This is a genomic window from Kitasatospora sp. CM 4170, from assembly GCF_032110285.1.
GTDB classification, from domain to species: domain Bacteria; phylum Actinomycetota; class Actinomycetes; order Streptomycetales; family Streptomycetaceae; genus Kitasatospora; species Kitasatospora aburaviensis.
This window is the reverse complement of sequence record NZ_CP134877.1, coordinates 7,142,585-7,257,927: the sequence shown is the minus strand read 5'-3', so window position 1 is coordinate 7,257,927 and position 115,343 is coordinate 7,142,585. Positions and strand designations below refer to the sequence as shown.

Annotated in this window: 88 protein-coding genes and 1 riboswitch (2 of these 89 running past the window's edge); of the genes, 33 read left to right on the top strand and 55 right to left on the bottom strand. The window is 74.7% G+C overall.

The features are described from left to right. The 3 genes in view from RMN57_RS30595 to RMN57_RS30585 are tightly spaced (each overlapping or abutting the next) and all read right to left on the bottom strand, a layout consistent with a single transcriptional unit that may run on beyond the window. Nucleotides 1–156, bottom strand: partial view of a precorrin-2 C(20)-methyltransferase gene (locus RMN57_RS30595; protein WP_313766529.1) — the 5' end (the start) only. Its footprint begins 1,362 nt before the window's first position; 156 of the gene's 1,518 nt are visible here — the first part of the coding sequence; its start codon is at nucleotides 154–156; the stop codon falls past the left edge of the window. Continuing rightward, a complete protein-coding gene (locus RMN57_RS30590; RefSeq protein ID WP_313766528.1) occupies nucleotides 153–779 on the bottom strand; it encodes a precorrin-8X methylmutase in 627 nt (208 codons plus the stop codon). Before RMN57_RS30590 ends, RMN57_RS30595 begins: the two co-directional genes overlap by 4 nt. After that, on the bottom strand, nucleotides 776–2,002 hold the full coding sequence (locus RMN57_RS30585) for a hypothetical protein (protein ID WP_380233489.1): 1,227 nt from the start codon (nucleotides 2,000–2,002) through the stop codon (nucleotides 776–778). Before RMN57_RS30585 ends, RMN57_RS30590 begins: the two co-directional genes overlap by 4 nt. Before the next feature lie 132 nt (nucleotides 2,003–2,134). Then, a riboswitch (cobalamin riboswitch) is annotated at nucleotides 2,135–2,220 on the top strand. A gap of 113 nt (nucleotides 2,221–2,333) precedes the next feature. Here RMN57_RS30585 and cobN point away from each other — a divergent pair. Continuing rightward, a complete protein-coding gene (cobN, locus tag RMN57_RS30580; RefSeq protein WP_313766526.1) occupies nucleotides 2,334–5,948 on the top strand; it encodes a cobaltochelatase subunit CobN in 3,615 nt (1,204 codons plus the stop codon). Between the two features lie 122 nt (nucleotides 5,949–6,070). Beyond that, nucleotides 6,071–7,756, top strand: a complete 1,686-nt coding sequence (gene lnt, locus RMN57_RS30575) for an apolipoprotein N-acyltransferase (protein ID WP_313766525.1) — start codon at nucleotides 6,071–6,073, stop codon at nucleotides 7,754–7,756. Here the strand turns inward: lnt and RMN57_RS30570 are convergent. From RMN57_RS30570 to RMN57_RS30550, 5 genes are all read right to left on the bottom strand, one after another. Next, a complete protein-coding gene (locus RMN57_RS30570; protein ID WP_313766524.1) occupies nucleotides 7,732–8,496 on the bottom strand; it encodes a VOC family protein in 765 nt (254 codons plus the stop codon). The two genes, lnt and RMN57_RS30570, sit on opposite strands and share 25 nt — an antisense overlap. A 15-nt stretch (nucleotides 8,497–8,511) precedes the next feature. After that, nucleotides 8,512–9,420: an NADP-dependent oxidoreductase gene (locus tag RMN57_RS30565; RefSeq protein WP_313766523.1), complete on the bottom strand. Its 909-nt coding sequence runs from the start codon at nucleotides 9,418–9,420 to the stop codon at nucleotides 8,512–8,514. A 197-nt stretch (nucleotides 9,421–9,617) separates the two neighbouring features. Further along, nucleotides 9,618–10,121 (bottom strand): DinB family protein, encoded by a 504-nt coding sequence (locus RMN57_RS30560; RefSeq protein WP_313766522.1) that lies wholly within the window; start codon nucleotides 10,119–10,121, stop codon nucleotides 9,618–9,620. Between the two features lie 66 nt (nucleotides 10,122–10,187). Continuing rightward, nucleotides 10,188–11,057: an AraC family transcriptional regulator gene (locus RMN57_RS30555; RefSeq protein ID WP_313768020.1), complete on the bottom strand. Its 870-nt coding sequence runs from the start codon at nucleotides 11,055–11,057 to the stop codon at nucleotides 10,188–10,190. 202 nt (nucleotides 11,058–11,259) lie between these two features. Beyond that, entirely contained in the window at nucleotides 11,260–12,534 is a 1,275-nt protein-coding gene (locus RMN57_RS30550; protein WP_313766521.1) for a hypothetical protein, read from the bottom strand. Nucleotides 12,535–12,754: 220 nt separating this feature from the next. Between RMN57_RS30550 and RMN57_RS30545 the strand changes: the two genes are divergently transcribed. Next, nucleotides 12,755–13,579: a hypothetical protein gene (locus RMN57_RS30545; RefSeq protein WP_313766520.1), complete on the top strand. Its 825-nt coding sequence runs from the start codon at nucleotides 12,755–12,757 to the stop codon at nucleotides 13,577–13,579. 234 nt (nucleotides 13,580–13,813) lie between these two features. Further along, nucleotides 13,814–14,458, top strand: coding sequence for a GTP cyclohydrolase II (ribA, locus tag RMN57_RS30540; RefSeq protein ID WP_313766519.1), 645 nt, complete (start codon nucleotides 13,814–13,816; stop codon nucleotides 14,456–14,458). Nucleotides 14,459–14,591: 133 nt separating this feature from the next. On the opposite strand, the gene RMN57_RS30535 is transcribed toward ribA, so the two are convergent. The 13 genes from RMN57_RS30535 to RMN57_RS30475 form a co-directional block, all read right to left on the bottom strand. Next, nucleotides 14,592–16,010, bottom strand: coding sequence for a glycoside hydrolase family 16 protein (locus RMN57_RS30535; protein ID WP_313766518.1), 1,419 nt, complete (start codon nucleotides 16,008–16,010; stop codon nucleotides 14,592–14,594). Between the two features lie 322 nt (nucleotides 16,011–16,332). Next, the gene (locus RMN57_RS30530) at nucleotides 16,333–17,556 is read right to left on the bottom strand and encodes an NAD(P)-binding domain-containing protein (protein ID WP_313766517.1); all 1,224 of its coding nucleotides are present in this window, start codon (nucleotides 17,554–17,556) and stop codon (nucleotides 16,333–16,335) included. Continuing rightward, nucleotides 17,553–18,824: an ATP-grasp domain-containing protein gene (locus tag RMN57_RS30525; protein WP_313766516.1), complete on the bottom strand. Its 1,272-nt coding sequence runs from the start codon at nucleotides 18,822–18,824 to the stop codon at nucleotides 17,553–17,555. The genes RMN57_RS30530 and RMN57_RS30525 overlap by 4 nt, the downstream gene beginning before the upstream one ends. A 44-nt stretch (nucleotides 18,825–18,868) precedes the next feature. Next, a complete protein-coding gene (locus RMN57_RS30520; protein WP_313766515.1) occupies nucleotides 18,869–20,239 on the bottom strand; it encodes a glycoside hydrolase family 16 protein in 1,371 nt (456 codons plus the stop codon). After that, nucleotides 20,236–22,320, bottom strand: a complete 2,085-nt coding sequence (locus RMN57_RS30515; protein ID WP_313766514.1) for a glycosyltransferase — start codon at nucleotides 22,318–22,320, stop codon at nucleotides 20,236–20,238. The genes RMN57_RS30520 and RMN57_RS30515 overlap by 4 nt, the downstream gene beginning before the upstream one ends. A 5-nt stretch (nucleotides 22,321–22,325) precedes the next feature. Then, nucleotides 22,326–23,150, bottom strand: a complete 825-nt coding sequence (locus RMN57_RS30510; protein ID WP_313766513.1) for a polysaccharide deacetylase family protein — start codon at nucleotides 23,148–23,150, stop codon at nucleotides 22,326–22,328. Next, complete coding sequence (locus RMN57_RS30505; protein ID WP_313766512.1) at nucleotides 23,147–24,289, bottom strand: glycosyltransferase; 1,143 nt, start codon at nucleotides 24,287–24,289, stop codon at nucleotides 23,147–23,149. Before RMN57_RS30505 ends, RMN57_RS30510 begins: the two co-directional genes overlap by 4 nt. Continuing rightward, nucleotides 24,279–25,718 (bottom strand): lipopolysaccharide biosynthesis protein, encoded by a 1,440-nt coding sequence (locus RMN57_RS30500; protein ID WP_313766511.1) that lies wholly within the window; start codon nucleotides 25,716–25,718, stop codon nucleotides 24,279–24,281. Before RMN57_RS30500 ends, RMN57_RS30505 begins: the two co-directional genes overlap by 11 nt. Next, nucleotides 25,718–26,956, bottom strand: a complete 1,239-nt coding sequence (locus RMN57_RS30495) for a glycosyltransferase (RefSeq protein ID WP_313766510.1) — start codon at nucleotides 26,954–26,956, stop codon at nucleotides 25,718–25,720. The genes RMN57_RS30500 and RMN57_RS30495 overlap by 1 nt, the downstream gene beginning before the upstream one ends. Further along, nucleotides 26,953–28,287 (bottom strand): glycosyltransferase family 2 protein, encoded by a 1,335-nt coding sequence (locus tag RMN57_RS30490; RefSeq protein ID WP_313766509.1) that lies wholly within the window; start codon nucleotides 28,285–28,287, stop codon nucleotides 26,953–26,955. Before RMN57_RS30490 ends, RMN57_RS30495 begins: the two co-directional genes overlap by 4 nt. Continuing rightward, nucleotides 28,287–29,117, bottom strand: coding sequence for a glycosyltransferase family 2 protein (locus RMN57_RS30485; RefSeq protein ID WP_313766508.1), 831 nt, complete (start codon nucleotides 29,115–29,117; stop codon nucleotides 28,287–28,289). Before RMN57_RS30485 ends, RMN57_RS30490 begins: the two co-directional genes overlap by 1 nt. Before the next feature lie 425 nt (nucleotides 29,118–29,542). Beyond that, nucleotides 29,543–31,657, bottom strand: a complete 2,115-nt coding sequence (locus tag RMN57_RS30480) for an EAL domain-containing protein (protein ID WP_313766507.1) — start codon at nucleotides 31,655–31,657, stop codon at nucleotides 29,543–29,545. Between the two features lie 100 nt (nucleotides 31,658–31,757). Beyond that, nucleotides 31,758–32,564, bottom strand: a complete 807-nt coding sequence (locus tag RMN57_RS30475; RefSeq protein ID WP_313766506.1) for an SAM-dependent methyltransferase — start codon at nucleotides 32,562–32,564, stop codon at nucleotides 31,758–31,760. Nucleotides 32,565–32,799: 235 nt separating this feature from the next. On the opposite strand from RMN57_RS30475, the gene RMN57_RS30470 reads away from it, so the two are divergent. Next, complete coding sequence (locus tag RMN57_RS30470; protein ID WP_313766505.1) at nucleotides 32,800–34,581, top strand: glycoside hydrolase family 15 protein; 1,782 nt, start codon at nucleotides 32,800–32,802, stop codon at nucleotides 34,579–34,581. 67 nt (nucleotides 34,582–34,648) lie between these two features. Then, on the top strand, nucleotides 34,649–35,119 hold the full coding sequence (locus tag RMN57_RS30465; RefSeq protein WP_313766504.1) for an SRPBCC family protein: 471 nt from the start codon (nucleotides 34,649–34,651) through the stop codon (nucleotides 35,117–35,119). 59 nt (nucleotides 35,120–35,178) lie between these two features. On the opposite strand, the gene RMN57_RS30460 is transcribed toward RMN57_RS30465, so the two are convergent. Beyond that, entirely contained in the window at nucleotides 35,179–35,745 is a 567-nt protein-coding gene (locus tag RMN57_RS30460; RefSeq protein ID WP_313766503.1) for an antibiotic biosynthesis monooxygenase, read from the bottom strand. 397 nt (nucleotides 35,746–36,142) lie between these two features. Between RMN57_RS30460 and RMN57_RS30455 the strand changes: the two genes are divergently transcribed. The 7 genes from RMN57_RS30455 to RMN57_RS30425 all read left to right on the top strand — a co-directional run bounded on the left by RMN57_RS30455 (nucleotide 36,143) and on the right by RMN57_RS30425 (nucleotide 45,196). Continuing rightward, nucleotides 36,143–37,375, top strand: a complete 1,233-nt coding sequence (locus RMN57_RS30455) for an aminotransferase class I/II-fold pyridoxal phosphate-dependent enzyme (protein ID WP_313766502.1) — start codon at nucleotides 36,143–36,145, stop codon at nucleotides 37,373–37,375. 137 nt (nucleotides 37,376–37,512) lie between these two features. Beyond that, nucleotides 37,513–38,874: an ergothioneine biosynthesis glutamate--cysteine ligase EgtA gene (gene egtA / locus RMN57_RS30450; protein ID WP_313766501.1), complete on the top strand. Its 1,362-nt coding sequence runs from the start codon at nucleotides 37,513–37,515 to the stop codon at nucleotides 38,872–38,874. Then, nucleotides 38,871–40,274, top strand: a complete 1,404-nt coding sequence (gene egtB / locus RMN57_RS30445; protein WP_313766500.1) for an ergothioneine biosynthesis protein EgtB — start codon at nucleotides 38,871–38,873, stop codon at nucleotides 40,272–40,274. Before egtA ends, egtB begins: the two co-directional genes overlap by 4 nt. After that, a complete protein-coding gene (gene egtC, locus RMN57_RS30440; protein WP_313766499.1) occupies nucleotides 40,274–41,011 on the top strand; it encodes an ergothioneine biosynthesis protein EgtC in 738 nt (245 codons plus the stop codon). The genes egtB and egtC overlap by 1 nt, the downstream gene beginning before the upstream one ends. A 101-nt stretch (nucleotides 41,012–41,112) precedes the next feature. Next, nucleotides 41,113–42,084, top strand: coding sequence for an L-histidine N(alpha)-methyltransferase (egtD, locus tag RMN57_RS30435; protein WP_313766498.1), 972 nt, complete (start codon nucleotides 41,113–41,115; stop codon nucleotides 42,082–42,084). A gap of 118 nt (nucleotides 42,085–42,202) precedes the next feature. Beyond that, the gene (locus tag RMN57_RS30430; protein WP_313766497.1) at nucleotides 42,203–43,633 is read left to right on the top strand and encodes a sugar porter family MFS transporter; all 1,431 of its coding nucleotides are present in this window, start codon (nucleotides 42,203–42,205) and stop codon (nucleotides 43,631–43,633) included. Between the two features lie 189 nt (nucleotides 43,634–43,822). Further along, complete coding sequence (locus RMN57_RS30425) at nucleotides 43,823–45,196, top strand: nitric oxide synthase oxygenase (RefSeq protein WP_313766496.1); 1,374 nt, start codon at nucleotides 43,823–43,825, stop codon at nucleotides 45,194–45,196. 61 nt (nucleotides 45,197–45,257) lie between these two features. Here RMN57_RS30425 and RMN57_RS30420 read toward each other — a convergent pair whose 3' ends face one another. Further along, nucleotides 45,258–45,920: a TetR/AcrR family transcriptional regulator C-terminal domain-containing protein gene (locus tag RMN57_RS30420; RefSeq protein WP_313766495.1), complete on the bottom strand. Its 663-nt coding sequence runs from the start codon at nucleotides 45,918–45,920 to the stop codon at nucleotides 45,258–45,260. Nucleotides 45,921–46,086: 166 nt separating this feature from the next. Here RMN57_RS30420 and RMN57_RS30415 point away from each other — a divergent pair, with 166 nt between their 5' ends. From RMN57_RS30415 to RMN57_RS30400, 4 genes are all read left to right on the top strand, one after another. Further along, nucleotides 46,087–47,250 (top strand): acyl-CoA dehydrogenase family protein, encoded by a 1,164-nt coding sequence (locus tag RMN57_RS30415; RefSeq protein WP_313766494.1) that lies wholly within the window; start codon nucleotides 46,087–46,089, stop codon nucleotides 47,248–47,250. 94 nt (nucleotides 47,251–47,344) lie between these two features. Next, nucleotides 47,345–48,535: a thiolase family protein gene (locus tag RMN57_RS30410; protein WP_313766493.1), complete on the top strand. Its 1,191-nt coding sequence runs from the start codon at nucleotides 47,345–47,347 to the stop codon at nucleotides 48,533–48,535. Between the two features lie 35 nt (nucleotides 48,536–48,570). Further along, complete coding sequence (fabG, locus tag RMN57_RS30405; protein ID WP_313766492.1) at nucleotides 48,571–49,329, top strand: 3-oxoacyl-ACP reductase FabG; 759 nt, start codon at nucleotides 48,571–48,573, stop codon at nucleotides 49,327–49,329. Nucleotides 49,330–49,550: 221 nt separating this feature from the next. Beyond that, a complete protein-coding gene (locus RMN57_RS30400) occupies nucleotides 49,551–50,912 on the top strand; it encodes a S53 family peptidase (RefSeq protein ID WP_313766491.1) in 1,362 nt (453 codons plus the stop codon). A 156-nt stretch (nucleotides 50,913–51,068) separates the two neighbouring features. On the opposite strand, the gene RMN57_RS30395 is transcribed toward RMN57_RS30400, so the two are convergent. The 15 genes from RMN57_RS30395 to RMN57_RS30325 all read right to left on the bottom strand — a co-directional run bounded on the left by RMN57_RS30395 (nucleotide 51,069) and on the right by RMN57_RS30325 (nucleotide 68,910). Continuing rightward, entirely contained in the window at nucleotides 51,069–53,213 is a 2,145-nt protein-coding gene (locus RMN57_RS30395) for a hypothetical protein (protein WP_313766490.1), read from the bottom strand. A gap of 335 nt (nucleotides 53,214–53,548) precedes the next feature. Next, nucleotides 53,549–54,058, bottom strand: coding sequence for a hypothetical protein (locus RMN57_RS30390; protein WP_313766489.1), 510 nt, complete (start codon nucleotides 54,056–54,058; stop codon nucleotides 53,549–53,551). Between the two features lie 457 nt (nucleotides 54,059–54,515). Then, nucleotides 54,516–58,556: a BTAD domain-containing putative transcriptional regulator gene (locus RMN57_RS30385; protein WP_313766488.1), complete on the bottom strand. Its 4,041-nt coding sequence runs from the start codon at nucleotides 58,554–58,556 to the stop codon at nucleotides 54,516–54,518. Then, nucleotides 58,556–58,987, bottom strand: coding sequence for a hypothetical protein (locus RMN57_RS30380; RefSeq protein ID WP_313766487.1), 432 nt, complete (start codon nucleotides 58,985–58,987; stop codon nucleotides 58,556–58,558). Before RMN57_RS30380 ends, RMN57_RS30385 begins: the two co-directional genes overlap by 1 nt. A gap of 236 nt (nucleotides 58,988–59,223) precedes the next feature. Further along, the gene (locus tag RMN57_RS30375) at nucleotides 59,224–59,712 is read right to left on the bottom strand and encodes a TadE/TadG family type IV pilus assembly protein (RefSeq protein ID WP_313766486.1); all 489 of its coding nucleotides are present in this window, start codon (nucleotides 59,710–59,712) and stop codon (nucleotides 59,224–59,226) included. Then, nucleotides 59,709–60,080, bottom strand: coding sequence for a TadE/TadG family type IV pilus assembly protein (locus RMN57_RS30370; protein ID WP_313766485.1), 372 nt, complete (start codon nucleotides 60,078–60,080; stop codon nucleotides 59,709–59,711). Before RMN57_RS30370 ends, RMN57_RS30375 begins: the two co-directional genes overlap by 4 nt. Before the next feature lie 35 nt (nucleotides 60,081–60,115). Further along, complete coding sequence (locus tag RMN57_RS30365; RefSeq protein ID WP_313766484.1) at nucleotides 60,116–60,394, bottom strand: hypothetical protein; 279 nt, start codon at nucleotides 60,392–60,394, stop codon at nucleotides 60,116–60,118. A gap of 55 nt (nucleotides 60,395–60,449) precedes the next feature. Continuing rightward, nucleotides 60,450–61,328: a hypothetical protein gene (locus tag RMN57_RS30360; RefSeq protein WP_313766483.1), complete on the bottom strand. Its 879-nt coding sequence runs from the start codon at nucleotides 61,326–61,328 to the stop codon at nucleotides 60,450–60,452. After that, a complete protein-coding gene (locus RMN57_RS30355) occupies nucleotides 61,325–62,314 on the bottom strand; it encodes a type II secretion system F family protein (protein ID WP_313766482.1) in 990 nt (329 codons plus the stop codon). The genes RMN57_RS30360 and RMN57_RS30355 overlap by 4 nt, the downstream gene beginning before the upstream one ends. Continuing rightward, nucleotides 62,311–63,957 (bottom strand): CpaF/VirB11 family protein, encoded by a 1,647-nt coding sequence (locus RMN57_RS30350; RefSeq protein WP_313766481.1) that lies wholly within the window; start codon nucleotides 63,955–63,957, stop codon nucleotides 62,311–62,313. The genes RMN57_RS30355 and RMN57_RS30350 overlap by 4 nt, the downstream gene beginning before the upstream one ends. Continuing rightward, nucleotides 63,947–65,416, bottom strand: a complete 1,470-nt coding sequence (locus tag RMN57_RS30345; RefSeq protein ID WP_313766480.1) for a hypothetical protein — start codon at nucleotides 65,414–65,416, stop codon at nucleotides 63,947–63,949. The genes RMN57_RS30350 and RMN57_RS30345 overlap by 11 nt, the downstream gene beginning before the upstream one ends. A 1-nt stretch (nucleotide 65,417) precedes the next feature. After that, the gene (locus RMN57_RS30340) at nucleotides 65,418–66,242 is read right to left on the bottom strand and encodes an SAF domain-containing protein (protein ID WP_313766479.1); all 825 of its coding nucleotides are present in this window, start codon (nucleotides 66,240–66,242) and stop codon (nucleotides 65,418–65,420) included. 99 nt (nucleotides 66,243–66,341) lie between these two features. Beyond that, nucleotides 66,342–67,163, bottom strand: coding sequence for a hypothetical protein (locus RMN57_RS30335; protein ID WP_313766478.1), 822 nt, complete (start codon nucleotides 67,161–67,163; stop codon nucleotides 66,342–66,344). Between the two features lie 122 nt (nucleotides 67,164–67,285). Continuing rightward, complete coding sequence (locus RMN57_RS30330; RefSeq protein WP_313766477.1) at nucleotides 67,286–67,888, bottom strand: hypothetical protein; 603 nt, start codon at nucleotides 67,886–67,888, stop codon at nucleotides 67,286–67,288. 158 nt (nucleotides 67,889–68,046) lie between these two features. After that, nucleotides 68,047–68,910: a hypothetical protein gene (locus RMN57_RS30325; protein ID WP_313766476.1), complete on the bottom strand. Its 864-nt coding sequence runs from the start codon at nucleotides 68,908–68,910 to the stop codon at nucleotides 68,047–68,049. Between the two features lie 274 nt (nucleotides 68,911–69,184). Here RMN57_RS30325 and RMN57_RS30320 point away from each other — a divergent pair, with 274 nt between their 5' ends. The 3 genes from RMN57_RS30320 (at nucleotide 69,185) to RMN57_RS30310 (ending at nucleotide 71,718) form a co-directional block, all read left to right on the top strand. After that, entirely contained in the window at nucleotides 69,185–69,616 is a 432-nt protein-coding gene (locus RMN57_RS30320) for a pyridoxamine 5'-phosphate oxidase family protein (protein ID WP_313766475.1), read from the top strand. A gap of 125 nt (nucleotides 69,617–69,741) precedes the next feature. After that, nucleotides 69,742–70,194, top strand: coding sequence for a MaoC family dehydratase (locus tag RMN57_RS30315; protein ID WP_313766474.1), 453 nt, complete (start codon nucleotides 69,742–69,744; stop codon nucleotides 70,192–70,194). A 330-nt stretch (nucleotides 70,195–70,524) separates the two neighbouring features. Further along, nucleotides 70,525–71,718 carry an MBL fold metallo-hydrolase gene (locus RMN57_RS30310; protein WP_313768019.1) on the top strand — a complete coding sequence of 398 codons (1,194 nt, stop codon included), beginning with the start codon at nucleotides 70,525–70,527 and terminating at the stop codon, nucleotides 71,716–71,718. Between the two features lie 156 nt (nucleotides 71,719–71,874). Here RMN57_RS30310 and RMN57_RS30305 read toward each other — a convergent pair whose 3' ends face one another. Together RMN57_RS30305 and RMN57_RS30300 are read right to left on the bottom strand one after the other, a co-directional pair. Then, the gene (locus RMN57_RS30305; RefSeq protein ID WP_313766473.1) at nucleotides 71,875–74,571 is read right to left on the bottom strand and encodes a DUF6493 family protein; all 2,697 of its coding nucleotides are present in this window, start codon (nucleotides 74,569–74,571) and stop codon (nucleotides 71,875–71,877) included. Then, entirely contained in the window at nucleotides 74,568–76,070 is a 1,503-nt protein-coding gene (locus RMN57_RS30300; protein WP_313766472.1) for an SWIM zinc finger family protein, read from the bottom strand. Before RMN57_RS30300 ends, RMN57_RS30305 begins: the two co-directional genes overlap by 4 nt. Nucleotides 76,071–76,206: 136 nt before the next feature. On the opposite strand from RMN57_RS30300, the gene RMN57_RS30295 reads away from it, so the two are divergent. Then, nucleotides 76,207–77,118, top strand: coding sequence for an acyl-CoA thioesterase II (locus RMN57_RS30295; protein WP_313766471.1), 912 nt, complete (start codon nucleotides 76,207–76,209; stop codon nucleotides 77,116–77,118). A gap of 290 nt (nucleotides 77,119–77,408) precedes the next feature. After that, nucleotides 77,409–78,107, top strand: coding sequence for a TetR/AcrR family transcriptional regulator (locus tag RMN57_RS30290; RefSeq protein WP_313766470.1), 699 nt, complete (start codon nucleotides 77,409–77,411; stop codon nucleotides 78,105–78,107). A 61-nt stretch (nucleotides 78,108–78,168) separates the two neighbouring features. Here RMN57_RS30290 and RMN57_RS30285 read toward each other — a convergent pair whose 3' ends face one another. Further along, entirely contained in the window at nucleotides 78,169–79,350 is a 1,182-nt protein-coding gene (locus RMN57_RS30285; protein WP_313766469.1) for a sulfite oxidase, read from the bottom strand. Between the two features lie 155 nt (nucleotides 79,351–79,505). Between RMN57_RS30285 and RMN57_RS30280 the strand changes: the two genes are divergently transcribed. From RMN57_RS30280 to RMN57_RS30270, 3 genes are read left to right on the top strand one after another with little or no spacing between them, the layout of a single operon-like run. Then, nucleotides 79,506–79,685, top strand: coding sequence for a hypothetical protein (locus RMN57_RS30280; protein WP_313766468.1), 180 nt, complete (start codon nucleotides 79,506–79,508; stop codon nucleotides 79,683–79,685). A gap of 40 nt (nucleotides 79,686–79,725) precedes the next feature. Then, on the top strand, nucleotides 79,726–80,007 hold the full coding sequence (locus RMN57_RS30275; protein ID WP_313766467.1) for a hypothetical protein: 282 nt from the start codon (nucleotides 79,726–79,728) through the stop codon (nucleotides 80,005–80,007). Then, the gene (locus tag RMN57_RS30270; protein ID WP_313766466.1) at nucleotides 80,004–80,402 is read left to right on the top strand and encodes a hypothetical protein; all 399 of its coding nucleotides are present in this window, start codon (nucleotides 80,004–80,006) and stop codon (nucleotides 80,400–80,402) included. Before RMN57_RS30275 ends, RMN57_RS30270 begins: the two co-directional genes overlap by 4 nt. Here RMN57_RS30270 and RMN57_RS30265 read toward each other — a convergent pair. Beyond that, complete coding sequence (locus tag RMN57_RS30265; RefSeq protein ID WP_313766465.1) at nucleotides 80,399–82,246, bottom strand: DUF2398 family protein; 1,848 nt, start codon at nucleotides 82,244–82,246, stop codon at nucleotides 80,399–80,401. The two genes, RMN57_RS30270 and RMN57_RS30265, sit on opposite strands and share 4 nt — an antisense overlap. A 311-nt stretch (nucleotides 82,247–82,557) precedes the next feature. On the opposite strand from RMN57_RS30265, the gene RMN57_RS30260 reads away from it, so the two are divergent. After that, nucleotides 82,558–83,307 carry a lysoplasmalogenase gene (locus tag RMN57_RS30260; RefSeq protein WP_313766464.1) on the top strand — a complete coding sequence of 250 codons (750 nt, stop codon included), beginning with the start codon at nucleotides 82,558–82,560 and terminating at the stop codon, nucleotides 83,305–83,307. A gap of 110 nt (nucleotides 83,308–83,417) precedes the next feature. On the opposite strand, the gene RMN57_RS30255 is transcribed toward RMN57_RS30260, so the two are convergent. From RMN57_RS30255 to RMN57_RS30225, 7 genes are all read right to left on the bottom strand, one after another. Then, on the bottom strand, nucleotides 83,418–84,017 hold the full coding sequence (locus RMN57_RS30255; protein ID WP_313766463.1) for a hypothetical protein: 600 nt from the start codon (nucleotides 84,015–84,017) through the stop codon (nucleotides 83,418–83,420). A gap of 162 nt (nucleotides 84,018–84,179) precedes the next feature. Next, on the bottom strand, nucleotides 84,180–84,983 hold the full coding sequence (locus RMN57_RS30250) for an exodeoxyribonuclease III (RefSeq protein ID WP_313766462.1): 804 nt from the start codon (nucleotides 84,981–84,983) through the stop codon (nucleotides 84,180–84,182). Between the two features lie 98 nt (nucleotides 84,984–85,081). Further along, nucleotides 85,082–86,872, bottom strand: a complete 1,791-nt coding sequence (ggt, locus tag RMN57_RS30245; RefSeq protein ID WP_313766461.1) for a gamma-glutamyltransferase — start codon at nucleotides 86,870–86,872, stop codon at nucleotides 85,082–85,084. 183 nt (nucleotides 86,873–87,055) lie between these two features. Further along, nucleotides 87,056–88,117 carry an ROK family glucokinase gene (locus tag RMN57_RS30240; RefSeq protein ID WP_313768018.1) on the bottom strand — a complete coding sequence of 354 codons (1,062 nt, stop codon included), beginning with the start codon at nucleotides 88,115–88,117 and terminating at the stop codon, nucleotides 87,056–87,058. 41 nt (nucleotides 88,118–88,158) lie between these two features. Continuing rightward, nucleotides 88,159–88,974, bottom strand: coding sequence for an ATP-binding cassette domain-containing protein (locus tag RMN57_RS30235; protein WP_313766460.1), 816 nt, complete (start codon nucleotides 88,972–88,974; stop codon nucleotides 88,159–88,161). Then, nucleotides 88,971–89,999 (bottom strand): ABC transporter permease, encoded by a 1,029-nt coding sequence (locus RMN57_RS30230; RefSeq protein WP_313766459.1) that lies wholly within the window; start codon nucleotides 89,997–89,999, stop codon nucleotides 88,971–88,973. Before RMN57_RS30230 ends, RMN57_RS30235 begins: the two co-directional genes overlap by 4 nt. Then, nucleotides 89,996–91,021, bottom strand: a complete 1,026-nt coding sequence (locus RMN57_RS30225) for a substrate-binding domain-containing protein (RefSeq protein WP_380233486.1) — start codon at nucleotides 91,019–91,021, stop codon at nucleotides 89,996–89,998. The genes RMN57_RS30230 and RMN57_RS30225 overlap by 4 nt, the downstream gene beginning before the upstream one ends. Before the next feature lie 305 nt (nucleotides 91,022–91,326). Here RMN57_RS30225 and RMN57_RS30220 point away from each other — a divergent pair, with 305 nt between their 5' ends. Then, nucleotides 91,327–92,478 carry an alpha/beta hydrolase-fold protein gene (locus RMN57_RS30220; RefSeq protein ID WP_313766457.1) on the top strand — a complete coding sequence of 384 codons (1,152 nt, stop codon included), beginning with the start codon at nucleotides 91,327–91,329 and terminating at the stop codon, nucleotides 92,476–92,478. A gap of 69 nt (nucleotides 92,479–92,547) precedes the next feature. Here the strand turns inward: RMN57_RS30220 and RMN57_RS30215 are convergent, their stop codons facing one another. After that, nucleotides 92,548–93,447, bottom strand: coding sequence for a hypothetical protein (locus tag RMN57_RS30215; protein ID WP_313766456.1), 900 nt, complete (start codon nucleotides 93,445–93,447; stop codon nucleotides 92,548–92,550). Nucleotides 93,448–93,479: 32 nt separating this feature from the next. Beyond that, nucleotides 93,480–100,526: a ricin-type beta-trefoil lectin domain protein gene (locus RMN57_RS30210; protein WP_313766455.1), complete on the bottom strand. Its 7,047-nt coding sequence runs from the start codon at nucleotides 100,524–100,526 to the stop codon at nucleotides 93,480–93,482. Between the two features lie 342 nt (nucleotides 100,527–100,868). On the opposite strand from RMN57_RS30210, the gene RMN57_RS30205 reads away from it, so the two are divergent. Continuing rightward, the gene (locus RMN57_RS30205; RefSeq protein WP_313766454.1) at nucleotides 100,869–105,269 is read left to right on the top strand and encodes a ricin-type beta-trefoil lectin domain protein; all 4,401 of its coding nucleotides are present in this window, start codon (nucleotides 100,869–100,871) and stop codon (nucleotides 105,267–105,269) included. A gap of 79 nt (nucleotides 105,270–105,348) precedes the next feature. Here the strand turns inward: RMN57_RS30205 and RMN57_RS30200 are convergent, their stop codons facing one another. After that, nucleotides 105,349–106,941 carry a helix-turn-helix domain-containing protein gene (locus RMN57_RS30200; protein WP_313766453.1) on the bottom strand — a complete coding sequence of 531 codons (1,593 nt, stop codon included), beginning with the start codon at nucleotides 106,939–106,941 and terminating at the stop codon, nucleotides 105,349–105,351. Between the two features lie 418 nt (nucleotides 106,942–107,359). Here RMN57_RS30200 and RMN57_RS30195 point away from each other — a divergent pair, with 418 nt between their 5' ends. The 5 genes from RMN57_RS30195 to RMN57_RS30175 all read left to right on the top strand — a co-directional run bounded on the left by RMN57_RS30195 (nucleotide 107,360) and on the right by RMN57_RS30175 (nucleotide 114,159). After that, nucleotides 107,360–108,247, top strand: a complete 888-nt coding sequence (locus RMN57_RS30195; RefSeq protein WP_313766452.1) for an FAD binding domain-containing protein — start codon at nucleotides 107,360–107,362, stop codon at nucleotides 108,245–108,247. Beyond that, a complete protein-coding gene (locus RMN57_RS30190) occupies nucleotides 108,244–108,732 on the top strand; it encodes a 2Fe-2S iron-sulfur cluster-binding protein (RefSeq protein WP_313766451.1) in 489 nt (162 codons plus the stop codon). The genes RMN57_RS30195 and RMN57_RS30190 overlap by 4 nt, the downstream gene beginning before the upstream one ends. Continuing rightward, nucleotides 108,729–111,101 carry a xanthine dehydrogenase subunit D gene (pucD, locus tag RMN57_RS30185; protein WP_313766450.1) on the top strand — a complete coding sequence of 791 codons (2,373 nt, stop codon included), beginning with the start codon at nucleotides 108,729–108,731 and terminating at the stop codon, nucleotides 111,099–111,101. The genes RMN57_RS30190 and pucD overlap by 4 nt, the downstream gene beginning before the upstream one ends. Nucleotides 111,102–111,398: 297 nt before the next feature. Then, nucleotides 111,399–112,880, top strand: coding sequence for an NCS2 family permease (locus tag RMN57_RS30180; protein ID WP_313766449.1), 1,482 nt, complete (start codon nucleotides 111,399–111,401; stop codon nucleotides 112,878–112,880). An 82-nt stretch (nucleotides 112,881–112,962) separates the two neighbouring features. Then, complete coding sequence (locus RMN57_RS30175) at nucleotides 112,963–114,159, top strand: XdhC/CoxI family protein (protein ID WP_313766448.1); 1,197 nt, start codon at nucleotides 112,963–112,965, stop codon at nucleotides 114,157–114,159. 10 nt (nucleotides 114,160–114,169) lie between these two features. Here the strand turns inward: RMN57_RS30175 and RMN57_RS30170 are convergent, their stop codons facing one another. The 3 genes from RMN57_RS30170 to RMN57_RS30160 all read right to left on the bottom strand — a co-directional run. Further along, nucleotides 114,170–114,463 carry a hypothetical protein gene (locus RMN57_RS30170; protein ID WP_313766447.1) on the bottom strand — a complete coding sequence of 98 codons (294 nt, stop codon included), beginning with the start codon at nucleotides 114,461–114,463 and terminating at the stop codon, nucleotides 114,170–114,172. Between the two features lie 169 nt (nucleotides 114,464–114,632). Then, entirely contained in the window at nucleotides 114,633–115,253 is a 621-nt protein-coding gene (locus tag RMN57_RS30165; protein WP_313766446.1) for a LysE family translocator, read from the bottom strand. An 85-nt stretch (nucleotides 115,254–115,338) separates the two neighbouring features. Continuing rightward, on the bottom strand, nucleotides 115,339–115,343 hold the final stretch of the coding sequence (locus RMN57_RS30160) for a cold shock domain-containing protein (RefSeq protein ID WP_313766445.1). The gene runs 199 nt beyond the window's last position; 5 of the gene's 204 nt are visible here — the last part of the coding sequence; its start codon lies beyond the right edge, outside the window; the stop codon is at nucleotides 115,339–115,341.

Genomic DNA, 115,343 nt, shown 5'->3' with positions numbered 1-115,343 from the left:
GGACCGGGCGATCGAGCGGCCGTGCCGGGCACTGTGGTACGCCACCACGTCGGCCTTGCCGATCAGTTCGGCGGCGCGGACGGTGACCAGCGACGGGTCGCCCGGGCCGAGCCCGACCCCGTACAGCCGGCCCGTGGTTGCCTGATCGTCCGTCACTCTTCCTCGCTCGCAATCGCGTTGATGGCGGCGGCGGCGATCGCGCTGCCGCCGCGCCGGCCGCGCACCACCAGGTGCTCCAGGCCGGACGGGTGCACGGCCAGGGCCTCCTTGGACTCGGCCGCGCCGATGAAGCCGACCGGGACGCCGATCACCGCGGCCGGGCGCGGCGCGCCCGCCTCGATCAGCTCCAGCAGCCGGAACAGTGAGGTCGGCGCGTTGCCGACGGCGACCACCGCGCCCTCCAGCCGGGGCAGCCACAGCTCCATGGCGGCGGCGCTGCGGGTGTTGCCCATCTTGCGGGCCAGCTCGGGCACCGACGGGTCGGTGAGGGTGCAGACCACCTCGTTGTCGGCGGGCAGCCGCTTGCGGGTGACGCCGCTGGCGACCATGTTCACGTCGCAGAGGATCGGGGCGCCGGCGTGCAGCGCCGCGCGGGCCGAGGCGACCACGCCCGGCGAGTACACCAGGTCCTCGACCAGGTCGGTCATGCCGCAGGCGTGGATCATCCGCACCGCGACCTGGGCGACGTCCGCGGGCAGGGCGGCCAGCTCGGCCTCGGCCCGGATGGTGGCAAAGGACTGGCGGTAGATGGACGCGCCGTCCTTCTCGTACTCGATCACTTCGTGGTCCTCCGGGCCTCGGCGACCGCCTCGGCCATCTCCTCGTTCGTCACGTCCACGGCGGTGCCGCGCCCCTGCGGCGCGCCCGCCACCGTCACCCGGTATCCCTGCCCGGTCGCGAGTGCGTCGACCCACTGCCCGGCCGGGTGGCCGCAGCGCCGCTCGCACCCCGACCAGTGCACCGGCAGGCCGGCGGCCGGGGCCGCCGCCAGCGCCCGGGCCGCGTCGGCCCGGACGTCGGCCAGGGACTTCGCGCAGCCCGGCAGGCCGGTGCAGGCGCTCGCGCCGTCCCAGGCCGTGCCGGTCGCGGTCCGGAAGCCGGCCGCACCGAGGCCGGCCAGCCGCTCGGCGGGCGCGCCGGGCAGCACCACCGCGCGCCACGGGGTGAGCCGCAGCTCGCCCTCGGCCGCGTCGACCAGCGCCCGCCACGCGGCGGCGTCGCAGCGGCCGAAGCGCAGGCCGACCGCCAGGCCGCCCGGCAGTGCACCGAGCGCCGGCGGCGCGGCGGCGAAGGCCGGCAGCTCCGCCGTGCCCGGTGCCAGCAGATCGGGGACCTCCCGCAGGTGCCAGGCCGTACGGCCGGCGCCGCGCAGCGCGTCCAGGAACTCCCGGGCGGCCGCCAGCGCCGCGTCCACCGCCCGGTCGGCCGGCACCGGGCGCGCGGAAGGCGCGTTCCCGAGGCGCAGCAGGGCGGTGCCGGCCGGGCCTGCGATCAACGTCACATCGGCGTTCAGCGCGGCCACGTCCCCGCGCCCGTCGTCCAGGACGAACAGGAACTTGCCGGACAGTCCGGTCGCCCACGGGCTCGCACAGAGCTTCGCGTCCAGCTCGCGCGCCCAGGCCCGCACGTCGGCGTGGCCGGTGCCGGGGCCGGGGGAGGCGACGATGTTGCGCACCCGCTCGTGGGTGTCGGAGGGCAGCAGTCCCACGGCGCGCAGCCGGGCGCCGAGTTCGGCACCGCAGCCGGCGGCGAGGCCGCGCAGCTGGACGTTGCCGCGCGAGGTGACCTCCAGCCCGCCGTCGCCGAGCGCCGTCGCGGCCTCGGCCAGCGCGAGCGCCTGACGTTCCGTCAGCAGGCCGCCGGGCAGGCGGACCCGCGCCAGGGCGCCGTCGTCGGCGGTGTGCAGACGAAGGGCCCCCGGACAGGCGTCCGCACGCCCCCGGTCGGGCGCGCCGGCGCCCGGCGTGGTGGCGTCGGGAGTCGGTGGCATGGCCGCGAGCATACAGATGATCCGATCGGTTGCCCCCGTACTCCCGGTCACACTCCCGGTCGCACTCCCCCAGCTCAGCCGTACCCCGTACGATGCTGCCGGGCGCCCCGAGCGGGCCGCCCGCACGCCAGCGACGGCGCAGGGGAGGAAACCGGTGCAAGCCCGGTGCGGTCCCGCCACTGTGACCGCGGTTCACCGGACTTCCGGGCGGCCGCGGGAGCCAGGAACTCCTGCCGTCCTCCACCGGCCCGGGGCGCGGACCCCGAGGAAGGCTTGAAGCCATGCGCCGCCGCATGCCCGCACTCGCGGTCCTGTCCACCGACAAGGCCGGGAGGGCCTTCGCATGATTCTGCTGCTGTCGACGTCCGACACCGACCTGCTCAGCGCCCGCGCCTCGGAGGGCCCGGTCCGCTTCCGCCTCGGCAACCCCGCCCGGCTCACCGCCGAGGAGCTGCCCGAGCTGCTGGAGGGCACCGACCTCGTGGTCGTCCGCCTGCTCGGCGGCCGCCGGGCCTGGCAGGAGGGGCTGGACGCGCTGCTGGCCGGCCCCCGCCCGGTGGTGGTGCTCACCGGCGAGCAGGCGCCCGACGCCCAGCTGATGGAGCTGTCCACCGTCCCCGCCGGCATCGCCGCCGAGGCGCACGCCTACCTCGCCCACGGCGGCGCGGCCAACCTGGCCGAGCTGGGTGCCTTCCTCTCCGACACGGTGCTGCTCACCGGCCACGGCTTCGCCCCGCCCGCCTCCGCGCCGGCCTGGGGGCCGCTGGAGCGCGAGGCCCGCACGACCGAGGGCCCGACCGTCGCGGTGCTCTACTACCGCGCCCACCACATGAGCGGGAACACCGCCTTCGTCGAGACCCTCTGCCGCGCCGTCGAGGAGCAGGGCGCGCAGGCCCGCGCCTACTACTGCGCCTCGCTGCGCGGCGCCGAGCCCGAGCTGCTGGCCGCGCTCGGCGAGGCCGACGCGATCGTCACCACCGTGCTCGCGGCCGGCGGCACCCGCCCGGCCGACGCCCAGGCCGGCGGCGACGAGGAGGCCTGGGACGCGGGCGCGCTCGCCGCGCTCGACCGCCCGATCCTGCAGGCGCTCTGCCTGACCTGGTCGCGGGCCCAGTGGGAGGCCAGCGACGACGGCCTCTCCCCGTTGGACACCGCCACCCAGATCGCCGTGCCCGAGTTCGACGGCCGCCTGATCAGCGTCCCGTTCTCCTTCAAGGAGCTGGACGAGGACGGCCTGACCGTCTACGCCGCCGACCCCGAGCGCGCCGCCCGGGTAGCCGGCACCGCCGTCAAGCACGCCCGGCTGCGCCACGTCCCGGCCGCCGAGCGCCGGCTCGCCCTCGTCCTCTCGGCGTACCCGACCAAGCACGCCCGGGTCGGCAACGCCGTCGGCCTGGACACCCCGGCCAGCGCCGTGCGGCTGCTGGAGCGGCTGCGCGCGGAGGGCATGGACCTCGGCGACGGCCTCCCCGGTCTGGACGGCGCCACCGAGGACGGCCACGAGGGCGACGCCCTCATCCACGCGCTGATCGCGGCCGGCGGCTACGACCAGGACTGGCTCACCGAGGAGCAGCTGGCCCGCAACCCGGTCCGCATCCCCGCCGCGGACTACCGCCGCTGGTACGCCACGCTGCCGCAGGCGCTGCGCGAGCGGGTCGAGGAGCACTGGGGCCCCGCCCCCGGCGAGCTCTACGTGGACCGCTCGCAGAACCCGGACGGCGACGTCGTGCTGGCCGCGATCCGCTCCGGGAACCTGCTCGTGCTGATCCAGCCGCCGCGCGGCTTCGGCGAGAACCCGGTCGCGATCTACCACGACCCCGACCTCCCGCCGTCCCACCACTACCTGGCCGCCTACCGCTGGATCGAGGCCGCGCGCGAGGACGGCGGCTTCGGCGCCCACGCCGTCATCCACCTCGGCAAGCACGGGAACCTGGAGTGGCTGCCCGGCAAGACCGCCGCGCTCTCCGCCGAGTGCGGCCCGGACGCCGTCCTCGGCGACCTCCCGCTGGTCTACCCGTTCCTGGTCAACGACCCGGGCGAGGGCACCCAGGCCAAGCGCCGCGCCCACGCCACCCTCGTCGACCACCTCGTGCCGCCGATGGCCCGCGCCGACTCCTACGGCGACATCGCCCGCCTGGAGCAGCTGCTCGACGAGCACTCCAACATCGCCGCGATGGACCCGGCCAAACTGCCCGCCATCCGCGCCCAGATCTGGACGCTGATCCAGGCCGCCAAGCTCGACCACGACCTCGGCCTGGACGAGCGCCCGGAGGACGACGGCTTCGACGACTTCCTGCTGCACGTCGACGGCTGGCTCTGCGAGATCAAGGACGCCCAGATCCGCGACGGCCTGCACGTCCTCGGCCAGGCGCCGGCCGGCACCGACCGGGTCAACATCGTGCTCGCCATCCTCCGCGCCCGGCAGATCTGGGGCGGCGTCAGCGCCCTGCCCGGCCTCCGCGAGGCGCTCGGCCTGGACGAGGCGGCGCTCAACCTGGGCGCCACCGACGCGGCCGAGGCGCAGGCCCGCGCCCTGGTCGAGGCGATGGAGGCCGAGGACTGGGCGCCCGCGGCGGTCGAGAAGGTCGCCGCCGGGCTGCCGGCCGCCGTCGCCGAGGTGCTGACCTTCGCCGCCACCCAGGTCGTCCCCCGCCTGGCCGCCACCACCGACGAGCTGGACGCCGTGCTGCACGCGCTGCAGGGCGGCTTCGTCCCGGCCGGCCCGTCCGGCTCGCCGCTGCGCGGCCTGGTCAACGTGCTGCCGACCGGCCGCAACTTCTACTCCGTCGACCCCAAGGCGGTGCCCAGCAAGCTCGCCTGGGAGACCGGCCAGGCCCTGGCCGCCTCGCTCGTCGAGCGCTACACGGCCGACAACGACGGCGCCTACCCGCCCTCGGTCGGCCTCTCGCTCTGGGGCACCAGCGCGATGCGCACCGCCGGCGACGACATCGCCGAGGCCTTCGCCCTGCTCGGCGTCCGCCCGGTCTGGGACGACGCCTCGCGCCGGGTCACCGGTCTGGAGGCGATCACGCTGGAGGAGCTGGGCCGCCCGCGCATCGACGTCACGCTGCGCATCTCCGGCTTCTTCCGCGACGCCTTCCCGCACGTGGTCGCCCTGCTGGACGACGCGGTGCGCCTGGCCGCCGCCCAGGAGGAGCCCGCGGCGGACAACTTCGTCCGGGCCCACGTCCAGGCCGACCTCGCCGTGCACGGCGACGAGCGCAAGGCGACGGTCCGCGTCTTCGGCTCCCGCCCGGGCACCTACGGCGCCGGTCTGCTCCAGCTGATCGACAGCCGGGACTGGCGCACCGACGCCGACCTGGCCGAGGTCTACACGGTCTGGGGCGGCTACGCGTACGGCCGCGGCCTGGACGGGCGGCCGGCCCGCGAGGAGATGGAGACCGCGTACAAGCGGATCACCGTCGCGGCCAAGAACACCGACACCCGCGAGCACGACATCGCCGACTCGGACGACTACTTCCAGTACCACGGCGGCATGGTGGCCACCGTGCGCGCCCTCACCGGCAAGGCGCCGACCGCCTACATCGGCGACTCGACCCGCCCGGAGACGGTCCGCACCCGCACCCTGACCGAGGAGGCGGCCCGCGTCTTCCGCGCCCGGGTGGTCAACCCGCGCTGGATCGAGGCGATGCGCCGGCACGGTTACAAGGGCGCCTTCGAGATGGCGGCCACCGTGGACTACCTGTTCGGCTACGACGCCACCACCGGCGTGGTCGCCGACTGGATGTACGAGAAGCTGACCCAGGAGTACGTGCTCGACCCGACCAACCGGGAGTTCCTGGCCGAGGCCAACCCGTGGGCGCTGCACGGGATCAGCGAGCGGCTGCTGGAGGCGGCGAGCCGCGGGCTGTGGGAGCAGCCGGACCCGGAGCTGATCGAGCAGCTGCAGGCCGCGTTCCTGGAGACCGAGGGCGACCTGGAGGGCGACGAGGGCTGAGCCCGGCGTGCGCCGGGCGGGGCGGGGTCCCGCCCCGCGCATCCGGCCGTCCGCATTCCCGTCGTCCGTTCGGGTGACGGGAATGCTGGTGGCGCTCCCCCGGCGGGCGGACAATACGGGGCATGTCCCGCCGCCTCGCGCTCGCCCGGCCCGCCCACGGTGCGGCGCCCACCGCACCGGACCGCGACTCCCGGGCCCACCGCTACCGGGCCCGGGTGGCCGCGCTGGCCGCCGGGGCGCTGCCCGTGCTCGCCTTCCCGGCCCCCGGGCAGGCCTGGCTGGCCTGGGTCGCGCTGGTCCCCGGGCTGCTGCTGATGCAGCGCGCGCCCGGGGCGCGGGAGGCGGCGGTGCGCGGCTGGTGGTTCGGCGCCGGCTTCATCCTGACCGGGATGTACTGGCTGCTCCCGTCCGTCGGACCGGCCCTGCCGCTGCTCGCCGTGGTCTTCGGCGTCCTGCAGGCCGGGTTCGGCTACGCCGCCCACCGGCTGCTGCACCCGCCGCTGACCGCGCGCCGCGCGCTGCTCGCCCTGGCCGTCCTCCCGGCGGTCTGGCTGACCACCGAGTACGCGCGCTCCTGGCACGCCCTCGGCGGGCCGTGGGCGCTCCTCGGCGCCACCCAGTGGCAGCACCCGACCTTCCTCGCGCTGGCCTCGGCCGGCGGGATCTGGCTGGTCAGCGCCGCGGTGGTGGCCGTCAACACCGGCGTGCTGATCGCGCTCACCGCCGCCCGGTGGCAGCCGCGCGCCCTCGCCGCCCTGGCCACCGTGCTGGTGCTGGCGGCCGGCCCGGCGCTGTTCGCGCTCCGCGCGGCGCCCGCCCGCGCCGGTGAGGCCACCGTGGCGCTGGTGCAACCCGGCATCGTCGAGGATCCGCAGGCCCGGTTCGAGGCGAGCGCCGCGGCCACCGCCGCGCTGGGCGGCCGACCGGTCGACCTGGTCGTCTGGGGCGAGTCCAGCACCACCGCCGACCTGGACCACGACCCGGCCGCCCTGGACCGGCTGCGCCGGCTGTCCGCACTGACCGGCGCCGAGGTGCTGGCCGGCGAGGACGCGCGCAAGGCGGACGGGCGGATCTCCAAGGACGCGGTGCTGGTCTCACCGGACGGGATCGTCGACCGCTACCGCAAGATCCGGCTGGTGCCGTTCGGCGAGTACATCCCGCTGCGCCCGGCGCTCGGCTGGATCGCCGGTGTGAGCCGGGCGGCCGGGGAGAACCGGGCGCCCGGCACGGCGTTCCACCTGCTGCCGTCGACCGACCGCACGGGTGCGCCGCTGCCGGTCGGGGCGCTGGTCTGCTTCGAGTCGGCCTTCCCCGACATGGCCCGGGCGGCCGCGAACGACGGCGCCCGGGTGCTGGTCTACCAGTCCTCGACCTCGACCTTCCAGCGCACCTGGGCCCCCGAGCAGCACGTCTCGCTGGCCGCGATCCGCGCCGCCGAGACCGGCCGCCCGGCCGTCCAGGCCTCGCTCACCGGGGTCTCGGCCGCCTTCGACGCGCAGGGGCGCGAGCTGGCCCGGCTCGGCACCGGGAGCACCGGCACGCTCACGGTCCGGCTGCCGCTGACCGCCGCCACCACGGCGACCTGGTACGACCGGGTCGGCGACGTGGTGCCGGCGGCGGCGCTGCTGGTCACCGCCGTGGCGGCGGTGGCCGGCGGGGCGGCCCGGCGCCGCCGCCGGGCGGCGGGGGCGGAGCCGGGGACGGAGGCGGGGGCGGAGCCGGGGACGGAGGCGGGGCCGGGGGCGGGGACGGAGGCGGGGCCGGGGGCGGGGCCGGGGGCGGGTCAGCCCTCGGGCCCGGCCGCGTAGATGCCGAAGGCCGCGCCCATCGGGTCGCGCAGGACGGCGATCCGCCGCTCGTTCGCCATCGAGACCGGCGGCATCAGCACGTCGCCGCCGAGGTTCCCGGCCCGGAAGGTCGCCACGTCGGCGTCCGCGACCGCGAAGTACGGCAGCCAGTGCGGCGGCACCTGCGGCGGGAAGCGGTCGTCCATGGTGAGCATGCCGCCGAAGTCCTCACCGGACAGGCCCCACTGGGTGTACTGCTCGGACGGGTTCACCGACCAGCCGAAGACCGCCGGGTAGAAGGCGCGCGCGCCGTCCGGGTCGCGGGTGAGCAGCTCCACCCAGCCGAGCGCGCCGGGCTCGTTGAGCACCTCGGCGCCCAGCAGCGCGCGCGGCTGCCAGAGTGCGAACACCGCGCCGGACGGGTCGGCGGCGATGACGAACCGGCCGAAGTCCAGGGCCTCCATCGGCGCGACGATGAGGCTGCCGCCCGCCTCGGTGATCCTGGCCGCGGTGGCGTCCGCGTCGTCGACGGCGAAGGAGACCGTCCAGGCCGTCGGCTGCCCCTCCCCGTAGAGCGGGGTGATGGCGGCGGCGACCGCGCCGTCCAGCTTCATGAAGGTGTAGCCGCCGGCCTCGGGCCGTTCGTCGGCCTCCGCCTGCCAACCGAAGATCTCGCCGTAGAACCGCTGGGCGGCGATCGGGTCGGCACTGCCGTGCTCGACCCAGCACGGCCCGCCGACGGTCACTCTGTTCTGCTTCATGGCGTCGCTCTGCTCTCAGCCGATTTCGAGGATCAGTTTTCCGCGCGCGTGCCCCGACTCGACCAGCGCCATCGCCTCGGCGGCGTGGGCGAGCGGGTAGCGGCCGGTGATGTGCGGGTCCAGCTCGCCCGCCGCCACCAGGTCGGCCAGCGCGGCGAGGGTGGCCGGGGTGGTGGAGCGGGTGATGTAGCGGCCGCCGAGCTCTGTGGCGGTGTCCGGGTCCGCGGTGGAGACCAGCTTCGACCGGTCGGCGAGCGTCGCGGCGGCGGCCCGCAGGGCCTCCCCGCCGACCAGGTCGAGGATGCCGTCCACGCCGTCCGGCGCGGCCGCCCGGATCCGCTCGGCCACGCCGTCGCCGTAGCGCACCTGGACGGCGCCCAGTGACTCCACGTGACCGCGGTTGGCGTCGCTCGCCGTACCGAGGACCCGGATGCCCCGGCTGCGGGCGATCTGGGCGGCCGCGCTGCCGACGCCGCCCGCGATGCCGAGGATCAGCAGCGTCTCGCCGGAGCCGACCCCCACGTCCCGGACTCCGTCGTCGGCCGTGGCCGCCGCCACCGGGAGCGTGGCCGCCTCGGCGAACCCGATCCCGCGGGGTTTGACCGCGCTCATGTCGGCGCGCAGCAGCGTCTGCGCCGCGAAGGCGCCGGTCGCGGCCACGCCGAACACCTCGTCGCCCGGGGTGAAGCCGGTGACGCCCGGCCCGATCCGTTCGACCACGCCCGCGGCCTCCTGTCCGAAGACGGCCGGGAGCTCGCGGTTGCGGCCCAGCAGCCCGCGGCGGATCTTCCAGTCCACCGGGTTCACCCCGGCCGCCCGCACCGCGATCCCCAGTCGGCCCGGGCCCGGCTCCAGCACCGGCCGGTCCAGGAACTCCTGAGTCTCCGGCCCGCCGTAGTCGACGAACCCGAACGCCTTGGCCATCCTCGATCCACTCCTCGCTCGGCCGCACTCCCCCGGCCCAGCATGCGGCCGGGCCGCGGCCCCGGCCTGCCGGTGATGCGCTGAACGGGCGGAGGGGCGCAGGGCCGCAGGGGCGCAGGGCCGCAGGGGCGGACGGGCTCAGGGGCGGACGGCGGTGCGGGCGGGGGCGGCGGAGGGCTTCGGCCGCCCCTCGGCCGTCACCTCCGGTCGTGGTCCCCCGTCCGGCCGTCGATCAGCTCGCGCAGGATGTCCATGTGGCCGGCGTGGCGGGCGGTCTCGGTCGCCATGTGGATGAGCACCCAGCGCAGCGACACCTCGTCGCCGAACCAGGCCCGGCCGAGGTCGTCGAGCTCCTGCTCCTCGATGACCTGGTCGGCCGCCGCCCGGGCCCGGGCGTAGAAGGTGAGGACGTCGGCCGTGGACTCGTCCGGGCGGATCCGCAGGTCCGACTCCTCGTCCTCGTCGAGGTCGAACGGCAGCGGCCCGGTCTCCCGGCCGAAGGTCCGGCAGAACCAGCCGAGTTCGGCCCCGCCGAGGTGTTTCACCAGCCCCAGCAGGGTCGTCCCGGACGGCGCCGACGGCCGCCGCAACTGCTCGTCGTCAAGCCCTTCGAGCTTCCACAGCACCGCGTCCCGGTGCCGGTCGAGAGCCACGAGCAGACTCTCCTTCTCCGCCCCTCGGAAGGGCACGCGCTTCATCATGCGCGGACCCTAACAAACGGCCGATCAATCTGTCGCTCAGTCAGATTCCTTTGCCGGATGAACAGTTCACCGGATTGCCCGGTCCACCGGGATCCAGAGCTCGGCCTCCGCCTCGTCCTCGGAGAGGAAGCCGGTCCGCAGGATCTCCGGACCGAGCTTGGTCTCGTACGGGTTGGACGGGAACCACAGGGTGTAGACGTCCCGCCACATCTCCTGCAGCGCCTTCGGGAACGCCCCCCGGTTGACGAAGACCGCCCAGGTGCCGGCCGGCACCTCGCGCACGTCCAGCCCGTCCGGCACGACGGTGTCCGCACCCGCCACCACCGCGTGGTAGTAGTCGAGTTCGACGCCCTCCTCGCGGTCGTCGGAGAAGAACTCGGTGACCGAGACGACGCCCGCCGGGTCCTGGTCGGAGAGCTCGGCGATCCGCGCGATGCCCTCCTGGCCGATCTCCCGGATGAACGCGGCGATCGCCGGGTTCACCCCCTCGTGGACCAGGGGCACCCGCGCCCTCCGGCCGATCACCTTGAACGCCGGCTTCTCCACGATCCGGTACTCCATGCTGCTACTCCCTTCGATGACGAGTCGGAAGGAGATCCGGGGCTGGGAGCGCAGTACCAGGCCGCCGCGCCGGGCCTCGCCGGGCCCGACGCCGTGCATCGCCCGGAACGCCCGGGCGAACGCCTCGCCCGAGGTGTAGCCGTAGCGGATCGCCACATCGAGCAGCGTCCGCTCGCCGGCGAGCACCTCGGCCCCGGCGACGGTGAGCCGCCGGCGTCGCACGTACTCCGACAGCGGCATCCCGGCCAGCGCCGAGAACAGCCGCCGGAAGTGGTACTCCGACGTCACCGCGATCCGCGCCAGCTCGGCAGTGTCGAGCGGCTCGTCCAGGTGCTCCTCGATGTGGGCGATCGCCCGGTTGAGCTGCTCCAGCATCCCGACCCCGTCCTTCCTCTTACCGATCACCACCGTAGGAAGGACCCACCCTGCCGCACCCGACATCCTGTGCCCACTCCGGTCGGGTCGGGCGGACACGGCGGGCGCGGCGGGGTGCGGGGGGGTAGCGGACACGGCGGACACGGCGGGTGCGGCGGGTGCGGGGTGCGGCAGTGCGGTTCGAGGGGGTACGGCGGGCGGGTCAGGAACCGTCGGCCCGCACCGCGTAGACGTACCTGGTCCCGGCGTACTCGCTGAGGTTCCAGATCACCGACTCGCCGTAGGCCCAGTCGGTGGTGGCCGCGCTGTGGAAGCTCAGGTCCTCGCTGCCCACCGCCAGCCTGGCGACGGTGGACGGCGTGTCCGATCCCGACGTCACGGCGCGCAGGCTGCCGTTGGCGGAGCCGTTGCTGGTCGAGAGGTAGTGCTTCGACCGCTGCGAGACGACGCCCTGGATCTTGCCCTGCTTGACCGTGACCGCCTCCGAGGCGGTGGTCGAACCGAGCCGGCGGTCGGTGTGGTCGAGGTTCCAGCGCACCACCTTGGGTGTGCCGATCTTCGTCCCGTTGCCGTTCCAGCCGGTGCCCGAGTAGTCCACCACCGGGTTGGCGGGGTCCACCGCGTACTCGCTGACGGTCAGGCTGTCCGGCGTGCCGGCGCGGTCGAGCCCGAGGCAGGAGAACCGCAGCAGCGTGCCGGTGTTGTCGTACGCGGCGCTCTGCGGCAGCACGTAGCGGTAGTCGTGGGCGTAGTACTTGCCGTCGGCGTCCAGCCCGCAGACGTCGGACTTGCCGGTCGACACCTCGAAGAGCGTGTTGAGGTCGAACACCCGCAGCCCCTTGGTGGTGTCCACCATGTAGAGCAGGTTGCCGTACCAGAGGATGCCGCCCGCGTGCCGCTGCACCGGGGCGTAGGAGTACGCACCGGCGGCGGTCTTCACCGGCTCGACCAGCAGGACGTGCCGGTACTTCGGCGCGAGCCGGTCGGTGTGGTCGACGAAGGAGACCCGGACGCCCTTGTTGATCGTGAAGTCGGGGGTGCCGTCGCCGTTCGGGTCGGTGTCGAAGTACCAGGACACCAGGACCACCCGCTTGCCGCCCCACACGCCGGAGCCCAGCGCGTCCGCGCTGGTGGTGACGCCCTGCGGCACCCACTCCGCGACGCCCTGGTCACCCGGGTTCCAGGCGAAGCCGTCCTGGAAGGCCCCGACCCCGCCCGGCGCGCCCGACAGGTGCCGGGCGTCCCGGTTCGCGCTCGCCAGCACGTCGGCCACGGTCGCCCCGGGCAGCGCCCGGGCCAGACCGGCGGCGAGGTCGGCGTACGCACCGTGGCCGTTGCCCACCCGCTCGGCCAGCGTGAACTGGCCGGGCGTCAGCGTCCCGGCCTCGGCCACCGCCGGGGCGAGGGCCGCGCCCGCGATCGCCGCGAGGGGCGCGGCGGCCATTCCCTTGATGATCGTCCTGCGTGGCATGGTCATGTGGTCAGAACGTAGGCGCAGCGCGCGGCATCTGACAAGCCGTAACTCCGGGAGGAGCTGCGGCGGCCGCGGCGTCGGCCGGTCCGCGCGGGGCACCGCGGACCCGCCGATGCGGCTGCGCGGAAAGTCATTTGACGGTGCGGCGGTCCAGGCCCCATTGTTCCGTGCCGAAGCGTCCGCCTGCTGTGGGCGGACCGCCATCGGGGGGACTCCGATCAGCATGCCCAGACCGGGTGACGAAGCCGCGGCCGAGACCGCAGCACCCGTCGAGACCGCAGCATCCGCAGGGACCGCCGAGGCGGCCGACGCCGCCGGAGCCGTCGCGGAGCGGGCCGCCGAGCCCACCGCGGAGAGCGCTGCCGAGAGCGCCACGGCCCGACTGCGGGCCCACTGGGCCGCACCGCCGACACCGGTGCCGCCGTGGTACCGGCGGGTGTCGCCACGGGTCTGGAAGGTGGCCGGTGGTGCGGTCGCCGTGACGACCGCGATCGTGGTGCTCGCCGCCGTCCTCGGACCGGACGACCCGGTCCAGTACCGGCTGGACGTCCAGCAGCAGATCGGCGACCTCACCCGCGACGCCGACACCTCGGGTGCGTACGCCGCCCAGAACACGGAGATGTTCCCGGACACGCTCGGCTACATCCGCTTCCGCGAGCACTTCGTGGCCGGCTACCGCCTGCCGGGCTCCACGGACGCCGACTTCGTGGTGGTCGGCGCCACCGGTGCGTTCGCCAGCCCGGTGCGGGAATTGGACGACCTGCTCGGCGGTGTGGACCCGGCGCTCCACCCCGACGCGGCCGCCGGCCACCAGGTGGCGGGCGCCGCGTACACCGTCTTCCCGCCCGGCCCGCTCGGCGGCGCCCTCAAGTGCACGGCGCAGCCGAACGGGACCCGCGACGTGACCGCCGTCTGCGCCTGGGCCGACTCCACCACCGTCGGCAGCGTCACCGACCTCAACCAGGGCCCGCAGAACCTCGACCTCGCCGCCCTCGCCGAGCGCACGCGCACCATCCGGGCCGCCATGACCCGCCGCGTCGGCGGCTAGCGAGCCCCCGGCCCCGCCCGCACCGACCGCCCACACCGACCGCCCGTTCCGCGCACCGTACGCGCGGGACGGGCGGTTCGCCGTACGGCCTGCGGGAAGATCCGCCGCCTGCGCGGTGTTGCCAGCCTCCGCCGCACCTCACGGCGCCACCGCGGCGCCGACCACTGTTGTTCAAATTGGAACTACCTAGTACGGTCGACACCCGACCACCACACCGGTAACGGAGGCCCGCCCATGCCGCACCCTGCCCCACCGCTGCCCGGGACCGCCACCGTGCGCGCCCGGGTCCGCATCCCGCTGACCTTCCCCGACGGCTACCGCGCCGAGGCCGAGGTCTTCACGTTCCACGGCCTGGCCGACGGCGCCGAGCACCTCGCGCTCGCCCTCGGCACGGTCCCGGACGGCGGGACGCCGCTGGTGCGGCTGCACTCCGAGTGCCTGACCGGCGACGTGTTCGGCTCGGACCGGTGCGACTGCGGCCCCCAGCTGCGCGAGTCGGTGGAGCGGATCGCCGAGGCCGGCGGCTACCTGCTGTACCTGCGCCAGGAGGGCCGGGGCATCGGCCTCTACAACAAGCTGGACGCCTACGCCCTCCAGGACTCCGGCCTGGACACCTACGACGCCAACACCGCGCTCGGCCTGCCCGAGGACGGGCGCGACTACACGGCCGCCGCCCAGATGCTCACCGCGCTCGACACCGGCACCGTCGACCTGCTGAGCAACAACCCGGACAAGGCCGCACAGCTGGCCGACCTCGGCATCACCGTCGAGCGCCGGGTCCCGACCGGCGTCCACCTGTCCGCCAGCAACGTGCGCTACCTGCGCGCCAAGGCCGAGCGGACCGGCCACTCGATCGAGCTCTCCCGCCTGGTGGGCTGAGCCGGCGCAGCCCGTGGGCCCGGCCGACGGCCCGTGGGCCCGTCGGCCGGGAAGCACGACGGCGGTCCGGCGCCGCGGAGGGACTCCGCGGCGCCGGACCGCCGTTGGGACCGGTCGGGACCGGTCAGGACCGTCAGTGCTGCCAGGCGCGCACGTAGTCGACCTGCATGTCCGCCGGGGTCGCGGTCGGGCCCGAGGCGTAGACCGCGTTGTTGAGGATCAGGTACATCGGCGACGAGGTGATGCCGCTGGTGATCTGGCCGACCTTCACACCGTCGTAGTAGTAGGTCACCGAGCCCGGCTGCCAGTCCGCACCGAAGGTGTGCCAGCCGCTGTAGTTGCCCGGGGCGCAGCCGCCGGGGCCGCCGGACGGCGAGTGGAAGTGGTAGCAGGCGTCACCGCTCAGCCCCTCCATCACGTCCAGCTCGCCGTCGGCCGGCCAGCTCTGGCCGTCGGCCCAGAAGGCCGGCCAGTTGGCGACCTGCGAACCGGACGCCGGCAGGTAGATCCGGGCCTCGAAGGCGCCGTAGGTGAACTGGGCCTTGCCGTTGGTGTTGACCAGGCCCGAGGTGTACGCGTAGTTCTTGCCGTTCACCGTGGCCGGCTTCTGCTCGGCCTTGAGGTGCAGGCTGCCGCCGCTCTCGCTGATCTGGGACGGGGCGTAGGCGGCGGACTCGGCGCCGTTCACCGGAGGCGTCGTGCAGGTGGCGCAGCCGAACCAGTTGGGGTTCCACTTCGAGCTGTCGAGCGAGGAGCCGTTGAACTCGTCGGCGAAGACCGACCGCCAGGTGCCGGGGATGCCGAGCGGGGCGGCACCGGATCCGGACGGCTGGGTGGGCGTGGCGGTGGCGGTCGGCGACGAGGTGGCCGACGGCGAGGTGCTCGGGGTCGGCGAGGCGGTGGCCGACGGCGAGGTGCTCGGGGTCGGCGAGGCGGTGGCCGACGGCGAGGTGCTCGGGGTCGGCGACGAGGTGGCCGACGGCGAGGCGGTCGCCGTGGGCGACGTGCTGGGAGTCGGCTTGGCCGTGGCCGACGGCGAGGCGGTGGCCGAGGGCGAGGCGGTGGCCGACGGCGTCGCGGTGGGGCTCGGCGTCGGGGTCGGGGTCGTCGCGCCGGCGGTGAAGGTGCCGATCGGCGCCAGGTTGTGCCAGGTGTTGTTGATCTCGTACGCCACGAAGTACGTGTACTTGCCGGCCGGGAAGGTCCGGCTCTCCGGCGTGAACGTCCGCTGCGTCGAGGACAGGGTCGTCGGGACGGCGCCGCGGAAGTCGTAGTGCGTGCCGTCGGCCGCACGGACCGCGATGGTCAGGGCCTGTACCGCGGTCCGCTTGGTGGCGTGCAGCTTGGCGGTGGCGGTGACCGTCGCGCCGCCGCCGGGAGCCGACGGCGTGACCGACAGCGAGTCGACCACCACCGGGTCGGCCGGCGCGGTCGGCAGGGCCCAGGCGGCGGCCGCCCCGGTTCCGGTGGCGGCGACCGCGAGGGCGAGGACGGCGAGCCGTCGACGACCGCTGAACGAGCTGCGGGCACGGTGCTTCGAGTGCTTGGGCATGAGGGGGAGAACCTTTCGTTCCCCCCCGGCTGTGGAGCCAGCAGCCTGAACGAGGGAACGGTCCCCACGCAAGCCCGATGCCGCGGCCGGAACCGCGGCATCGATCGTGTACGGGTTCAAAACACCAGGTGGGGCGGGCCTTCGGGACGCCGGGGCGGACCGGCTGTGAAATGGGGCACAGGCGCCTCCGCACCCCGGGCACGCCGGGCAGGACCGGGCCGGTCGACCTCACCTCTCCCTGGGGGTCAAATCAGGACATACACCTCCTCATCGACTCGCTCGCCGTGTCGCTCCGCCTTGTGCGTCGTGGCGGCCGGTCCGCTCAGGACGCCGCGATCGACCGGCCGATCCGCCGGGCCGCGAAGCCGGTGCCGCAGACGAAGCGCATCAGCGGCCCGAAGGTGTCGGCGGCGGACAGCCCGGTGAAGTAGATCCCGGGGAGGGAGGACTCGAAGCCGGCCGAGAGCCGCGGCGCGCCGCCGTTCCGCTTGGCCACCGCCCCGCGCAGGTCGGGCGCCAGGAAGCCGAGCCGGCCGACGTCGACGTGGTAGCCGGTGGCCGCCAGCACGTGGTCCGCCTCCACCACCGTGGTGTCCCCGGGCGGGGCGGCCGCCCGCAGCGTCAGCCGGGCCCCGCCGTCGGCCTGCGCCGTCGAGGCCACCTCGTGCCCGGTCAGCACCGGGAAGCGGCCCTCCAGCCGCCGGCGCAGCCACCAGCCGCCGGACGGCCCGAGGATCGTCCGGACCAGCCGGGCCCGGGTCTCGTCCGGCAGGTGGCGGAAGGCTCCGGGGGCCCGGGCGAACGCCGCGAACGACCAGCCGGGGCCCAGCGGCGAGGCCGGCTTCGCCAGCCGCACCGGCCAGGGGCGGTCACCGGGGCGTTCCGAGTCCGGCGGGTCGCCGAAGAGGAGGCGGTCGGTCCGTGCCACCAGGACGGGATCCGCGCCCGCCTCGTACAGCAGGGTGGCGCTCTCCAGCGCGGACTGCCCGGCGCCGATCACCGCCACCCGCCGCCCCGCGAACTTCGCCAGGTCCGCGTGGTCCGAGGTGTGCGACGCCAGCCCCGCCTCGACCAGCGGCTGCAGCCGGGCCGGCATCCGCGCGTACGGGGGGAACCCGCTGGCCAGCACCACGACCCGGGCGGCGAACGCCTCGCCGGTGTCCAGCGCCAGCCGGTAGCCGCCGCCCGGTACGCGCTCGATCCGGAGCACGGCGGCGCGCTCCACCTCGGGCACGCAGGCCCGCTGGAACCACTCGCCGTAGCGGACGAACTCGTCGAGGGGCACCACGTAGCGGTCGCCCGCCCACGGCAGACCCGTCGCGGCCCGGAAGTCGTGCAGCCCGTACCGGTCGGCCGGGTCCGAGATCGACGAGGCCCGTGGCGTGGACTTCAGGAACATCCCGGCGGGCATCCGCGCCCGCCAACTCTCCATCGGCACACCGAGGACGCGCAGTGGCACGCCCCGGCCCTTCAGGTGGGCCGCGACGGACAGTCCGTACGGTCCGGCGCCGACGACCGCGACGGGCACTTCGGTGATCGAGCTCATTTCGAACCTCCCAGGGCAAGGCCCTTGGCCATCCGCTGTCCGGCGTAGCCGGCCACGCGGCGTGTCCCCTGACCGCCGAAGCGGAGTGCCATGACGGCGGCCGGTGCCGGATCGTCACGGCACAGCCAGGCACGCTCCGTGGACCGCCGCGGCTTCAGGTCCGGCAGCGGACGCCGGTCCTGCCAGTACGTGACGGCGGCGGAGAGCACGTCCAGCTGTCCCACCCCGAAGAAGCGGTGAAGCTGCGGACCACGCGGTACCGGGCGTCCGGTGAGGGACAGATGCAGGGCGCGGACCACGTCCACGCCGTCCGCCGTCTCGAACAGCCGGAACTGGGCACCGGTACGGGGATTGAAGTCGAGCAGCTTGTACCTGCCGTCACGCAGGTCCAGCCGCCAGTCGAGGTCGGCGATGCCGCTGTACCCCAGTGCCCGGCAGAGCCGGACGGCGAGTTCGGCCAGCTCGGGGTTGGGTACCGACACCGCTCGGGTGGTGAATCCGCCCGAGGGCGGGTAGGAGCGCAGCTTCTGCCCGGTGAAGACGGCGAGCGGCTCGCCGCCGGGGCCGCAGCACAGGTGGGTGATCCAGTCCTCGGAGCGTTCCGGGGCCAGGTACTCCTGGGCCAGCACCGAGAGCCGGCCGTTCGGCGGGCAGGCGGCCAGCAGTTCCCGCTCGTCGCGCACGATCGTGGAGTGCGAGACCGCCGGGCGGCTGAGCCGGGTGAACGGCTCCAGGTTCTTCAGGACCATCGGGTAGCCGCAGGTCCGGGCGGCCGCCAGCAGCTCGTCGTGGTCGCCCGGGGCGAGGGTGACGGGCGCCGGGACACCGTGTTCCTCGCAGATCGCGTGCATGGCGCCCTTGTTGGCCAGTCGCCGGGGCAGGCCGGCGGGCACCGGCGGCAGCACGAAGGACGGGGACAGCTCCTCGGCGTGCTCGGCGAGCAGGACGGCGGCCTCGTCGTCGGTGGGCAGGGCGATGCAGCGGCGGCCGATCGTCCGGCCGACCTCCTGGACGACGGCGAGCAGCCGGTCGGTGCGCTCGCGCCCGGTGGTGGGCCGGACGAAGGCGCGCGTCAGGTAGCGGGAGAGCGCCGTCGGTGTGAGCCGGTCCTCGACCATCGCGTACACCGGTACCCCGGCACGGCCCAGCGAGCGGACGGCGCCGACGGGGCCGTGCGCCAGCGGGTACTTCCCCACCTTGACGAGCAGGACCGCGGTCTCCCGGTCCAGGTTCAGCCCGGCCGGATCGGTGTGGTCGGTCCGGTTCATGTCGTGCCTCCTCTTGTCGTGCGCCTCGGTGCCGCCGATTGCGGTCAGTGCTGCCACACGGCGACCCAGTCGACCTTCACCTGCGTCTTGTCGACGCCGGGCGGGGGCGACTGCTGGTAGCCCACGGCGAGGTTGAGAATCAGTTCCATCGGGGTGGTCGGGATCGAGGTCGGGTCGGTGACCTGGAAGACCTGCACGCCGTCGACGTACCAGGTGACGGCGTCCGGCTCCCAGTCGAGTCCGAGGACGTGGTAGCCGACGGCGAAGTCCGCCGGGCCGTGGGCGTAGTGGGCGTCGATGTCGGTGCCGTCGGGGGCCTCGGCGTGCAGGTTGAGGTCGACGTACTGGTTGCTGTTGATAAACTCGGCGATGTCCAGCTCCGGCAGCCCGCCCCTGGTGTTGGCGGAGAGCAGCCAGAACGCCGGGAACATGCCGAGCGGTTGGTCGGTGGTGCGGATCGCGGCGGCGAAGTACCCGTAGGTGAAGGTGTGCCGCGGGGTGCCGTCCCAGGTGTCGCGGCCGGTGGAGACCATGCCGGACGTCCAGGGGTAGGTCTTCCCGTCGCTGCCGGTCGTGGCCTGGCGTTGGGCGGTGAGGGTGAGCGTGCCGTCCCCCACCGAGACCTGGCCGGGGAGGTACCACTGGTCCTCGTGGTTGCCGGCGTTGGTGCAGCCGCGGACGTTCCAGTCGTAGCAGGTGGTCCACTTGGAGCCGTCGAGGCCGGTGCCGTTGAAGTCGTCCCGGAAGGCCTCGTGCCACGGGCCCACCCCGGGCGGCTGGTCCGCCCCGACCGGCGGGGGCACATCCGCGTCGCCCGCGGCCGCCGTGGTGGTCGGTGGGTGGAGCGCCGCCGCGCCGACGCCGGCGCCGTTCACCGTGCCGCAGGCCGCGGCCAGGAGCAGCACGCCGACCACCGACACCAGCCGCCACCGGACCTTGGGCCGCACGGACGGCCGCACGGACGCCCGGCGGACGCGGCGGGCACGGCGGGGCCGGCGGGCGGGCTCACCGGACGCGGGGTCGGGTGAGGACACGGGCGCAGGCGCGGGTGCGGGCGCGGCGGGGAACCGCCGCGGGAGCACCGTCAGCAGGGTGGTGAGCACGGCGAGCGCCAGCACGGCCCGGCCGACCGTGAAGTTGTGGGTGAAGAACAGCGCCTCCGCGGTCAGCATCGTGAGCGCCAGGCTCACCGTCACGGTCAGCGCGGCGGCGCTCACCCGGCCGGGCCCCCGGTCGCGCCAGGACGGGCCCGGCCGGGCCCAGGCCACGGCCGCCGCGCCCGGACCGGCGAGCAGGAAGATGCCGGCGGCGACGGCCCGCAGCGGGTTCCCGGCCGGGAGCAGTTGGGCGGCGAGGGCGATCCAGCCGCAGAGCGCGGGCAGCGCGCGGGGCAGGGTCCAGGGCCGGACGGTCACGGCGTCCTCCCTCCGGTCGGGGCGGAGCCGGTGCTCCCGCCGCCGGACGGGACGTACTGGTAGACGACGGCGTCGTCGTTGGAGAACACCAGCCGGAGGTCGGGGGCGGTCGCCGCGGCGGCCGCGAAGCCCTCGGTGGTGGTGACCGGCAGCAGCCCGGTGAGCTCGCACTCGGCGATCTGGGCCCGGGTCAGGATCAGGTAGGTCGGGCCGCCGGCGACGTTCGGGCGCTCCAGCATCGTCCGCAGGACGTCGCCGGGGTTGGCCACCAGGCGCTTCAGGTCGTCGTGGGAGGCGTCGCTGAGCACCAGCCGGTCGTGGTCGTCGTAGTGCAGCTCGCCGCCGGGCTCGTTGGAGGTCAGCGAGACGATCCGCGAGCCGGCCGGGGTGGCGGCGACGTAGCGGAGTGCGGCGGCCTCCTGCGGGGTGAAGTAGTTCATGCTCTCCTTGCCGAAGTAGCCGAAGAGCAGGCCGCCGAGCAGGCCGAGCAGGACGACGGCGGTGAGGCCGGTCCGCAGCGGGCCGCCGGGCGGGCCGGGCGGCGGAGCGGACGGGCGGCCGGACGCGGCCCCGGAGTCGGCGCCGGAGTCGGCGCCGGACGGTGAGCCGGAGTCGGCACCGGACGCGGAGCCGGACGGCGGGTCGGCGGGCCGGGGGTCGGCGGGCTTGGCGTCCCGCGTCCCCCAGAGCAGGGTCGCGGCGAGGAAGGCGGCGGCCGGGAGGGCGAACAGGTAGGCCCGGAAGAGCATCTCCCCGTCGTAGGCGTTGGCGAGCAGCACCAGGAGCGGCGCCGTCAGCAGCGGCACCAGGCCGACCCGGCGCACCCAGCGGCGGCGGACCAGCGCGGCCAGGGCGAGCAGGACGACGACGGCGGTCAGGCACCGGTCGGCCCAGGAGGTCATGATCTGGCCGGGGGCGGCCTGGCCCAGCTGGGCGAGGCCGGACGCCGCGTTGTGGTCGGGCGAGCCCAGGGCGGAGACCAGGCCGGCCAGGTTCTGCGACACGAACGGCCGGGCCACGGTGGCGTCCCAGAGCACGGTCAGGCCGACCAGCGCGGCCAGCACCGGCAGCACGGTGCGGCGGTTGCGGCGGCCCAGGGCCAGCAGGGCCAGGCTCACCGCCAGCATGATCGGGGTCAGCTGGTGCGACGAGACGATCGCCGCGAGCAGCACCAGGATCAGCACGAACGGCGCCACCCGCCAGCCGCCGCGCGGCGGCACCTCGTCGGCCGTCGACAGGGCCCGGGCGCCGGGCGGCCCCGCCCGCCGCCCGGCGGGCCCGCGCCCGGGCGCCGCGAGCGTGCGCGCCACCGCCAGCTGACGCATGATCAGCGCGACCACGGTGAGCGACACCAGGTAGGCGAAGGCCTGCGGGGAGAAGTAGTCCTGGCCGACCCAGGCGGTCGAGTAGTAGAGCCAGACCCCGCCCCAGACCAGCCGGCGGTCCCTGGTGATGCTCCGGTAGAGCATCAGCAGCGGGCCGAGCAGCAGCAGGTTGGTGATCAGCGGGTACCACGAGGCGTAGCCCAGGACGGAGTCCAGGCCGGTGACGCGCAGGACCAGTGCGTGCAGCTCGAAGAAGCCGGGCCACTGGTTGTAGACGTCGAGCTTGCCGGCGCCCGGCACCGTCCCTCCGTGGCGCAGCATGGCGTCGACGATCGCGACGTGCTTCCAGGCCCAGGCGTACCGCAGGGTCGGGTAGAGCAGGCTGGGCGTCGCGTGGACCACCAGGATCAGGGCGAGGACGTAGGCGGCGGGCCACCGGTGGCGGATCCGCGGGGCGCGCAGCGCGGTGACGAACCCGAGGGTGAGCAGCACCAGGGCGGCGAAGTAGGCCGGTGGGAGCGCCTGGAGCAGGCCGAGGTCGCCCATCCGGGAGAGCTGCGTCCGGGAGAGGGCCAGCAGCCAGAGCGCCAGCGCGGCCGGCAGGGCGCCCCGGACCACCCAGCCGGAGAGGCCGGGGGCGGCGAGGGCCGTGCGCAGACCGCCGCTCCGGTGGGCGGAGGTGCGCTGGGCGAGTGGGCGGTGAGCCGGTGTCCGCGGGTCGGGTCGGACGTCTTCACGTTCCAGGGAGTCGGTCACTGTGATCACTCCTGACCGCGGCCCCTCGGGGGTCCGCCCACCGGGCGGCCGAGGGCCGCGCGCAGGCGGCGGTACGTCCGCCACGCCCGGGTGGCGGCACTCTCGTGGAAGGGCGCGGTCGGGGCGCCCCGCCGCTTCGTCCAGTCGTCGAACACCTGCGGCGGTGTGTCGGCGCGGACCATCAGGCGCGCGATCCGCAGCGGGTCGTCGGCCGGGGAGCTGAAGGCGTTCCGGACGGCGGAGGCCGAGGTGTACCCGGCCTGGGCGACCTTGCGGCGGACCTCGGCGCCCGAGTACCCGTGCGGGTAGGCGAAGGAGACGACCTCGTGGCCGAGGACGTCCTCCAGGACCGTCTTGCAGCCGGCGATCTCGTCGGTCAGCCGCTTGCCGTAGACGGTGTCCATCGGGACGTGGGTCCGGGAGTGGGCGCCGATCTCGACGCCCAGGGCGTCCAGCGTGCCGAGCTGGCGCCAGTTCAGCATCGGCGCCGGCGGCAGCAGGCTGCCGGTGCCGCGTCCGCCGGGCGGGTGCAGGGCCCCGGTGGTGACGTACAGGGTGGCGGGCAGCCCCTCGTCGGAGAGGACCGGGGCGACCGTCCAGTAGAAGTCGGCGTAGCCGTCGTCGAAGGTCAGGACGGCGGAGCCGGGCGGCAGCTGCGGTCCGCCGCGCAGGGCGGCGACCAGCCGGCGCAGCGGCACGAGTTGCAGGCCGTTGTCCGCGATGCGGGCCAGCTGCTCGCGGAAGACGGCGGGCGTGACGGTGTACGGCGCGAGCCAGGACGGCGGGTCGTCCGAGACCGAGTGGTAGAGGAAAACGGGTATCTCGGTCATGGCGCGCCCCAGGTGGGTGCGCCCGCGGCCGGCCGGCCGGCGGCGGTGGGGCGGACCGTGGTCGACTCGCCGCGGGTGGGCTCGCCGTCGGCGGTCCCGCCCCCGGTGGCCGGACGGACCGCGCCGGTCCGGCGGGTCGCGGTCCGTCCGGTGCGGCCGCCGGCGGAACCGGTGAGGTAGCCGGCGGCGGTCAGGGCGACGCCGGCGCAGAGCGCCGCCGCCGTGGCGGGGCGCCACCGGCGCAGGCTGCGCAGCACGGCGGCGGGCACGGTGTGCCGCAGGTAGGCGCGCTCGCTCGCGAGGCCGGCGGCGGCGCCGTCGTACCGCACCACCGCGGCCTTGGAACGGCCTTCGGCGAAGCAGCGCGCGGCGAAGTAGGAGAAGGTGGTGCGGGCCGGCGGGACCCGGTGGCGGACGGCGGCGGCCGGCTCGTAGCGGAGCACGGCGCCGGGGTGCCGGGCGGCCAGCCGGATGCAGAGTTCGGTCTCCTCGCAGCCGAGCGGGCGCCGCCCGACCCGGCCGAGGTCGGTCCGGAAGCCGCCGGCGGCCAGGGCCTCGGCGCGGCGGAAGGACATGTTGGCGCCGATGAAGTTGCGCACCGCCGCGGCCCGGCGCGGCAGCCCGCGGTAGGAGCAGCCGACCACCCAGTCGAATTCGGGCGGGAACCATACGGGGCGGGCGCTCTGCCACCACGGCCGGACCAGGCCGCCGACGCCGAGCACCTCCGGTGCCGCCCGGTAGCCGGCCAGCAGGTGCCCGGTCCAGTCGGGGTCGGCGGCGGCGTCGTCGTCGAGGAAGGCGATCAGCTCGCCGCGGGCCGCCTCCAGGGCGGTGTTGCGGGCGCCGGAGAGGCCGCGCCGCTGCGCGTTGGCGAGGATCCGCAGGCCGGTGGACAGGTGTTCCCGGGCGAGGCGGAGGAGTTCGGGGCAGTGGTCGACGACCAGCAACACCTCGTCGGGGGGACGGTGTTGGGCGTGGACCGAGGCGACGGCGGCGCACAGGTCGTCCCAGCGCTCGACGGTGTAGGCGCAGATCACCACGGTCAGACTCGGCTCGTGGCCGTCGGCGGGCCGGTGGGTCCGGTCGCCGCCCCGGTCGGACGACCGGCCGACCGGCTCGGCGGAGCGGTCAGTGGTCATCGCCCTCGCCTCCTTCGGTGGCCACCGGCTCCGCGGCCCGCGGCTCGGCGGCCGGCGGCTCCATGCCCCGCAGCCAGCGCCGCAGGACGACGAGCAGGAACGCCGCCAGCGTGTACTCGGAGATCACCCAGGCGAGGCCCACGCCGACCAGTCCGTACCGCGGCAGCAGCAGGGCCACCAGGGTGATGATCATGACGGCGGAGGCCATCCGCACCCCGACCATCCAGGCCAGCGCGCGACGGACCCGGGACACCTGGATGACCACGTTGGTCACCGCGATCGGCAGCGCGCACAGGGCGAGCAGCCGCAGCACCGTGGTGCCGTTCTCGGCGTACGCGGGGCCGAACACGCTGAGGATCCAGGGCGCGCCGGCCACGATGACGAGCACGGCGCCCGACAGCAGCAGTCCGGTGTGGCGCAGCATGCGCCGGGCGTACTCGGCGAGCCGGCGCGGGTCGCGGGCACCCTCGACGACCAGTGAGTGGCCCATGCTGAACGTCGCGACGAAGAGGGTCGAGGCGATGACGAAGGCCAGCGAGTAGTAGGCGCTGCCCTCCGGGCCGAGCTGGGCCAGCACGATCAGGGGGACGGCGCTGTAGCTCGCGAAGCTGAAGAGGTTTCCCAGGTAGTCGGCGCCGGCCCAGCGCAGGACCCGCTGGGGCGGCTCGGCGCTGCCGTCGTCGGCCGCCTCGTGGACCGGCACGGCCCGGCGGAACAGCACCACGTTGGCCAGCGCGATCGAGACGACCATGGCGACCGCCCAGGCGACCAGGATGCCGGTGCCGACGGCCAGGGCCGCACAGCCCGCGAGGAGCAGCGACTTGGCGACCGCGAAGACGGCGTTCTCGCCCAGCACCCAGCCCGTGCGGCGGGTGCCGGTGAGCGCGCCGTCCTGGAGTACGAAGATCGCGTAGCCGGCGGTGGCCGCGACGAACGAGACCGCGAGCACCGGTGAGTGCAGGTAGCGCAGGTTGGGTGCGACCACCGGGAGCAGCAGCAGGAAGCCGATCGCGACCAGGGCGCTGCAGCCGGCGCTGACCGCGTAGCACCACAGCACCAGGCGCCTGGTGTGCCGGCCGGCGGCGGGGACGAACCGCACCAGGGCGTCCCCCAGGTTGAGGCTGCCGAGCGTGGCCAGGAACATCGCGGCCGACAGCGCCGCGTAGCTGCGCCCGACCGACTCGACGGAGTAGTAGCGGGTGGCCAGGATCCAGAAGAACGCGCCGAGCCCGGCCGCGACGATCGAACTCGCGGCCAGCACGTGGCCGTTGTGCATCAGGGCGTCCGCGCGCAGGCGCTCGGTCGCCGCCCTGAGCCGGGCCCGCAGCAGCACCGGGTAGGAGCACTCGCAGGGGAGCTCCACCGGGCACGAGCAGGGCCGGGCGGACGCGGTCCTCCGCCGGGAGCGGGCGTGGTCGAGGATGGACATCACGGCCTCGCCGAGTTGTCGGCCCGGCGTTGTATCCGGACGCTGCGCAGGTAGCAGACCGGCCCGTAGGCCAGCCCGAGGAGCTCCAGCCGCCCGAGGTGGGCCATCAGCGGGTCGCGGCGCCCCCCGGCCGGGCTGCCCCGGCGCAGGGTCTGCCGGACTCCGCGCGGCACCCGGGCGAGCAGGGCGGCCAGCAGGAGCGGCTGCCGGCGGGTGGCGGCGGCGAGGTAGGCGCCGAAGCCGACGCCGAAGCCGAAGACCTGGGTGGTCAGCGACTCCATGGAGCGGCGGTGGGGGTGCCAGACCAGGGCGTCCGGCCGGTACACGACGGTGTGGCCGGAGGTCAGCACCTGGAGGAAGGAGAGCAGGTCCTCCCCGCCGCGGGCCGGGGTTCCGGTACTGGTGGCGGGGTCGAAGCCGCCGAGGGAGCGGAGCAGGCCGGTCCGGAAGGCCATGTTGGCCCCGGTGCCGAGCCGCCCGGTGGCGAACGGGAAGAGCGGGTCGTCGGACGGTTCGCGCAGCGACCAGCTGCGCACGGTGAAGCCCTTGGCGTAGCCGCAGTAGCGCTCCAGCGCGATCTGCGCCCGGGTGTCCAGCTCGGCGGGCAGCACCAGGCCGGTGACGCAGCCCACCCGCGGGTCCGAGCGGAAGCCGTCGACCAGGGCGGCCACCCACCCGGCGTCGATCAGGAGGTCGTCGTCGGCGAAGGCGCAGATCTCGCCGCGGGCCACGGCGAGGCCGCGGTTGCGGGCCCGGGCCAGGCCGGGCACCGGCTCGTGCACGTAGCGGACGCGGCCCGGGTAGCGGAGCCGGACGAGCAGTTCGGTGGCCCGGTCCGAGGGGGCGTTGTCGACGACGATCACCTCGGTGTGCCGGTAGGAGCCGGCCAGGAGGGCGTCCAGGGAGCGCGGCAGCAGGTCGGCGCGGTCGTGCGTGCAGACGACGACGCTCACCAGCGGGGTGCCGGTCCGCGGGGCCGGCGGGACCCCGGGCCCCGCGGGCGGGTCCAGCTCGCGGGCCGCCGCGGTCAGGGCCCGGAGCAGTCCGTCCGGGTCGCCGGGCGCGGCCTCGGCGGTCACCAGGCCGAGCGGGTGCCCCTGCCGGCGGATCAGCGCCAGGACGCGGCCGTTCGGGCAGAACACCTCGCCCCGTCCGGGGCGGTGCAGCTCGTGCGGGCGTTCGAGGTCCAGCTCGGCGACCGCGACGGGCGCGGGCGGCAGGGCGATCGGGGCATTCATGACGACTGACCTCCCGCGCGGCCCGCCGCCCCGGGGCGGCGCTGTTGCCAGACGGTGAACAGGTAGCAGAACGGGCCGTACAGCAGCCCCCGGCGCTCCAGCCTGCGGAGGCTGCGCAGGGTGTCGGTGTCGACCCGCCCGACGTGCGGGGTCACCCGGTGGCTGACGTGCCAGCGCCACACCCCGTAGGGCAGCCGGCGGACCAGCTCGGCGAGCAGGCTCGGCCGGTGCGCGATCGCCGCCGCCAGGTAGGCGCCGAACCCGACCCCGAAGCCGTTGATCTGGGTGGCGAGCGCCTCCATGGTCCGCCGGTGCCGGTGCCAGATGATCGCGTCGGGCTGGTAGGCGACGGTGTGCCCGGCGGTCAGCACCTGCTGGAAGGAGAGCAGGTCCTCCCCGCCGCGCGAGGGGGTACCGGTGCCGGTCGCCGGGTCGAAGCCGCCGAGGGAGCGGATCACGTCGGTCCGGAAGGCCATGTTGGCGCCCATCCCGAAGCGGCCGGTGGAGAACTGGACCAGCGGGTCGGCCAGCGGTTCGCGCAGCGACCAGCTCCGGGCGGCGAAGCCCCGGCCGGGACCGCAGTACTCCTCCACGACGAACTGCGCCTCGGTGTCGAGCTCGGCCGGCAGCACCAGTCCGGTCACGCAGCCGATCCGGTCGTCCGACCGGAACGCCTCCGCCAGGGCCGCCACCCAGCGGGAGTCGGCGATGGCGTCGTCGTCCGTGAAGGCGCAGACGTCCCCGCGGGCGGCCGCGAGGCCCCGGTTGCGGGCCCGGGACAGGCCCGGCAGGGGCTCCCGGACGTACCGGACCCGGTCGCCGTAGCGCGAGCGGACCAGCCGTTCGGTGGCGTCGGTCCGGGGGGCGTTGTCCACCAGGATCACCTCGATGGCGGGCGATCCGATGCCCACCAGCGAGTCCAGGCAACGGGGCAGCATCTCGGCCCGGTCCCGGGTGCAGACGATCACGCTGACGGTCAGCGGGCCCGCAGGCACCCGGGCGCGTCCGACCCGACGAGGACGCGCCGCGGGTGTCGCGGTGGACAGGGCGGGAACGGGGAGTTCCCGGTGAGCGGCGTCGACCAGCGCCCGGCGCAGCGTGGCGGAGTCGCCTGCTGTACCGGTGGCCGTGACCAACCCGAGCGGGTGTCCGTGCAGCCGCACCAACGCCAACACGCGGCCGGCCGGGTCGTCGGCACCGAGACCGCCGGGCGAGCGCAGCCCGCTCGGCTCGTCCAGGTCCAGGTCGACGACGCGGACGGGGGTGTAGAGCGAGTCACGGGCGGCAGGGCGCGGGCAGGCAGCTGCGGTGCGCCGGTCGGAGCCATTCATCATCGCTCCTCCGCGGAAGGGGCCGCCGAGGCCCGGGCGCCGGGACGCTCGGAGATCAGGGTCCTCAGCACCCGGCGGCCGTCGGAGACGGCGTGGAGGTGGGAGCGGCCGCTGCGGCGGGGGAGTTCCAGGCTCGGCACCTCGGCGATCCGCAGTCCGGAGCGCAGCGCGTGCGCGATCATCTCGGCCTCGATCTCGAAGCCGGTCGACCGCAGGTCGAGCGCGTCCAGGAAGGAGCGGCGGAAGGCGCAGTAGCCGTAGCACAGGTCGGTGAGGTGTGCGTCGTACAGGCGGTTGACCACGGCGAGCAGGACGCGGTTGCCGAGCGAGCGGATCCGGGTGAAGTCCAGCGAGCCGCCGCCCGCGATGCACCGGGAGCCCTTGACGAAGTCGTAGCCGTGGTCGAGGAAGTGGAGGAAGTGCGGGATCTCGCCCGGCCACATGGAGCCGTCGGCGTCCAGCATGACGATGTACTCGCCGGAGGCGGCGGCGAAGCCGGTGCGCAGGGCGTTGCCCTTGCCGGGGCCGCTCTGGGCGACGCTGCGGACGGTCGGCAGGCAGTGCCGGGCCATCGGGATGGTGGCGTCGCTGGACGAGCCGTCGACCAGGATGACCTCGTCGACGCAGCGCGGGATCTGCTCGAACACCCAGGGGATGTTCCGGGCCTCGTTCTGCGCGGGGACGACCAGCGTCACGCTGTGCTTGCTGGGGACGCCGTCCCCGGCCCGGCGCATCGGCCGCCGGGCGACGGCCCGGTCCTCGGCGCGGCGGTTGGGCCGGCCGTCCTGCTCCGGGTGCGGAACGACGTGGTTGGGCACGGTGGTACTCATCGAGGACGGCCTCTCGGGGGGAGGCGGCGGGCGGCGCCGGGCACGGCGCGGCCCCTGCGGAACGGGGCGGGCCCGGACGCACGACGGATGCGCGGGGCGGGCGGGGCCCCGGAGGGAAGTCCCCGGGGGGACTGCCGAAAAGCTGGAGAGCGACTCTTGCGGCCGAATGGGGTGCGCGCCGCCCGCTCTCGCTCGGGCGCCGGAGCGCCCGGTCTGTCGAACTGGCCAATGTGCCTCCCGCACCGGGGTGCGGGGTGTGCCAGGGCCTCATCGTGCCCAGGTGACCTGTGTCACGTCAAGGGGTTTGCGGGGATTGGTTTCTTATGCCCGATTCGGAATGGATCGGGCGGTTCCGGTCGGGGCGCCGACGGAACGCGGGCCGGCCCCGGCCGCGGCACGGGGCCCGACCCGGGGCGGCGACCCGCTCAGCTCCCGACCGGCCGGCCCTCCGGCTCCTCGGCGATCCGCCGGGCGATCTCCCCCGGCCGCACCGGCCGCCCGAAGTGCCAGCCCTGCGCCCAGTCGCAGCCGATGCCGCGCAGCCGCTCGGCGTCCTTGCGGGTCTCCACGCCCTCGGCCGTGACGGTCAGTCCGAGCGCGTGCGCCATCGACACCAGACCGCTGACGATCCGCCAGCCGGTGGCCTCGTCCTTGGCCGGGTCGTGCAGGTCGCCGACGAACGAGCCGGCGATCTTCAGCCCGGAGACCGGGAGGTCGCGCAGGTAGGCGAGGTTGGACCAGCCGGTGCCGAAGTCGTCCACCGCGAGCGAGACGCCGAGGTCGACCAGGCCGTGCAGGGTGCGCAGCGCCTCGTCCTCGGGCCCGACCACGGTCGACTCGGTGATCTCCAGCTGGAGCAGCGCCGGGTCCAGGCCGGTGGCGTCGAGGATCCGGTCGAGGTCGGTGACGAGCGCGGCGCTGCGGGCCTGGCGGACCGCCAGGTTGACGTTGAGCTGCGGTGCGTCGCCGCCGAACCGCTTCGCCCAGTCGGCCGCCTGACCGCACGCCTGCTCCAGCACCCAGCGGCCGAGCGGCATGATCAGGCCGGTCTCCTCCGCGGTCGTGACGAACTCGTCGGGGCCGAGCACGCCGAGCTGCGGGTGGCGCCAGCGCACCAGCGCCTCCACCGCGGCGAGCCGGCCGTCGGCCAGCGCGTAGAGCGGCTGGTAGTCGATGAAGAACTCGCCGCGGTCGAGCGCGGCGGGCATCCGGACCGAGACCGCGTAGCGGCTGACCGCGCGGGCGTTCTCCTTGGGGTCGAAGAGCGTCCACCGGCCGCGGCCGGCCTCCTTGGCCCGGTACAGCGTCAGGTCGGCGGCGCGGACGGCGGCGCCGGGGGTGGTGGTGGAGACGCGCCGCTCCAGTACGCCCACGCTCGCGCCGACGGCCAGCTTGTGATCACCGATCAGCACCGGTCCGGCCAGCGCCTTCAGCACCGTCTTGGCGGCGGCCACCGCCTCCTGCTCGCCCCGGCAGTTCTCCAGCAGCACCACGAACTCGTCGCCGCCGAGCCGGGCGACCAGGTGGCCGAGCGGGGTGAGGGCGGCCTTGAGCCGGGCGGCGACGGCGGAGAGCAGTTGGTCCCCGGTGTCGTGCCCGAGGCTGTCGTTGACCACCTTGAAGCCGTCGAGGTCCACGTAGCAGAGCCCGAACCGGGCACCCGGGTCCGGCTCCTCGAAGAGCTTCTCCAGCCGCTCGAAGAAGGCGGCCCGGTTGGGCAGGCCGGTCAGCGGGTCGTGGGTGGCCTGGTGGCGCAGCCGCTCCTGGAGGCGGTAGCGGTCGGTGATGTCCTCCAGCATCGCGACCTGGTACTGCGGGCGGCCGTCGTCGTCGCGGATCAGCGAGACCGTCAGGTGGGTCCAGACCACCTCGCCGTCCTGCCGGTAGTACGGCTTGTCGAACTGGAAGTAGTCCCGCTTGCCGCTGATCAGCTCCTCGTACGCCTCCCAGACGCCGGGCGTGTCCTCGGGGTGGACGAGGTCACCGACGCGGCGGCCCTGCATGTCCTCCGGAGCGGCCCCGAACAACTCCTGCAGCGCCTTGTTGACGGCCAGGATGTTGCCCTCGGTGTCGCCGATGCCGATGCCGATCGCGGCGCTCTCGAACAGCGCGCGGAAGCGGGCCTCGGAGGCGCGCAGCGCCCGCTCGGCCTCCTTGCGGGCGACGTCGGCGGCGGTGCGGATCGCCTCCTGCTCACGCAGCGTGCGCTCGCGCAGGGCGGCGGCCCAGCCGGCCGCGAAGGCGCCGCACAGCGCCGGGCCGCGGCCGTCGGAGGCCGGCTGCTCCTGGAGCAGCTCGACGGCCCGGGCCAGCACGACCGGGTCGGTGAAGTGGGCGTCGACCAGCTCGGCGCCGGCCTGCGCGGCCAGGTGCGGCTCGAACGGCTGGTCCTGCTGGGCACGGTGGAGCAGTGCGGCGGTCCGGGAGACCAGCCGGCCGAGCAGGCCGGGGTGGACGGCCGTGCCGTGGTCACCGGAGAGCAGCCGCGCCCAGTCCTCGTGGAACCGTTCGCTGCTGCTCGGCACCGGCGCCTCGCTCACGCTCCCTCCCCGCCGTGCGGAACGGCGGCCGCGCCCCCGGCGCGCCGCCGGGCGGTCCCGCCCCGGCCACCGGCCGGGGGGACCGCCGTCGCGGTCACGCTCACGCGCGGAACCCCACGCCCGCCACCCCGGTCATCCGCTCGGGGTGCTGGCCGACCGCCTCGGGCTGGTCCGGACGCCACTGCGGCAGGTAGACGACCCCGGGCTCGACCAGCTCGAAGCCGGCGAACATCGCGGTGATCTGCTCGACGGTGCGCATGGTCAGCGGGGTGGGCGTCATCCGGTACAGCTTCTGGTGGTCCTCGGCCTGGTCGGGACGGCCCTCCAGGGAGGCGTGCGACAGCACCAGCGCGCTGCCGGGCGGCAGGGCGTCGCGCAGCACCCCGACCAGCTTCCACGGGTCGTCGGCGTCGCCGACGAAGTGCAGGACGGCGACCAGCAGCACGGCCACCGGCTCGCCGGGCGCCAGCAGTGCACGCACCTCGGGGCGCTCCAGCAGGTCGTCGACGTCCCGCAGGTCGGCCTGGACGACGGCGCTCTGCGGGTCGTCCTGCAGCAGCAGCCGGCTGTGCGCGGCGGCGACCGGGTCGCGGTCGACGTAGACCACCTCGGACTCGGGGTGGATCGCCCGGGCGATCTCGTGCACCGCGCCGAAGGTGGGGATGCCGGAACCGATGTCGAGGAAGCGCGTGATGCCCTGCTCCGCGACGAACTGCACCGCGCGGCGCAGGAAGGCGCGGTTGGACCTCATGATCTGGGGCAGCTCCGGCCACAGGGCGATCGCCTTACGGGCCATCTCCCGGTCCACCTCGAAGTTGTGCGAACCACCGAGGTAGTAGTCGTAGACCCGCGCGGCGTTCGGTTTGTCCAGGTCCGTGCCCTCCGGTACCCAGTTCGGTCGCCGCATCCTAGGGACTCCTTCGTTCCGGTTCCGGGAAGCCAGCTGTCTGACGGGACTGCTGCGACTGATGAGACTACAAGCACAAAAGATCCTCCCCTGCACGCTGAACGCGTGCAAGCGGAGTTCCGCCCTCCTACCGGCGGGTTCTCGTGGGGAGCCGCCGGAGCAGCCCCGTTCCGCGGCGCGGCGCGCCGCGGCGTTCGGACTGCCGTTCCGGCGCCCGCGGCCGAGAATGGAGCCGATGGCCGGACGCATCGAGGACTACGCCCTGATCGGCGACCTGCAGACCGCCGCCCTGGTGGGCCGGGACGGCTCGGTCGACTGGCTCTGCCTGCCCCGGTTCGACTCCCCCAGTTGCTTCTCCGGACTGCTCGGCGGCGGTGAACACGGTGCCTGGCGGCTCGCCCCGGTCGGCGCCGCGCAGTGTTCCACCCGCCGCTACCGGGGCGACAGCCTGGTGCTGGAGAGTGAGTGGCGCACCCCCGAGGGCGCCGTCCGGGTCACCGACTTCATGCCCCAGCGCCGCCTGGGCGGCCGGCGCACCCCCCAGCTGATCCGGATCGTCGAGGGGATCGAGGGCAACGTGCCGGTCCGCGGCGAGCTGCGCCTGCGGTTCAACTACGGCCGGATCGAACCGTGGGTCCGCCGCACCGGCCACCACCGGGTCGCCGTCGCGGGGCCGGACTCGGCCTGGCTGCGGGTCCCGCCCGGGGTGCACACCTACGGCCTGGACGGCGTCACCGTCTCCGACTTCACCGCCACCCCCGGCAGCCGCACCGCCTTCGTGCTGACCTGGCAGCCCTCCCACCTGCCCACCAGCCCGCGCACCGACACCGAGGACGCGCTGGCGGCCACCCTCCGCGACTGGCAGCACTGGGCCGGCGGCTGCCGCTACGACGGAGAGTGGCGGGACGCCGTCCTGCGCTCGCTGATCACCCTCAAGGCCCTCGCCTACGAGCCCACCGGCGGGATCGTCGCCGCCGCGACCGCCTCGCTGCCCGAGCGGATCGGCGGGATGCGCAACTGGGACTACCGGTTCTGCTGGCTGCGGGACTCCTCGATGACGCTCTCCGCGCTGCTGCGCGGCGGCTTCCGCGAGGAGGCCGCCGCCTGGCGCCGCTGGCTGCTGCGCGCCATCGCCGGCGAACCCCGCGACCTGCAGGCCGTCTACGGCGTGGCCGGCGAGCGCGTCCTCGGCGAGACCGTGGCCGACTGGCTGCCCGGCTACGAGGGCTCCCGGCCGGTCCGGTTCGGCAACGCCGCCGTCGACCAGCTCCAACTCGACGTCTACGGCGAGGTGGTGGACACCCTGCACCTCGCCCTGCTGGCCGGCCTGCCGATGGAACGGCACGTCTGGACGCTGCTGCGCGCGCTGATGGACTACCTGGAGCAGCACTGGCGCGAGCCGGACGAGGGCCTCTGGGAGGTCCGTGGCGGGCGGCAGCACTTCGTCCACTCCAAGGTGATGTCCTGGGTGGCCGCCGACCGCGCCGTCCGGCTGGCCGAGGCCACCGGACTGCCCGCACCGGTCGACCGCTGGCGGGCCATGCGCGACGCCGTCCACGCGGACGTCTGCGCGAACGGCTACGACCGGCGGCGCGGAGTGTTCGTCCAGCACTACGGCGGCCAGGGGCTGGACGCGGCAACGCTGTTCGTGGTCAAGACCGGCTTCCTGCCGCCGGACGACCCGCGCGTGGTCCGCACCGTGGACGCGATCCGGGAGGGCCTGGACCACGGCGGCCTGACCCACCGCTACCAGGCCCGGCAGCGCACCGACGGCCTGCCCGGCGGCGAAGGGGCCTTCCTGGCCTGCTCGTTCTGGCTCGCCGACGCGCTCGCCGCCACCGGCCGACGGACGGAGGCCCGCGAGCTGTTCGCCCGGGTGGTCGGGCTCGGCAACGACCTCGGCCTGCTCTCCGAGCAGTGGGATCCGCGCGCCCGGCGCCAACTCGGCAACACCCCGCAGGCGTTCACCCACGTCGCGCTGGTCAACACGGCCTTCACTCTGAACGAGTCGGCATAGGGCCTGTCTTGTGGATCGGGCCGGGGCGGTGGCGGCCGCGCCCGCGGACCCGCCCTATAGTGCGGGCGTGGACCCCAACCACTACCGGTTCCGCGGCGCCTGGCGGCTGAGCGCGCCGGCCGCCGCGGTGTACGCGACGCTGGAGGACGTGCGGAACTACCCGCGCTGGTGGCCGGAGATCCGCGCCGTCCGGGAGGACGACCCGGACTCCGGCGCGGTGGTGGTGCGCGGGTACCTGCCGTACCGGCTGGTGATCGGTCTGCGGACGGTCCGGCGCGATCCGGCGGCCGGTGTGCTGGAGGCCGCCATGACCGGCGACCTCACGGGCTGGTCCCGGTGGACGGTCGCCCCGGACGACGGCGGCAGCCTGCTCCGGTTCGAGGAGGACACCCGCCCCGGCAAGCCCCTGCTGCGCCGGCTCGCCCTCCCGCTGCACCCGGTGCTCCGGGCCAACCACGCCGTCATGATGCACCGCGGCCTGCGCGGACTGGCGGCCCACCTCGGCTCCGCCCCGCCACGGCGGGCGGCGCGGGCGTGACGGCCGCCCCCGGTCCACCGTTCCCGGGTCCGCCGCTCCCGGGGGTGCGGCCGCGGCTCTCACCCGGTGAACAGCCAGCGGCGCAGCAGTCGCGTCACCACCGGCAGCGCCGCGTAGGTCATCAGTGCGCTGATCAGCGGCGCGGTCACCAGCGGCCGGACGGCCACCGGCAGGCCCGCGAGGTGCGGGTTGAGCAGCAGGCTCGCGGTGACGGTGAGCGGGGCTATCGCCACCGTCGAGGCGACCGCCATCTTCCAGCGCACCGGCGGCCGCCCCTTGGCGGCGGCCGGGGTGGTGGCGAACCAGCCCTCCATGCCGAGGATCTCGTGCCGGTGCACCTCGTGGTGGTGTCCGTCCGCCTCGGCGAAGCAGGCCGCCCGCGCCGGGGAGTCCTGCCAGGAGCGGAACGCGGCGGTGTCCCGGAAGTGCAGCAGCAGGTGCCAGGGGTCGTCCGGGCCGGCCGGGCGCAGCAGGCCGGTCCCGAGGTTGCCCTCGTGCGCGGCGGCCGCGGCGAGGATGCCCTTCGCCCAGACCTCGAACGCCGCCTCGTACCCGGGCTCCACCCGCCGGGCCACGAACAGCGTGATCTCGTCGCCCTGGTGCCCGTGCTGTCCGTCCGCTGCCATCGTGCGCCCCTCCTCCTGCCGGTGGCCGTGCGGCCCGACGGTGCCCGCCCGGCGTGCGGATGCCGGTCCGGCGTACGGGTGCCGGTCCGGCGTGCCAGGCCCGCAGCGTAGGCGCAACGTGCCGGCCGCTGCCGCACCGGGGTGCCGCTGCCGGCCGGGACGTGACGATCGTCCAGCCGGCCCCGTTCCCGGGCCGGGCCGGTTCGGGTGATCCTCCGAGGCGGCCGGCCGTCACCTGCCGCTACGGCACGGCGGCCCGCTACTGCGGAGGGCCGTTCCCGTCGCCCGGCGGGGGTATCCGGACCGCGGAGCGGGAAGACGGGAGGAGCGACGGCACGGCCCGCCCGGCGGCTCCGGCCGCCGCCGTCGCTCCCCACCCGCTCCCCCTGGAGGCCGTATGACCAGCCAGCCGGACGAGTTCGGCTTCGACCGGCCCTTCGACCGCACCGGGACCGGGAGCAGCAAGTGGGCGCGGGCCGGGAGCGGTTCCCCCGACCCCGCCGGCGTGATCGCGATGGGGCTGGCCGACATGGACCTGCCCGGGCCGCCGGCCGTCGCCCGGGCGCTGGAACGGCGGGCACGGCACCGGGCGTACGGGTACACGGTGTGTGATCCCGCCGACCGGGAGCTGGTGGCCGACTGGTACCGCGCGCGGCACGGGGTGGCGGTGGACCCGGCCTGGGTGTTGCTGCTGCCGTTCGGGCCGCGGACGGCCGTGCGGCTGCTGCTGGAGGCCCTGCGCCCGACCGGGCCGGTGCTGTTCCCGACCCCCGAGTGGGGCGGCTTCGCGCAGCTCTGCCGGGCCGCCGGTCTGCCGTACCGGGAGGTCCCGCTGGAGCAGGACGCCACGGGCCACCGGCTGCCGGTCGCCGCCCTCGTCGAGCACCTGGCCGCCCTGCCGTCCTCCGCAGCGCCCTCCGCAGCCGCCGAACCGCACCGACCCGGCTCCGGCACCCGCGGCACCGTCCTGCTGAGCAGCCCGCACAACCCCTCCGGCCGGGTCTGGACCGCGGCCGAGATCCGCGCGGTGGCGGAGGCCGCGGCGCGGGCCGGTGCCGTGCTCGTCTCGGACGAGGTGCACGGCGACCTCACCCACCCGGGGCACCGCCACCCGGTGGCCGTCGAGGTGGCGGGGCCGTACCGGGAACGGACGGTCACGCTCAACTCGGTCGGCAAGACCTTCAACGCCTCGGGCATCCCCAGCAGCTTCGCCCTGGTGCCGGACGCCGCGCTGCGCGAACGCCTCACCGAGGTGATGGCGGGCTACGGGCTCTGGGAGGGCGGGCTGGTGGAGCAGGAGGTGCAGCGGGCCGCGCTGCGCCACGGCGGCCCGTGGCTGGACGCGCTGCTGGCGCACCTGGCGGCCGCCCGGGACCGGCTGACCGGAGTGCTCGGCGCCGCCGTCCGCTCCGCGCCGCAGGCCTCGTACCTGCTCTGGGTGGACGCCGCCGCGCTGGGCCTGCCACCGGTGGGGGCCCGGGCGGCGCTGCTGGAGCGGTGCGGCCTGGAGGCCTCGGACGGGGCCGACTTCGGGCCCGGCGGCGCGGGCTCGCTGCGGCTCGACTACGCCCTGCCGGAACCGGTCCTGGAGGTGGTCGCGGAGCGGCTGAAACGGCTCCGCGCGGCCTGATTCACCCGGTTGCCACCCCCTCCGAGCTGCGAGGACGCGGTCTTCACGAGATGTTCGCGGGGCGGCCCCGCATGGTCCGTAGCAGACTGGGCAGGGTAGACCGGGCCGCAATCGTGATCCCGAGGATGGTGAGTCCGGTGATACCCGTTCGTCCGACCAGCCCGACCAGCCCGCCGGAACGGCAGAGCGCCGGACCGCCCCCGACCGGGGTGTCCCCGCTCACCGAATCGGCGGCGCGCAGCCACATGGCCGGCGTCTGCTTCAAGATCGGCCCTCCCCGGCTGGTCGGCGTCGAGGTCGAGTGGTTCGTCCACGACGACCGATGTCCCACCGACCCCGTCCTACCGGAGCGGCTGCACGCCGCACTGGACGCACTCCCCCTCGGTGGCCCCGACGGCACGTCGCTCCCCTCCGGAGCCCGCCTCACCCTCGAACCCGGCGGACAGGTCGAGCTCAGCTCCCCGCCCGCCGACGGCCTCGTCGCCTGCGTCGCCGACACCCGGCGCGACCTCGCCGCCCTGCGGGCCGCCTTCGCGGCGCAGGGCCTGCGGCTCACCGGCACCGGGACCGATCCCCTCGCCCGCCCGCGGAACATGGTGCTGGACCACCCGCGCTATCTGGCGATGGAACGTTTCTTCAACTCCGCCGGGCCCTGGGGCCGGATCATGATGACCGGCACCGCCTCCGTCCAGGTCTGCCTGGACGCCGGCGACGCGAGCGGACCGCACTCGGTCGACCGCCGCTGGCGCCTGGCCCACCGGCTCGGGCCGGTGCTGGTCGCCGCCTTCGCCAACTCCCCGCTGCTGGACGGGAAGCCGACCGGACACCGGTCCACCCGGCAGACCGTCTGGTCCCGGATGGACCCCACCCGCACCCTCGCCCCCGAGCCGGACCACGGCGACCCGTGCGAGGCCTGGACCCGGTACGTCCTGGACGCCGAGGTGCTCTGCATCCGCCGCCCCGACGGGCTGCCGTGGACGGCGCCGGCCGGGCTGACCTTCGCCGCCTGGCTGCGCGGCGCCGGCGAGCGCCCGCCCACCCTGGCCGACCTGGACTACCACCGCACCACGCTCTTCCCCCCGGTCCGTCCGCGCGGCCACCTGGAGCTGCGGATGATCGACGCCCAGCCGGGCGACGGCTGGATCGTCCCCGCCGCCCTGGTCGGCGCGCTGCTGGACGACCCGGTCGCCGCCGACGCCGCACTCGCCGCCCTGGAGCCGCTGGAGTGCGCCGACGGCCCGCGCCCGCCGCGCAGCGACGCCTGGCGCCGCGCCGCCACCCTGGCCGTGGCCGACCCCGAGCTGCGCCGCGCCGCCCTCGCCTGCTTCGCCGCCGCCGACGCCGCGCTGGGCCGCCTGCCCGGCGCCGAGCGGCTGCGCACCACCGTCGCGGCCTTCGCCGAGCGCTACCCCGCGCGCGGCCGCTGCCCGGCCGACGACCAGCTGGACGCCCTGCGCTCCGGCACCCGACGCACTCCCCCGGAGGAGGCCGCACCATGATCGACGACGCCCGCCCGGCCGGCGCCCCCGGCGCCGGCACCCCCGCCGCCGCTCGGCCCGCCGCCGGCCCCTTCGAGCCCGGACCGGACACCCCGATCGAGGCCCTGCGCGAGGCGATCGCCGCCGAGCTGCAGGCCGCCCGCGTGCGGACCGCCGCGCTGACCGACTGCGTCGAGGACGTCGACCTCACCGCCCAGCACTCCCCGCTGATGTCGCCGCTGGTCTGGGACCTCGCGCACATCGGCAACCAGGAGGAGCTCTGGCTGCTGCGCAACGTCGGCGGCCGGGACCCGATGCACCCGGAGATCGACCCGCTCTACGACGCCTTCCAGCACCCGCGCGCCGAGCGGCCCACCCTGCCGCTGCTGCCGCCCGGCGAGGCCCGCGCGTACGCGCACGAGGTCCGCGGCCGGGTGCTCGACCTGCTGGACGCCAGCCCGCTGGAGGGCGTGCCGCTGCTGGACTCGGGGTTCGCCTTCGGCATGATCGCCCAGCACGAACAACAGCACGACGAGACCATGCTGATCACCCACCAGCTCCGCAGGGGCGAGCCGGTGCTGTCCGCTCCCCCGCCGCCGCCCGCCCCGGCGGACGCCGCCGCACTGCCCGCCGACGTGCTGATCCCCGCCGGACCGTTCACCATGGGCACCGACACCGAGCCCTGGGCGCTGGACAACGAGCGCCCCGCACACCGGGTCGAGCTGCCCGCGTACCGGCTGGACACCACGCCCGTCACCAACGGCGCCTACCTGCGGTTCATCGCCGACGGCGGCTACGACGACCCGCGCTGGTGGGCCCCCGCCGGCTGGGAGCACCGGCAGCAGGCCGGACTGACCGCCCCGCTGTTCTGGCGCCGCGACGGCGGCCAGTGGCTGCGCCGCCGGTTCGGCGTCCTGGAGCCCGTCCCGCTCGACGAACCGGTGCTGCACGTGGGCTGGTACGAGGCCGACGCGTACGCGCGGTGGGCCGGGCGGCGGCTGCCGACCGAGGCGGAGTGGGAGAAGGCCGCCCGGCACGACCCGGCCACCGGCCGCTCCCGCCGCTACCCCTGGGGCGACGCGGCGCCCGCCCCCGCCCACGCCAACCTGGGCCAGCGGCACCTGCGCCCGGCCCCGGCAGGCAGCTACCCGGAAGGTGAATCCCCCTACGGAGTCCGGCAGTTGATCGGCGACGTGTGGGAGTGGACGGCCAGCGACTTCCGGTCCTACCCGGGCTTCTCGGCCTGGCCGTACAAGGAGTACTCGGAGGTCTTCTTCGGGCCGGAGTACAAGGTGCTGCGCGGCGGCTGCTTCGCCGTCGCCCCGGTCGCCTGCCGCGGCACGTTCCGCAACTGGGACTACCCGATCCGGCGTCAGATCTTCGCCGGGTTCCGCACCGCCGCCGACGTGGAGGCCGGCTGATGTGCCGCCACCTGGCCTACCTGGGCACGCCGGTGGCGCCCCGGGAGCTGCTGGTGGAGCCGCCGTTCGGGCTCCACCGGCAGTCCTGGGCGCCCCGCATCCAGCAGTACGGCACGGTCAACGCGGACGGCTTCGGCCTCGGCTGGTACGCGGACGGGGACGAGATCCCGGCCCGGTACCGGCGGGCCGGTCCGATCTGGGCGGACGCCGCCTTCGCCGACCTCGCCCGGGTGATCCGCACCCGGGCGCTGGTGGCGGCCGTCCGCTCCGCCACCGAGGGCTGCGCGGCGGGCGAGGAGGCCGCCGCGCCCTTCGCCGCCGGGCGGTGGCTGTTCAGCCACAACGGCGCGGTGGCCGGCTGGCCGGGCAAGCTGGACGCCCTGGCCGCCCTGCTGCCGCCGGCCGAGCTGCTGGAGCTGGTGGCGCGCACCGACTCGGCGCTGCTCTGGGCCCTGGTGCTGCACCGGCTGCGGGCCGGCGACGGCCTGGGCGACGCGCTGGCCGGCACCGTGGCGGACGTGGCCGCGCACACCACCGGCCGGCTCAACCTGCTGCTCACCGACGGCCGCGCGATCGCCGCGACCGCCTGGGGCGACACCCTGCACCACCGGAGCCTGCCCGGGCTCGGCGTGGTGGTCGCCTCCGAGCCCTTCGACGACCACCCGGACTGGACGGCCGTCCCGGACGGCTCGCTGCTGCTGGCCGGCCCGGAGGGCGTCACGGTCCAACCGCTCTGACCCGGGGAAGACGCCCGGAACCGAGCCCGCGCCGCCGACCGCCCGGTACCGGCCGCCCTCACCCCTCTCCTTCACCTTTTGAACAGAGGATCCATCGCCCCATGAGCACCTTCGACGTCACCCGCCTGCTGCCCGCCGACCACTTCAGCACCGCCCTGCGGCACGACGTGCAGCTCGGTCTGACCTCCGAACCCAAGTGGCTGCCGCCGAAGTGGTTCTACGACGCCCGCGGCAGCGAGCTGTTCGAGGAGATCACCCGGCTCCCGGAGTACTACCCGACCCGCGCCGAGCGGGCCATCCTGACCGCGCGGGCCGGCGAGATCGCCGCCGTCACCGGGGCCCGCACCCTGGTGGAGCTGGGCTCCGGCTCCTCGGAGAAGACCCGGCTGCTGCTGGACGCGCTGCGCGAGCACGGCACCCTGGACACCTACGTCCCGGTCGACGTCAGCGAGAGCGCGCTGACCGCCGCCGGGGAGGCGCTCGCCGACGAGTACCCCGGGCTGACGGTGCACGGCGTGCTGGCCGACTTCACCGCCCGGCTCGGCCTGCCCCCGGGCGGCGGCCCGCGGCTGGTCGCCTTCCTCGGCGGCACCCTCGGCAACCTGCTCCCGGCCGAGCGCGCGGCCTTCCTGCGCGGCCTGCGCGCCGCCCTGGACCCGGGCGACTTCCTGCTGCTCGGCACCGACCTGGTCAAGGACCCGCGGGTGCTGGTCGCCGCCTACGACGACGCCGCCGGGGTCACCGCCGAGTTCAACAAGAACGTGCTCGACGTGCTCAACCGGGAGCTCGGCGCCGACTTCGACCCGGCCGCGTTCGAGCACGTGGCGCTCTGGGACCAGGAGCAGGAGTGGATCGAGATGCGGCTGCGCTCGCTGCGCTCCCAGACCGTGAAGATCCCGGCGCTGGACCTGCCGGTCCACTTCGACCGGGGCGAGGAGCTGCGCACCGAGGTCTCGGCCAAGTTCCGCCGGGAGCGGGTCGCCGAGGAGCTGGCCGCGGCCGGCATGCGGCTCGGCCACTGGTGGACGGACGACGAGGGCCAGTTCGGGCTCTCCCTGGCCGAGCCGATTTGATTTTTCACCTTACTAATGGGCAAAGGGACTTGAAGGGCATCCCGCGTACAACACTTGAACATTGACGGGTTACGATCGCGACGACCGAGCTCAGCGTCGAGTACCAGGAGTCAAGATCGTGAGCGTCACCCAGCAGCCCGCGGAGCCGGCGGCGGCGGAGGCCGGGCCCTCCGGCCGCCTCGGCTTCGTCGTCTTCATCACCGCCGCCGCGGCCCTCGGCGGCTTCCTGTTCGGCTACGACAGCTCCGTGATCAACGGCGCCGTCTCCGGCATCCAGGACAGGTTCGGCGTCGGCGACGGCGTGACCGGGCTGATCGTCTCCTCGGCGCTGCTGGGTTCGGCCGTCGGCGCCGCGCTGGCCGGCCGGTTCGCCGACCGCTACGGCCGGATCAAGGTGATGAAGGCGGGCGCGCTGCTGTTCGCGGTCAGCGCCGTCGGCTCGATGCTGCCGTTCTCCGCCTGGGACCTCGCCTTCTGGCGGGTCCTCGGCGGTGCGGCGATCGGCATCGCCTCGGTGATCGCCCCGACCTACATCGCCGAGGTGGCGCCGACCCGCTACCGCGGCCGGCTGGCCTCCTTCCAGCAGGCGGCGATCGTCCTCGGCATCGCCATCTCCCAGCTGGTCAACTGGGTGCTCGCGGACGCCGCCGGCGGCGACACCCGCGGCCGGCTGCTCGGCCTGGAGGCCTGGCAGTGGATGCTGGGCATCTGCGTCGTACCGGCCGCGGTCTACTTCGTGCTCTCCTCGACGATCCCCGAGTCACCGCGCTACCTGATCTCGGCCGGCCGACTGGACGAGGCCCGCACCGTGCTCGCCGAGGTCGAGGGCAAGGACGCCGACACCGACGCCCGGATCGCGGAGATCCAGGGCCTGATCGCCTCCGACCACCGCCCGCGCTTCCGCGACCTGCTCGGCGGCCGGTTCGGCCTGCTGCCCGTCGTCTGGGTCGGCATCGGCCTGTCGGTCTTCCAGCAGCTGGTCGGCATCAACGTGATCTTCTACTACTCGTCGATCCTCTGGCAGTCGGTCGGCATCGACCAGAGCAACTCGCTGCTGATCAGCTTCATCGGCTCGGTCATCAACATCCTCGGCACCGTGGTCGCGATCCTGCTGGTGGACCGGATCGGCCGCAAGCCGCTCGCCCTGATCGGCTCGGCCGGTATGGCCGTCGCGCTGGCCGCCTGCGGCTGGGCGTTCTCCTCGGCCACCGGCAGCGGTGACAACGTCACGCTGCCCGACCTCCAGGGAACGGTGGCGCTGGTCGCGGCCAACGCCTTCGTGCTGTTCTTCGCGATGTCGTGGGGCGTGGTGGTCTGGGTGATGCTCGGCGAGATGTTCCCCAACCGCATCCGCGCCGCCGCGCTCTCCGTCGCCGCCTCGGCGCAGTGGATCGCCAACTGGGCGATCACCGTCTCGTTCCCCTCGCTCTCGCGCTGGAACCTCTCGGCGACCTACCTGGCGTACGCGGGCTTCGCCGCACTGTCGATCCTCTTCGTGGCGCGGTACATGAAGGAGACCAAGGGCGTCCGCCTGGAGGACATGGGCTGAGCCGCCGGCCGACGCCCCACGACGCCGACCCGGTCCGACCCGGCCACCCCGACCAGAGGCCGTCGCCGGTCCGACAGTCGGACCACCGGCCCCCGCACCCTAGCGCCCCCGGCGCCGGTGCGGGGGCCGAATCGTTCACTCCCTGCGGCGGGCCGCGCACCTCCGGTACTCATGACCGGCAGGAGGGATGTGTCCTTGATCTTCAACCGGCTTCGCACCCGCGGCACCCACAGCAGCCGCCGGCCCGCTTCGGCGCCCGCCGCAGCCCCGGCGTCGGCACCCGCCGTCGGCTGCCCGTACGCCCACGCGCACCCCGCCACCGACGCCACCGGGCCGGCCCGGGCGGGCGCTCCCCGGCCCGACGCCCGGCCCGGGCCGACGGCCGGGCCGACACCCGGTCCGCGACCCGGTCCGCTGCCCGCGGTCCGGCAGCCGACCGGCCACGGCACCGGGCGGCTCACCCCCCACCCGGCCGAGCCGTTCACCGACCCCGGGGAGGCCGCCGCCTTCGTCCGCCAGTTCCACCACGAGCAGCCCGCCGCCGGCGACCCGGCCGAGCGGCTGCGCGCGGTGCTCGACGAGATCGACCGCACCGGCACCTACGAGCACACGCCGGCCGAGCTGGCCTACGGCGCCAAGCTGGCCTGGCGCAACGCCGCCCGCTGCATCGGCCGGCTGTACTGGCGCAGCCTGGTGGTGCGCGACCTGCGGCACCTGGGCTCGGCCGACGACATCGCCGCCGAGTGCTTCGAGCACCTGCGCACCGCGACCAATGGCGGGCGGATCCGCCCGGTGGTCTCGGTGTTCGCCCCCGACCGGCCCGGCCGCCCGGCCGCCCGGATCCTCAACCAGCAACTGGTGCGCTACGCCGGCCACCCGGCCGCGGACGGCGGCTGGACCGGCGATCCGGCCGGCGCGCGGCTCGCCGCCCGGGCGCGCGACCTCGGGTGGAAGTGCGGCGAGGAGCGGTTCGAGGTGCTGCCGCTGCTGGTCCAGGAGCGGCCCGGCGAGCGCCCGGAGTGGTACGGGCTGCCGGAGGACACCACCCTGGAGGTCGAGCTCACCCACCCCGACCACGACTGGTTCGCCGAGCTGGGGCTGCGCTGGTACGCGGTGCCCGCGATCAGCGACATGACGCTGGAGATCGGCGGCGTCCGCTACCCCACCGCGCCGTTCAACGGCTGGTACATGGGCACCGAGATCGGCGCGCGCAACCTCGCCGACGCCGACCGGTACGACATGCTGGCGACCGTGGCCGGGCGGCTCGGCCTGGACACCTCCAGCGATCGCACGCTCTGGCGGGACCGGGCGCTGGTGGAGCTCAACGTGGCGGTGCTGCACTCGTTCCAGGAGGCCGGGGTGACCATCGCCGACCACCACACCGAGTCGGTGCGGTTCCTCAAGCACGTCGCCCAGGAGCAGCGGCTCGGCCGGCCCACCCCGGCCGACTGGAGCTGGATCGTGCCGCCGGTCTCGGGCGGACTCACACCCGTCTACCACCGGTACTACGACCCGGTGGACCCCGCACTGCGGCCCGCGTTCACGGCCCGCGAGCCCTGGTGACCGCGGCCGCCCGGGCCGCAGTAGCCCTCGCCGGCCCGACGTCGGCCCGGTCGTCCTCGCCCTACCGGTCTCCCCCGGCCCGCCGGGCGCCCTCGGCGGTGCGCTCGAACCGCAGCGCCAGCCCGTCGAGGAGCGCCTCCAGCCCGGTCTCGAAGGCGCCCTCGTCGATCGCCCCCCGGTGCTCGGCGAGCCGGTGGGCCTCGCCGAGGTGGGGGTAGTCGGCCGCGTCGTACAGCCCGGCGTCCTCCGGGAAGCCCGCCGCGAACGAGGCCAGCGCCGAGCCGGTGACGAAGTACCGCATCAGCGCACCGATCCGGGTGGCCTGCCCCCGCGGCCAGCCGGACTCGACCAGGCAACCGAAGACCGCGTCGGCCAGCCGCAGCGCGTTCGGCCGGCGTCCGGGGCCCTGGGCCAGCACCGGGACGACGTTCGGGTGGGCGGCGAGCGCCGCGCGGTAGGAGCGGGCCCAGGCCCGCAGCGCCTCCGGCCAGGGGGCCCCCGGGGTGAACATCGAGAGGTCGACCTCGCCCATCACGCTGTCCACCACCGCGTCCAGCAGCTCGTCCTTGGTCCCGAAGTGGTTGTAGAGGGACGGCCCGCTGACGGACAGCTCGGTGGCCAGGCGCCGGGTGGAGAGTGCGTCCAGCCCCTCGGCGTCGACGAGCCGGAGCGCGGCCGTGATGATGCGTTCACGGCTGAGCAGCGGGGTGCGCGGGCGGGCCATCGGCGCGGTTCCTCCGGTCGGGTGGGGTCGGGGCGGCTTCCCGCGTGTCTGCCCGCGGGTCGCCTGGGGGTGGGGATCGATTCTGGCAGGCGGCCCTTCCCAGCGGAGCCCCGTCGGGGCTACAGTCCCCCCATAAAACTTGCAGCGCTAGTTTAACGGGGTCTCGATGAACCTGGAGCTGTCCGAGGAACAGACCGCCGTCCGCGACCTGGCGGCCTCCTTCACCGACCGCGAGATCGCCCCGCACGCCGCCGCCTGGGACCGCGCCGAGTCCGTCGACCGCGCGATCATCGGCAGACTCGGCAAGCTGGGCTTCCTCGGCCTCACCCTGCCCGAGGAGTACGGCGGCAGCGGCGGGGACCACCTCGCCTACTGCCTGGTCCTGGAGGAGCTGGGACGCGGCGACTCCGCCGTCCGCGGCATCGTCTCGGTCTCGCTCGGGCTGGTCGGCAAGTCGATCAACGGCTACGGGACCGAGGAGCAGAAGCGCGAGTGGCTGCCCCGGCTCACCTCCGGCGAGGCGCTCGGCTGCTTCGCGCTCACCGAGCCCGGCACCGGCTCGGACGCCGCCAACCTCACCACCCGGGCGGTCCGCGACGGCGGGGACTGGCTGATCAGCGGCAGCAAGATGTTCATCACCAACGGCACCTGGGCCGACGTCGCCCTGGTGTTCGCCCGCACCGGGGGCAGCGACCCCGAGCAGCAGGGCCACCGCGGGGTGACCGCCTTCCTCGTCCCCACCGGCCTGCCCGGCTTCACCCGCACCGAGATCCACGGCAAGCTCGGCCTGCGCGGCCAGGCCACCGCCGAACTCGCCTTCGACGACGTCCGGGTGCCCGACTCCGCCCGGCTCGGTGAGGTCGGCAAGGGCTTCACGGTCGCCATGGCCGCGCTCGCCAAGGGACGGATGTCGGTCGCCGCCGGCTGCGTCGGCATCGCCCGGGCCTGCCTGGACGCGGCCGTCCGGTACGCGGGCGAGCGCGAGCAGTTCGGCAAGCCGATCGCCTCGCACCAGCTGGTGCAGGAGCTGCTCGCCGACATCGCGGTGGACGTCGAGGCCTCCCGGCTGCTCACCTGGAAGGTCGCCGACCACATCGACCGCGGACTGCCGTTCGCCACCGAGTCCTCCGTGGCCAAGCTCTACGCGAGCGAGGCCGCCGTCCGGGCCGCCAACAACGCGCTCCAGGTGTTCGGCGGCTACGGCTTCATCGACGAGTACCCCGTCGGCAAGTACCTGCGCGACGCGCGGGTGATGACGCTCTACGAGGGCACCAGTCAGATCCACAAACTGCTCGTCGGGCGCTCGCTCACCGGTGTCAACGCCTTCTAGCCGGTCCCCCCGCTCCCGACCACCGAGCAACACCGAGCCCCACCGATCTTCCCCTGTTCCGCCGTTCCGCTGTTCTGATAAGGAGCCCGACGACGTGCGTCCCGTCTACTTCGCCGCAGCCCGCCGCACACCCATCGGCCGGCTGCGCGGAGCGCTCGCCACGGTCCGCCCGGACGACCTCTCGGCCACCGTGCTGCGCGCCCTGCTCGCCGACGTTCCCGCCCTCGACCCGGCCCGGATCGACGACGTCTACTGGGGCGCCGCCAACCAGGCCGGCGAGGACAACCGCAACGCCGCCCGGATGGCGGTGCTGCTGGCCGGCCTGCCCGACACCGTCCCCGGCGCCACGGTCAACCGGCTCTGCGCCTCCGGCCTGGAGGCCGTCACCCTGGCCGCCCGGGCGATCGGCTCGGGCGAGGCCGACGTGGTGCTGGCCGGCGGCTGCGAGTCGATGACCCGCGCGCCGTTCGTCCTCCCCCGCCCCGACGAGGCGCTGCCGCACCGGATCGAGACCTTCGACACCCGGCTCGGCTGGCGCCTCACCAACCCCCGGATGGCCGACCTGCACGGGGTGCTCTCCATGGGCGAGACCGCCGAGGAGGTCGCCTCCCGGTACGGGATCACCCGCGAGCGGCAGGACGCCTTCGCCCTCCGCAGCCACCAGCGGGCCGCCGAGGCCCGAAAGAACGGCCACTTCGACACCGAGCTGGTGCCGGTCGAGCGGCCGGACGGCGTGACGGTCGCCCAGGACGAGAGCATCCGCGAGGACACCAGCCTGGAGAAGCTCGCGAAGCTCAAGCCCGCCTTCCGCCCCGGCGGCACGGTGACCGCCGGCAACGCCTCGCCGATGAACGACGGCGCGGCCGGCCTGGTCCTGGTCAGCGAGGAGGCGCTGGGCGACCTCGGCCTCCAGCCGCTCGGCCGGTACGTCGCCGGGGCCTCGGCCGGCGTGCACCCGGACGTGATGGGCATCGGCCCGGTGCCGGCCACCCGGAAGGCCCTCACCCGGGTCGGCTGGTCGCTCGACGACCTCGGGGAGGCCGAGCTCAACGAGGCCTTCGCCGCCCAGGTGCTGGCCTCCGTGGACCAGCTGGGCATCGATCCGGAGCTGGTCAACCCGACCGGCGGCGCGATCGCCCTCGGCCACCCGCTGGGCGGCTCCGGCGCCCGCATCCTCACCACCCTGCTGCACCGGATGCGCCGCAGCGGCGCCCGGCGCGGGCTGGCCACCATGTGCGTGGGCGTCGGTCAGGGCACCGCCGTCCTCGTCGAGAACGTCAACTGAGCAGCACTGAGCATCGTCCGGAGGGAGAGTCCGTCGTGACTCGTTTCGCAGGCAAGGTCGCCGTCGTCACCGGTGCGGCCCAGGGCATCGGCGCGGCCACCGCGCGGCTGCTGGCGGAGGAGGGCGCGGCCGTGGCCGTCGTCGACCTCACCGCCGAGCGCGCCGCCGGGACGGTCGAGGAGATCACCGCCAAGGGCGGCACCGCGCGCGCGTACGGCTGCGACGTGGCCGACTACGACGCGGTGGAGGCCGTCTTCGCCGAGGTCGTGAACGACCTCGGCGCGGTGCACATCCTGGTGAACAACGCCGGGATCACCCGGGACAACCTGTTCTTCAAGATGGCCAAGTCCGACTGGGACACGGTGCTGACGGTCAATCTGACCAGCGCCTACAACTGCAGCCACGTCGCCCAGAAGTACATGGTGGCGCAGAAGTACGGCAAGATCGTCTCGCTCAGCTCGCGCTCCGCGCTCGGCAACCGGGGCCAGGCCAACTACGCCGCCGCCAAGGCCGGCATCCAGGGCCTCACCGCCACGCTGGCGATCGAGCTGGGCCCGTTCAACATCAACGTCAACGCCGTCGCCCCCGGCTACATCGCCACCGCGATGACGGCCGCCACCGCCGAGCGGGTCGGCGCCACGGCCGAGGACCACCAGGCGGAGGTCGCCGCCCGGACCCCGCTGCGGCGGGTCGGCCGCCCGGAGGAGATCGCCTCGGTGGTCGTCTTCCTGGCGAGCGAGGACGCCTCGTACGTCAGCGGCCAGACGCTGTACGTCAACGGTGGGGCGCGCTGAGCCGGACCGGCGGGGCGTAGCGGCCCTTCGGCTGACGATTCGTCATACTGTCGGCCCAGGTGGATACTTACCTTCACCTGGGCCGGCCTTTACCTTTTCCGGTGGCCAGGCGTGACCATGCCGCAGGTACCAAATGACTATGGCATGATCATGCGGCTCTCGATGGGATGGCCGGAGCCACCCGACCGGACCAGGTCGGGCCCCGTATCCCAAGGAGTCCCATGGGCAGCCCCGCCACCCTCCGCCGCTCCCTGGCCCTGCTCGCCGCGGGGGCCACCGCCCTGACCGCCGGCACCGTCGCGGTACCGGCCGCGTCCACCGCGGCGTCCGTGTCCCTCTCCGGCGTCCACGTCCGCCCCGCCTCGGCCGGGCACCACAGCGCCGTCGGGCGGACGGCACCCCTCTCCACCTCGGAGTGCGTCAGCCAGATCGGCATCCACTGCTACTCCCCGCTCCAGTACCGGACCGCCTACAACCTCGACCCGCTGTACCGGGAGGGCATCACCGGCAAGGGCCGGACCATCGTCATCGTCGACTCCTTCGGCTCGCCGACCATCCAGCACGACCTGGAGGTCTTCGACAAGCAGTGGGGCCTCCCCGACACCAAGGTCGAGGTGGTCAAGTGGGGCGACGTCCCGGAGTTCGACCCGAAGAACCCCGACCACACCGGCTGGGCCGGCGAGACCACCCTCGACGTCGAGTACGCCCACGCCATCGCGCCCGACGCGCACATCATCGTGGTGGCGACCGGTGTCGCCGAGACCGAGGGGACGACCGGCCTGCCCGAGATGATGGACGCCGAGAAGGCCCTGATCAAGGCCGGCCGGGCCGACGTCATCTCGCAGAGCTTCGGCGCCACCGAGAACACCTTCCCCGGCTTCGACAAGGGCGACTTCAAGTCCCTGACCGACCTGCGCTACGCGTTCAAGGAGGCCGCCGCCCACGACGTCACCGTGCTCGCCGCCTCCGGGGACAACGGCGCCACCGACGCACAGGAGAACGGCGAGGACCTCTACCCGCACCGGGTCAACTCCTGGCCCTCCGCCGACCCGCTGGTCACCTCCATCGGCGGCACCCAGCTCACCCTGGACGACGCCGGCAAGCACACCGCACCCGACAAGGTCTGGCACGACAAGTACGGCGCGGGCGGCGGCGGGGTCTCCGGCGTCTTCGAGCGCCCGTGGTACCAGGCCGGCGTCGCCGGCGTCACCGGCAACCACCGCGGCACGCCCGACATCAGCATGAGCGCGGCCGTGGACGGCGGGGCCTGGACGTACGAGTCCTACGACCCGACCTCGGTCGGCTGGCACCTCACCGGCGGAACCAGCGAGGCGACCCCGGTCTTCTCCGGCGTCGTCGCCCTCGCCGACCAGCTCGCCGGCCACCGGCTCGGCCAGATCAACTGGCGCCTGTACGGCCTCAGCCTGCTGCCGCCGAAGTGGAGCGGCCTGGTCGACGTGACGGAGGGCGACAACTCCTGGGACAAGGTGACGGGCTACCAGGCCGCCAAGGGCTACGACCTGGCGAGCGGCCTCGGCACCATCGACGGCGCGAAGTTCGTCCACGCGCTCGCCGGTCGCTGACCGGCCCCGGGCGGGCGGGACGCCCTCGGGGAACGCCCGTCCGGGAACGCTCGCGCGCGGGAAGTCGGCCTGGCCGACTTTCCGCGCGCAGCTCTGTCCGGCGGCGCCGTCCGGGCCCGGGTCACTCTGCCCCTGCCCCGCGGGTGAGGACGGGCCCTAAGCGCCCTGGGCCGCGAGGTTGGCCAGGTGGCGTTCGGCGGCGCGCAGCTTCCGGTTGTCGGTGCCGGGGAGGTGGGCCCGGAGCTCGATGATCTCGGGTGCGATGCGGATCGCCTCCGCGCGGTCCGGGATCGCCCGCCAGCAGGCCTCCGCGTTGGTGGCCGCGCGCTGGGTCTCCGGGTGCTCCGGCCCCTGCGAGCGCAGCAGCGTCAGCGCCACCTCGCGGTAGATGTCGGCCGCCTCCGCCGTCCGCCCGGCCAGCCGGCACACGTGGGCCCGGACCTGGCGCACCTGGAGCACGGGCTCGGAGACGGTGCCGTGCTCGGCGATGGCCTCCAGTTCGAGGGCGAACGCGAGGTCGGTCGCGGCGGCGTGGTCCCCGGCGTCGGCACTGCGGACGATCCGGCCGATCACCTCGGGGTAGTCGGCCCGGGGCCGCCGGGACGCGTCGGCCCCGGCCGGGGGTGCCTCGGCGGGGGCGACATCGGCAGGAGCGGCGCCGACGGGCGCCGGGGCCGCTGCGTTCTCACCGGCAGAGCCCTCCTCGGCGGGGACCGCCTCCGTGGCGGCCTCCGCTGCGGGAGTCTCCGAAACGGGCGCCTCATCGTCGCGACCGGCATCCTTCGGCACCGCGTCGGCCGGGACCGCGTCCTGCGGAACGGCGTCCTTCGGCACCGCGTCGGCCGGCACCGCATCCGCGGGGGCCGCGTCCTGTGGAACGGCGTCCGCCGGAGCGGGCTTGCCGAGCCGGATGCCGTCCGTCAGCGTGGGCCGCCAGGCGTACGGCTTGACCAGGTCGACGGGCTGGGCCGGCGGCGGGGGCGTGGCCGGGACCGCCGCCTTCAGCAGGTCCACCGGCCCCTCGGGCACCACCGGCGCCGGAGCCGGGGCCGCCACGGGAGCCGGCACCGGGGCGGGCGCGGTGGGCGGCACCGGCGGAGCCGCCGGAACGGGCGCGGCACCTCCCGTCACCCCGGCGGCCGCCGGCTTGTCCAGGGTGACGGCAGGCCGGTCCGCGGGCACGCCGTCGCGCGGCACGGCGTCCCGCGGTGCGGCGTCCCGCGCGGCGGGCGGCCGGGGCAGCACCGCGGCCGGGCGCGGCCCCTCGTACGGGACGGGGTCGAGCTGCGAACCGTCCGTCCGGCGGGCCGTGTTGCGGAAGAAGGGCCGGTTCGGCGCGTGCGTGGCCAGGATGACGACGTCCGGCCGGAGCACCGAGTAGACCTGGTGGCGCAACTGCTCGGGGGCGAGCACGGCCTCCGCGCCCGGTCGGCCGCCGTGCAGGGCCTCGATCAGTGCCCGGGTGAACGTGCCGATCTGCTCCGGGTCGGGGCTGACCACCGCCCAGAGCGGGAGGCCGTCGGCGAGCGGCGAGATGGTGCCCTGGAGGAACGGCAGGGCGTTCTGATCGGCGCTCAGGTCCGCGATGACCAGCGTCTGCCACTCGGCGGGCCGGTGGCGCAGCTCGCCGGCGATGGACTGCCAGGCCAGGCCGTCCTGACGGACGCTGCCGGGCTTGGAGTCGCGCAGGGTGAGGTGGAGTTGGCCGCCGCGCTTGTCGGCGAGCAGGTGTCCGCCGAGGTGGACCAGCAGCGGTCCGGGGTGCCGGGCCGCGGCGCGCAGGTGGGCGAGCACGGTGTGCGGGTCGCTGGCGCCGGGGAGGTGGACGGCGTCGACCGCGTCGGCGGCGAGCAGGACCTGCGGCGAGACGGCGGCCAGCATCGCGGAGAGCACGGGCGCCTGGGTCGGCCCGCCGCGCCCCCAGGTGCGGCGGCCGGAGGTGCCGTAGCCGCCCTCGACGACCAGGATCCGCCCGCGCGGTGCGGTGCCGAGGCCGCCCGGGCCGGCGCCCGGGGCCGCGCTGATGCCGTGCGCGGGCGTGGCGCCGGGCACGGTGAACGGCGGTGGTGTCGCGGACGGCGGAAGGTCCACCGCGGGCATCCCGGTGACGGTCCATCCGGTCGGCGGCATCGGCGGAGCTGCGGGCGGCACCGCGGGCGGCGGGGTCGGCGGGTCGTACAGGGCGGCCGGGCCGGGCAGGTGCTCGTCGTAGGGGTTGCGCGGCCCGGGCGGTACGGCGTCGCGCGGCACGGCGTCCGCCACGGGATCGGGGCCGCCGGGGACAGCCGTCGTCTCCGCCATCTCTGGTCACCGCCCCGCCCCGCCGCCCTGCGGCGTCTGCTGCCCTTGCCTCGTGGTGACGGACCACCACAACCCGTGGGCGCCACCCTACGAGATCACGCCCCGCCCGAGCCAGGCCGGGTCGGCCCCGGAGCCCCGCCCGCGTCGGGGCCGGGCCGGTCGACGGGCCCCGCGCTTCGCCGGGCCGCAGGTGCCGCTGCCGCACGGGAAGTCGGCCGGTCCGACTTCCCGTGCGGCGGGCGGGGGCATCCGGCTCCGTGACCAGGAGCCCGGTCGACCGCTGCCCGCCCCCAGGCCGCCGATCCGCACTCCTGAGCCGCCGGCTCACCCGTCCCTCACTCGAACCAGAGCGCGACGGCTTCCATGCTCAAGGCACGGCCCTCGGTGCCCAGCCGAATCGTGGAACCCCACGCCTCGTCCATCCAGCCGATGTTCTGCACGTGAGCCACGCCGTGGATCATTTCGTACTTCGTACTGATCTCCAGCGCCTCGATCGGCCGGTTCTGTCCCGTGGTCCCCACAGTGACGGAGTGCGTTGCACCGACGCCGTCGTTGCAGACCTGTCCCTGCCACCCGTAGTTACGCAGATGGGCATTGACGCAGTACCGACCGACGCCCCCCAGCGAGATCTGAAGTGCCTCGATCGACCTGTTCTGTCCCACCGTGCCGACGTAGTAGTCCGGACCGCAGAACCAATCGCCCCAACCGAGGCCGGACACATGGGCCCGGTAGCAAGCCGTACCCTGGCCCGCCGTACCCTCGCCGGCGGCACTGGCCGGCGGGCTCACGACGAGGGCCATGGCCGATGCAGCACAGAACACCATGAACGAACGGACGATCCGCATCACAGGAACTCCCAGTCAACAGTCGAGTTGGCACGACGGCGACGGCGACGGTGCGACCAACCTGACCCCGGCGCCGTGAGCGCCTTGCGAGGTTCCGTCGCCGGCCTCACCGAAACCTAGGCCTGCACGGCACCCGGTGGTCGACCTGGTGTGCAGGGCTTGTCAGCAATCCGTGCAATCAGGCTCTGAGGGTCTGGCCGCGGTGCTCGCCGGGGTTGCTGTTGCGGACCGGCAACCCGGCGGCGCCGTGGCGTCAGGCCGGATCGACGCCTGTCCTGGGCACAAGGCCGGGACACCGACCGATCCGTCCTCGTACCCGGGCGGTGCGCCGGGGGTGGCCCGGGTTCGATTCGGCTTCTGGGCGGGCTCCGTACCGTCGCGCTCCGAGCAGTACGGAGCCCCGTGCCGTCCGGGGCGTGCTCGCTCCGGACGGCACGGGCGGGTGGGCTCGGGCCGGTCAGCCCGAGAGGAGGTCGCGGAGGAGGGCCACCGTGTCGGCGTCGAGGTCGCGGCCGGTGCGGCGGCTCAGGGCGTCGAGCCGGTTGACCGCGCGGACCAGTTGGTCGCGGGCGCCGGCCGAGGCGTAGGCGTAGAACAGGTCGCGGTGCAGCAGCTCGACGTCCGGGGCGACGGCGAGGCCGCGGAAGACGGCGGCCTCGGCGCTGCGGTGGTCGCCGTACTGGAGGCGGCGGGCGGCGAGCTCGTGCGCGGTGTCGACGATCGCGGCGATCATGTCCTGCCGCTCCGCCTCGGCCCAGCCGTACGAGGCGGGCGGGGCCTCCGCGAACGGGGCGCCCCGGACCAGCGCCAGGGCGTGGGCGAGCGCCGCGTCCGCGGTGGCGCTGGTGCTGCGCATGCCACGCCGGTAGAGGCTGCGGAACTCGTCCCAGTCGCAGGTGACGGTCGGGGCGTAGGAGTAGCCGTCGGAGGTGTCGGTGGGCAGGAACGGACGGCCCTCCGAGGAGGTGCCGAGCCAGGCGGCCAGGTCGGCGAGCTTGGCGGGCAGCGGACTCTTGGCGTCGGCCGCGGTCGGGTGCGGGTCGAGGTGGGCCGCGCCCGGGTGGAGGTCGTGGTCGAGGGCGTTGTGGTCGGCGCCCGGGCGCAGCGCCAGGTACGCGGCGAGCTCGGTGAGCCGGAGGAGCGCGCCGGGCTCGGCGCTGCCGGCGGCGCCGGCCACGTCCACCGGGCCGAGCAGGCGGATCCGGGGCGCGGTCCCTCTGGCGTGCGCCTCCGGGGAGCGGAGGATCGCGAGCAGGTCGTCGCAGTCGGTGCGGCCCGGGGTGGTGCGGGCCACCGGTGCGGTGGCGGCGGGGCCGGGCTCGGGAGCCGGGGTCGGCTCCGGGCGGCCCGGGGTGCGCGGGGCCGCGACGGTCGCCGCGGGGGCGGGGTCGTGCGTCGGCGCCGGCTCGGGGCCGACGGCGGGGACGGGATCGGTGGAGCGCTCCGGCGCGGTGGCACGCTCGGCGGCGGCCCGGTCCGGCGCAGCGCCCGCCTCCGCGTTCGGCGCCGACGTCGCTGCCGGGACCGGCTCGAACGTCGGCGCGGGCTCGGGCTGGAAGCGCGCGGCGGGAGGCAGCGGCTGGACGGGGACGACCACGTCGCCCCGGGCCTCGGGCCCGGACGGGAGGCGGAGGTTCTGGGTGGTCTCCTCCTGGTCCGCCCCGTCACCGGCCGACGAACCCGCCGACGGGCCGGTCGACGGGCCGGTCGACGGGCCGGCTGGCATACCCGCGGGCGGCGCCGTGTGGGTGCTCGCGTGCCGGCCGAGGCCGTTGACCAGGAAGCGCGCCCCCGGGCCGCCGTTCGCACCGTTGCTGCCGTTCGTGCCGTTCATGCCGTTGGCGCCGTTCGCACCGTTGGTGCCGTTCGTGGCGGCCGCCGCGGGCCCGGCCGGCGCCACCGGGTCGGTGCCCGCGAACGGGCTGGCGCCGGTGCCGATCACCCGGGCGAGCAGGCGCGGTCCGGCCGCCTCCGCCCCGTCGTCCTCCTCGGCGACCGCTGCGCCGAAGTCTCCGCCCAGACCGCCGCCGAGGCCCGCGAACGGCTCCGCTGCCGCCCCGACGGCCGCCAGCACCGGTACCGGGCTGGGGAGTTCGGCCGGTTCGAGGTCGATGCCGGGGCCGTCGAGGGTCCAGGCCGGCGCCGGGTGCTGGGTGGTGTCGTCGGCGGCCCGGAGCAGCTCGGTGACCTGCTCGTACTGCAGGCCGGTCAGGCGCTGCAGCTCCAGCGTGAGGTGCAGTCCCGGGATGGTGGCCTGGCCGCTGGCGGGCAGCGTCCAGCGGGCGACCGGGCCGGTGCCGCGTTCGGGCGCCCGGGTGATGACGGCGACGCAGGTCCGGGGGCGGGCGTCGAGCAGGCGGCCGAGCTCGGCGGGGATGTCGCCGCCGGGCTGCTGCGCGCAGAGCACGATCTCCGGGATCCAGGACTCGTCGGCCAGGCCCCGGCTGCGGGCCTCCCGCGGGCTGGTGGACTCGGCCGCGACCAGGGTGGCCCGGGCCTTGGCGGTGCGCGGCCCGAGGGCGGTGAGCGCCGCCTCCAGGGTGGTGTGCCGGTGGATCCGCTCGGCGGCCGGCCCGGTGATCGGCAGCTCCTCGGCGAGGTCGACCAGGTGCAGGTGCAGCCGGTCGGCGAGCGGGCTGTGGGCGAGCTCGACGGCCAGCGTGCGCAGCACGTCGCGGGCGTCGTCCGGGTGGCCGGAGAGGTGCAGCAGCCGGACGGTCTCCAGGTCGGCGAGGACGACCGAGCCGTCCGGTGCGGTGCCGAGGGTGACCAGGGCCGGGTAGGGCGCCGCGGCCTTGCGGGCCTGGGCGGGCGAGAGCAGCTCCGTGGAGTCGGCCGCGCACCACCAGATGTTGGGGGTGTGGGCGGCACGGAACGGCGCGATCGGGGCGGCCGGGCCGGAGAGGTGCAGTTCGACGGTGTGGTTGGGGGTCACCCGGGCGGCGACGATGGCCGGCAGGCGCTTGCCGCCCCGGACGGTGTTGCGGGCCATGGTGCGCAGGGCGCGGTCGAGCAGGTCCAGGCCGCGGTCGTCCTGGCGGGTCTTCAGCTCGGCCTCGAACGCGGCGGCGGGTGAGGCCGGGAGGGCGATGCGGTGGCGCGGGCGGCGGGCGCGCAGCTGGCCGCCGCGCTTGCGGGCGACCGTGCCGACCATGATCGCGGCGAGCAGCACGCCGACGGTGGAGGTGGCCAGGGCGACGGTGTAGTCGTCGCTGGGGGCGTCCTCCGCGTGCGCGGCGGGCGTCGCCGGGTCGTGGGCGGGCGGCGTCGCGGGCGTCCGGGCCGGCGCGGGAGCCTGGGCCGGCGCCGGTGCCTGGCTCGCGGGCGCGGACGGCGCGGGCGCGGGTGCCTGCGTGGAGGGCGGAGCCGGCGTGGCGGGCGGCGGTGGCGCGGACGGCGCCGGCGCGGGCTCGGGCGCCGGGGCCGGTGCCGGTGCAGCCGCACCCGGCAGCGTCAGGACCATCCCCGGCACCACCACGTCCGGATCGGTCAGCCGCTCCCCGTCCGGCGCCTCGACGCCCTTGTTCGCGTCGAACAGCTTCGGCCAGGCCTCGGCGTCCCCCAACTCCCGCTCGGCGATGGCCGACAGGCTGTCCCCGGCGGCCACCGTCACCGTGGTGTGCCCGGCGCCGGCGCCCCCGCCGGTCCCGGCCGGCGCGGACGGTGCCGGGGCCGGCGTCGGTGCCGGGGCCTTGGCCTCGTCGGCCTTGGCGTCGCCCGGCATCAGCAGCTCCCAACCGGGCTGGATCGGCCGCTCCGCGTCGAAACGGGTGCCCGAGTCGTCCATCACCCGCCCGTCGTTGAGCTTGGCGATCTCCACCCAGCGCTCGCCGGAGCCGAGTTGGCGCTCGGCGATGGACCAGAGGCTGTCGGCGGGCCGGCTGTCCCGGACGGTGTAGCCGGGGCGCTGGTCGGCGGCGGGCGCGGCGGCGGGCGCCGCCTGGGCGGCGGGCAGCGCGGCGCGCGGTGTGCCGGCGGCCACCTCCGCGGGCGCGGCGGCGGCCGGGGCCCGGTCGGGGGCGGCGGCGAAGGCCGAACCGGCCACCGGGAGCAGCGCGATCACCGAGCCGACCAGGCCGGCGGCGAGCCGCTGGCTCCAGCCGAAGGCCGGGATCCGTCGGGCGATCCGGCCGCGCAGCTGGGCCGGGATCTCCAGCAGGACGGAGAACGCGAAGCAGATCCAGCCCAGCCAGCCGGCCACGACCAGCAGCCAGAGGAAGAGCCGCCCGTCGTCGGGGCTGGTCAGCGCCTGCCCGATGCCGTCCGGCGCGAGCTCGCCCATCCCGGCGACGGCCTGGGTGCCGTACAGCAGCAGGGCGGGCAGACCGATCAGCAGGGCGAGCAGGGTGAGCAGCGCCGCGAGGGCGGTGAGCACGGCGCCGCCCCGGCCGCGGCGCGGCGGCAGCGGTGCGGGGCGCCGGCCGGGCGCCGGGGAGGCGGGCCCGCCGCGGGCCGAACGTCCGGCGCGGGCTTGGTCCTTGGCACGTGGCGCGACCATCAGTCGGTCTCCGCTTTCTCGACTCCGTGGACGAGGGTGGCACTCCCCTTGCCCGTGACCTTCTGCTTGCCGAGCTCCCCCAGCAGGGCGGGCCGGAACTCGGCCTTCACCGTGACGGTGACGACCGAGCCGTCGGCCGAGAACGTCACGTTCTCGGCCTGGAGGTGGTAGAGGGCGAGGTAGCCGTTGGCGGCGTCCCGGACGTAGTCCTGCTTCACCCGGTACCCGGCGCCCTGGAGGACGGCGGCCTCGTCGAGCTGCTGACCGCCGATCCGGGCGGCCTCCTGGGCGTAGCCGTCGGTCCGCTCGGCGACCCTCAACCGGCCGGCCGCGTCCACCACGAGGGCGATGACCAGGATCAGGAAGGCGGCGCAGATCGCCACGAAGATGCCGATCGCCCCGCGGTCGCCGCGGTCCGACCGGCCGCGCACGGCGCACCGCGCGCCTGCCGCCCGGGCGCTCCGCCGGCCTTCTCCCCCGGGTCTGCGCACCACCGCGCACCCCTCCCGCACGTTCCTCTCCCCACCGGTCCCCGCCGGAACCGCTCCGCCTCGCACCTGCCGTCCCCCGGGAGCCCTCCGCTTGCGTCTCCCCCGCCCGGACGCTCCCCAATCCCCGCCCCGGCAGCCGGGGCACGTCCGACCCGACCGAACCCGCACCGGGCGCCTCACCCGCCCCGGTAGCGGTCGACCACCGAGACGAAGCGGCCGGTGAGCCGCTTCGTCCAGGGCATCCCCGGCCCCGGCAGCAGGTCGTTCAGCGGCACCTCGCACACCACCGTCACCTCGACGGTCACCAGCGGGGCGCCGTGGGTGACCAGTTCGCCGTGCTTGACGTCGGCGTCCCAGTCCCGGCAGGCCACGCCCTGCTGCCGCATGGTGTCCGCGGCGGCCTTCTTCACCACGTCGTCCATCCCGTCGACGCTGCGCGCCAGCGAGGCGGTCCGGGCGGCCGAGCGGGCCGCCGACTCCACCGTGCCGGCGGCGGTCTGCACCCGGCCGGCGGCGACGGTGGCGAGGATCAGCGCGACCACGGCCGGCGCGACGATGGCCGCCTCGATCGCCACCCCGCCCGCGTCCCGTCCGTGCGCCGACCGGGCGGCCCGTCGGGCGGCGAGCCGCCCCGCCCACCCGGCGGTCCGGGCCCGGGCGCTCACGGTGCCGCCCGCGGCGGGACGAACCGCTCGCGCGGGGCCTCGGCCGACTGGACCACCGTCGGGTTCAGGAACGGGACCACCGACGGAGCGGTCAGCTTGACGGTCACCCGGACCAGGACCGGGGAGCTGCCGTCCGTCCGCACGTCGTACCCGCGGACGTCCTGCCGGGCGAGGAAGTCCTCGGCCTGCAGCTTCGCCGCCGCGTCCTTGACCTCGTCGCGCTGGTTGCCCTGCACCCGCCCGGCGTCGACGCCCTCGCGGGCGGCGGTGAGCGCGACCTGGCGGTAGTACCACCACATCGACACGTCGACGGCGAGCAGGATCAGCACCAGGACGACCGGGAAGACGATGGCCAGGCTCAGGCTCACCGCTCCCCGGTCGCCTCGGCGACGGGGCCGTTCGATCACGTGGCCGCACCCGCTCCGGGCATGTTCGGGTCCTGCTCGACCTTCTTCACGACCTTGTCCTTCAGCGCGTACAGGGCCACCGCGACGGCCCCCGCGACGAAGACCAGCGCGATGATGGCGAGGGCGAGCTCGATGCTGATCGCACCGCGGTCGCCGCGGGCCCGGGCGGCCTTCACCCGGCCGACCCGGAACTGGAAGAGCAGCAGGGCGAACTGCACGGGCAGCAGGGTCGGCCGGAGCAACCGGCCTGCCAGGGACTTGAGCTGGTCGGACATCAGGGGACTCCCGGGGTTGGGTGCGGTGTCGTCCGCTCGCGGTGCCGCATCGACGTCAGGCGAGCATCTGGTGGAGCGCGGGGAAGACGATCAGGACGGTCATCAGCAGGGTGAGGGCGGCGCCGGGCGCGACCATCCGTTCGCTGTCGGCGTTGGCCCGGGCCAGGTCCTCGGCGAGCAGTTCGCCGCGCAGGCCCTTGGCGCGGGCCCGCAGGGTGTCGTAGACGGCGGCGCCGTCGGTGCCGGAGAGCCGCATGATGTCGGCGACGTCCTGCAGCGGCGTCAGCCCGAGCTCCACGGCCAGCGCGTCCAGCCCGGCCCAGGGCGGCAACCGGTCGGTGGCGGCGCGGTCCAGGGCGTCCCGGATCCGGCCGAAGACGGTGCCGCGGCCGACCGAGGCGGCGCGGCGCAGCGCCTCGGCCGGGCCGAGGTCGGCGGCCCGCTCCAGCGCGACGAGCTCCAGGTAGGCGGCGATGCCGTGCAGGTACTCGGTGCGCGCCTCCTTGGCCTCGCCGCGCACGATGGCGTCCGGGACGAACCAGAACAGTCCGGCCAGCAGCGGCCCGACCAGCAGCGGCAGCGCGAACGGCAGGCCCATGTCCAGGAGCGCCGCGGTCGCCCCCAGGTAGGCCGGCAGGACGAGGCCGACCAGGGCGAACAGCAGCTTGTGCGCCATGAACCGGGCCGGGCTGCGGCCGATCAGCGACAGCTCGCGGTACGGGATGCGCACCCCGCGCAGGCCGAGCGAGCGCTCGCCGATCCGGTCGTACCAGCGCGGCCGCTCGTCCGGGTCGACGACCCGCTCGGCGGGCGTGCGGTGCAGCCGCTCCAGCGCCTGGCCCAGGTCGGGCGGGGCGGGCCGGAGTTCGGAGACCAGCAGGGCGACGCCGCCGGCGGCGACCGCGCCGGCCAGCACGGACCAGGGGGAGATCACCGGACCTCCCCGAGGAGCCGGCGCTCGCCGCCTGCGTCCCGGCCCTCGCCGTCGTCCGGCGCGGTCGCGGTCCGGCCGCGCCGTCCGGTCCGGCTGCGCCGGTCGGCCTCCAGCAGCCGCGGCACCGGCGGGTGCGCGGCGAGCGCGCGCATCCAGGCGATGATCGCCACGAACAGTCCGGCGACCACCGCCAGCACGATCTGGCCCAGCGCGGTGCTGTACGGCCGGGTGTAGTCGGTGCTGAACGAGCCGATCGAGACGACCAGGACGATGATGCCGACCAGCCAGCGGATGGTGGTCCGGTGCTTGGCCCGGTCGGCCTCGATGGTGCGGCGCTGGCGGACCTCCTCGCGGACCGACTCGGCCATGTCGGAGAGCGCCCGGGCCAGTCCGGGGCCGCTGTCCCCGGCGCGCAGCAGCAGCGCCGCGAGCACCTTGTCGGCGGTGGCGTCGGCGATGCCGTCCGCGAAGGCGCGCAGCGCCTCCTCCGGGCGCCAGCGGGCCTGCAGTCGGGCGGCCAGCTCGGCCACCTCCTCCTCGATCGCGGCGGGCGCGGTCCGGCGGCTGGTGACGATGGCCTGGTTGAGGCCGACGCCGAGCAGCAGCACGTCGGCGATCCGCTGGGTCCACTCGGAGAGCGCCTCCAGCCGCTCGATCCGGTGGGTGTCCGGGCGGGTGGTGTCGAACAGCCAGGGCAGGCCGAAGACGGCCAACGGCACCAGCAGCGCGGTGAGCGGGATGCCGGTGAAGAGCCAGCCGAGCGGCGCGCCGACCAGGGCGGCCGGCAGCTGGACCCGGCGCAGCCGCACCATCCGGGCCGGGGCCGAGCCCGGTGCCCCGTACCAGAACACGTGCAGCCGGCCGGCCAGCGGGTTCCGGTCCTCCTCGGCGTCCTCCTCGACGGGCTCGCTGCCGCGGGCCCAGGCCACCAGGGCGACCAGGCCGAGCGCGACCAGCAGGCCGCAGAGCACGAAGAGCAGCGTCATCGGGCGCCTCCCCCGATCCGCAGCTGCAGCGGCTCGGCCCAGCTGCCGAAGCGCGAGCCGAGCAGGGCCGCGTCGAAGCCGGCCCGCCGCAGGTCGTCCAGGCAGTTCGGCGGGGTGTGCGGGACGGCGCGCGGCTCGCCCAGGTCGGGGCGCGGGCCGAAGACCGTGTTCAGCGCGGGCCGCCCGCTCTCGCCGAGGCCGGTGACCTCCAGGACGTGCGAGACGAACCGGTGCCGGCGGCCGCCGACCGCGGTCTCGTCGACCATCGAGACGTGCACGATGAGGTCCACCGCGTTGGCGGTGAGCCGGTAGGCGAGCGCGTCGGTCATGTGCGAGCCGTACTCCAGGCAGAGCTCGGCGATGCGGTCCACCACCATGTGCGGGCCGCGGGCGTGCAGGGTGCACATCGAGCCGCCCTCACCGTTGGTCATCACCCGCAGCATCGGGACGACCTCGCCGGAGCGGACCTCGCCGACGATGATCCGCGACAGCGTCATCCGCAGCGCGGCCGGGATGAGGTCCCCGATGCTCAACTCGCCCGCCATCCGGCCGTCGACGCGCTCGCCGTTGCCCTCGCGGGCCTCCATCGGGACGACCTGGCGCAGGTGGCCGAGGGTGTGCAGCCAGAGCTCGAACTCCGACTCCAGGGTGCCGATCCGCTCGTCCGGCGGGATCTCGGCGGCCATCGCGCGCAGCAGGCTGGTCTTGCCGACGCCCTGGGTGCCGGTGATCATCACGTTCTTCCGGGCCCGGATCGCCGCCGCCAGGAAGGCCGCCAGGGTGGCGTCCAGGGTGCCGAGGCGCACCATCTCGGGCAGCGTCGCCGAGGCCACCCGGTGGCGGCGGATCGCCACGTACGGGCGCGGGGTCACCTCGGTGAGCGCCTGCAGACGCATGCCGCCCTCCAGGCGGAGCGCGAGCGTCGGGCTGGCGGTGGAGAGGCTGCGTTCGCCGCCGCCGTGCTGGCGGGCGAGGTCCTGGAGCAACTCGACCAGCTCGGCGTCGCTGTCGGCCACCGGCGGCACCTGGCGCAGCGGCTGGTGCACCCGGGAGACCCAGACGTCGTCGCAGCCGTTGATCAGGATGTTCTCGATCTCGGGATCGTCCAGGTAGGGCTGGAGCCGCCCGGCCCGGAAGAGCAGGTCGAAGACGGCCTCGGCCAGCGCGCGGTCCTGCTCGCGGGTGGGCGGGATGCCGTGGGTCTGCGCGTAGGCGTCGGACCAGCGGGCGACGGCCTCCTCGATCAGCGCCCGGCCGCGCTGGCGGCGGGTGGCGCGGTCCGGCTCGGTGCCGGAGGCGGCGGTCAACCGGGTGATCTGCTGGTGCAGTTCGGCCGCGACCTGGCGCTTGAGCTCGCGGGCGACCTGCGGGTCGACGGCCGGCCGGGTGGCGGCGCCGCGCACGTCGAGCGAGGGCAGCTGGGAGGGGACGGCGGTGGGGCCCGCGGCGCCGGCGGGCGCGCCGGCGACCGGTCCCGGCGCGACCGGGCCGGTTCCGGTGAACCCTGGTGCGGTGAACCCCGGCGCGGTCTGGTCCGCTGCGCGCACGCCCGGTTGGGCGCTCGGCTGGGGCGACGGCGGCGTCGTCCAGGGCAGCGCGGCCGGGTCGGCCGCCGGGTGCTGGTGCAGGGGGCTACCGCGCACGGAGCACCTCCCCGGGTGCGGTGGGCGACTGCCGCGGCCCCTGGCCGGACGGCGGCTGGTCCTGGCGGTACTGCTCGGGCTGCACCCGGCCGTAGGGCCGGCCGGGTGCAGCCTGCGGCGGGCTCTCCTGGGCAGGGCCGTCCGCCGGGGCCCCGGTCTGCGGGGCCCCGGACTGCGCGCCGTACGGGAGGCCGCCCGGCTGCTGTCCGTACTGCTGTCCGTACGGCGGGTCGTACTGCTGTCCGTACGGCGGGTCGTACTGCTGCCCGTACTGCTGGGCCGCACCCGGACCCGGGTCCGGTGACGGCTGCGACGGCCAGTGCGCCGCGGGCGACCACTGCGCCGCGGGCGCCGGGTACACCGCGTGCGCGGGCTGCGCCGCGTACGTCGGCGCTGTCCCCTCGCCGTGCGGCGTCGCCTGCGCGTGCGGCGGCTGCGGCTCCTGCGACCACCCGTGCGCCGGGAACGGCGCGGGCGCGGCCGGCTGCGGCGCCAGCCCGGCCAGCGGCGCCACCGGACCGGTGGTGATCACCGGCGCGGCCGGCTGCGGCACCTGCCCGGCCGGCGGCGACGCCGGCGACACGGGTGCCGGCTGCGGCGGCGCGTAGGCGAGCGGTCGGCCCCCCGGATCGGGCGCGGGCGCGGCGGGCAGCTGCGCGGGCGCCGCCGTGGGCGCCAGCCGCTGCCGGCGGCGGCGCACCAGCAGCTGCACCTCGTCGGCCGCCGACCGGGCGGTCCGCATCAGCTCCGAGCGGATGAACCGCCGGTCGGTGGTGTCGCCGCCGTCGGAGAGGACCCGCGCGGTGCGCACCGCGTGCGGCAGCAGGCCGATCACCGGCAGCCCGAACTCGCGCGAGACCTCCGCCCCCGAGTACGGCCCCTCGGCGACCAACAGCAGGCCCATTGCGTCGGCTCCGGTGCCGGAAGCGGCCAGGTCCTCGGCGAGCGCGGACAGCCGCGGCCGGGCCGCGCTCAGCCCGCGCAGGGTGGTGCGCACGGTCACCGCCACCGCGTCCGCCCGGCGGGCGAGGACGGCGCCGGCCCCGGTGGCGCCGGAGCGCCCGAGGTCGAGGATCACGTCGTAGCCCTGCGGCTCCAGCCCGTGCAGCACCTCCATCAGCGGTTCCCAGGTGTACGCGAGCCCCGGTGCCTGGGCCGGGTCGGTGAGGCCGGGCAGCAGCAGCCGCTCGGCGTTCCCGTCCGGCGAGAGGTCGATCAGCTGCTCCCAGAGCGTCTGGGCGAGCAGACCGCGCCGGTCGGCGACGGCGAGGTTGCGCAGTCCGTAGACCGCCTCGACCCGCCCCTCCAGGGCGCCGGCCAGCACCGCGCCGCCGTCCGGGTCGCACTCGACCAGCAGGATCCGGCGCCCGGGCTGGAGCGGCCAGGCCAGCAGCAGCGCGAGCGCCGCCGTGGTGGCGCCCGGCGCCCCGGGCCCGCCGGCCACCGCGATCACCGCCATCTCAGGCCCCACCCGCCCCGGACGGCGCGGCCGCCGTCGAACCGCCCGGCGCGGCGGGCGCACCGGACGCCGCCCCCGGTGCGGCACCGGACGCACCGGCCGACGGCGAGGCCGCGGGCGCCCCCGAGGGCGCCCCGGTCGCCGCGCCGCGCGGCGCCAGCACCACCTGGATCCGCTGGCTGGCCACCCAGGCCGCCAGCTTGGCGGCGTCGCCGGACGGCACCGCCACGTCGATCACCTGGCTGCCGTCGGTGTCCACCCGGCCGACCGTGATCACCACCGCGGGGAGCGACTCCGGCCGCCCGGTGTCCGGGGTGTAGACCACGACGATCGCCACCCCGGGCTGCAGCCTGGTCGCCGGCAGCTGGGTCCGCTTGGCCGAGACGCCCACGATCAGCTGGCCCGGCTGGACGCTCAGCGACTGCGCCAGGTGCGCCTTGGTCAGCATCTCGCCGCGCTTGAGGTCGGTGGCGGCCCGCATCCCGACCGCCTTGTCCCGGTCCGCCGCGTCCAACGGCTTCAGCGCCGGATCGGTCGCGATCCGCGCCACCACCAGGTCCGCGTCGGTCAGCACCTGCCCGTACGGCACGTCATGGGCCAGTGCCAGCACGGCGACCCGCTGCCCGGTGCTGTTGTAGAGCACCGCGCCGCCGAGCCCGCCCGCGGCGATCAGCGCGACCGCCATCGCCAGCACGGCCGGCCGCCGCCGCCGGGCGCGCAGCGTCCGGCCCGGAGCGTGCGGCGTACCGCGTCCCTGCTCGGGCAGCACCGCCGCCGCAGCCCCGGACGTGCCGGCTCCCGGCGTCGCGAATGTACGGTTCTCCACCGGGTTCCGACCTCTCCTGCGTCGTGCGGATCTCGCTGCCTACGGACGTTGCGGACGTGCTGGGCCGGCCCCGGGCGGCGGTCCCCCGCCGCCCGCCGGTCAGTTGAGGACCTGCACCTCGCCCACTCTGAGCTTCAGGTCGGTGGAGAGCGACATGTCCTTGGGGTCGACCTTCTGGTTGCTCCCGGTCACGGTCACGTAGCCGCGCCAGCGCGTGGTGACCGTTCCGGTGAAGGTGCCGCCCTGCCTGCCGCCCGAGCCGGCGGTGAACACGTGGCCGCAGGTCGGCGACTTGGCCGCGCCGTACTTGGCCTCGTACGGCGTCCCGCCGGCGTTCGGCCCCGCGCAGACGACCGCCGGGCCCCCGTCGCCGAGGTCCCACTCCACCGACTCCAGCTTCGGGGTGACGGTCACGCTGATCGCGCCCTCCGTCACCGTGACCGGGTTCAGCGTGGTCGCGTTCTTCAGCCAGAACCAGACCGGGACGCCGACCACGGGCGTGCCTTCGGGCGCGACACCCGGCGCGGGGAACGGGAACGTGAGGGCGTCCCAGATCTCCTGGGCCTTCGTGCCCGGGTTCATCGGCGGCGGCGCGGCCGGCGCCTGGGCGAAGAACGCCGGCTGCGGTGCGCCGAAGGTGCCGTCGCTGTAGGCGCAGGTGACGTCGTAGATCGCCCCCTCCGACGGCTTGTGCCCGCCCCAGACCGGGTCGTCGGCGGCGGGCTGCGGGCTGGTGGTGCGGTAGTAGCAGCCGTTGGAGCTGCTGAACCAGCCGTAGACGGGGTCGTGGCAGGCCATCGGCACGCCGTTCCACTGGCACACCTGGTCGCCGCCGCCACCACCGCCCCCGCCGCCCGTGCCGCCGCCACCGGGGCTGGGCGTGCTGCCGGGGGTGTGGACGCCCGTGCAGATCACGTTCACCGCACACTGCGTGACGTCGCCCCCGCCGCCGGCAGGCGGTTCGTCCGCCGACGCGGTGCCCCCGGGGGAAAGCAGCAATCCGGCGAACAACAGCGCCGGGATCGGGATTCGCCGTACCGGTTTCAGCATGTTCGGTCCACCTCCTGCTTGAACTCGGTTACCAGCCAACGCGCCTGGTACTTCCGCACGGAAACGGTCGCGATGTAGCGGGTGAGCCGCTTCGGCGGATCCTTTACCGCGCGCGTCGCCGCATCCGCCTGATGCCACCCCGAGACGTCCAGGCAGTCCTCGATCACGGCCGTCTGCGGATCGGCCTTGAGGTCCACGCTCTTCAGCACGGGGGAATTGCCCGGGCTTCCGATCATTACCAGTTTGGCGTCGTGCAGCTGGCGGAGATTGACGAGCGATCCGCTCAGCGCCTTCCCGGAGGAGAAGGCCTCCAGCCGGGAACCGTCCGAATCCGTTCGGCCGAAGACCTCCACCTGCGTCTGCCACCAGTCCTGATACGTCCTCAGCACCAGTCGCCCGGCCGCCCCTTCGGGGCCGTCCGTCGGCGCGATCCGGTCGTTTGCGGAACCACTCGAAGGAGTTAGCGGCGCAACTCCCGCAACAGTGGGCGCAGTCGTCCCGAGACGATCGACCGAACCGGCGTCACCACCGGCCGCACAGGCACTCAGGAGCAACGCCGAAACCAGCCCGGCTCCCCCAACCGTCCCCGTGCGCACCAGATTTCCGCGCCGCCACATCGCCCCACCTCGTCGCGACCGACCCCGTAGGTGATCCGTGGTCGCCAGAAGATTTCCGCCGTCCCGCTGGTGTGCCGCGAGAGCATCGATTCTTCGCCATCCCGCCCCTGCACGGCAACACCCCGAGCCCCCTGACCTTACGTGGAAGGCGGATCCGTCGGGGCACTTTCGCGCCACAGGACGGCCAACAGTTCTTCGGAAAGCGACAATCCGGCCAATGCGCCCCGAACGGCGGCCCGATTGCGCATCAACAGGCGCCCGCCCTGGGGCGGTACGAGCAGGCGTGCGCCCGGCGTACCGGCACCCGGGGCGGGGTCCGGCCCGCCGTCGAGCAGGGCCGCCACGGCCGGCTGGAGGTCGAGCGGGGAGACCACCGCGGGTGCGCCCGGGAGGCCGTGCCGCAGGACGGTGGTGAGGGCGTGGCTGAACGATCCCTCGGCCCCGGGCAGGACGGCGTCCCGGCCCCGTCTACCGGCGGTGAAGCGGCCGACCCGGCCCCAGAGTGGGACGCGCGGGTAGCTGAGCAGCTCGCCGGCACCGTCCTCGCCGCCGCCGCGTTCGAGCGCGGCCCAGGTGTCCCGGTCGGCGACGGCGTCGACCAGCAGCAGCGCCTCCTCCTGGTCGCCGTGCACCATCGCGCTGACCACCCAGTCCCAGGCCAGACCGCGCCGGTAGGCGTTGTCGGCGGTGGAGCCGCCGGTGACCAGGGCCAGCCGCCGGCCGCGCGGGTCGGCGACCAGCTGGCCGACCAGGCAGACCACCAGCCACCGGCCCGGCCGGGCGGCCGCCTCGCGCACCGCGGTGAGCATGGTGTTGGCGTCCGCGGCCGGGTCCACGGCGGTGACCCGGCAGCCCGCCGAGCCGGCGTCGAAACACATCCCGGGCAGCACCTCGGCGAGCAGCCGGGCGCCCTCGGCCGCCCGGGCCGAGCCGCCGAAGCCGCGGTCGGGCCCGCCGTCCGCCCCGATCACCACCAGATCGACCCCGCTGACCACCCGCATCGCCCCCTCCTCGCCGGCCCGCCGTCTCCGGGACCGCCCACCGCTCCGTCTCGCCGCCTCGCCGCCACCGGCGGCCGCGGCCCGTCCGCGGCGAACCGCGGCCCGACCGGCCGTGCCCCCGGCATGTTCCACCGCCGCGGAGCGGCACCGGCCACCGCCGGACAAGCTACCGCCCCCGGGGCCGCCTCCCCGGCCCGCGAGGGGCTCCCGACCCGGGCGCTCCGGGACCATGGGCCCTATCGACCCGCCGCCGGGGCGGAGGACGATCGGACCCATGGACCGTGACGACCGTGTGGAGACCCTGAGCGAGGCCGAGTGCCTGCGGCTGCTCAGCACCGTGCCCGTCGGGCGCGTGGTGTACACCGAGCACGCACTGCCCGCGGTTCTGCCGCTCTCCTTCGACCTCGCACCGGACGGGCGCCTGCTGCTGGCCGTGCGCCGGGACAGCGCCACCGCGCGCGGGTTGGACGGCACCGTCGTCGCCTTCCAGGCGGACCGGCTGGACCCGGTCACCCGCACCGGCTGGAGCGTGCTGGTGCACGGCCGGGCGGATCTGCTGCGCGACCCGGAGCAGATCCGCCGGGCGCTGCGCTCCGGCCTGCGGCCGTGGGTCGGGGATCCGGACCCGCTGTTCATCGCCCTGGTGCCGGAGCTGGTCACCGGCCGCCGCCTGCTGCCCGCCGGCCGCACCGTGACGCGCTCCTGACCGCCCACCCGCACCCCGGGGCGGGCACCGCCCGTTCCCCGCATCCCGCCCGGCTCCTGACAGGTGACCGGCGAGTAGGCATACTCTGCCGAGTCCACACCCCCACCTGCCACCAGGAGCGCACCGTGACGATCTTCGCGTCCCTCGCCGACCTCACCGCCGCCGTCGGCACCGAGCTGGGCACCAGCGAGTGGCACACCGTCGACCAGTCCCGGATCGACCTGTTCGCCGAGGCCACCGGGGACCACCAGTGGATCCACGTGGACCCCGAGCGGGCGAAGGAGAGCCAGTTCGGCTCGACCATCGCGCACGGCTACCTGACACTGTCGATGATCCCGGTGCTGGCCAAGGAGTGCTACGGCGTCGAGGGCGTGCGGATGGCGCTCAACTACGGCTCCGACAAGGTGCGGTTCCCCGCGCCGCTGCCGGTCGGCACGGCGATCCGGGCCACCGCGGAGCTGGTCTCGGCCACCGAGGTGCCCGGCGGCGTCCAGGTGGTGGTCCGCTTCACCATCACCAGCGCCGAGAGCGCCAAGCCGCACTGCGTCGCCGAGGCGATCACCCGCTTCTACGCCTGAGGCCACCGGCCACCCCTCCGGCGCGGGCCGGGCGCCGTTCGGACCCCGGGCCCGGCCGGTCGGGCCCGGCCCGGGCCGCCCGTACGCCGAACGGCCCGCGGCGGGCCGCCCACCAGGTCCGGACGGCCCACTGCGAGTAACCTCCGACGAGATGGTTGTCGTACCTCAGCGGCCCCACCGCCCTGGGTGCGCGCCCCGGCATGTCCGGTAGCCGTAACCGTCCTTGGAGGTGCCGTGCCCCGCCCCGTTCCGTGGTACTCCCGCGTCGCCGGTCTGACCTCGCCGTCCACCACGCCGTCCGCGCCCTCCGCCGACCGGACCGGACCGGGACTGGCCGGCCTCCCCCGGGCGGCCTGGCACCGGATCCGCACCGACGCCTTCGGCGCCGATCCCCGCGGCGAACGGCTCGCCCGGATCCGCCGCTCACCGCAGTTCGCCGACGGAGCCTTCCGCAACCCCCTGCCCACCCGCCGGCTGGTCTACGAGCGCACGCCGCTGGAGATCACCCGCGCCCAGCTGGCCGCCGACAAGACCCGCCGGGTGCCCGCGGCCGCCGTGCCGCTGCACCGACTGCTCCCGGTCGACCTGGCCGTCCCGCCCGCCTCCGGCCTGCGGCTGACCTGGCTCGGCCACGCCACCGTGCTGGCCGAGCTCGACGGCCGCCGGGTGCTGTTCGACCCGGTCTGGGGCGAGCGCTGCTCGCCGTTCGCCTGGACCGGCCCCAAGCGGCTCCACCCGGTGCCGCTGCCGCTCGGCGAACTCGGCCCGGTGGACGTGGTGGTGGTCTCGCACGACCACTACGACCACCTCGACATGGCGACCATCCGCGCGCTCACCGGCACCGGCGCGGTCTTCGCCGTCCCGCTCGGCGTCGGCGCGCACCTGGAGCACTGGGGCGTCCCCGCCGGGCGGATCGTCGAGCTGGACTGGTGGGAGTCGGCCGAGGTGGCCGGGCTGACGCTGACCGCCACCCCGGCCCGGCACTACTGCAGCCGCGGGCCGCGCACCAGCGCGCTGTTCCTCTGGGCCTCCTGGGTGGTGGCCGGCGGCGGGCACCGGCTCTTCCACAGCGGCGACACCGGCTACTTCCCGGGCTTCGCCGAGATCGGCCGCCGGCTCGGCCCGTTCGACGCGACGATGATGCAGGTCGGCGCGTACTGCGACTACTGGCCCGAGGTGCACATGACGCCCGAGGAGGGCGTCCGGGCCCACCTGGACCTCGGCGGCGAGCTGCTGCTGCCGATCCACTGGTGCACCTTCAACCTGGCACCGCACCCGTGGGAGGAGCCCGCCGAGCGGGTCGTCGCCGCGGCCCAGGCGCTCGGTGCGCGGCTGGCGGCGCCCCGCCCCGGCAAGCCGTTCGAGCCGGCCGACCCGCCCGCGCTGCGGCTCTGGTGGCGGGCGGTCGCCGCCCCGCCGAAGGACGACTCCGGGCTGGTCGTGCCGGCCGCCCCGGTCACCGCCCCCGAGCGTCCCCCGGCCCGGCCGGTGGCGACGACGGAGGGCGACGGCGTCGCGGTGTGACGGCCGGGCGGGCTCCCGCTCGCCCGCGAACCGCCAACCCGAGAACCGTGCCCGCGCCGGGGCCCGAGAACCGCGCCGAGGCCCGGGGCCGCGGTCGGCCCCGGGCCCGCGCCGGCGTCGGCCCTGCTCAAACCAGCCCTGCTCAACCGGCCCTGCTCAGCCGGCCAGGACGTCCCGCAGGGAGCGCGCCTCCTTCACCAGCCGGCTCGACCCCGGCCGGGCCGCCGCCGCGTCCACCTCCGCCACCGGCCCGCGGGCCCGGCAGCGCCGTGCGGCGTCCGCCGCGACGGCCAGCACCTCGCCGGCGCCCCGGGCGGGCTCGCCCGTGAGCAGGGCCGGCAGCGCCGGGGCCAGCACGGACCAGACGGTCGCGTACGCGCCGGTTGCGGCCGCGGTGGCCAGCGCCTCGCCGAGCCGGTTCGGCTTCACAGTGCCGCGGGCGATCAGGTCGCCCAGCTCGCGGCCGAGCAGGCCGGGGTCCAGGTCGCCGCGGGCGGCGAGCACCAGCAGGGCGTCCACCGCGGCCGTGCGGTCCTCGGGGAAGCGCGCGCCCAGGCCGTAGGCCACCGCCAGGTGCACCGCGAGCCCGGCCGGGCCGCCGGCCTCGGCGAGGACCGGCAGCAGCCCCGCGGCCCCGCGCTGCTCCCGGTCGGCCGCGCCCGCGAACCAGTCCAGCCACCGGGCCGTCTGCTCCTCCCGGTGGTGCGGCAGCACGGCCACCCAGTGCACCGTCGGCAAGAGCCAGGCGTTCAGCTTCCGGGCCCGGGCGATGCTGGGCTCGGTGGCCTCCAGCAGGGCACGGAACTCCTCGCCCAGGCGCTCGCCGGCCGGGCCCTGCGGCCCCGCCCCGACGCCGGGCTGGGCGACGAGCACCCGGTCGACGTCCTCCCACGAGCGCTCCCAGTAGTTCGGGCCGTGCAGCCGGCTGCCGCTCGACCCGGGGCCCGGGTCGAAGACCACCCGTTCCGAGGGCAGCGACCGCAGCCCGCCGTCGCACAGCCACTGTGCCACCCACCGCCCGGCCGGTGAGGCCAGCCGGCCGGCGTCGGCGAGCACCGCCGGGTCGGCGGTCGGGGCGAGCCGCAGCAGGGCCGCGTGCAGGTCCGCCGTCCCGGGCTGGACACCGGCCGCCTCGTACGCGGCGATCCGCTCCACCAGCTCGGCCGCCGCGACCGCCCCGGTGGCGTCGCTGGGCGTGGCGAGCAGCAGCGGCGGCCGGTCGGTGGTGACCCGCCGGGCGGCCTCCGCGAGCCGCGCGGCCAGCACGTTCCCGTACGGCGTGTTGTGGTCGCCGCGCAGCGCGTCCCGGCCCTTGTCGCGGAAGACCGTGCCCCGCCGGTGCGGGTCGACCCGCCCGGCGATCGCGGCGGCGACGTACAGCACATCGGCCGGGGAGCAGTCCAGCCAGCGCACGGCGCCGTTCCAGGTGTGCACCCGCAGGACCGGCTCCAGCGCCTCGGCGAGCGCCGCGTGGTCCCGGTGGGCGTGCCGGACCAGGCCGTCCAGGGTGCGTTCGAAGCCGGCGACGTCCGCCTCCAGGGCTGCGAGCAGCGCCGACAGCTCCTCGGCGACCTCGGCCGGCGTGGCGATCGGCGCGCCCAGCGGCCGCGGCACCGGTGCGGGCGGAAGCAGTTCGATCCACCCGGCGTCCGGGTCGCCGTCACCCCCGACCGGTGCGCCGAACAGCTCGCCGGCCCGCGCGTGATGGGCCGGGTTGAGCCCCTCGGCGGCGAACCGCAGCTCGGGCAGGACGGCCTCGCCGGCCTTCGCCAGGTGCCGGGCCACGACGTTCAGCGCCCGCTCCTGGAGGGCGGTGTCCGGGTGGGCGAACGCCTCGGCGGCGGCCAGCACCACGGGGCCGGCCTGCTCCGGCGCGCGCTTCGCGGCCCTGTCCAGCCAGGCCAGCTGGGCCCGGACGAGCTTCTTCTCGGTGCGGAACAGCACCACGGCCGAGGCCTCCGCCAGCAGCTCCGGCTCGACCGGGCCGCGCTCGTCCAGGCCGGCCAGCACCTGTTGGGCGTGGCCGGCCACCACCGAGAGGCCGTCCAGCATGGCGACCAGGCTCCGTGCGTGCTTCCGGTACTCCGCATCGTCCGGGGCCAGCGCCGTCAGGATGCCGAGGAAGGCGCGCTGGTCGGCGGGCTTTCCGCCGCGCACCAGCCGGGCCAGGCAGCGGTCGAGCAGCTCGGCGCGGTCCACCGTGCCGGTCATCGCCAGCATCGCGACGGCCGCCGGGAAGGCGTCCCCGGGCCGGTCGGTGTACCGGGCCTCCAGCTGCCAGCCGACGTCGTCCAGCTCGAACACCCGGGGCAGCAGGACCGGCGTGAAGGCGTCCGCGGTCATCAGCTCCTGCAGCGTCCGCGGCCGGCCGTCGCGCCCGCCCGTGGCGCCGAGCCGGTCGAGCCACTCCGCGGTGAAGGCGTCGGTCGCGGGAACGGGGCAGCCGGTCCGGCGGACCACCTCCTCGATCAGCGGGTAGAGGTCCCAGCCCCAGCGCGAGCCGCGCCGGGCCGCCAGCCGGGTGGCCACCTCGACCTGCCACTCGACCGGCTGCGCCCGGACGACCTCGGCGAGCGCGGGGTGCCGGGCCCAGGACCGCTCGGCGAAGTCCCGCCCGTTGATCCAGGTGGCGGCGCCGGCCGGGCCGGCGTGGCAGCCGGCCCCGGCCACCAGCAGCGCCCCGCTCTGCGCACTCGCCTCCTTGGACCACTGGCCGCGGACCTCCTTGCGCAGCTCCTTCAGGACCGGCAGACAGGCCCGGCGCTCGGCCGGCCCGAGTGCGGCCACCAGGGCCGGCACCTGGGGCGTCCGCCCCTCCCGAACCGCCGTCAACAGCTCCTCGACGCCGCTCACGCGACCGGCTCCTTCCCGTTCGGGGCGGTCGAACCGCCCACCGGGCCCGCGGCGGCCGCCGCAGCGCCCGAGCCGTTGCGACCGGAGCCGCTCAGAGCCGAGCCGGCGCGACCCGAGCCGCTGAGAGCCGAGCCGTTGCGCTCCCGGACCATCCCGACCGCCAGGGCGTGCTTGCACGGCCCCCGCCCGCCCCGGTACTTCGCCCACCAGAGGCAGGTGCAGCTGGTCCGGCCGGCCTCGTCCGTCCGCACCCGCTGGATGTGGTCGTCCACGGTGACGGTCGCGAGCGATCCGTCGCCGTCCAGGCGCACCGCGCCCGCCTCCACCAGCGCGTGCGCCGCCCGCAGGCGCGGGTTCCGGGCCTCCGCCCGGCCCGCCTCGTACGGCAGCTGCCGGTGGAAGTAGGCGGCCTCGGCGGTGTCGTAGCCGATCTGCCCGGCGGTGCCGAGCCTGGTCAGCGCGGCCCGGACCCGGGTGGGGGTGAGCCCGGACTGCTCGGCCAGCTCGGCCACCTCGATCCGCGGCTCCCAGGCGAGCAGGACGGCGACCAGGTCGGCGTCCTGCTCGGCCGTCCCGGTGGCCAGCGCGCCGAGCACGCCGCCCTCGCCGGAGAAGCCCCGCGAGGCGTCCGGCGACAGCGTGAGCGTCAGCCGCATCCCGGGCAGCACCACCTCCCAGGCCGAGGCCGTCGGGCCGTCACCGGGCACCGCCGGGCCGTAGACCCGCAGCGCCAGCGCGTGCCGCAGCACCCGCTGCAGCGCCGCCAGCCGGTCCGGGCCGGGCAGGCAGACCGCACCGGGCACCGGCCGGGTGGTCGGGCGCAGCGTCCCGCCGACCGGGACGACCCACCCGGCGGTGCGGGCGCCCGCCCGGCCGCCGCCGCGCGGCAGCGAGCGCAGGAAGCGGACCGCCTCGGCGGCGGGCAGCTCGGCGCGCAGGTCGAACCCGGCGGCCGTCACCTGGGTCTCGGCGAAGCCGCGCAGCCAGCGCTCGGGCAGCGGCACCTTCTTCTCGACGACCGGGCCGTCGAAGGTGGTGACCTCCAGCGCGTCCGGCCCGACGGCGAGGTGCAGCGGCTCGGCCGGGCCGATCCGGGTGAGCGCCTCCCGCAGCGGGTTGTTGACGTCGACGTTGGTGGTGCCGTGGCCGATCTCGTCACCGTCCAGCCCGGCCCGGAGGACGTCGAGGCGGGCGTAGACACCGCAGCAGCCGGAGAAGGACTCGAACCGCAGCCGGTCGCCGTTGGCGGTGACCACCGGGTCCAGCGAGGCCCGCAGCTGCGGCTGGTAGTAGCGGGCGGCGGCGACGTCGGCGACCGCGAGCAGCGCGGCGGCGGCCGGGGCCGGGTCGGCCAGGAAGCCCGCGAAGAAGCGCGGGTTGGCGACCGCCCCGAGCGGGGTGGCGCCGCCGGAGGTCTCCAGGGCGAGGCGCGGGCCGGCGGCGTCGGAGAGGACGGCGGACGGGCGCAGATAGGCGTACGCGTGTGCGGCTTGCGACATGTGGAGCACGCTAGGCGCGGCCACTGACAACCCGTCGGACACGGCCGGGACTGCAACAGGTTCTATGGCTGATGTTCGCCCGAAATGGTTACCCAGGTCACACCGTCGGACCGTTGGCTTCTGCCACTATGGGCCCGTGACCGACGTGACTGAACAGGAGAGACGGGCCACCGACACCATCGGCCCGTTCGCCGAGCTGCTGCGGATCGAGCAGCTGGACGAGAACACGTTCCGGGGCCAGTGCCACGCCGGGGCCCCGATGCGCGCCTTCGGCGGCCAGGTCGCCGCGCAGGCGCTGACGGCCGCCGGGCGCACCGTCGAGCCGGACCGGCCGGTGCACTCGCTGCACGGCTACTTCCTGCTCCCCGGCGATCCGACCCGCCCGATCCGCTACGAGGTCGACCGGGTCCGCCAGGGCATGTCGTACGCCACCCGGCGGGTGACGGCGGTGCAGGGCGGCGCGGCGATCTTCACCCTCTCCGCCTCGTTCAAGCGGTCCGAGGCGGCTGCCGACCGCCACCGGGAGGCGCCGCCGGTCCCCGGCCCCGAGGAGCTGCCGGACGCGCTCTCGCTCTGGGACGAGGCGGCCCGTGCCGAGCTGGCCCGCTCGGGCGGCTTCGGCTCGCTGGACCTGCGGTTCGTCCCGGAGGACGCCCCCGGACTGCCCCCGGCCGTCCCGGGCATGCCGCAGCAGTACGTCTGGCTGCGCACCGGCTCGCCGCTGGACGACGACGACCCGCTGCTGCACGTCTGCGCGCTCACCTACCTGTCGGACCTGACCCTGGCCTCGACCGCCGGGCTGCACGTCCAGCCGAACTTCTTCCAGCGGCGGGAGCCGCCGCGGCTGATGATGGCCTCGCTGGACCACGCGATGTGGTTCCACCGCCCGTTCCGGGCCGACGAGTGGCTGCTGTTCGCCCAGCGCAGCCCCTCCTCCTCGGACGGCCGGGGGCTGTCGCTCGGCGAGTTCTACGACCGGGAGGGACGGCTGGTCGCCTCCGCCGTCCAGGAGGCGCTCATCCGCGACCGCGGCGCCCGGCCGCACTGACCGCCGCCCGGGCGGCCGGGCCGCGCTCGAAGAGGACCCGACGGGGACTGGACGGGGGCGCGACGGGGACGAAAGAGAACCCGAAGGGGGCTCAAGGACGGCCGGAGGGGCGCCCGCGGAGCGGTCGTGGAGCGGTCGTGGATCGGTCGCGGGCCGGTCGCGGGCCGGTCGGGCGGCCCCTGAGGGGCGGTCGCGGAGCCGGCACCGACCGGCAGGCGGACGGCGGGCGAACGCGGGGCGGCCGGTCGGCGTCATACTCCTGAGCGGCCCCGAGCCGTATCATGGTGCGGGTGACCAAGGTTGACCTGTCACCACGACCGGTGGAGGCGATGTCTCCGCGTCAGCTGGAACGCCGCGAATCCCTGATCGCGGCCGCACTCGCCCTGGTGAACGAGATCGGCGTCGAGCGGCTGCAGATGAAGCAGGTCTGCGAGCGCTCGGGAGTCGCCCTGGGGACGGCGTACCGCTACTTCTCGTCCAAGGACCACCTGCTGGCGGCGGCGATCGCCGAGTGGCACCGGCTGCTCCTGGCCGACCTGGTGGCGGAGCTGCGCGGGCCGCGGGCCGGACTGGGCGCCACCGACCGGGTGGTGCGCTTCGTCCGCGGCGGGATGCGCGCCTACCAGCGCCAGCCCGAGCTCGCCCGGCTCCGGGTGGCCGTCGCCGCCTCCACCGACCCGTTCGCCAGCGAGGCGCTGCAGGGCATGGCCCGGGCCGACAGCGCCGCCCTGCAGGCGGTGATGGCCGAGGTGCCGGCCGCCGCGAGCGACCTGGTGCGGCACATCGTCGGCCACGCCTGGCAGGGCGAGCTGACGGCCTGGGTGACCGGCCGCACCACGCTCGGCGACGCCCGGCGGCGGCTGGAGGACGTGGTGCGGCTGGTGCTGACCCCGTACGAGACGCCGTTCCCGGCTCCTTACGAGGGCCTGGCGGAGGTGCGGCCGGACATCCGGTCCGAGGTGCTGTCCGAGGTCCGGCCGACCGTGTGAGCCGGTCCGGGCGGCCGGCGGCCCACCGGGCCGTGCCGGCCGCCCGCCCGCGCGCCGGGTGTCAGACGGCCGTCACCGGGTGGACCACCACGGCGTCGAACAGGTAGCCCTCCCGGTTGAACACCGCCGCCTCGGGCTGGGTGCCGCCCAGCCGGTCGGTCGCGCGGGCCCGCAGCTCGTACCGGCCGGGCCGGTCCGGGCGCCAGTCGAAGCTCCAGCGCGTCCACTCGTCGCGGCGCGGCTCGTCCCGCAGCTCGGCCCGGTGCCACCGGCGGCCGCCGTCGGTGCTCACCTCCACCCCGCGCACCGGCGCCGCGCCCGACCAGGACCGCCCGTGCAGCCGGTGCGTGCGGCCGGCGTCCAGCACGGCGTCGCGTGCCAGCTCGAAGGCGCTCTTCACCGCCTGGCCGGTGATCGGCGCGCTGCCGCCGACCGGGTGGCCGGGGCCGAAGAGCCGGTAGAAGTCGGTGTTCCAGGGCGAGTGGAGCGGCCGGTCGGCCACCTCGACCGCGCCGACCCACTTGATCGAGGCGATCCCGACCCAGCCCGGCACCACCAGCCGCGCCGGGGCGCCGTGATCGGGCGTCAGCGGCTCGCCGTTCATCTCGTAGGCGAGCAGGACGTCGTCCAGCGCCTTGGCCACCGGCAGCGGGCGGCGCACCCGGCCGAAGTCGACCCCGCCGACGGTGTACTCCGGGTCCAGACCGCTCGGCAGCACGTCCACCGCCTCCGGAGTCAGGCCGGCCAGGCGCAGCACCTCGGCGAGCCGCACGCCGCGCCACTCGGCGGAGCCGACCCCGCCGAGCGTCCACGGGGTGCCGGGCACGGCCTGGTGCTGCTGGCCGGCGAAGAAGCCGCGGCCGTTGCCGGCGCACTCGATCAGCGCGTCGATCCGGGTGGCGGGCAGCCCCCGCAGGTCGTCCAGGCCGAACTCGACCGCCCGCCCGGCGGTGGGCGCGCCGCGCAGCCCGCTGCCGAACAGCCGCAGGCGCCAGGCCGCCGGGTCGATCAGCGGGGTGCGGGTGTGATTGCGGACGAAGAACCGCTCCACCGGGACGTGCCGGCCGACCGTGCTGCGGCCGTCGGCGTCGCGCAACGCGTCCCACCGCATCTCGGCGTTGGTGCCGTGCGGGACGAACCACTCCGCGGGCAGCGGCTTGACGATCCCGGTCGTGGGCGAGCCCGCGGCCTCCTCGGCGCGCCCGGCCCCGCCGCCGGCCGCACGCTGGGCATCGGACGACATGGGTCCATTGTCCGGCCCCGTCGCCGGCCGGCGAGTCCGCCGCGACGGCGGCGCCCGGGCGCGGTGGGGCATATCCGACAAGCCGACGCCCACCCCCCATCCGGACTTCACCCGCGCGTAGCGATCGTTAACGCCGCCCTGGAACGCTCCGTGACATGAACGCCCACCCTCCGGCGACCTCCCAGGATCCGCGCTTCCCGCTCCCCCAGCGGCACCGCCGCCTCCTCGCCTGCGCCGCCGTACTCGCCTCCGTCGCCCTCGGCACCCTCGGTGTCGGCGCCACCGTCGAGACCGTCCGGCACGACACCGTGGCGACCACCACGGCGAGCAGGTGATGTGATCCGGGCCACATGAATGGATGGTAGGGTCGCCGGTATGGCCACGACCAAGAAGTACACCGTGACGCTGCCCGAAGAGCTGGCCGAGGAGATCCGAGCGAAGGTCGGCCCCGGCGAGTTCAGTCGCTACGTCACCCAGGCCATAGAACGCCAGGCCGAACGCGATCGCCTGGGTGAACTGGTGGACTGGTGGGAGGCCGAATACGGGCCCGTCACCGATGAGGAGCAGGCCCAGGCCGAGGCCGCCCACCGCGCTCTGGTCGCCCGGCACGCTGCTCGCAGGGCCCGCCTCCTCGAAGAGGAGCGTCGGGCGAGTTGACCAGCACCTCTGTCTACGTCCTGGACTCCGAGGGCCTCTCACAGACCGCGCTCGGAAACCGCGCGATGGGCGCGCAGTTGCAGTACGCACAGCGCCACGGCATCCCGGTCGTCACGACCACGATGACGCTCGTCGAAGCGCATCACGCTCGCGTCAATCAGGCCGCCTGGAAGTGGATACTGTCCCGGATCGTCGTGGTGCCCATCACCCAGGACGTCTCCGACCAGGCAATCCACCTGCTCGCCGAGGCCGGCCTGCACGGGCACAAGTACGCCATCGATGCCGTGCTCGCAGCCGTCGCGCTGCGCCAGCCCGGCGATGTCACCGTCTTCACGTCCGATGTGGATGACATGGAACGGCTGTGCGGAAACCGCCTGGTCGTCCAGCCGATCTAGGCCCGCTGCTCGGCGCGTTCGCCGGCGGGGGACGGGATGGTGACCGCCGGGTCGCGGCGGGAGTGACGGCCGGTGCCCGGCGTCGGCAGGAGGTCCGCCGCGGGGGCGTAGCGGGCGGCGGGGGCGCGGAGCAGCCAGCCCGGCGGACGGGTGCCGCGGGGGGTGGGGGTGATCAGGCCCATCCGGTGCAGCAGGTCGAGCGCGTCGCGGCGCAGGGCCGTGCGGTCGGCGAGGTAGTCCCGCCGCCAGCCGGCCGGGAGGCCGTACTCGTCGGCGATGTCGCCGAGCACGCCGTCTATCAGCGCGTCGGGAACCGGGACGACCGGCACCGCCGGTTCGCCGCCGGCGGCCTCCGCGTCCTCCTCGGGCTCGCCGGGCAGCGGGCGGACCTCCTCGACCAGACGCTCCACCAGCAACAGCGCGGCGTGCGCCAGGGTGCCGGGGCCGGGCAGGACGAGGTCGGTGAGCTCCTCGGCGGGGTCGAGCAGGGCGACGCCCTCGGCCCGCGACTCGGCCTCCAGGCCCAGGAACTCGGCGAGGGCCGCCGGTCCGCTGTGGCGGTGCTCGCGGAGCCAGGCGCGCTGGTCCTCGGGCAGGTCGGCGACGAGGACCGCCGGGGTCTCGGCGAGGCGGCGGCGGACGGCGGTACCGGGTTCGGCCTCCGCGGCGCGGTGGATCAGGTCGGCGGCGTCGGCGGCGAGCGCGGGCGGCCCGGCGGGAACGGCACGGGCCAGCTCCCGGTCGACCGTCAGGACGGCGTCCTCGTCGGCCGGATCCGCGGGCACGCCGGTGAGCACCTGCCAGTCGGCGAGTGCGGCCAGGGCCATGGCGAGGTCGCCGGGGGCGGCGGCGGGGACCGCTCCGGGTTCGGCGGCGCGCACGGCCGCCCGCAGCCGGCCGAGCGGCAACTGCTCCGGGGCGTCGACCAGCAGGGCCAGGACGAGGGCGAGCTGGGCGTAGCCGCCGGGGGTGAACGGCTCGCCGGTGGCCGGGTGTTCGAGCCGGCGGGTGGCGCCGGGGCCGAGCCCGGCCTTGCAGAGGCGGGCGTGCCAGGGGCCGACCACGAGGCGGTAGCCGAGCAGGGTGTCGAAGCGCTCGGTGAGCCAGTCACGGTGACGGCGGATCAGCGGGAAGCCGTCGGCGTGCGGGCCGGAGGCGGTGACCAGCGGGTGGGCGAGCAGCAGGCGGGCGGCGATCCGCTGCTCAGCCGCGGCGGCGGAACGGTCCTGCGTGCCGGCCCCACCGGTCGCTCCGGCCGGGCCCGGCGGCACGGCCGCGGCGCCGCGGGACCGCTCGGGCTTGCGGTGCCGCCCGGGGCTGCCGGGCTTGGCGCCCGAGCGGACGACCGGCGGGTTGTCGACGTCCCGCCGGGCCCGGCGCAGACCACGGGCCGGGCGGGTCTCGCGGGCGCGCAGCGCGGCGGCCGCGTGCGCGGTGGGGCCGTGCCACCAGCTGACGTCCGCCGCGCCCCCGGCGGCGGCCCCGGCGGCGGCCCCGGCGGCGGTCTGCTCGGGAACGGTCGGCGCGGGAACGGTCGGCGCGGGGGCCGCCTCGGCGGGGGCGCCGAAGTGCCGGGCGGGGTAGAGACCGAAGGAGGAGGCGCAGAGGTCGTCGGCGGTGCCGGGATCGGCCTCGGCGAACCACCGGGAGAGCCGGAGCAGCCCGGGGTCGGGCGAGAGCCCGTCGGCGGAGTCGGCCGGCGCGGGCACCTGCGGAGCGTCAGGCCCGGCTCCGCGTACGGCGGCGACGGCGTCGGTGGTGCTTCGCCCCGCCCCGCCCGTACGCCCGTCCGCCGTGCCGCCGGCCACCTGCGTGGCGCCGGCCGCGTACTCCTGCTGCTCCATGTCGTGGACCAGACTAGACGGTGGGTGCCGCCCACGGTGGCAGCAACCGGTCCTCCCGGCGAATTGACCTGCCCGGCTCCGCCGGTACCGGCGACCCCTCCACGCATCCCCCGCATCTCCCCCGGGCCTCCCCGCCGCCGCGCGGATCCGCCGCCGCGTCACCGCCCGGTCGGCACCGGGGCTACGCACCGGTAACAATGTCTTCCACGGGCGGGTCCGGTCGCCTAGGGTGCGGACGAACGGGCCCGCCCGCCCCTGCCCCGCCGCGCCCGCGCACCGCACCGCACCACCCACCCGGAGGACACCGCCGCATGAGCATCCGTACGACCACCCGCGCCGTTCTCGGCGGGCGCCTGCGCTCCGCCACCGGGCTGCTCGCCGGCTACGCCGCCACCTCCGCGGCCCACCTGGGCGCGATCCTCACCGGGACCCCGGTGCTGCGGCACACCACCAAGCCGGCCCTGATGCCCCTGCTGGCCGCACACAGCGTCACGGCCGCCACCGAGGCCGGCCGGGAGGCCCCGAAGCTGCTGGCGCCGGCGCTGCTGTTCAGCACCGGCGGCGACGTGCTGCTGCAGCTCGGCAACGACACCGCGTTCCTGGCCGGCATGGGCTCGTTCGCGGCGGCGCACGTCTGCTACGTGACGATGTTCGTGCGGCGCGGGGCGCTGACCGACCGGCGGCGGGCGCTGCTGGTGGCCGCCGCGTACGCGACGGCCTGGGCGACGATGATCGGCCGGCTCTGGCCGGACCTCGGCGACCTGCAGATCCCGGTGGCGGGCTACAGCCTGCTGCTCGCCGCGACCGCCGTCACCTCGGCGGGCCTCGGCCGGCGGGCCGGCCTGGGCGGGGCGCTCTTCCTGCTCTCGGACACACTGATCGCGACCAAGCTGGCGAAGTGGCGGGAGCTGCCGGGCCACCAGTTCTGGATCATGGCGACGTACGTCATCGCCCAGTACCTGCTGGCGAGCGGCACCCTGCGGAGCGAGCAGGCGCCCGCCGCCGGGCCCGCCGCCGCCCGGCCTTCCCTCCGGCCCACCGTCCGGGCCGCCACCGTCTGACCGGGGTCCGGCCGGACCCTGACCGAACGCCGTCCGGGGGTCCGTCCGGTCCCGGACACAGCGGTGCCGCCGGACCGGTGGTCCGGCGGCACCTCCGTGCAGCACGCCCTTCAGATCGAGCCGGCGCCGGCCCGCCGCCGCAGCAGCCAGAAGCCGCCGATGCCGCCGGCGACCAGGGCCGCGCCGCCGGCCAGCTCCGCCGGGTTGGCCGCGACCGAGCCGCCGAGCCCGGTCTTCACGGCACCGTGCGGGGCCACCTGCTGGCTCCCGGCGCCGGACTGGCCGAGCGAACCGGCCCACTCCCCCGCCGCCTGGCTCCACGACCCGATGCCCTCCGCGGGCGAGGACGCGGCGACGGTGGTGACCGTCACGCTGGTCGAGAAGACGGCGCCGTCGGGGCAGGTGCCGTCGACCTTGTTGTCACCGCTGTTCTTGCCCGCCAGCCGGGCGGAGCCGGTGTGCTTGCCGTCCGAACCGAGCGTGAGGGTGGCCGGGCCGCCCTCGAACGCCTGGGAGTGGGCGGTGATGGTCTTGGCGTTGGGCTTGTCGGACTTGTCGCAGGAGACCGTGACCGTCACGGTCTGACCCGGTGCGGCCTGGGACGGGCTGACCGTGGCGGCGCCGTCCTTGGCCAGCGCGGTGGGAGCCGTCAGGCCGGTCAGCACCGCCGCGCCGATCAGGGCGGCGGCGGCCGTACGCGTGGGGCGCATGCCGGAACCTCCGGGATTCTCGGGCGCAGCCGGGGACTCCGATGTCCTCGTGATCGAACAACCACACCCAGTCATGCACCGACGCTAGGCACCCGTCCCCCGCCCGGCCACCGCTCTGGACCGTTCGGGGGACCAGGTGCTGCGCGGAATGATCCGGCCGGCTCAGAGGTCGAGGTCGACCACGACCGGCGCGTGGTCGGAGGTGCCCTTGCCCTTGCGGGCCTCGCGGTCGACGTAGCTGTCGGTCACCGCGTCGGCGAAGGGCTTGTTGCCGAAGGTGAGGTCGATCCGCATGCCCCGGTTCTTCGGGAAGGCCAGCTGGCGGTAGTCCCAGTAGGTGTAGGGGCGGTCGTACTTGAGCGGGCGGGGCACGACGTCCTGCAGACCGGCCCCGGCGAGGGCGGCCAGCGCCTCGCGCTCGGCGGGGGTGACGTGGGTGAGGCCCTCGAAGGCGGCGACGTCGAAGACGTCCTCGTCGGTGGGGGCGATGTTGAAGTCGCCCAGGACGGCGAACGGGCGCGGGCCGGCCGCGTCCTCGGCCGCGGCCACCCGCAGCGCCTCCAGCCACTCCAGCTTGTAGCGGTAGTGGGCGTGGTCGACCTCGCGGCCGTTCGGCACGTAGACCGACCAGACCCGGACCGGCCCGCAGGTGGCGGCGACGGCCCGCGGCTCGACGTCGGGCAGCAGCGCGCCGTCGGCCAGGTAGCCGGGCTGGCCGGGGAGGTCGCGCACGACGTCGTCGAGGCCGAGCCGGGAGACGATCGCGACGCCGTTCCAGCGGCCGGTGCCGTGGGCGGCCGTCTCGTAGCCCAGCTCGCGCACCTCCTCGTACGGGAAGGCGTCACTGGCGCACTTGAGCTCCTGGAGGCAGAGCACGTCCGGCTTGGCGCTCTCCAGCCATTCCAGGAGCTTGGGCAGCCGCGCGGTGACGGAGTTGATGTTCCAGGTGGCGATGCGGACGGTCACGGCTTGCGGCCTTCCCGGTGGCGGTACGGACGGGGGCGGGCGCCCGAGCGGACGCCCACCCCGAATCTACCGAACGGCACCGACAGACCCGGTCGGCGTCAGGGGGCGGGCCGCACCACCGCGGCCGAACCGCCGCCGCGGCGCACCGGCTCGGCGGCGGCCACCCACCGGCCGTCCGGCAGCCGTTCGACGCCGGTGGCCGCCCCGATCTCGGGCGTGCTCGCGAACACGTGGCCGAGCGCCTCCAGCCGGGCGCGCTCGGGCAGCGCGAGGAAGTCCGGCTCGGCCTGGGTGGCGGCCGTGTTGCGCTGGCTGGCGCGCGGCGCGGCGATCGCCTGCTCCAGGCTGAGGCCGCGGTCGAGGCGGCCGAGCAGCACCTGGAGCGTGGTGGTGATGATGGTCGCACCGCCGGGCGAGCCGGTCGCGAGCAGCGGCTCGCCGTCGCGCAGCACGATGGTCGGCGAGAGCGAGGAGCGCGGGCGCTTGCCGGGGCCGGGCAGGTTGGGGTCGGGCACCCCGGGGGTGAGCGGGGTGAAGTTGAAGTCGGTGAGCTCGTTGTTGAGCAGGAACCCGCGGCCGGGGACGGTGATGCCGCTGCCGCCGGTCTGCTCCAGGGTGAGCGTGTAGGAGACGACGTTGCCCCACCGGTCGGCCACCGTGAGGTGGCTGGTGCTCAGCCCCTCGTACGGCTCGGCGGCGGGCGCCGCGCCGGTGTCGCCGCAGCGGGCGGGGTGGCGCGGGTCGCCGGGGGCGAGCGGGCTGGTGAGGGCTCGGTCGGGGCTGATCAGGCAGGCCCGGGAGGCGGCGTACCGCTCGGAGAGGAGCTCCCGCACGGGGACGTCGTTGAAGGCCGGGTCGCCGACCCAGCGGTTGCGGTCGGCGAAGGCGATCCGGCTGGCGTCCAGGAAGTGGTGGTAGTACTGGGTGCCGTCGTACTGCCCGACCTCGCCGTCCTCCAGGATGCCGAGCGCCTCGCCGACGGTGGTGCCGCCGGAGCTGGAGGGGGCGATCGAGTAGAGGTCGTAGTCGCGGTAGGCGACGTGGGTGGGCTGCTGCCGGCGGACCCGGTAGGCGGCCAGGTCGGCGGCGTCCACCTTGCCGGGGCGGGCGTTGCGGCCGGAGGCCGGGTCCACCGGGGGGTGCTGGACGGTGTTGACGATGTCGGCGGCGAGGTCGCCCCGGTAGAGCGCGTCGGTGCCCTCGCGGCCGAGCTGCCGGTACGTGGCGGCGAGGTCCGGGTTGCGGAAGGTGGAGCCCACGGCGGGCAGCGCCCCGCCGGGGAGGAAGAGCTTCGCCGTGTCGGGGAAGTCCTTGAACCGGGCCTGGTTCAGCGCGGTCTGGTCCTGGAAGGTCCGGTCGACGGTGAAGCCCTGCTCGGCGATCCGCTCCGCGGGCCGCAGCGCGTCGGCGAAGGAGCGCTTGCCCCAGAGCCGGACGGCCGTCTCCCAGGTCGCCGGGGCGCCGGGCACGCCGACGGAGAGGCCGCTGGTGACGGCGTCGGCGAAGGGCAGCGGTTTGCCGTCCTCCAGGAACAGCGAGGTGTCGGCCGTCCGGGAGGCCGTCTCCCGGCCGTCGATGGTGGAGACCCGGCCGGTGGCGTGGTCGTAGTAGACGAAGTACCCGCCGCCGCCGATCCCGGCCGAGTACGGCTCGGTGACCCCGAGGGCGGCGGCGACGGCGACGGCGGCGTCCACCGCGTTCCCGCCCTTGCGCAGCACCTCGATCCCGGCCGCCGTGGCGTCGGCGTCCACGCTGGCCACCGCCCCGCCCCAGCCCACCGCCTCGGGCACCTTGGGCGGTGGCTCCGCCGCTCCGGCCGGCCCCGCGGCGGAGCAGACCAGGGCGGTGGCGAGCAGGATCGGCGGGGTGATGCGGGCCAGAGCTCTCATCCGAAGGGCCTCCCGAGTCGGCGTCAACTCCGTTGTTTCACAGGAGGCATGGCCCGGACAACAGGGCCGCACCGGTACCACCGCGCAGTTGACGCTCCACCCGGGGCCCGGCGTACGCCGGGGCGGCGAAGGGGCGCCCACCGTCAGGCGGGCGCCCCCTCACTGCCTGAAGGCCGGGACGCGCTACGGCACGCTGCGCTCCACCCGGCGGCGCTTGATGGTGCGGAAGCGGCGGGCCACCTGGCGGGCCAGGTCGGCGGCGCCGACCAGGCCGGCCTCGTTGCCCAGGGCGGCGTGCACGATGGTGGACTCGGGGCGGAAGCCCCGGCCGGTCAGGGTGCGGCGGAAGGTGTCGCGGGCCGGGGCGAGCAAAAGGTCGCCGGCCTCGGAGACGCCGCCGCCGATGACGAAGCGGCCCGGGTCGAGCGCGGCCGCCAGGTTGGCGATGCCGACGCCGAGCCAGGTGCCCACCTCGTACAGCAGCTCGGTGGCGGTCGGGTCGCCGGCCCGGGCGGCCTCGGTGACCAGCGGGCCGGTGATGCCCTCGACGGTGCCGCCGGCCCGGGCCAGCAGCGGCTGGACCACCGGCGACTCCTCGGCGACCAGCTCCCGGGCGTCCCGCACCAGGGCGTTGCCGGAGGAGTACTGCTCCCAGCAGCCCCGGTTGCCGCAGGGGCAGCGGTGGCCGCCGGGCACCACCTGCATGTGCCCGAACTCCCCCGCCAGCCCGTACTTGCCCCGGTCGACGTAGCCGTCCCGGACCACGGCGCCGCCGATCCCCGTCCCCAGCGTGAGCATCACCATGTGGTCCTCGCCGCGCCCGGCGCCGAACCGCCACTCGGCCCAGGCGGCCGCGTTGGCGTCGTTCTCCACGATCACCGGGAACCGCAGCCGCTCGCTGAGCGCCTCGCGCAGCGGCTCGCCGCGCCAGTTCAGGTGCGGGGCGAACAGCACCGTGGAGCGGTCCGCGTCGACCCAGCCGGCCGCGCCGACGCCCACCGCGTGGACGTCGTGCCGGTCGGCGAGTTCGAGCACCAGCTCGACGATGACGTCCTCGACGACCTTGGGGCTCTTGCTCTTGTCGGGGGTGTCGGTGCGCACCTTCTCCAGCACCTTGCCCTCGCCGTCCACCACGCCCGCGACCACCTTGGTGCCGCCGATGTCGACACCGATGGTGGGCAGCCGCAGGACGCCGGCGGGCAGGGCGCGCCGGCGGCGCTCGGCCCGCGGGCCGAGGCCGAGCAGGTTGGGCAGGACCGGCGGCCGGGTGCCGGCGTTGGGGCTGGTCACGGCTGCGGACGCTCCTCACGGGGTTCGGGGGCGGGGTCGGTGGGCCGGCCCAGCTCGTGCGAGAGCTCGGCGAGGTCGGAGCCACCGGCCATCTCGGTGGTGAGCTGCTCCAGTCCGATCTCGGCCCGGGGGTGGCTGCCGACCGACCGGCCCCGCTTGAGCAGGGTGAAGTGGTCGCCGACCAGGTACGCGTGGTGCGGGTTGTGGGTGATCAGCACCACCCCGAGGCCGGCGTCGCGGGCGGCGGTGACGTACTTGAGCACCACGCCCGACTGCTTGACGCCGAGCGCGGCGGTCGGCTCGTCCAGGATGAGCACCCTGGCGCCGAAGTGCACGGCGCGGGCGATCGCCACGCACTGGCGCTGGCCGCCGGAGAGGGTGCCGATCGGGCGGTCGACGTCGTGCAGGTCGACGCCCATCCGGGCGAGCGCCTCGCGGGTGGTGGCGCGCATGCCGTCGGCGTCCAGCCGAAGCCCGCCCCAGCGGCGGTGGCCCTGCTCGGAGCCGAGGAAGAAGTTCCGCCAGACCGGCATCAGCGGGACGACCGCGAGGTCCTGGTAGACGGTGGCGATGCCGCGGTCGAGCGCCTGGCGCGGGGAGTCGAAGCGGACCTCCTCGCCGCCGACCGTGAAGGTGCCCTCGTCGTGCCGGTGCAGCCCGGCGATGATCTTGATCAGGGTGGACTTCCCGGCGCCGTTGTCGCCGAGCACGCAGCTGATCTCGCCGGCCCGCAGGGTGAGCGAGACGTCCTCCAGGGCGCGGACCGTGCCGTAGGTCTTGCCGACCCGGTCGAGCGCGAGCAGCTCGGTCATCGCGGTCCCCTCTCGGCGCGGCGCTTGACCCAGGAGTTCAGCAGGGCGGCGAGCAGCAGCATCGCACCCAGGAAGAACTTGAACCAGTCGGGGTTCCACTGGGCGTAGACGATGCCCTTGCCGACCATGCCGAAGATCAACGCGCCGAGCGCGGCGCCGACCACCGAGCCGTAACCGCCGGTGATCAGGCAGCCGCCGATCACCGCCGCCACGATGTAGATCAGCTCGTTGCCGACGCCCTCGCCGGACTGCACGGTGCCGAAGGAGAACAGCAGGTGCTGGCCGAGCACCCAGGCGCCGAAGCCGACCCCGAGGTAGAGCACGGTCTTGGTCCGGGCGACCGGCACGCCGACCGCGCGGGCCGCGGCCGCGTCGCCGCCGACCGCGAAGATCCAGTTGCCGAAGCGGGTCCGCAGCAGCACCCAGCTGCCGACCGCCACCAGGCCGAGCCACCACCAGACGGTGGCCCGGATCGTCAGCCCGCCGACGGTCACCTCGGAGGCGAACAGCCACCGGCAGGACGCGAAGCCCTCCATGTCGGAGATCGGCTTGGTCGAGACCGTGCCGGAGACCAGCTTGGTGACACCGAGGTTGGCGCCGGTGAGCATCAGGAAGGTGCCCAGGGTGACGATGAAGCTCCGCAGCTTGGTGCGGCTGAGCATCCAGCCGTTGAAGAAGCCGATCGCCAGCGTGACGGCCAGCGAGACCAGCACGCCGACCCAGGTCACCGCCGTCAGCTGGTAGCTGACCATGGACGAGGTGAGCGCGGCGGTGGTGACCAGCACGCCGGCCGAGAGGTCGAACTCGCCGCCGATCATCAGCAGCGAGACCGGCACCGCCATGATGCCGATGGTGGACGCCGCGTACAGCACGGTGCCCAGCGAGGAGACCCGCAGGAACGGTTCGGCGACGGCGGCGAAGACCAGGAAGACCGCCACCGCGGCGATCAGCGCGCCCAGCTCGGGGCGGGCGAGCAGCCGCCGCACCGCCGCCGGGCGCTCCCGGACGAGGACGTCGGTGCTCAACGCGTCCCCCTCGCAACGTACTCGGCGAGGGCGTCGGCGTCGTTCCGGGTGAGGATCTGCGGGCCCGTCAGCACCGGCTTGCCGCCGCCGAGCATGTCCAGGTTGGAGCGGTACAGCCAGAGCAGGTCGACGCCCTCGTACCCCTGGAGGTAGGGCTGCTGGTCGACGGCGAAGCCGACGGAGCCGGCCTTCAGCCCGGCCACCACCGCCTGCCCCAGGTCGAAGGTGTCCAGCTCGACCGCGCGGTGGGCGTCCTGGACGGCCTGCAGGCCGGTGGCGGCCATCGGGCCGGAGAGGGTGAGCACGGTGTCGATGGCCGGGTCGGCCTGGAGCTTGGCGGCGACGGCGGCGCGCGCGTCGGGCATGTTGACGCCGTCGACGTAGAGCACCTGGAAGGCGCCCCCGGCCCTGCTCTGGGCCCCGCCGCAGCGCTGCTCCTGGCCGACGTTGCCCTGCTCGTGGATGACGCAGAGGACGCTCTTGCGGCCGCGGGCGGCCAGTTCGGCGCCGGCGGCCTGGCCCGCGGTGGACTCGTCCTGGCCGATGTGGGTGAGCGCGCCGAACTTCGCGGAGTACTCCTGGCCCGAGTTGATGGTGATCACCGGGATGCCGGCGGCCTTGGCCTTGCCGAGCACGTCGGCGAGCGCGTCGCCCTTGGCGAGGGTCACCAGCAGGCCGTCGACCTTCTGGTCGATGGCGGCCTGGACGAGCTGGACCTGGTTCTGGGTCTGCGCGTCGTTGGAGTACAGGAAGGTGATGTTGTCCTTGGCGGCGGCCTGCTCGGCGCCCTTGCGCACGGTGTCCCAGAAGGCGTCGCCGGCGCCCGCGTGGGTCACCATGGCGACCTTCCAGCGCGGGGTGGTCACGGCGCTGCCGGCGGCGGCCGCGGCCTTGGCGCGGGCCTGCTCGGCGCGTCTGCCTCCGGTACTGCTGCAGCCGGCCACGGCGACCACCACGGCCAGGGCGGCGCAGGCGGGCCAGAACCGGCGGGAAGGGCGAAAGCGGGTTGTGCTCATCCCCATAGTCTCGCTGCCCCGCGAGCACGCGATTGCACCGCCTCGCCCGCCGCCCGAGTCCGTACGGGCGGTATCGTGCCCTGTCGGGGGCAATCCTGGGCGCCCGCTGGGCGCATGGTTCGGGCGCGGGCTGTCAGGGTGGCAGACTAGGGCGGACCCGGAAAGGGATCATCACGGAAACGTGATGTTCCTCTCAGGTTCCGCACAGATTCGGACGGCAACCGATCCCCGTTTGAGGCCGTCCAATGCCATTGGAGTGCGTTCGGGCGAGTGGGGCCCGAGCGGCTTGCGAACCCGGATACGAGACTTTGATGCAACTGACAGGCACGCCCTTCCTCATCTGCACGGTGATCCTCGTGCCGATCTCCATCGCGGTGGCGATGCTGTGCTGGGGTCGGGTACGCGGGCCCCAGCCGGTGCGGATCCTGTCCCGGCTCGTCATGATCGTGTTCTGCCAGATCACGGCCGTGGTGATGGTGTTCGTCATGGTCAACAACGCCAACCTGATCTACGGCAGCTGGGAGGACCTGCTGGGCACCGGCAACCACGTCCGCGCGGTGCCCTCCATCCCGCCGGCCGAGCAGCCGGTCCCGGCCGCGAGCGGCACGGCCGGCGCGCAGCCGACCGCGGGCGGGGACGCCGCGAAGCCCAAGCTCACCCAGCAGTTCCGCGGGGTCAACGACCCGGCCGTCCCGGGCGACGTGCAGAAGACCGACCTCAAGGGCCCGGTCTCCGGCGTCGACGGCGAGGTGCTGGTCTGGCTCCCGCCGCAGTACAACGACCCGGCGTTCAAGGACAAGAAGTTCCCGGTCGTCGAGCTGATCCCGGGCTACCCGGGCTCCTCGTCCACCTGGTACGGCACGCTGAAGGTCTCCGAGCAGCTGAAGCCGCTGATGCAGCAGGGCAAGGTGGCGCCGTTCATCCTGGTCTCGCCGCGCACCCTGCTGCTCGGCGGCCACCAGGACGCCGGCTGCACCGACATCCCCGGCAAGATCAACGCCGACGCCTGGCTGACCCGGGACGTGCCGCAGATGGTCATGGACAACTTCCGCGCCGACCCGTCGCCCGAGCGCTGGGGCATCGCCGGCTACTCGGCCGGCGCCCACTGCGCCGCCAAGCTCTCGCTCGCCCACCCGAACCGCTACCGCGCCGGCGTCGCCCTCTCCGGCTACAACGACCCGGCGGTCGAGAAGGACTCGCTGGTCGGCAAGGACGCCAAGCTGCGCGAGGCCAACAACCCGGTCAACATCCTGAAGAGCGCCCAGCAGCCGCCGAAGGTCTCGCTGTACGTCTCCGGCAACAAGGGCGACGGTTTCGAGGACGGCCAGGCGATCGCCGCCGTGGCCAAGGCCCCGACCACCGTCCAGGTCCAGGAGGCCACCGGCCCGCACACCACCGACCAGTGGAAGGCCCTGGTGCCGGGCGTCTTCGAGTGGCTGACCGGCGTCATCCCGGTCCAGTAGGACCTGCCCGACGAAACCGGGAGGGCCCGCCGCGCGATGCGCGGCGGGCCCTCCCGGCGTTTCCGGTCCTCAGACGGTGTCGGCGTACCAGATCCGGCTCGGCGGATCCCCGGCCTCGGTGTCCGCGCTGAACCGCTTGGGCATCCCCGGGCGCAGCGCGGGCCTGACCAGCTGCCAGAGCCGTTCGACGGCCTCACCGGTGAAGCCGTCGAACTCCGGCACCGCCTGGAGCAGCACGGCGCCGCCGGGCAGCTCCTCGACCCGGTGGAACCCGGCGGCGCGGATGGCCTCCGCACCGCCGAGCTGCTGCACGATCTCCCGCGGGACGACCATCAGCCACTCGTACCCGCGCAGGAACCGCCGTGACTGCGGCAGGGTCATCCTGGGCAGCGGTGGGCCGACCCGCTCCTCGTGCTCGGTCCGGCCCAACGTCCGGTCGTACCCGATCTGCGCGTAGGAGGGATCGAGTTCCTGCGCGTGGTCCCGCAGCAGGTCGCCCCAACGGGCCTGGCCGTCCGAGCCGAAGCGCCCCTTCGGGGTCAGCGCGCTGAGCCTGACCCAGTCCTGGCACTTCTCCTCGCGCGCGGCGGCCATCCGCAGCACCGGGTCGCCGGGCATGCCGTGCTCGTCGAGCCGGTACAGGGCGGTCTCCGCCAGGAGGATGTCCTCGCCCAGCCACTTGCGCAGCAGGGGCAGGTTCTTCCTGGTGAGGATCCGGGTGCGGTGGGTGATCCGGCCGTTGCCGCGGTTCACCGTGTCCGCCGAGAAGAAGCCCCAGAGCGCTCCGGGCGGACCGCACGGAACGGACTTGGTGAGCGACTCCGCGACCAGGTCGGTGGAGTCGAGGACCGCCTGGAGGGACTCCCCCTCCAGGCGTTCCGCACCCTCGACCAGCCATCGCCACGCGAGGTCGGCGAGCGCCTCGGCGTCGCGGTACTCGGTGTCGATCTCGCATCGGATGGTGTGCATTGCTGTGGTTCGCTCCTTGGAGTCCCGCCCGGTCAGGGCGAGGCGGTGCCGGCGGTGAGGCAGTAGGCGATGAACCCCAAGATACCGACCGCCACGGCCTCCGCCGTGCTGGTCTGCTGTTGCTGCGTCATGGTGGGGACGTTGAACGTGAGCCCTCCCCCGTCGAGGCTGCCGCCGACGGCGTGCGGCATCGCCTGGGGCGTGGCCGGGACCTCGGGCCCCAGGGTTCCGCTCTTGATCGGACGTGTCGAGGTCCACCCGGGCCGGGTGCCGTACTGCTCCTTGGGAACCGGCATGGCCTGGGGTACGGGCACCGGGTGCGGGACCCGTTGGGGCTCACCGCCGCGGTTGTCCTCCTTCGTCCACTTGTAGGTGATGATGCCGTCGGACTTGCCGTCCTTGGCGGTGATGAACTCGGCGGGGTTGCCGATGTTGGGCACCGGACCGAGTTCGGCGCCCAGCTTCCCGCCCCGCTTCACCGTCCGGGTGTCGCCGGCCTCGATCAACATCTCCTGGAGCTTGTCGATGTAGCGGGCGAGCTGCGCCGGACCGTCGGCCTCCGCGCCGCCGCCCTCGTGCTTGACCTCCCAGATCAGGACCTCGTCCTTGCCCCACTCCACGATGTCGGCGTAGCCGGGCTTCCCGTTGCCCTTGGCCGAGCCCTCACGGATGAAGACGTCGTTGTCGAAGTCGTTGTACGGGTGCCGGGCCTTGAGGTAGGTGGTCGCCATCAGGACGGCCGTGTCGTGGCGCGGCGTCCAGACCTTCCACCACTTCTCCTCCTCCGGTTCCGGGTCGGAACCGAGGTCCGGCTCCTCCTCGCCGGTGGCGGTGGCCTCGGCCTCGCGCTTGGCCCGCTCCTGCTGCATCTGCCATTCGCGCAGGTCCGGGTCGTAGAGGCCGGACGGGTCGCAGCGGTTGACCGGGTCACTGTGCGAGTAGCCGTAGCTGTTCCACTGCTGCGGGTCGTCGGGGACGAGGACCGGGTCCGGACTGACGAACCGTCCGGTGGAGGGCTGGTACTGGCGTGCCCCCAGGTTGGTCAGACCGGTGACGTCGTCCTTGGAGCCTCCGACGAAACCCTTGTCACCCGCCCAGACGCCCGCCGCGGGCTGGGTGCCGCGCGGGTTGCCGAACGGGTCCATCGGCCGACGGGTGACGGCGAGGCTGGTGGCGTCGACGGTCAGCAGGCCGCTGTTGTGGTGGTCGGCCAGCTGGATGGTCAGGCCGCCGTTGCCGACCCGGACCATGGTGAGGCCACCGGGCACCGGGTAGGAGCGGGTGCCGGTGAGGGTCTTGGTGACGGTGTCGTAGGTGACCTGGTCGCCACCCAGGTTGATCGTGGTCTTCCCCGGGTTGTGGCGGATCAGCTGGTTGCCGTCCGCGTCGTAGACGTAGCTGGTGACCTGGTTCGGGACGGTCCACTTCTGGCCGGCCGGCACGGTCGTGGCGCAGTCGCCGAGCACCAGGTCGGTGCCGTTGGTCGTGACGTCTCCGGGGACGGCCAGGCAGCGGACGGCCGCCTGGTTGAGGACGGTGCCGTCGGCGCGGGCCGTCCACTTCTGCGCGGTGCCGCCGTCGCAGGGCTGGAGCTGGACGAGCGAGCCGGCCGCGGTGCCCGTCGCGGTCACGCACTTGTTGAACACCTTGAGCACGCCGCCGTTGACCGCGAAGCGCTGGCCGCCGCCGGAGTTGCAGGTGTAGATCTGCACCGGGGTGCCGTTGGCCGAGCTGCCGCCCTGCATGTCCAGGCACTTGCCGCCGATACCGGTGACCGGGCCGGCCTGGGCGAAGGTGTCGAGCTTGCCCTCGGTGTTCCAGGCGAGGTCGGCCGTGCCGGTCTTGGAGGTGTAGATCGAGGTGGTGTTCCCGGCGGCGTCGTACTTGTCGCTGCCGGAGACCGTCGTGCTCGCGCCGACCTTGGTGCCGGTGCCGGTCAGCGCGTGCGGACCGCCGCTGCCGCTGCCGGTGTTGACGGTCCCCGCGTTCGGGAACGTCTGGGTGGTGACGGCGTCCTTGGTGGCGTCGCCGCCGGTGTCGTGCTGGACGAACCGGGTGCGGTTGCCCGTGACGTCGTAGCCGTACTCCTGCCAGTAGGGGTTGCCGCCGCCGACCGTCGTCAGCGCGGGCGCGACGGCGCCGCTGGTCGGGCTGGTGTTGGTGCACCGGCCCTGGTCCAGGGTCTGGTGCTCGGCCGGGTCCGGGACGGTGACGCTCCCGGTGTCGCTCCAGGCGGTGGTCAGCCGGCCGAGGCTGTCGTAGCCGAAGCACTGCAGGTCGCGGACGGCCGGGTTGTTGTCGGGGGTCGTGCTGATCGACGTGACGCGACCGGAGTCGTCGTAGGTGTAGCCGGTCTGCTGGACCGCGCCGGAGGTGGAGGTCTGCTTGTCCAGGAACTGGTTGCGCAGCCGGCCGGTGGCCTGGTCGTAGTCGTTGGTGACGACGACCTGGGAGGCCCAGGGGTTCACGGTGGAGCGGATCACCCGGCCGAAGGCGTCGTACTCGGTCTGGGTGTCGTAGGTGGTGGCGCCGGCGTACTTGTACACCTGGCCGTAGTCGTTGTACGAGTACGCGAGGTCGTCCACCGGCAGTCCGCCGACGGCGGGCAGCAGGCGGGACTTCACGTTCCCGGTGATCTTGTCGAAGGTGCTCGACGCGGTGTAGGTGAAGTTGCCGCTCTGCCCGACCTCGCTGCCCGGGACGGTGATGCTCATCCCGGTGGCGCGGTAGGCGTCGTCGTACCCGGTCACGGCCGTGGTGTACGCCTGCCCGGCGGTGCCGCCGACGTAGCGGGTGGACGAGGCCGGCTTGCCCTTGACGACGGTGTCGTAGGTCCAGCCCGCGAGCTGGTTGGCCGGGGCGACGCTGCCCTCGTACACGCCGGTCTTGCGGCCGGTCAGGTCGTAGGTGAAGGCGAGCCTGCGGCCGCGGTTGTCGGTGGTGGTCGCCACCCGGGAGGCCTGGTCGTAGGTCTGGGTGACCGTGCCGGTGTCCGGGTCGGTCGCCGAGATCTGCCGGTCCCGCAGGTCGTAGCCGTACGTCCAGCGGTTGCCCGCCGCGTCGGTGCGCGACTCGGGCTTGCCCTCGGGCGTGTAGCCGTAGCCGGAGACCACCGCGTCGGCGCGGTTGCCGGTGGCGGTGGGCGTGTTGTACTGCCACCGCTCGACGGTGCGGCCGCGGGCGTCGGAGACGGCGCTGGTGGGCCAGGTGCCGGCGGGCGGAACCAGGTCGACCCGGTCCACACCGGCGTAGACCGTGGTGGAGCGGCTCTGCTCGACGCCGAGCGACCACGAGGCCACCACGGTGGCCCGGCCCCGCCCGTCGTAACTGGTCCGGGTCTGGGCGGGCACGGTCGAGTCGGCCGCCTGCACCACGGTGCCCGTGGGGCCGGAGGCGTTGTTGTACCAGGGCGCGTCGGCGGTCTTGACCCGGCCCTGCGAGTCGTACAGCGTCTCGGTGATCAACCGGCCGGTGAAGGCCGGGTTCTCCGGCGACGCCTGGCTCTGCCGGATGCGGCCGAAGCCGTCCAGGATGTCGATCTTGCGGGTCTGGACCGGGTTGGCGAGGTCCTTCTTGAGCACGAAGGTCGTCACCGAGGACGGCGACCCGGCCGTGTTCGAGAGGTTGTACGCGAAGCTCAGGTTCGGGTTCGGGTTGGCCCCCGGCGTGCGGCCGGCCAGCCAGACACCGGTGAGCCGCCCGAGGGCGTCCCAGACCTGCGTGCTGGTCTTGTTGTTCGGGTCCTTGACGGTGAGCGTGTTGCCGCGCCGCGGGTCGATCGTGGTGACGGTGTCCCAGGTGACCCCGCTGAGGCCCGGCGCGGGCGCCGAGGAGGTCAGCGTGGAGGGCAGCTCACCGGCGGCGGCCGCTGCGTAGGTGGTACGGGTGGTCGCACCGTTGGGGTGCTGGGCGTCCTTGACGGTCAGCGCCGTGACCGAATCGACCCGGCCGTACTTGTCGAAGGTGGTGCTGGTCGTGTCCGTGAAGGTGGCACTGCCGTTGGCCTCGTAGCGCTCCAGCTCCTGGGCGCCGCTCGGGTTGGCGGTGGCCCCGGCCTGGCCGAACGGCAGGTTGTCGTACAGCACGCGGCTGCGGGAGGTGGTGTTGCCCGGGCCGGCGGTGGCGGTGCACGCGTCGGTGCCGGAGACGGTCAGCGTCTCGGCGGCCAGGTCGGTGCGCTGCGGGTCCGGCCCGGTGGCGTAGGAGGTGCGGGTGCACAGGTCGGGCAGGCCGTCGGCCTGGTCGAGGACCGTGCTCGTGCGGTTCGGGTGGGCCGGGTCGCTGACCGTCGTCTTGGTGGTGGTGCGCCAGGTCTGGTCGGCCTTGAGCCCCTGGGTGGTGACCGTCCGGGTGGTCGCGGTGTAGCGCGCGACGAGGTCCGGCAGGCCGTTGCCGCGCGGGTGGGTCGCGGTGGCGACCTCGCCCGAGGCGCCGTTCACGGTCCGTGCGGTGACCTTGCCGTTCTCCTGGTCGAACACCTCGGTCTGCAGGACCTGACCGGCCAGCCAGTCGACGTCGACGACGTCCCGGCCGAGCGCGTCGGTCAGGTGCACGCTGCGGGTGCCGCCGCCGATCCGGACGTCGCCGTCCATGCCCTGCCGGTAGGTGGTGCGGGTCTGCGTCCGGGGACCGTCGTTGCCGCTGCCCGCCGTGACGGTGACCGCCGCGAAGCCGCGGAAGTCGCCCCAGGTGCGGGCGTTGGACTCGGTGAGCTCGCTGTCGTCGCGGTGCCAGCCGGCCCGCTCGTAGGCGTACTTGGTGATCTTCTGCGGGGCGTCGGTGGCGGTGTCGTTCTCCGTCAGCGAGGCGACCGTGTAGTGGTTGAACCAGTCCAGCACCGGGGTCGCGTCGGCGACCGAGCCCGGCGGCAGCCAGCGGACGGGGTAGCAGCCGAGGGAGTTGTCGTCCTCGGCCGCCGGCATCACCTTGTTGATCCGGGAGCAGGCCGGCAGGTTGTAGTCGACGTTGAGGACGCCGCCGAGCTCGTTGTGGATCTGCTGGATGCGCGGGCGGTTCATCAGCGGGGGCGCCGGCACCAGGTCGGTGCCGTCCACCCGGTTGGGCAGCATCACCGGGGTGAAGCTGACCAGGGGGGAGCTGATCTCGGGCGTCGCGGTCCTGCCGGTGCGCTTCACCGAGTCCAGCCACAGCGCCTTCTGGCTGGTGGCGTCCTTCGGGTCCGGGAAGGAGTGCTTCAGCTCGTAGGCGTCGACGTCCTTCCAGGCGTTGTTCACCCGCACCTGGGTGGTGATGCCCGACAGGCGCTTGGTGGTGAAGTAGCTGGGCCCGTAGTGGGTGCAGGTGCCGTCCTGCTTGCACTCCTGGTCCACCGGCACGTCGGGCCAGTTGTTCTTGTTCGCGACGGTGCGCTGGGCGGGGTCGCAGTTCGCGGTGTCGAGGCAGCGCTCGGCGGTGGCGAAGGTGATCCGGGCGGCCGGCTGCAGGGCGCCCTTGGCGGCCACCTGCTCGTCCAGGCGCTGGCCGTACGCGACGGAGGCCGGGAGGTTGGCCCGGGTGTACGCGGTGCGGGTGCCGTTGCCGCTGTTCTGGGCGCCGCCGCGGGCGTACCAGTTGGTCTCCGGGGACCAGGTGAAGCTGGTCAGGTTGCCCTTCGGGTCCACGATGTAGTCCAGCGAGAGCCGCTGCCACATCTGGCACCAGGAAGCCTTGCCCTGGGCCGAGTCGTAGCAGGGGTCGCCGCTGTTGGGCGAGTAGACCGGCACGGTGGAGACGGAGTTGGACGCGGGGTCGCTCTTGTCGCCGCCGGGCAGGTGGTTGAGCCCGAAGTAGTAGACCGTGCCGGAGCTGTCGGTCACCTTGGCGTAGGCGCCGTCCCGGGCGTCGTTGCCGGCGCCGGAGCCGAACTCGACCTTGGTGCCGTCGTCGTCCTTCGGGTGCCAGACGCCGGTGGCGGCGTCGGTGGTGGCACCGGCCGAACCCGCGTTGCGGTCGCGGACCAGCTGGCCGGAGTGGGAGCCGAGCGAGAGGGTGGCGTTGAAGCCCGCCCAGCACTGGTCGCCGGAGTTCTTGATGCCCGCCTTGTCGCAGGGCTTGAAGGTGCGCTCGATGAAGCCGGGGTTCAGCTCCCAGCCGTCACCGACCCAGGACGCCTGGGCGTTGGTGGCGGAGGTCTTGCCGTCCACCGACGAGGAGTTGTACGCGAGCGCGACCGTGGGCGCCGCACCGCCGAGCGACGGCGGCGCCTGGACGGGGTAGCTGTAGGTCAGCGCACCGGAGGCGCTGCCGGCGGCCCAGCCCGAGGAGGGGTTGAGCGAGGAGGCGGCGTAGTCGCCGCCGCCGCCGGCCGGCGCGGTCTCGGCGGCCAGCAGCAGCGGCGCGGCGGCGGGGGCCGCGGCCGGGGCCTGGAGCGCACCGGAGGCGAAGGCGGCCTTGACGGTGCCGCCGGCGGTCTTCTCCGGGGCCGCGGCGGCGGGCAGCGCGAGGTCGGCGACCAGGCGCTTGGCGGCGGCGTCGTAGTGGCTCGCCACCGGGGTGCGGACCTGGCAGGCGGGCACCTCGGGGGTGGTCGCGGCACACGCGGGCAGCGTCACCAGGCGGCCCCGGGAGGCGAACTCGCCGCCGGTGGCGGCGTCCAGCGCAGCCACGTCCATGCCGACCTGGACCGGCGCCGGAGCGGCACCGTCCTGCGGTGCGGGAGCGGCCGGGGCCGCGGTCGCCGGCTGCGCGGTGAGACTGAAGAGCAGGCCGTTCACGCCGGCCGCGCGGGCGCTCGACGCATCGCCCTGGACGACGGTCACCGCAGCGGGGACGTCGGCGGCCGCGGCCGCGCCGGTCTTGGGCGCCACCCAGACCGGCAGCCGGCCGGCCTTCGCGGGCGCCTCCGGGCGGGCGCCGGCGAGGTCGGCGGTGGCCGACTCGCGCTGGGCCGGGGCCGGAGCGGGTGCCTTGCCGGCCCGCTCGGGCACCGGGTAGTGCGGCGCGATCGCGGCGGCCTTGGCGGCGTCGGTCACGGCGACCGAGGGGCTGCCGGGCAGCGGTGTGCCGGGCGGCTGCCAGACCTTGGAGAAGTCCGGCTTGGCGGCGGCCTGCGCCGCCGGGCCGATCAGCGAGCCGGCCACCGCGAAGGCGACCGGCGCGGCTATCCACCGCCAGGGAATTCTCCTGCGTTGCGGTCTGTCCGAATTTGACACGTTCCCACCCCGTTAGGTGCAAAAGGTATTTGAATGCTCATCAGAAATAAGCAGCCGGAACCTAGCAGTCCGGCGACCGGCACTGCCAACCCCTGGTGGAGGCCGAGGGGAGTGACCCATATCACTGCCCGGTCATCCGATCCGTTTCGCATCCAAACCCGGACAAGCCCGCTCGGCGCACGTTGTCGGCAGTCCGTCAGAACTGCCACAGTGCGCCTGACCTCTGCGTATCCGCCCTTCACGGTGCGCGCCGAACCACGGGGGAGCTCCATGCCCACCACACCCAGACCCAGACCCGTCCGGCCGGCCGGACGGCCCGCCGCCGCCCTGGTCTCCTTCGCCGTCGTGGCCGGACTGCTGACCGTCAGTCCGCTCGCCGCCCACGCCGCCGGCGGCCCCTCCCCGGCCCCCGGCGCCACCGCCGCCGCCGAGCCACCCACCCCGCCGGCCTCGGACAAGGTCCAGGAGACCATCGCCCGCGCCAAGCGCGAGGGCAAGGACATCCCCGTCCCCGAACTCACCGACGAGTACACCACCGTGGTCGCCACGGCCAGCGGCAAGCTGCGCTCCGAACAGCACCAGCAGCCCCAGCGCGCCAAGCGGACCGACGGCTCCTGGGCCACCCTGGACGACACCCTCGTCCAGCGCCCCGACGGCACCGTCGCCCCCGCGGTCGCCAGCGGCGACCTGGCCATCTCCGGCGGCGGCACCGGCCCGCTGGCCACCATGACCACCCAGGACGGCAAGCAGCTCGCCGTCTCCTCGCCCTTCCCCGGCCCGCTCCCGGCGCCGGTGCTCACCGGCAACGGCGCACTCTTCCGCGACGTCGCGCCGGACACCGACCTGCAGGTCAACGCGAGCAAGTGGGGCGGCTACACCACCGTCGTCGTGCTGCGCACCCCGGCCGCGGCGGCCAACCCCGCCGTGCGCACCCTGGTCTTCCCCACCACCACCAAGGGGCTGGAGCTCGGCAAGAACGCCGAGGGCGCGCTGACCGCCTCCGCCGGCGGCGAGGCGGTCTTCACCGCCCCCACCCCGCAGATGTGGTCGGCCAAGGAGGCCCGGACGCCGGCCGCCCGGGCCGCCGCCAAGTCCGCCGCCGCCGAGTCCTTCGCCGGCTCGGCGCCCCGCGCCCAGGGCGCCCCGAAGGCCGCCGCCGAGGCGCCCGCGGCCGGGCAGCCCGGCGCCGGCGCCGCGACCCGCACCGCACCGGACTCCCCCAGCACCACCGCCGGCCCCGGCTCGCTCGCCACCGTCGCGGACATCCCGGTCACGAAGGCCGAGGTCCACGACAAGGGCGGCAAGGCCGAGGGCGCGATCACCCTCACCCCGAGCCCCGACCTGCTGGACGGCCCCAGCACCTCGTACCCGGTCTACGTCGACCCGTCCTGGGGCCGGGACGCCCGCGGCAAGCAGCACCACGCCTGGGTGATGCAGGCCCACACCACCACCGGCAACTTCGACCGGACCGGCTCCAACGACCGTGACCGGCCGGGCTCGGGCTACCAGGGCTGGGAGTCCCCGTACGGCATCGAGCGGGCGCTGTACGAGTTCGACCTGAACGGCTACGCCGGCGCCACCATCAACTACGCCAACCTGCAGATCAAGCAGTACATATCCTCGGACCACTCCTGCACCACGACCTACCCGGTCAACCTCTACCGGGCGCGTGAGTTCGACTCCTCCGTGTCCTGGAGCAACCACCAGGTCCGGGAGTGGATCGACGGGAAGAACGTGCCGGGCAACGGCACCCTGTCGGAGTGCTACAACGACATCCCGATCGACTTCAACATCACCAACGCCCTGCGCGACGGCATCCGCAACACCGGCGTGCCGCTCGCCTTCGCCGTCCTCGGCCAGGAGGGCAGCGGTCAGCGGATGGGCTTCAAGCGGTACTCCTACGACGCGACGCTGAGCAGCGAGTACGACTTCCCGCCGCGGGTGCCCACCAACGAGCGGGTCACCCCGGCTCCGCACCGGGTCACCACCTCGGACACCGACGCCTGCGCCGACGTCCCGGTCTCCTCGTACGGCTACGTCACCAACACCACCGCCACGCTGCGCTCGACCGTCAGCAGCCCCAACCAGGGCCAGCTGACCGAGTACCTCAGCATCTGGGACAACACCACCGGCGGCAACACCGTGAACAACGGGTGGTCCGGCTTCGTCGGCACCGGCAGCGAGGCCGCGTACGACCTGCCGGTCGGGCTGCTCCAGAACGGCCACCACTACGGCTGGTACGCCCAGGGCGACGACGGTCTGCTGCGCGGCCCGGCCGGCACCGTCTGCCACTTCGCGGTCGACCTGACCCCGCCGGTGTTCGGCTTCGGCGCCTTCACCGACCCGGCCACCCAGTTCCCGCCGGCCGGCAACGGCCAGACCACGCAGCTGAAGCTGGGCGACACCGGCCACATCCCGGTGACCGCCTCCGACCCCAGCCCGGGCGCCGGCCTGATCTCCTCCGGCCTGGCCTGCGTCGAGTGGAGCTACGACGCCCAGCTGGCCGGCGCGGAGCGCAAGTGCGCCCCCGGCGGCTCCCTGGCGATCACGGACATCACCACCAAGCCCACCCACTGGGGCACCAACGTCCTGTACGCCCGCGCCGTCGACGAGGCCGGGAACTCCTCCCAGACCTACTCGTACGCCTTCTACGTCCCGTGGGCGCCCGGCCCGGTGGCCTTCGGTGACACCACCGGCGACGCCCGCCCGGACATCCTGCTGGCCGACACCGCCGGCAACCTGGTGACGCACGGCCGGGCCACCGATGCGGGCAACGCCAGTGTGCCGCCCACCGGTACCGCGGCCCCGGCCGCGCAGGCGCCCGGCTACGACTCGCCGACCAACCCGCGGACGTGGAAGGACTACCGGGTCTCGCACCGCGGCTCGCTCGACCCGACCACCAACCTGGACGACCTGTTCGTCCACAAGGACCAGAGCAAGCCCGGCGCCGGCGACGGCGACGACGCGCTGTACTACTACTCCGACACGATCTCCGACCCGGGCCGCTTCACCCGCGGCACCTCGACCACCCTCGACCGGCCGGACTGCGACACCGCGTACGCAACCTCCTGCAACGGCCACCACGACGGCGGCAGCTGGGCCCTGGCGCGCCAGATCACCCCGATCGGCTCGGCCAAGGACACCCGCACCCCGAGCCGCCAGGTGACCGACGCCACCGGCGTGTTCGCCATCGACTCGGACAGCCTCTGGTTCTACCCGGTCAAGACCAACCACACGCTGGCGCCGCCGTCCCTGGTCTCGGCCGGCGGCTGGGACGACAAGGACCTGATGGTCCCCGGCAACACGCTGGCGATCGGCGCCACCACGGCCACCACCCCGGCCCTGTGGGTCCGCAACCGGACCAACGGCGACATCTTCCAGTACGCGCTGACCACCGCCGGACGGCCGGACGGCTCCACCACGGTGACCGCCCTCACGGCCAGCCCGACCACCAAGATCGGTTACGGCATCACCGCCGGGAGCTACCCGACCGTCGGTGCCGACGGCGACGTCACCGACGACCAGGTGCCCGACTTCTGGGCCGCCGACGCCTCGGGCAACCTGCACGTCTGGGCCGCCACCACCGCCTCCGGCAAGGTCAACGGTTTCACCGGCGAGCACATCCGCGGCACCACCCAGGCGCCGTACGCCCAGTGGCGGCTGACCGGCGACGCCACCGCCAACCCGGCCGCGTACAACGGCACCGCCAACGGCGTCGCCTGGACCGACGACACCGTCGACGGCCACGCGACCAAGGTCGCCGCGTTCGACGGCACCCGCAAGTCCGACCTCACCGCCAAGTACACCGTCGACACCCGCAAGAGCTTCACCGTCAGCACCTGGGCCTACCTGGCCAAGGACGACGCCGGCATGGTCGTCAGCCAGGAGACCACGCACGGCAGCTCGTTCATGATCTACGGCGACCACGGCACCTGGAAGTTCGGCATCGCCCAGAACGACGCGTCGAACGCCTGGCCGTACGACTGGACCTCCGCCATGGGCCCGGCCGCCGCGTACCAGCTCAACACCTGGACCCAGCTGACCGCCAGCTACAACGCGGACACCGGCCAGATGAACCTGTACGTGAACGGCAGCCTGGCCGGAACCGCCCAGCACGCCGCGTCGACCAGCCCCACCGCGACCGGCAGCCTGGTCGTCGGCCGCTACCGCAACAACGACGCGAGCAGCAACTACCTCACCGGCCGGGTGAGCAACCTCGCCGTCTACACCACCGCGGTCACCGCGACCACCAGCAACAGCCCGGTCCGCTTCGCGACCCACCTCGGCCGCTGCATGGACGCACCGAACAACAACACCGGCAACGGCATGCACCCGCAGCTGTGGGACTGCAACAGCAGCGACGCCCAGCGGTTCAGCCTGAACGCCAACGGCACGCTCACCATCAACGGCCAGTGCGTGGCCGCGAGCGGCAACGGCACCGCGTCCGGCACCGCGGTCATCCTGTGGACCTGCCTCGGCGAGGGCGGCCAGCAGTGGCGCGCCCGGGCCGACGGCAGCATCTACAACCCGCAGTCGGGCCTGTGCCTGGACGTCCCCTGGGCGAACAGCAACCCGGGCACCGTCTTCCAGCTGTTCACCTGCAACGGCACGCCGGCGCAGCGCTGGAGCATCCCGACCGTGAACACCCCCGTCCTGCCCGTCAATCCGTAGCAGGATCCGGGCAGGCAGTGCGCCCCGTCGGCCGACCGGCCGGCGGGGCGCCGTCGTACCAGGGCGTGTCCGACGATCCCTAGGCCAGTTCGAGGGCCAGGTAGAAGTCCACCCGGTCCTCCAGGCGGGAGAGGTCCCGACCGGTCAGCTCCTCGATCCGGCCGATCCGGTAGCGGAGAGTGTTGACGTGCACGTGCAGCTGGGCGGCGCAGCGCGTCCAGGAGCCGTCCGAGCGCAGGAACGCCTCCAGCGTGCGGACCAGGTCGGCCTGGTGCTCGATGTCGTAGGCGATCACCTTGTCCAGCAGGCGGCTGCGGAAGGCGCGGCGGACCTCGTCCGGGACGGCGGCCAGCAGCAGCACGTGCGAGGCCAGCTCCTCGGGGCCGGCCACGCAGACCCGGCCGACCCGGGCGCCGGCGATCCGGCGGGCGTGCCGGGCCTCCTCCAGGGCCCCGCGCAGGCCGCCGGCCTCGGGGGCCGGGGCGGAGACGCCGAGGGTGATCCGGCCCTCGGAACCGAGGCCGGCCTCCAGCGGGGCGAGCAGCTCACGCAGGGTGTCGGCGGGGACGGCGGTGTCCATCGCGGGCATCACCACGACCGCGCCGGTGCCGGCCCCGGCGACCAGGGCCCGGTCGGTCGTGCCGCCCAGGGCCTCCTCCAGGACGGCCCGCACCGCCCCCTCGGGCAGGCCGGTCCCCTCGGCGCTGAGCACCAGCCAGTTGCCGTCCGGCACCTGGGGCTTCGGCTCGGGCGTCTCGTACCGGGCGGCCATCGCCGACGAGGCGTACAGGGTGCGGCTGATCTCGGCCGGGTCGGCGTCGCGCTGCAGCAGGGTGAGCACCTCGTCGGCGAGCCGGCGGCGCAGCCGGCGGCCCTCGTCGCGGCGCTGGCGCTCGGCGGCGACCAGCCGGGCCAGGTTCTCGGCGAGCTGCTGGCGCTTGGTGGTCCACTCGGTGACGTCGCCGGCCACCGCGAGCACCCAGTCGGCGAGCGGCGCCTCGGCGTCGGGGGTGGCCGAGGCGGGCAGCAGCGAGTACGAGCCGGTGAGCAGCCGGGCCCGGTGCGGGGGCCGGCGGCGCTGGCGCTGGGCCCCGAGGTGGGCGCGGACCAGCTGGTCGCGGTCCTCGGCGGAGAGCCGGTCGGCGGGGCCGGCGATCACCGCGCCGGTGGGCGTGAGCACCCAGCAGTCGAGGTCGAGGTCGCCGCCGAGCAGGTCGAGGACGGCGTCCAGCCCGCCGCCGCCGGCCGCGGAGACCAGCAGGCGGTGGCGGTCGACCAGGGCGGCCAGGTCGGCGGCGCGGTCGGCCGAGACCTGCCGGCCGATGAACTCGGTGACGGTCCCGAAAGCGATGTCGTCGGGTACCGCCAGGAGGGGCATCCGGTGCCGGCGGCAGGCGTCGACGAGGTCCTCGGGGACGGGGCCGACCTCGGCCTCGCCGGCCGCGAGGGCGACGGCGCCGCCGGCCACGATCGTCCGGACGAACCGCTCGGAGTCGGCCGGGCCGGTGCGCCAGAGCATGCCGGTGAGCACCAGCTCACCGCCGTGCAGGTAGCGGCCGGGGTCGTGCAGGTCCGTGGTCATGACGCCGCTGACCTGCCGGTCCAGCTCTTCCTCCGCCGCGAGCAGGCGCAGTCGCGGGGCTCCGGGGGCGAGCAGGTCACGGACACGCATCCGGGACTCCTAACGGGCTGGGGGGTGAGGGTGAGGGCCCGAGCGCTCGGTCCGGGCAGACAGTGTGCCCGAACATCAGTGCTCGGTGTTACGTACCGACGGGTGCCCGGATCACGGGCCCATAGCTTGGGAATCACGGCCGGATTACGGTCGTAGGTAGCGCCCCGTAAACAGCTGGGCTGCGCGATTGTCCTCCTTAGAGGAACGTACAGGATGCCGGGCGGCACCACAGCCGGGGCTTCATGCCATCGGTGACTCCCAGTGGGCCCGGTCACAGCGGTTCACTGGCCACAAGCCGCCGGACACACCCGGGTGACCAGGACGCAAAGCGAAGGCGACAAAGCAGTAGCACAGTCCGAACACCGGAAGCGGGCACTGTGCCCACCGTCCGGCAGCAACGACTTGAGGAGACACCCGCATGGAGTTCCTTCGGCCCGCTACCTGGGACGAGGCACTCGCGGTGAAGGCTGAGTACCCGACCGCGCTGCCCATCTCGGGCGGTACGGACGTCATGGTCGAGATGAACTTCGACGTGCACCGGCCATCCGCGATTCTCGACCTGAACCGCATCACCGAGCTCACCGAATGGTCGAACGACGGCGACGTCGTCCGGCTCGGTGCCTCCGTCCCGTACTCCCGGATCATCGACGAGCTGTCCGGCCCGCTGCCGGGCCTCGCGCTGGCGGCCCACACCGTCGGCTCCCCGCAGATCCGCAACCGCGGCGGTGTCGGCGGCAACCTCGGCGGGGCCTCCCCGGCCGGTGACGCGCACCCCGCGCTGCTGGCGGCCGGGCGGGACGTCTTCGTCGAGGCCGGCTCGGTGCGCGGCACCCGGATGATCCCGATCGACGAGTTCTACGTCGGGGTGAAGCGCAACAGCCTGGAGCCCGACGAGCTGATCCGGGCCGTGCACATCCCGGTGGCGGACGGCCCGCAGCAGTTCTCGAAGATCGGCACCCGCAACGCGATGGTGATCGCGGTCTGCGCCTTCGGTTTCGCCCTCCACCCGAGGAACGGCACCGTCGGCACCGGTATCGGTTCGGCTGCCCCCACGCCGCGCCGCGCCGTCGAGGCCGAGGAGTACCTGCAGGGCGTGCTCGCCGAGCGCGGGCTCTGGGAGTCCGGCGACCTGCTGGGCGCCGAGGTGATCCAGCGGTTCGGCGAGCTGGTGAAGGACGCCGCCTCCCCCATCGACGACGTCCGCGGCACCGCCGACTACCGGCGCCACTCGCTGGCCGTGATGGCCCGCCGCACCCTCACCTGGTGTTGGAACGACTACAGCAAGCAGATCAGGAGCGCGGCATGAGGGTCACTTTCACCGCCAACGGCAAGCCGGTCGAGGCCGACGACGTCTGGGAGGGCGAGAGCCTGCTGTACGTCCTGCGCGAGCGGGTCGGCCTCCCGGGTTCGAAGAACGCCTGCGAGCAGGGCGAGTGCGGCTCCTGCACCGTCTACCTCGACGGCGTGCCGGTCTGCTCCTGCCTGGTCGCGGCCGGCCAGGTGCAGGACCGCGAGGTCCGCACCGTCGAGGGCCTGACCGAGGAGACCGGCGAGCTGGGCCTGGTCCAGCAGGCGTTCGTCGACGCCGGCGCCGTGCAGTGCGGCTTCTGCACCCCGGGTCTGCTGGTGCAGACCGACGCCCTGCTGGAGCGGGACGCCCAGCCGAGTGACAACGACATCCGCGAGGCGCTGTCGGGCAACCTCTGCCGCTGCACGGGCTACGAGAAGATCATGGACGCGGTGCGGCTGGCTTCCGCCCGCAAGTGCGCCGGTAAGGCGGTCTCGGAATGAGCGTTCGCACCATCCAGGGTCAGAAGAACCTCCAGAACATCAACCAGGCCAGCAAGGACGGCATCGGCGGCTCGCCGCTGCGCCCGGACGGCAACCTGAAGGTCAAGGGCGAGTTCGCGTACTCGTCCGACATGTGGCACGAGGACATGCTCTGGGGTATGGCGCTGCGCTCGCCGCACCCCCGCGCCAACATCCTGGGCGTGGACATCTCCGAGGCCCTCAAGGTGCCGGGCGTCTACGCGGTGCTCACCCACCACGACATCCCGGGCTCCAAGTACTACGGCTTGGAGATCCAGGACCAGCCGGCCCTGGCGATCGACAAGGTCCGCTACCACGGTGAGGCGATCGCGCTGGTCGCGGCCGACCACCCGGAGACGGCCCGCCGCGCGGTGAAGAAGATCAAGGTCGAGTACGAGGTGCTCACCCCGATCACCACCGAGGAGCAGTGCCTCGACCCGGAGACCCACGGCTACGTGCACGAGCCGCACGAGTACAAGTCCCACGGGTACGGCAACATCTGCCACGAGCAGAAGCTCGTCTCCGGCCTCGGCGTGACGGACGAGGTCCGCGCGATGGCCGACGTCATCGTCAAGGGCACCTACGAGGTCGGCATGCAGGACCAGGCCTTCCTCGGCCCGGAGTCCGGCCTGGCCGTGCCCGCCGAGGACGGCGGCATCGACCTCTACATCGCCACCCAGTGGCTGCACGTGGACCGCCAGCAGATGGCGCCCGTGCTGGCCCTGCCGGAGGAGAAGGTCCGGCTCACGCTGGCCGGCGTCGGCGGCGCCTTCGGCGGCCGCGAGGACCTGTCGATGCAGATCCACGCCTGCCTGCTGGCCCAGCACACCGGCAAGCCGGTCAAGATCGTCTACTCCCGTGACGAGTCCTTCTTCGGCCACGTGCACCGCCACCCGGCGCGGATGACCTACGAGCACGGCGCCACCCGCGACGGCAAGCTGGTCTTCGCCGACGCCCGGATCGTGCTGGACGGCGGCGCCTACGCCTCCGCCTCGCCGGCGGTGGTCGGCAACGCCGCCTCGCTCGGGCACGGCCCGTACGTGATCCCGAACGTCAAGATGCACGCCATCGCCCTGTACAGCAACAACCCGTCCTGCGGCGCGATGCGCGGCTTCGGCGCCGTCCAGGCCGCGTTCGGGTACGAGACGCAGATGGACCGGCTGGCCGCCGAGCTGGGCATGGACCCGGTCGAGCTCCGCCAGCTGAACGCGATGGCCGAGGGCGACCACATGCCCACCGGTCAGCAGATCGACTCGCCGGCCCCGGTCGCCGAGCTGCTCCAGCGGGTCAAGGACATGCCGCTCCCGCCGCCGCTGGACCTCGACCACCTGGACGTCCGGCAGATCCCGGGTGCGCTGTCCAACACCTCGCACGGCGAGGGCATCGTGCGCGGCGTCGGCTACTCGGTCGGCATCAAGAACGTCGGCTTCTCCGAGGGCTTCGACGACTACTCGACCGCGCGGGTCCGCCTGGAGGTGATCGGCGGCGAGCCGGTCGCCATGGTGCACACGGCGATGGCGGAGGTCGGCCAGGGCGGTGTCACCGTCCACGCCCAGATCGCCCGCACCGAGCTGGGCGTCGAGCAGGTCACCATCCACCCGGCCAACACCGAGGTCGGCTCGGCCGGTTCGACGTCCGCCTCGCGGCAGACGTACATGACCGGCGGCGCGGTGAAGCTGGCCGCCGAGGCGGTCAAGCAGGCGCTGATCGAGAAGGGCCGCCGGCGCTACGGCTGGATCCAGAACGACCTGTCGCTGGTCGGCGGCAAGGTGGTCTCGGACTCGGCCGGTGCGCTCGTCTCCATGGTCGACCTGCTCGGCGACGAGGCGATCGACCTCACCCGGGAGCACCACCACCGCCCGACCGTCCCCTTCGACAAGGAGACCGGGCAGGGCTTCGGCCACGTCCAGTACACCTTCTGCGCCAACCGCGCGGTGGTCGACGTGGACGTCGAGCTCGGCCTCGTCAAGGTGGTGGAGCTGACCGCCGCCCAGGACGTGGGCAAGGCGCTCAACCCGCTCTCCGTGGTGGGCCAGATCCAGGGCGGCTGCACCCAGGCGCTCGGCCTGGCCGTGATGGAGGAGATCATCGTCAAGGACGGGAAGGTGCGCAACGCGTCCTTCACCGACTACCTGATCCCGACCATCCTGGACACCCCGCCGATCCCGGTCGACGTCCTCGAACTGCCCGACCCCAACGCGCCGTACGGTCTGCGCGGCGTCGGCGAGGCCCCCACCGTCTCCGCGACGCCGTCGATCGTGGCCGCCATCCGCAACGCCACCGGCCTGGCGCTCAACCGGATCCCGGTCCGGCCCGAGCACCTGACCACCGAGGCCCCGGAAGCCCTGTAGCCGGAACCTCCGCACACCTCCCCGGGGCGGCGACCGAACGTCTTCCCCGCCGCCCCGGGGCAGCACCACCCACCGCAGTGAAGAAGCACCGCCCATGCACCACCCGAAGCAACGCGAACGCACCACTCCGCTGCCTCTCCCACGCCGGGGCTCTGCAGCGGTGCCCACCACCCTCGCACTGCCGGCACTGCCACAGAGTGCGCCCAGTGAGTCGAATCGTCCCCCTGTGCCAACTTCGTTGACTGGCTGTCAGGTCGGCTCGCCCACCCCAACCCCCTTTGACACTTGGGAGTGGACATGACCAGGATCCCCACGGAGCCCGGCACCACTGAAGACAGACCCGCCGAGGACGACGCCCCCACGTCGGCCCCAGCGGCTCCTTCGAAGAACGCGCTGGACGCGTACTTCAAGATCTCCGCGCGGGGATCGACGCTCGCCAACGAACTTCGCGGTGGCGTCACCACCTTCATGGCGATGGCGTACATCATCCTGCTCAACCCGCTCATCCTGAGCGGTGCCGACGTGACCGGCGTCAAGCTGGACCACGCCGCGCTGACCACCGCCACCGCGCTCGCGGCCGCGGTCACCACCATCCTGATGGGCGTGGTCGGCAACGTCCCGCTCGCGCTGGCCGCCGGCCTCTCGGTCTCCGGGGCCGTCTCCGCCCTGGTCGTCCCGCACACCACCTGGCCACAGGCCATGGGTCTGTGCGTCATCTACGGCCTGCTGATCGTGCTCCTGGTGGTCTCCGGCCTCCGCGAGAAGATCATGAACGGCATCCCACTGCCGCTCAAGCACGCGATCACCATCGGCATCGGTCTCTTCGTGACGATCATCGGCCTCTACAAGGCCGGCTTCGTGCACACCGGCGGCCCGACCCCGCTGTCCCTCGGCCCCACCGGCGAGCTGGCCGGCTGGCCGGTCCTGATCTTCTGCCTCACCCTGCTGACGATCTTCGTGCTGATGGCCCGCAACGTCCGCGGCGCCATCCTGATCGGCATCGCCGGCGGCACCGTCCTGGCGGTGGTCGTCAACAAGCTCGCCGACGTGCCGGCCCAGGCCTGGAAGAACTCCGTGCCGGTCTGGCCGGGCAGCCCCGTCTCCGCCCCCGACTTCAGCCTCTTCGGCGACATCGACCTGTTCGGCGCCTTCGGCGGCAAGGGGATGGGTGCGATCAGCGCCTCCGTCGCGGTCTTCACCCTCGTCCTGGCCGGCTTCTTCGACGCGATGGCCACCATCATCGGCGTCGGCACCGAGGCGGGCCTGGCCGACAAGCAGGGCCGGATGCCCGGCCTCTCCAAGGCCCTGTTCATCGACGGCGCCGGCGGCGCGGTCGGCGGCCTGGCCGGTGCCTCCGGGCAGACCGTGTTCGTCGAGTCGGCCACCGGCGTCGGCGACGGCGCCCGGACCGGTCTCGCCTCCGCCGTCACCGGCGGCCTGTTCGCCCTGATGCTCTTCTTCTCCCCGCTCGCCGGCATCGTCCCGGTCGAGGTCGCCTCCGCCGCCCTCGTCGTGATCGGCGCGATGATGATGAGCCAGGCCCGGCACATCGACTGGTCCGACCGCGAGGTCGCCATCCCGGCCTTCCTCACCTGCGTCCTGATGCCGTTCACCTACAGCATCACCGCCGGTGTCGCCGCGGGCGTCATCTCCTACACGGTCATCAAGGCCGGCCAGGGCAAGTGGCGCGAGCCCGGCCCGCTGATGTGGATCCTGACCGCCGTCTTCGTGGTCTACTTCGCGCTCACCCCGATCAAGTCCTGGCTGGGCGTGCACTAGCAGCACCGCCGCCGTACGGGAATCGTTTCCCGTACGGCGGCACCACCCGTTCCGTCCGTTGAGGTTGAAGGAGCTCCCCGACATGCAGGACATCGCCGAGCAGCTGCAGGCCTGGCACGCGTCCGGGCGTTCCTTCGCCGTGGCCACGGTGGTCGGGGTCTCCGGCAGCGCGCCGCGCGATCCGGGGGCCGCCCTCGCCGTCGACGCGGCCGGCGAGGCCGTCGGCAGCGTCTCCGGGGGCTGCGTCGAGGGGGCCGTGTACGAGCTCTGCCAGGCCGCGATCGAGTCCGGCGAGCCGGTCCTGGAGCGGTTCGGCTACAGCGACGAGGACGCCTTCGCCGTCGGCCTGACCTGCGGCGGCATCCTGGACGTCTTCGTCCAGCCGGTCGTCCCCGGCACCGACCCCGCGCTCGACGCCGGCATCGCCTACATCGCCTCCGGCACCCCGGTGGCCCTCGCCCGGGTCATCGCCGGCCCCGGCGGCCTGGTCGGCGCCACCGTCGCCGTCACCGCCGACACCCACCACGGCGCCCTCTCCCCCGCACCGACGACCGTGGCCAACCTGGAACGCGCCGTCGTCGCCGAGGCCCGGGCCATGCTGGACGCCGGCCGCACCGGCCGGGTCGTCCTCGGCCTGGACGGCCGCCCGTGCGACGAGCACGAGCAGGGCACCGTCACCGTCTTCGTCGAGTCCTACGTGCCCGCGCCGCGGATGCTGGTCTTCGGCGCCATCGACTTCGCCGCCGCCGTGGTGCGGATCGGCAAGTTCCTCGGCTACCACGTCACCGTCTGCGACGCCCGCCCGGTGTTCGCCACCCGCAAGCGGTTCCCGGACGCCGACGAGGTCGTCGTCGACTGGCCGCACCGCTACCTGGACGCGCAGCTGGAGCGGATCGACGGCCGGACGGTGCTCTGCGTGCTCACCCACGACGCCAAGTTCGACATCCCGCTGCTGGAGCGCGCGTTGCGGCTGCCGGTCGGCTACGTCGGGGCGATGGGCTCGCGCCGTACCCACCGCGACCGGCTGGACCGGCTGCGCGAGGTCGGCCTCACCGAGGCCGAGATCGGCCGGCTGCGCTCGCCGATCGGCCTGGACCTCGGCGCCCGGACGCCCGAGGAGACCGCCGTCTCGGTCGCCGCGGAGATCGTCGCCCACCGGCGGGGCGGCAGCTGCCTGCCGCTGAGCAGGGGCGACGGGCCGATCCACCACGACCTGACGCGCGCGGCGGAGGCCGCGGACGACCCGGCCGCCGGGGACCCCCGGCCGTACGCGGCCTGAGCGTCGCCGGTCAGGTCACGACGTCGTAGGCCTCGCAGATCATCGGCGGGGTAGTGGGCACGCCGATCTCCTGGAGGATCGGCATCAGCACCGCCGCGAAGTGGTCGAAGGCCGCCCTGGACTCCCAGACCTCGGTGACGTGCCACCCACCGCCCGGCGTCGGGCCCCCCGCGTGCAGGATCAGCCCGTGGACCGGCCAGTCCGACGGCGAGTTCAACCCCGCCCCGCCCGTCAGCCGGTCCACGCTCTCCTGGTACTGCGCCTGGGTGACCTCGGGAAACTCGAACGCCACGATGATGGCCATGGGCTGCTGCTCCTGCTCGCTGGGCCGGCCGGTCGCCGACTGGCGGCCGACTCCAGTGCAGCCCCGGCCCGGACCCGGCCGCCAGTCGGCTCCCCCGCCCGGGTGACGCCGGGTGCCGTCGGCCGGACCGGACGGGCCGCCGAGGGCGGTGAGCGCCGCTGAGCCCGCGTCAGTCCGAGAGCGCGAGCTTCACTCCGAAGCCGACCACCACCGCACCGGTCACCCGGTCCATCAGGCGCCGCGCGGCCGGCCGGCGCAGCCAGCCGCGCACCGCCTGCGCGAAGCCCACCAGCACCGTCGACCAGATCAGCCCCTCGACGACGTGCACGCAGGTGAGCGCCACCCCGGCGGCGAAGTGCGGCGCGTTCGCGGGGATGAACTGCGGCAGCACCGCCACGTAGAAGACGCCGACCTTGGGGTTGAGCAGGTTGGTCAGCAGGCCGCGCCGCCAGCCGTGGGCGAGGCCGCCGTCGACCGGCCCTTCCTCCGGGTCGGCCCCGTCGCCGCGGCTGCGCAGCATGCCGATGCCCATCCAGACCAGGTAGGCGGCCCCGGCCCAGCGCAGGACCTCGTACGCCACCTGGGAGGCCGTCAGCAGGGCGGTGACCCCGGCCGAGGTGAGGGTGCCCCAGGTCAGCGTGCCGGCCTGGATGCCGAGCACCACGCCCCAGGCCTGGCGGCGGTGCCCGAGCGCGGAGGTGCGCAGGATCAGTGCGGTGTCGAGGCCGGGGGTGAGGGTCAGCAGTCCCACCACGAGGGCGAAGGACCACAGGGCGGTCGTCATCTCCATGGGCGTTCATCGTACGGACCCCCGGAGGGGACCGGATTGGACGTTCCCGACACGGGCCGTCCCGGGCCGCGCGGGCCCGCCCGGTTCAGA

Coding starts and splice junctions, on each gene's coding strand:
- RMN57_RS30525 (WP_313766516.1), bottom strand. CDS start 18,824: ATGAACCGGACCGACCACACCGATCCGGCCGGGCTGAACCTGGACCGG.
- RMN57_RS30190 (WP_313766451.1), top strand. CDS start 108,244: ATGAGGGTCACTTTCACCGCCAACGGCAAGCCGGTCGAGGCCGACGAC.
- RMN57_RS30175 (WP_313766448.1), top strand. CDS start 112,963: ATGCAGGACATCGCCGAGCAGCTGCAGGCCTGGCACGCGTCCGGGCGT.
- RMN57_RS30560 (WP_313766522.1), bottom strand. CDS start 10,121: ATGATGAAGCGCGTGCCCTTCCGAGGGGCGGAGAAGGAGAGTCTGCTC.
- RMN57_RS30460 (WP_313766503.1), bottom strand. CDS start 35,745: ATGGCAGCGGACGGACAGCACGGGCACCAGGGCGACGAGATCACGCTG.
- egtD (WP_313766498.1), top strand. CDS start 41,113: ATGAGCACCTTCGACGTCACCCGCCTGCTGCCCGCCGACCACTTCAGC.
- RMN57_RS30385 (WP_313766488.1), bottom strand. CDS start 58,556: ATGGTCGCGCCACGTGCCAAGGACCAAGCCCGCGCCGGACGTTCGGCC.
- RMN57_RS30200 (WP_313766453.1), bottom strand. CDS start 106,941: ATGCGTGTCCGTGACCTGCTCGCCCCCGGAGCCCCGCGACTGCGCCTG.
- RMN57_RS30215 (WP_313766456.1), bottom strand. CDS start 93,447: ATGCACACCATCCGATGCGAGATCGACACCGAGTACCGCGACGCCGAG.
- RMN57_RS30475 (WP_313766506.1), bottom strand. CDS start 32,564: ATGCGGCGACCGAACTGGGTACCGGAGGGCACGGACCTGGACAAACCG.
- RMN57_RS30510 (WP_313766513.1), bottom strand. CDS start 23,150: ATGACCGAGATACCCGTTTTCCTCTACCACTCGGTCTCGGACGACCCG.
- RMN57_RS30570 (WP_313766524.1), bottom strand. CDS start 8,496: ATGAAGCAGAACAGAGTGACCGTCGGCGGGCCGTGCTGGGTCGAGCAC.
- ribA (WP_313766519.1), top strand. CDS start 13,814: ATGCCGCACCCTGCCCCACCGCTGCCCGGGACCGCCACCGTGCGCGCC.
- RMN57_RS30225 (WP_380233486.1), bottom strand. CDS start 91,021: ATGGGGATGAGCACAACCCGCTTTCGCCCTTCCCGCCGGTTCTGGCCC.
- RMN57_RS30320 (WP_313766475.1), top strand. CDS start 69,185: ATGGACCGTGACGACCGTGTGGAGACCCTGAGCGAGGCCGAGTGCCTG.
- RMN57_RS30505 (WP_313766512.1), bottom strand. CDS start 24,289: ATGACCACTGACCGCTCCGCCGAGCCGGTCGGCCGGTCGTCCGACCGG.
- egtC (WP_313766499.1), top strand. CDS start 40,274: ATGTGCCGCCACCTGGCCTACCTGGGCACGCCGGTGGCGCCCCGGGAG.
- RMN57_RS30365 (WP_313766484.1), bottom strand. CDS start 60,394: ATGTCCGACCAGCTCAAGTCCCTGGCAGGCCGGTTGCTCCGGCCGACC.
- RMN57_RS30260 (WP_313766464.1), top strand. CDS start 82,558: ATGAGCATCCGTACGACCACCCGCGCCGTTCTCGGCGGGCGCCTGCGC.
- RMN57_RS30165 (WP_313766446.1), bottom strand. CDS start 115,253: ATGGAGATGACGACCGCCCTGTGGTCCTTCGCCCTCGTGGTGGGACTG.
- RMN57_RS30355 (WP_313766482.1), bottom strand. CDS start 62,314: ATGACGCTGCTCTTCGTGCTCTGCGGCCTGCTGGTCGCGCTCGGCCTG.
- RMN57_RS30395 (WP_313766490.1), bottom strand. CDS start 53,213: ATGGCGGAGACGACGGCTGTCCCCGGCGGCCCCGATCCCGTGGCGGAC.
- RMN57_RS30235 (WP_313766460.1), bottom strand. CDS start 88,974: ATGACCGAGCTGCTCGCGCTCGACCGGGTCGGCAAGACCTACGGCACG.
- ggt (WP_313766461.1), bottom strand. CDS start 86,872: ATGAGAGCTCTGGCCCGCATCACCCCGCCGATCCTGCTCGCCACCGCC.
- RMN57_RS30195 (WP_313766452.1), top strand. CDS start 107,360: ATGGAGTTCCTTCGGCCCGCTACCTGGGACGAGGCACTCGCGGTGAAG.
- RMN57_RS30550 (WP_313766521.1), bottom strand. CDS start 12,534: ATGACCATGCCACGCAGGACGATCATCAAGGGAATGGCCGCCGCGCCC.
- RMN57_RS30420 (WP_313766495.1), bottom strand. CDS start 45,920: ATGGCCCGCCCGCGCACCCCGCTGCTCAGCCGTGAACGCATCATCACG.
- RMN57_RS30265 (WP_313766465.1), bottom strand. CDS start 82,246: ATGGAGCAGCAGGAGTACGCGGCCGGCGCCACGCAGGTGGCCGGCGGC.
- RMN57_RS30400 (WP_313766491.1), top strand. CDS start 49,551: ATGGGCAGCCCCGCCACCCTCCGCCGCTCCCTGGCCCTGCTCGCCGCG.
- RMN57_RS30180 (WP_313766449.1), top strand. CDS start 111,399: ATGACCAGGATCCCCACGGAGCCCGGCACCACTGAAGACAGACCCGCC.
- RMN57_RS30345 (WP_313766480.1), bottom strand. CDS start 65,416: ATGGCGGTGATCGCGGTGGCCGGCGGGCCCGGGGCGCCGGGCGCCACC.
- egtB (WP_313766500.1), top strand. CDS start 38,871: ATGATCGACGACGCCCGCCCGGCCGGCGCCCCCGGCGCCGGCACCCCC.
- RMN57_RS30415 (WP_313766494.1), top strand. CDS start 46,087: ATGAACCTGGAGCTGTCCGAGGAACAGACCGCCGTCCGCGACCTGGCG.
- RMN57_RS30220 (WP_313766457.1), top strand. CDS start 91,327: ATGCAACTGACAGGCACGCCCTTCCTCATCTGCACGGTGATCCTCGTG.
- lnt (WP_313766525.1), top strand. CDS start 6,071: ATGTCCCGCCGCCTCGCGCTCGCCCGGCCCGCCCACGGTGCGGCGCCC.
- RMN57_RS30205 (WP_313766454.1), top strand. CDS start 100,869: ATGCCCACCACACCCAGACCCAGACCCGTCCGGCCGGCCGGACGGCCC.
- RMN57_RS30390 (WP_313766489.1), bottom strand. CDS start 54,058: ATGCGGATCGTCCGTTCGTTCATGGTGTTCTGTGCTGCATCGGCCATG.
- RMN57_RS30285 (WP_313766469.1), bottom strand. CDS start 79,350: ATGTCGTCCGATGCCCAGCGTGCGGCCGGCGGCGGGGCCGGGCGCGCC.
- RMN57_RS30490 (WP_313766509.1), bottom strand. CDS start 28,287: ATGAATGGCTCCGACCGGCGCACCGCAGCTGCCTGCCCGCGCCCTGCC.
- RMN57_RS30555 (WP_313768020.1), bottom strand. CDS start 11,057: ATGCTGGAGCAGCTCAACCGGGCGATCGCCCACATCGAGGAGCACCTG.
- RMN57_RS30325 (WP_313766476.1), bottom strand. CDS start 68,910: ATGCGGGTGGTCAGCGGGGTCGATCTGGTGGTGATCGGGGCGGACGGC.
- RMN57_RS30545 (WP_313766520.1), top strand. CDS start 12,755: ATGCCCAGACCGGGTGACGAAGCCGCGGCCGAGACCGCAGCACCCGTC.
- RMN57_RS30530 (WP_313766517.1), bottom strand. CDS start 17,556: ATGAGCTCGATCACCGAAGTGCCCGTCGCGGTCGTCGGCGCCGGACCG.
- RMN57_RS30300 (WP_313766472.1), bottom strand. CDS start 76,070: ATGTCGCAAGCCGCACACGCGTACGCCTATCTGCGCCCGTCCGCCGTC.
- RMN57_RS30280 (WP_313766468.1), top strand. CDS start 79,506: ATGAACGCCCACCCTCCGGCGACCTCCCAGGATCCGCGCTTCCCGCTC.
- RMN57_RS30275 (WP_313766467.1), top strand. CDS start 79,726: ATGGCCACGACCAAGAAGTACACCGTGACGCTGCCCGAAGAGCTGGCC.
- RMN57_RS30565 (WP_313766523.1), bottom strand. CDS start 9,420: ATGGCCAAGGCGTTCGGGTTCGTCGACTACGGCGGGCCGGAGACTCAG.
- RMN57_RS30255 (WP_313766463.1), bottom strand. CDS start 84,017: ATGCGCCCCACGCGTACGGCCGCCGCCGCCCTGATCGGCGCGGCGGTG.
- RMN57_RS30485 (WP_313766508.1), bottom strand. CDS start 29,117: ATGAGTACCACCGTGCCCAACCACGTCGTTCCGCACCCGGAGCAGGAC.
- RMN57_RS30500 (WP_313766511.1), bottom strand. CDS start 25,718: ATGTCCATCCTCGACCACGCCCGCTCCCGGCGGAGGACCGCGTCCGCC.
- RMN57_RS30170 (WP_313766447.1), bottom strand. CDS start 114,463: ATGGCCATCATCGTGGCGTTCGAGTTTCCCGAGGTCACCCAGGCGCAG.
- RMN57_RS30535 (WP_313766518.1), bottom strand. CDS start 16,010: ATGCCCAAGCACTCGAAGCACCGTGCCCGCAGCTCGTTCAGCGGTCGT.
- RMN57_RS30455 (WP_313766502.1), top strand. CDS start 36,143: ATGACCAGCCAGCCGGACGAGTTCGGCTTCGACCGGCCCTTCGACCGC.
- RMN57_RS30585 (WP_380233489.1), bottom strand. CDS start 2,002: ATGCTCGCGGCCATGCCACCGACTCCCGACGCCACCACGCCGGGCGCC.
- RMN57_RS30495 (WP_313766510.1), bottom strand. CDS start 26,956: ATGAATGCCCCGATCGCCCTGCCGCCCGCGCCCGTCGCGGTCGCCGAG.
- RMN57_RS30470 (WP_313766505.1), top strand. CDS start 32,800: ATGGCCGGACGCATCGAGGACTACGCCCTGATCGGCGACCTGCAGACC.
- pucD (WP_313766450.1), top strand. CDS start 108,729: ATGAGCGTTCGCACCATCCAGGGTCAGAAGAACCTCCAGAACATCAAC.
- cobN (WP_313766526.1), top strand. CDS start 2,334: ATGATTCTGCTGCTGTCGACGTCCGACACCGACCTGCTCAGCGCCCGC.